The sequence below is a fragment of the Paenibacillus mucilaginosus 3016 genome, from assembly GCF_000250655.1.
GTDB lineage: Bacteria > Bacillota > Bacilli > Paenibacillales > NBRC-103111 > Paenibacillus_G > Paenibacillus_G mucilaginosus.
On the sequence record NC_016935.1, the window covers coordinates 3,461,458 to 3,576,800 of the forward strand.

Genomic DNA, 115,343 nt, shown 5'->3' on the forward strand with positions numbered 1-115,343 from the left:
TCGACCATCCGATGCTGCGGGAAGCCTCCCTGCATCTTCTCAAGGCGGGCGGTAAGCGGATACGTCCTGTCTTCGTCCTGCTGGGGGCGAAGTTCGGCACGTATGATCTGGCGAAGATCAAGCACGTCGCCGTTCCGCTGGAGCTGATCCATATGGCGTCGCTCGTGCACGACGATGTGATCGACGATGCCAATACCCGGCGCGGGCAGCTTACCGTCCGCTCCAAGTGGGACAACCGGATCGCGATGTATACCGGCGACTACATCTTTGCGAAGGCGCTGAGCATCGTGACCAAGCTCCCCGACCCGGCCATTCACCAGGTGATGTCCAAGGCGCTGGTGGAGATGAGCATCGGGGAGATGGAGCAGATCCGGTTCTTCTTCCACGCCGAGCAGAGCGTTAGAGACTATCTTCTGCGGATCAAGCGGAAGACGGCCCTGCTGCTCGCCGTCTCCTGTCAGCTGGGCGCGATGGCGGCGGGGGCCGCCGAGCGTGATGCCCGGAGGCTGTACAACTTCGGCTACTATGCCGGCATGGCGTTCCAGATCCGGGACGATCTCCTGGATATCTGCGGTACCGAGAAGGAGATCGGCAAGCCGCCCGGCAGCGACATCAAGCAGGGGAACATTACGATCCCCGTGATCTTTGCCCTGCGGAATCCGGCGCTCCGGCCGTACCTGCTGGATGAGCTGGCCCGCATCGAGGCTTGTGACGGACAAACCGATGTCCGTGGTTTTCTGGATATCATCCGCGGCAGCACCGGCATCGCCGAGGCCGAGCGGATGGCTTCGACCTACATAGACAAGGCAATCCGAGTTCTGGAAGGACTGCCCGACATCCAAGCGAAGAAGGATTTGGTGAGCTTTGCTCATTTCGTGGGGAATCGCTCTTATTGAGGAGAGATGTGGTATGTTCCTCGTACGAGACCGCTTCCGGGACAAATGGCTGTTCCACCGCTGTTGAACTCCCGTTTCTTCATTAGAATTTGGGGAAGGGGAAACGGGAGTTCAAAGGCGGCCGCTAACGCTTTCCACATCCATTTGTCCCTAACGCTGCATCGTGCTAAGGAATAGACCAAACCTCTCCCAATAAGTGGATTATATAGTAGTGTTGAGAGGAGATCATAATATGGAAAAGACATTTTTGATGGTGAAGCCGGATGGCGTACAGCGGGGGCTTGTGGCGGAAATTATGGGCCGGTTCGAGCGGAGGGGATTCCAGCTCGTGGCGGCGAAGCTGCTTCAGGTCAGTCAGGAACAGGCGGAGCGCCACTACGAAGAGCACCATGGGAAGCCTTTTTATGATAACCTCATCAAGTTCATCACGTCGGGACCTGTCTTCGCCATGGTATGGGAAGGGGACGACATCATTACGCTGTCCCGCACCATGATCGGCAAGACCAATGCGGCGGAAGCGCAGCCGGGCACGATCCGGGGGGACTTCGCCGCGTCGACGAGACTGAACCTGATTCACGGGTCGGATTCGCCTGAAAGCGCCGAACGGGAAATCGCCAATTACTTTTCGCCGGATGAACTGGTCGTTTATACCAAAACCATACAAAACTGGATTTACACGGGGTGACGTGACGGGATGGATGACGACAAGGATTTCCTAGCCTTTGTCAAGAAAGTAAAGGATTACACGAGCATCGATCTTGCACAGTACAAGGAAGCCCAGATGCGCCGGCGCCTGGCCACGCTTCGGATGAAAAAGGGATATCCCACCTTCGTCGCTTTCTTCGATGCGATGACGAAGGACAAGGAGCTCTTCTATGAATTCCTTGACCGCATGACGATCAACGTCTCCGAATTCTGGCGCAACCCGAACCGCTGGGAGGTGCTCGAGCAGAAGTTCCTTCCCGAGATGATTCACAAATCCCGGAAGCTCAAGTGCTGGAGCGCTGCCTGCTCGACGGGGGAGGAGCCTTACACGCTGGCTATGATTCTGGCCGAGCTTGGGGTGCTCACGGATTCCTCGGTCACGGCGACCGATATCGATGATGGGGCGCTGGAGAAAGCGAAGAAGGCGATCTACTCGGACCGCTCGGTCCGCGATGTGCCCGCCAAATACCTTCAGAAGTATTACCGCCAGGAGAATCTGACCTACCATATCGTGGACCAGCTCAAGCGGGCGATCAAGTTCCAGAAGGGCAATCTGCTGACGGATACGTTCGATACGAACTATGATCTCATCATATGCCGCAACGTCATGATTTATTTTACCGAAGAGGCCAAGCATGTGCTCTACCAGAAGTTTGCGAATGCCCTCAAGCCGGGCGGCATTCTCTTCGTGGGCAGCACGGAGCAGATCTTCAGTCCAGGGCAGTACGGGCTGGAATCGGCCGAAACGTTCTTTTACCGTAAAACGGGCAAATAGTGTGAATAATCCTTGCCATGGAATCCCATACTAGGAGCAGAGCCAGAGATTTGCCGGAGATGGCATTACCAAGCCGGCGACCCAGGAGGATTCCCATGGACAAACGCAAGGTCATCACCGCATACCGCAGAGGGTTTATCACCATGCAGGAATGCGCCCAAATACTCGGCATCGATTCGCCGAAGATTCTGGGCATGATGAACGAGACCGATGCCAAGGACAAACGCGCGCTCAAACAACAACCGGTCAGCGGCTGATCCGCTGCCGGGCTGTCCCATACGCTGTCAGGGCCAACAGGCCTTGGCAGCGTATTTTTATGCGAAGGAAAAGCGGAGTATACCCCGCTTTCACGCTTTTTAAACAAGGCGAACCCTGCATTTTCTTGTCAAAGCGTGGACCGTATACTATAATGGAGCACATGAGTACATAAAAGCGCTAAAGCGTTTCGGGCAGTCGGAGATGCTTCCGCTTCCGGGTAGGACGAAAGGGGAAAACACCACGCATGAGATACTTAACAGCAGGTGAAACGCACGGCCCGCAGTTGACGGCCATAATCGAAGGATTTCCGAGCAATCTCAATATTGATTTCGAAGCGGTCAACTTTCAGCTGGCCCGCCGCCAGAAAGGCTATGGCCGCGGCCGCAGAATGCAGATCGAGAAGGATACGGCGAACATCGTAGGGGGCGTACGCCACGGCAAGACCACCGGTGCTCCGATCGCACTGGTCGTGGAGAACAACGACTGGAAGCACTGGACCTCGGTCATGAACATCGAGCCGATCGAAGGCAGCGATGAGAGCAAGCGCCGCGTGAACCGGCCGCGTCCGGGGCATGCCGATCTCAACGGCGGCCTGAAGTACAACCAGCGGGATCTGCGCAACATCCTCGAGCGCTCGAGCGCACGGGAGACGACGATGCGCGTTGCGATCGGCGGCATGGCCCGCGAGCTGCTGAAGGAGTTCGGCATCAAGGTGGCCGGGCAGGTCATCCGGATCGGCGAGGTGGAAGTGCAGCGGCAGGAGCTGCCGATCGACGAGCTCATCGCGATTACGGAAGAGTCGCCGCTCCGTGTAACGGACAAGGAGGCGGAGGCCCGCATGATCGCGGCGATCGACGCGGCCAAGGATGACGGTGACACGCTCGGCGGCATCGTGGAGTGCATCATCGAAGGCGTGCCTACCGGCCTCGGCTCCCACGTGCAGTGGGACCGCAAGCTGGACGGGCGTATTGCGCAGGCGGTGCTGTCCATCCAGGCGTTCAAGGGCGTGGAGTTCGGCATCGGCTTTGAAGCGGCGGAGCGCCGCGGCTCCACCGTACACGATGAGATCATGCACGACGAGGAGCGCGGGTTCTACCGTGCGACGAACCGTGCAGGCGGCTTCGAGGGCGGCATGACGACCGGCGAGGCGATCGTGGTACGCGGCGTCATGAAGCCAATCTCGACGCTGTACAAGGCGCTGCAGAGCGTGGATATCGACACGAAGGAAGCCTTCACCGCGCAGGTGGAGCGCTCCGATACGTGTGCGGTGCCTGCCGCAGGCGTCATTATGGAGAACGTGATCGCCTGGGAAGTGGCACGTGCGTTCATGGAGAAGTTCGGCGGGGATTCCATCGAAGAAATCCGCCGCAACTACGAGAGCTACCTGGAGCAGGTCAAAGCGTACTAGCACCAGTCAGCGTGCTGCATACAACCTAACTTCGGGAAGCGGGGAGAGCAGGCTATGATCAAGGAACTTACAGTTGATCTTGGGGAACGTTCCTACCCGATCTATATCGGGGAAGGACTCCTGGAGAATATCGCTTCATACTTCGAGAAGCACGGGATCAGCAAGGGATCTCCGCTGCTCATCGTAACGGACGGGCAGGTCGGGCCTCATTATCTGGAGGGCGTGCTGGAGCGTCTTGGGACAGCCGGTTATCAAGCGGCCTCTTATACGGTAACCGCAGGGGAGAAATCCAAATCGCTTGCGGTGCTGGAGGACGTGATCGGTGCGGCGCTGGAAGCCGGACTGGACCGCAAATCGGCGGTTGTCGCCCTTGGAGGCGGCGTGGTCGGCGACCTCGCCGGCTTCGTGGCCGCCTCCTATATGCGGGGCGTGCGCTTCATTCAGATTCCGACGACGATTCTCGCCCACGACAGCTCCGTCGGGGGCAAGGTGGCGGTGAATCATCCGCTGGCGAAGAACATCATCGGTGCGTTCCACCAGCCGGAGATGGTGCTCTATGATACTTCGACGCTGCAGTCGCTGCCGGACCGGGAAGTGCGCGGCGGCCTGTCGGAGATGATCAAGCACGGGCTCATCTGGGATGCGGACTTCGCATACTGGTGTGAAGATAACGCCGAGCGACTGGTGGGACTCGACCCGGAGGCGCTGCAGTATGGGCTGTATAAAGGCTGCAGCGTCAAAGCGGCGGTCGTCTCCCAGGATGAGCGCGAGAACGATCTGCGCGCGATCCTGAACCTTGGCCACACGATCGGGCATGCGCTCGAAGCGGTGGCCGGCTACGGCGAGCTGACCCACGGGGAGGCGATCGCGATTGGAATGGTCGGTGCGGCCCGTTTGTCCGTCAAGCTCGGACATCCCGAGGAGATCCATACGATAACGAAACGGATCTTCGAGAAATTCGGGCTCCCGGTCCGCATCCCCGCCCATTTGGATACGGACGCCATCATGCGCGCCATGATGCATGACAAGAAATTCGGCGAAGGCCGGATGGTGTATATCGTACCGGTCGCCATCGGCAAAGTGGAGATCAACAAGCAGATGGATCCGAAGCTGGTAAGAGAGATTGTGGATGAGCTCAAACAGGAGGACTGAACATGGGTGTACGGGGGATTCGCGGTGCCATCACCGTAGAACACAATGAAGAGAATGAAATACTGAGCGCCACGACGGAACTGCTCCATCGGATTGTCCTTGAGAACGGAATCGTTCCGGAAGAAATCGCAAGCGTCTTTATTACGGTAACGCCCGATCTGACGGCGACCTTCCCGGCGAAAACCATCCGCCAGATGAAGGACTGGGAGCTGGTCCCGCTGATGTGCTCGCTGGAGATCCCGGTGGAGGGCGCTCTGCCGAAGTGCATCCGTTTCATGGTTATGGTGAACACCGAGAAGAAACAGGATGAGATTGTTCACGTGTATCTTCGGGAAGCGATGAGACTGCGTCCCGATTTGACAAAATCATAATAGAGGTAGTATAGTTGAAGCAGCTGTAATTCGATCGAGTGAATTACGGAAGAGCAGAGTAGAGCCGAGTTTGAGACCAGTTGAGATGAGATGAGTGGAGTTTCTAGAGCAGGCACGGAAGCAGTACGGGACAGGTGAGCCGGAAGAGCACTTTATTTCTTATGCTTATTTCTTCCTGTCCGGATGCAGGCCGAACTGCGCCATTCAAAGATGTTCATCCATTCGACTGTCAGCCGCCTCTACGTATGCGTAGAGGCGTTTTTTATTTGTTACATGAGCCCAGAAGAGCAGTATAGAAGAGCCCGAGAAGAGGAGAGATGCAGCATGTATTCACCGGAACTGCAGGAAGTCATCCGCCTGTCCAAAGAGTATAATCTGATTCCCGTCGTGCGCAACCTGATGGCCGATACGGAAACCCCGATCCGCGTGTTCCAGCACTTTTATGAGGAGAACATGGCGTTCCTGCTGGAAAGTGTGGAGGGCGGAGTGAAATGGGCCCGCTACTCCTTCATCGGCACGGATCCGTTCATGATGATCCGTTCAAAGAACGGCGTGACAACCGTTGACGGGCCGCAGGGGAAAAGGACTTCGGAAGAGAAGCCGGTGGATGTGCTGAAAGCTTACCTGCGCGGATACCGCAGCCCTTCCCTCCCCGGGCTGCCGAGGTTCACGGGCGGAGCGGTCGGCTTCTTCGGATACGACCTGCTGCAGTATTACGAGAAGCTTCCCGCGCACAGGCACGATGATCTGAAGATGAACGACGTTCAATTCATGTTCTGCGATCAGGTTATCGTCTTCGATCACTTCAAGCAGCAGCTGAAGATGATCGGGAACGTCCATATTCCCCCACATGCGACCGACGCGGAGATCGTCCGCGCCTACGACGAGACTTGCGCCAAGATCGATGCCACTGCAGAACGCCTGAAGCGTCCGCTTCCGGCGCTGACCATGTCCCATCAGGCGATCCCGGACGATGTGGAGCTCGGCGAAGTACGCTCCAACCTGACGAAGGAGCAGTTTATCTCGAATGTGGAGAAAGCTAAGGAATACATCCGGGCCGGCGACATCTTCCAGGTGGTGCTCTCGCAGCGCTTCGAGATCGAAACGGACGTATCTCCCCTACAGGTTTACCGGATACTGCGCACGATGAATCCATCCCCGTACATGTACTGCCTCAAGATGGGGGATGAGGTGATTGTGGGTACGTCGCCCGAAGCGCTGGTGCGGGTGGAGGACGAGAAGGTGCAGACCCGTCCGATCGCTGGAACCCGTCCGCGCGGCCGTACGCCGGAAGAGGATCTGCGGCTGGAGCAGGAGCTGCTGGCCGACGAGAAGGAGCGGGCCGAGCACCTCATGCTCGTGGACCTCGGCCGCAACGACATTGGACGCGTGTCGGAGTTCGGCACGGTGAAGTGCGATACCTTCATGCAGATCGAACGCTACTCCCACGTTATGCATATCGTCTCCAACGTCTCCGGCACGCTGGCCAAAGACAAGGATTTTTACGATGCCTTCATCTCCTGCCTTCCGGCGGGAACGGTCTCCGGGGCGCCGAAGCTGCGGGCGATGGAGATTATCGCCGAACTCGAGCACGAAGCTCGCGGCGCCTATGCCGGCGCCATCGGCTACCTCGGGTTCTCGGGCAACCTCGATACCTGCATTACGATCCGCACCATTATCTTCAAGAACGGCAAAGCCTATGTGCAGGCCGGGGCGGGGATCGTATGGGATTCGGTGCCGGAGAGCGAGTACGAGGAGACGGTGAACAAGGCAAAAGGGATGCTGAAATCGATCCGGATGGCCGAGCAGGTCTTCGCCTCAAGGCCAACTGAGTTTGCCATGATCAACCAGGATTATTACCAGTAATTCCGGAGATGTGCAGACAGGCTGAAGAGAAGAAGACCGGGGAGGCAGAAAAACAATGGAACATGTGAAGCTGAGTGTACAGGGGGCCCTGCAGCAGTTGATCGCAGGCCAGCATTTGTCCCGGGCGGAAGCGCGGGATGTCATGTCCGTCATCATGGAAGGCGGGGCGACGCCGACGCAGATCGGATCGCTGCTGACCGGGCTGCGGATGAAAGGCGAGACCATTGAAGAGATCACCGGCTTCGCCGAAGTCATGCGTCTGAAGTCGGGCCGGGTGCGGACGTCCCAGGAGAACCTGCTCGATACGTGCGGTACGGGCGGCGACGGGGCGGATACGTTCAATATCTCGACGGCGGCGGCGATCGTGGCGGCGGCCGGCGGTATCCGTGTCGCCAAGCACGGCAACCGGGCCATGTCGAGCAAGAGCGGGAGCGCGGATGTGCTCGAAGCGCTGGGCGTCAACATCCAGCTCGGTGAAGAGCAGGCGGCCAGATGCCTCGAAGAGGTGGGGATCTGCTTCATGTTCGCCCAGAACTACCACCAGTCGATGAAGCATGTGGCCCCTTCGCGCAGGGAGCTCGGCTTCCGGACGGTATTCAACCTGCTTGGCCCGCTGACCAATCCGGCAGGAGCGGACCGTCAGGTGCTCGGGGTGTTCGACCGCGGCAAGACCGAGACGATCGCACACGTCATGCAGGCGCTGGGCGTGAAGCGTTCGCTCGTAGTGGCGAGCTTCGACGGGCTCGATGAGATCTCGATCTCGGACGCGACCCAGGTGACCGAGCTGCGGGACGGATCGATCCGCACCTTCGAGATCTCGCCCGACGATCTGGGCCTGCGCACTTATCCGCAGGCGGCGGTGGTCGGCGGGGACGCCGCGGAGAATGCCCACATTCTCCGCGCGATCTTCGCAGGCGAGCAGGGCGCACCGCGGGATATCGTGCTGGCAAATGCCGGGGCCTGCTTCTATGTGACGGGGCTGTCCGGCACGCTCCAGGAAGGCGTGAAGATGGCGGCGGCCGTGATTGACTCCGGCCGGGCGCAGCTGAAGCTTCAGCAACTAATCCAGTGTACGGGAGAAGTGAGCCATGTTTCTTGATCGAATCGTAACGACGAAACACGAGGAAGTCGCCCAGCTCCAAGCGCGGACGACGATCGCCGAGATGGAGAAGATCATTGCGGCGCTGCCGCCGACGCTTGGCTTTGAGCGGGCCCTCGGGGCAGGCCGCCAGCGCAGCATGGGGCTCATCGCCGAGGTGAAGAAGGCCTCGCCTTCCAAAGGCCTCATCCGGGAAGACTTCGAGCCCGTGTCACTGGCCCGAGCTTATGAACAGGCCGGAGCCGACTGCATCTCGGTGCTGACCGACGTGCAGTATTTTCAGGGGGCGAACGAGTACCTCACGCGTGTAAGGGAGGCGGTGAACGTTCCGCTGCTGCGCAAGGATTTCACCATCGACCCGTACCAGATCTATGAAGCCCGCTGTATCGGTGCGGATGCGATCCTGCTGATTGCGGCGATCCTGACGACGGAGCAGATGCGCGAATATCAGCAGACGGCGCGCAGCATCGGACTTGACGTGCTGATCGAAGTGCATGACAAGGAAGAGCTGGACCGCGTGCTGGAGCTGTCCCCGACGATGGTGGGCATCAACAACCGGAACCTGCGCACTTTCGTGACAGATCTTCATACGACCGAAGAACTCATTCAATATATACCTAAAGACGTAACGGTAGTCAGCGAGAGCGGCATCTCCCGCAGCGAAGAGATTACATACCTGGAGTCGATCGGCGCCAGGGCCGTGCTTGTCGGCGAGCACTTCATGAGGCAGGAGAGCGTAGGCCGGGCGGTCGACGACCTGCTGGGAGTCCGGCCGGAAGCTTCGGCTTCCAGGGAGCTGTAATCATGGCCTTAGTCAAAATCTGCGGCCTTCAAACGCTCTCCCATGTGGAAGCGGTGGCCAAGCTGCCGGTGGATTACATTGGATTTGTCTTCGCACGCAGCAAGAGACAAGTAGCTCCCCGGACGGCCGGGGAGCTCATCCGCGCTATGCGGGATGCTTCTGCCGGCACGGCCAGCCGGCCGAAGGCTGCCGGCGTGTTCGTGAACCCGTCCATGGATGAGCTGGAAGCTGTCCTTGGCGAAGCTCCGCTGGATGTGGTGCAGCTGCATGGCCAGGAATCCCCTGCATTCTGCAGTGAGGTGAAAGAGCGGTGGCCGGCGGTTCAGGTGTTCAAGGTGTTCTCTCTGAGCGGTGGGGCTTCCGGGGAAGCCGGTGACGGCGGTGCCTTCCGGCTGGAGCCTTACCGCGGCGTTGTGGACGGGATGCTGATCGATACGTTCGACCCCGTATATGGGGGCGGCTCCGGTAAGACGTTTGCCTGGGATGCGATTCCACCCTATCTGGAGTGGTGCCGCGGGGCGGGCATTCCGCTGCTTGTAGCAGGCGGGCTGCAGCCGGGTAACGTAGGGGAGCTGCTTCGCACTTACGCACCGGACGGGGTGGATGTGTCGAGCGGCGTGGAGACCGAAGGGGTCAAGGATCTGGATAAAATCACAAGCTTTGTCGAAAGGGTGAGAAACGATGTTTAACGGACCGGATGAGTTCGGGCGCTTCGGCAAGTTCGGCGGGCGCTATGTTCCCGAAACGCTGATGAACGCACTGATCGAGCTGGAGGATGCGTTCAAAACGATCTCCAAAACTGACAAGTTTCAGGAGGAGCTGACCTATTGGCTTCACCGCTATTCCGGTCGTCCGACCTCCCTGTATTATGCAGGGCGTCTCACCGAGCACCTGGGCGGCGCCAAGGTGTATTTGAAGCGCGAGGATTTGAATCATACGGGTGCGCACAAAATCAACAACGCGCTCGGACAGGGCCTTCTGGCCAAATATATGGGCAAGACGAAGATCATCGCCGAGACGGGAGCCGGCCAGCACGGTGTGGCGACCGCAACGGTGGCGGCGCTGCTCGGCTTCGAGTGCAAGGTGTTCATGGGCGAGGAAGACATGAAGCGCCAGCAGCTGAACGTCTTCCGCATGAACCTGCTCGGCACCGAGGTGGTGCCGGTGACCTCCGGTACCCGGACGCTGAAGGATGCCTGCAACGAGACGCTCCGCTACTGGGTATCCCACGTAGAGGATACGTTCTATATTCTCGGTTCGGCGACGGGACCGCACCCTTATCCGCTGATGGTCCGTGACTTCCAGCGCATTATCGGCGATGAGGCGCGCCGTCAGATTCTCGAGCAGGAAGGCCGTCTGCCGGATACGGTGATTGCCGCAGTAGGCGGCGGCAGCAATGCGATAGGGATGTTCTATCCGTTCATCGGCGATGAGGCCGTGAAGCTGGTCGGGGTGGAAGCAGCAGGACACGGAATTAACACCGAGAAGCATGCGGCCACAATGACGATGGGCAGCAAGGGCGTGTTCCAGGGCTCCTACAGCTACCTGCTGCAGGATGAGCACGGACAGGTGCAGGAGGCCCACTCGATCTCTGCAGGACTGGATTATCCGGGCATCGGTCCGGAGCACTCCCATTTGATGGATACCGGCCGTGCCCAGTATGGTGCCGATTACGGATCATGAAGCGATGGAAGCGCTGAAGCTGCTGTGCCGGACGGAAGGCATCATCCCGGCTCTCGAAAGCGCTCATGCGATCGCCAAAACGATCAAACGCGCGCCGCAGATGGGCAAGGACCAGATCATCGTCGTCAGCCCGTCGGGCCGCGGGGACAAAGACGTGCATACGATCATGAGCCATATGGAAGGAGCTGTAGCGAAATGAACCGGATCGACGCCAAATTCGCTGCTCTGAAGGAGCAGGAGCTTACCGCATTCATTCCGTTCCTCACCATTGGTGACCCGGATGTCCGCACCTCGATCGACATCATTCACGAGCTGGAGAAGGCCGGCGCTTCCATGGTGGAGCTCGGCGTGCCTTATTCCGATCCGCTGGCCGACGGGCCGGTCATCCAGCGTTCCTCCATGCGGGCGCTCAAGGCGAACCGGATCACGATTCTCGATGTGATCGGGGCCGCCAAGACGGCGAGGGAGGAAGGCAGCGAGCTGCCGTTCATTTTGTTTACCTATTATAATCCGGTGCTGCAAACCGGCCTTGACCGGATCTTCCCGCTTCTGGTGGAGAGCAGCATCAGCGGCCTCATTATCCCTGATCTGCCGATGGAAGAGGATGAGGAAGTGCGCCGGCTGGCGGAGCAGCACGGCATCCACCTGATTCCGCTGGTGGCGCCGACCTCCCGGGAGCGCGTGGAACGGATCGCTTCCAGAGCGAGCGGGTTCGTTTACTGCGTGTCCTCGCTTGGCGTGACCGGCACCCGGACCGAGTTCCATACGGGCATCGACGAGTTCCTGAGCACCGTCAAGGGAGCGACTTCGCTGCCGATCGCCATCGGCTTCGGCATCTCGACGCCGGAGCAGGTGGCCCGCTTCTCGGGGGTCTGCGACGGCATTGTCGTCGGCAGCGCCCTTGTGCGGACGGTCGAAGAGGCGCTGCCTCTGCTGTCCGAGCCGGCCTCCCGCAGAGAAGGACTCTTGCAAATTCATGATTTTGTGCGTACATTAGTGGGAAACGGTTCCGGCATCGTGCGGACCTGAATATGTAGGACGAGGTGACAGTAGTGCAGCCTAAGAAGAATATCGTGCATCTGCCGGTATACCAGCCCGGCAAACCTATGGAGGAAGTCAAACGGGAGCTTGGTCTGACGGAAGTCATCAAGCTTGCCTCCAACGAGAACCCGTTCGGGTGCTCGCCGAAGGCGAAAGAAGCGATCATCTCGGCAGTCGATAACGCCAGCATCTATCCGGACGGCGGAGCGGTCGACCTGACGGCGGCCGTGTCCGCCCATCTGGGCGTACAGCCGAACCAGGTGATCTTCGGAGCGGGCTCCGATGAAGTCATCCTGATGATTGCGCGCGCGTTCCTGACGCCGGAAGACGAAACGATCACGGCTTTCCCGACATTCCCGCAGTACAAGCATAATGCGGAAGTCGAGGGAGCGGCGGTCATCGAAGTGCCGGTGGACGAGGAAGGCAGGCATGATTTGAAGGCGATGCTCGCGAAGGTGAACGAGAAGACGAAGATCGTCTGGATCTGCAACCCGAACAACCCGACAGGGACCATGCTCAGCGAAGCCGAAATTACGGCGTTCCTCGACGCGGTTCCTTCGCGTGTCATGGTCATTCTCGACGAGGCTTATGCCGAGTACAACGTCACAGGCGAATACCCGGACAGCATCTCGCTGCTTCAGAAGTACAACAATATCGTTGTGCTCCGCACGTTCTCCAAGATCTACGGTCTGGCTTCCCTGCGCATCGGCTTCGGTGTGGGTCATCCGGATGTGATCCGTTCGGTGAACCAGGTGCGCGAGCCGTTCAACACGACCGGCTTCGCCCAGAAGGCAGCCTTGGCCGCCGTTAACGATCAATCGTTCATCGAGAGCTGCCGTGAGGCGAATGCGGCGGGCATTCAGCAGCTGAATGCGGCTTTTGACAAGCTCGGACTCCGCTATTTTGATGCGCACGGCAACTTTGTCATGGTAGATGTGGAGCGCCCGGGCGGAGAAGTGTTCCAGGGGCTGCTGCGCAAAGGCATTATTGTCCGCCACGACCCGAGCTGGGGATATCCGACGAGAATCCGTGTGACGGTGGGCAGCACGGAGCAGAACGAGAAGTTCCTGAAGGCGCTGGAAGAGGTTCTGAGCGAAGTGGCGGTTTCATGACGAAAATCGCAATCTACGGAGTCGGTCTCATCGGCGGGTCCCTGGCCCTGTGCTTCAAGGGCAAGCCGGGGCTCACGGTTGTAGGCCACTCCGGCAATCCCGCCTCAGTGGCCAAATACCTCAAACGCGGCGTGGTCGACCATGCGACCACCTCGTTTGAAGAAGCGGCCGCCGATGCGGATTTTATTTTCCTGTGCGTCCCGGTGGGCAACCTGAACGAGTATCTGGAGAAGCTCGCTTCCCTGCCGCTCAAGCCGGGCTGCATCATCACCGACGTCGGCAGCACCAAGGCGTCGGTATCCGCCTTCGCCGCACAGCTGCGTCTGTCCGGCGCCTGCTTCATTGGCGGCCATCCGATGGCCGGCAAGGAAAAGTCGGGCGTGGAGGCGGCTTCGTCGCTGCTCTTCGAGAACGCGTTCTACGTGCTGACGCCGGACCACGACACCCCGGCGGAGGCCTATGAGCGTCTCGCCGTGCTGCTGCAGCATACGAAGGCCCAGCTCGTGAAGGTGGAGGCAGGTCTGCATGACGAGATTGTCGGCGCCATCTCGCACCTGCCGCATATCATTGCCGTTGCTCTGGTGAACCAAATAGCAAAGTACAATGAGGCGAACCCTCTCTACCGCGATCTGGCGGCTGGAGGCTTCCGCGACATCACACGGATCGCCTCAAGCGATCCGATCATCTGGCGCGATATTCTCATCAATAACAAGAAGGTAGTCCTTCAACTGCTTCAGGACTGGAACGAGGAAATCCTCTCGTTCATCCGTCTGCTGGAGGCGGAGGACGGGGAAGGGATTGAGCGGGAATTCCAGCTCGCCAATACGTTCCGCAGCGAGCTGCCGGAGCGCCGCAAAGGCGTCATTCATTCCTTCTATGACATTTATATCGAAGTTCCCGACCATCCGGGGATTATCGGGCAGATCACTACTTTGCTCGGAAGCCACCGGGTGAATCTCAGCAATATCCAAATCATCGAAAGCAGGGAAGACGTCCCGGGCGTGCTCCGGCTCTCCTTCAGGGAAGAAGAGCAGATGGACAAAGCCCTGGAGCTCCTCAAAGAAGACTACGCGGTTCACGTGTAGTCTTTTTTTCTTGAGTATCGTTAAGGAGCGGCTGTAGGAAGAATAAACAGGGGAGGGGAGCCCCGATAAAAAAACTTCAAAAAGGGGGAAACGTTTTCAAAAAAAGTATTGACTTATTGTAACCGTATACATATAATAAAAGTACAGTATGGTTTCTCTCCACTCCTATCCGAATAATGGCACTATGTGCAACCGCCTGAATCATTCAGGCGGTCTTTTTTTGTTCCCGGGGCATAGCTTGAAAGCGGTGATTGGCCGAGTGAACATCACATCCTGCTGGGAATTCCAAGAAACTTGTCGAGAAAGCAGGATTTTTCGTTCTTTGCATCGAATCAATACAAGCGGAACTCCGGCCAGAATTTGCTGTGCCGCCGCGGTACCGTTTTCTTCATTTTATTTTAAGAATACGCGCAACTTTTCTGCTCCCAGGGCAGTACAATGAGGTAGCATCGCTGGGAGTGTGCAGGATTGTCAAGGAGGGTCGCTTCAGGATGACCGATTCCCAGTTGATTCGTGAGATCAAAGACGGCAACGTCCAACTATATGATGAACTCATGCGCCGTTACGAGCGCAAGATTCTCGCTTTTATTTTTCATATGCTCAAGAGCTCCCAGATGGAGTCGCTTGCGGAGGACCTGTGCAACGAGACGTTCTACAAGGCCTACCGCAGTCTGCACTCGTTCCGGGAAGTGGAGGCCACCTTCTCCACCTGGCTCTACACCATTGCTCGCAATACGGTGCTCAGTGAGCTGCGCAAGCATAAGAATACGAAGGTTTCTTTGGAGCAAAGCGGCTATACGCCTACCACGTCGATTGAAACGCTGCCGGAGCAGACGGTCCTTCGCAACGAGAAGGTATCTCTGGTCCGGGATGCGATCAACAACCTGCCGGAGAAGCAGCGTTCCGCGCTGATTCTGCGGGAATACGACCAGCTCGACTACCAGGAGATTGCGAACATACTCGGCCAGACGGTCAGTTCCGTGAAATCTTTGTTATTCCGGGCCCGGGCCAGCGTGAAGCTTCAGTTGGAACCATACTTTCTTGAACCTATCTTTGAGGAGTATGAGGGGATGAATGGCAGATGAAGTGTGAAGACATCCATGAATGGCTCGGCGTATACTGGGACCTGCCCGAGAACGATCCGAACCGCGAGAGCGTAGACCGGCATATTCACAGCTGTCCGGATTGCGCGGAGGAATTTGAGATTTGGCAGGAGAGCACGGAGCTGATCCGTTCGGCTGCAGGGCAGGAGGAGCTTCCGGGGCCTGCGGTATCCGTATCTTCGAATGTCATGAGCCGCATTTATGCGGACGAGTCCTGGCGGGTGCCGGTAGGGGAGAAGCTGTATGACTTCTCGGGAAAGCTGCGCCGCAACCTGACCGCTCTGGTCGGCCTCAGTATCGCCGCCTTCCTGTTCACCTTCTTCCTCTCGCTGAACGGGGACCCGGCACCGCAGACGGGGCTGGTGAAGGAAGCATCGATTTTCGGCCGGATCGGGGATCCGATCGCAGCCTCCTCCGGACAGGAGTCGATGAATGTGCGCTCCATGCCGACGGCGGTAGCCTCGCTGAAGGGGTTCAACGAACCGTTCATGTACTCGGTCGGACCGATTCATACCGTACGGGATTATCTGCTGTTCATATCCCTGCTGGGATTAACAGCCACGCTGCTGACCATGAACTGGCTGTTCCGTACGCGCAAGTAACAGAATTGAACGAAGCACGGGAGTGACTGCAATGACGATTCTTGGATTGATCCGGCACGGCACGACGGAATGGAATCTCGAAGGCCGGATGCAGGGGCAGATGGACACGCCGCTCGCCGAAGTGGGCCGGATGCAGGCCCGTCTGCTGGCCAAGCGGCTGCAGGGGGAGGCATGGGACGGCATCCTCTGCAGCGATCTGATCCGTGCGCGGGAGACCGCCGAGACGATCTCGCAGGTGACCGGCATCCCGCTGCTCGGCACCGATCAGCGATTGAGGGAACGGGCGTTCGGAGAGCTGGAGGGGACGACGGTCGCGGACCGGGTGGCCCGCTGGGGGGAGAACTGGCGGGAGCAGGATCTTGGCATGGAGAAGGATGAAGACCTGCTTGCCCGGTGGAACGCCTTCCTGCTGGATACCGAACGTGAGCATGCCGGGAAGCGGCTTCTCATCGTGAGCCACGGAGGCTATATTGCTCCGGTGCTCGCCCGGTTCCTCGGGCGGACGATCGACGAGCACTTGAAGAATACGTCGCTGACGGTCGTGGAACGGCTGGAGGCACAGTGGAGCTGCAGTCTTCTGAACTGCACGCTGCATCTGAAGGAACTGGAAGAAGGGGCGGTGGGCTGAGCCTGCCGATTCCTGTATTAGAGAGAAGGAGAGCACTTTGGTGCTCTTCCTTTTTTTTGTCCCTACGTTTAAATCCGGCATAAATTCCCATAATGGGTACTAAGAAAGTGTGGCACCCGAAGTGCTGGAGGGACAAAGCATGAATCTTGCCGACATGTTGTGTTACGCGGATATTCATGAGCTGAGCCGCATTGCCGGCACATACAAGTGCGAGTGCAACGGGCATTCCAAGAACGAGCTGATCCAGTCGATCCTGTCCACGGTAGGCCGCAGGGATGTCTTCGAGCATCAGGTGGGCAGTTTGTCCATAGAAGATATCCGCTTCTTGAACTCGCTGCTCTTCGATACGCGGGATACCTTCTCCCTGGAAGAGCTGACGGCGAGGGTTCAGCAAAGCCGATTCACAAAGGAGGGGGATGAGGACCCGGGCAGCCCCCGCGAAGCCATTGTCCGCTTCAAGCAGCGGGGCTGGCTGTTCAGCGGGTATTCGCAGCAGACGCGGTATCTTTTCCAGGTGCCGGCCGATCTGAAGCGCCGCTTTATCGGCGTGCTGGCCAAGCAGTTCGGCGAGCGGCTGGTCCGGACGGAGGAACCGCCGGTGTACCGCGACGAACAGAAGCTGCTGCTGGACGACATCCTGGCGTTTCTGCAGGTGCTGCGGGATCAGGATGTGACGCTTACGGCCGAAGGCGCCATGTATAAGAGAAACCTGACGGGCATCCTCGACCGGTTCGCCGTAAGGGAGGAACCGCTCGGGAGGACGGCGTGGAGGTTCGGCTACGGCCGGATGTTCCGCGATTATCCGAACCGTTTCTCTTTCATTTATGACTACTGCTACTACAGCGATCTGATTTCGGAGCACGGCGGGCGTCTGACGCTGACCGAACACGGGCGTATGCGGCTGCAGGAAACGCGGCGCGAAGATCCGGTTCAAGTGTACCGATTCTGGTTAAGGCTCTATAAAGGTCCGATTCCCCCGCTGCAATCGCTGGTCCAGTGGCTCGGCCGGCTCTGTCCCGAGTGGGTGACCTACACCTCGCTGCAGGAGGTGCTCGGCCCCCTGATTCGTCCGTTCTATTACGATTCGGCGGAGTCGATCCTGGAGCAACGGGTGCTGCAGATGATGATGCACCTCGGGCTGCTGCGGATCGGTGAAGATCCGCAGCACGGCACGGTCATCAAGATGACGAAGCTCGGCACAAGCATTGTGGAAGGCACCTATGTTGCGGAAGAGGACAAGATCGAGATCCCGTTTGACAAAGCTTAAAGGCGCCTGCTACAATCACTCCATTTCAATCATGAACAGGGAGTGAATGCTCATGCTGCACAGCTACAACGGAATCCATCCGAAGGTTCACCCTACGGTGTTCCTGGCACCAGGGGTACAGATTATCGGGGACGTCGAGATCGGAGAAGGAGCCAGCATCTGGTACAATACGGTGCTGCGCGGAGATCTGGCTCCGATCCGCATCGGAAGGCGGACGAACATCCAGGACGGCTGCATCGGTCATGTCAACACGGATCAGCCGCTGATGATTGAAGATGAGGTATCGGTAGGGCATGGAGCGATCATCCACGGGTGCCGAGTAGGTAAAGGCACATTAATCGGGATGGGGGCGATTGTCCTTAACGGTGCCAATATCGGTGAATATGCTTTAATAGGAGCGGGTTCGCTCATCACCGAGAACAAGACGGTCCCGCCGTTTACGCTCTCCCTGGGCTCTCCGGCCCGGACTGTCCGTGAGCTGACGGAGGCAGATCTTGCACGGATGAAGCGGACGATGGAAAGTTATTGTGTCAAGGGCGAGGAGTACCGTAGAGGTTAGACATAAACCGCTCCTTGATCGTTCACAAACTATGAACGGGGTTTGGAGGTAGGTTCTATGGGCAAAATGAATGTGACTGGGGATATGATGCTTAGCTTGTTCGCCGAGATGGTACTGGATGAAGCGGTTCGCAGCTACAAGGAAAAGACGCTGACGCAGGAGATCGATCAAGCATTGGCGATGGGAGACGAAGCCTCCTTCATTGCCCTGACGACCGAACTGAATTCACTGCGCGCTTTGGGGCAATAGCCGCCGTACCGGTGCCGTTGGCGAGACAAAGGTGACATTTTCATGAAAGGCATGTGAACGCTGTTCATATGCCTTTTTTTCTGTGTTACATTAGGTAGCGGCATGAATAACACACGGAGGCGAAAGCAATGAAATTCAGTGAGATCAATGAAGGGCAGTGGGAGGAGCTGCGCCCTTACCTGGATACCTGCCTCCTGCCGGTGACCGGTCTGTCGGGGGCCGAGTCCCCTTGGAAGGCCGCGAGGGAGCTGGAGCATCTCCGCGATGCGCTGGACCTGCTCGAGATTCCGTTCAAGGGACGGACCGTTACATACCCGGCGCTGCACTTCACCCCGGCCGGAGATACGGAGAACATCCGCAGCCTGCTGCTGCAGGTATGCTCGGGGCTGCGAAGCGAGGGCTTCCGGTATGTGGTCCTGGTCACCGCCCAGCCGGAGGAGGCGATCTCCACCGAGGTGCTGGAGGCGGGAGGAGCGGACCGGATTCTCCGCGTCACGCCGCAGCAGCTGCAGCAGGCGGGGGCGGAAGCGAAGCGGGAGGCCGCCGGACTGATGACGGGTCTCTGGAATCCGGCCCAGGTCCTTGTGAAGCATGTATGATCTGTGGGAAAAATGCAAATTCTATGGAAGAACCTGTTTATCGGATTGTCAAATTTCAGTTGTGACAATTTCGTTAAATGTCGCGTAGCGCTTCCATGTTCCATGCCTCAATGGCTCCTCTCCATTCTTGACGCACCCTATGACGTAAGCTATTATAGTTATGTCCTAGTAAATGGTGTAAAGTTATGTCGAACGACTGATATATGTGGCAAAAGGGGGTAGAACGAGAATGAACGATCGCACGAATCAAGAATCGCAGCGTCATGGCGAGAAACCGGTTAAGCGTCGCGAAATGTCCAGACGCCAGTTTCTTTCCTACACCCTCGGTGGAGCGGGAGCTTTCATGGGTGCAGGCATGATTGTTCCGATGGTTCGGTTCGCAGTGGATCCGGTCCTTCAGCCTAAATCCCAAGCGGATTGGGTGAAGGTTGTGGAAGAAGCCCAAGTAACCGAAGTACCAAAATCCTTCAAATTCAAAGTGCATCAGGTCGACGGCTGGTACGAGAGCGACCCTGAGCTTGAAGCTTGGATTGCAAAAGGCAAGGACGGCAAGGTTTTCGCGCTCAATCCGACCTGTAAACATCTTGGCTGCACAGTGAACTGGAACGGTAGCCCGGAGCACAAGGATGAGTATTATTGCCCTTGTCACGGCGCACATTATACGGCCGACGGGAAGAACCTGGCTGTCGCACCGCTGCCGCTCGATGAGTATGAAGTAAAAATCGAACAGGGCTTTGTATACCTCGGTCAGCTCGGTCCGAACAAACGGGTGTAATAAGGAGGCGTAGCATCAGATGTTTAAAAACGTCTATAACTGGATCGACGAACGTCTGGATATCACGCCGATATGGAGAGACGTTGCGGACCACGAAGTGCCCGAGCACGTTAACCCGGCTCATCACTTCTCCGCATTCGTTTATTGTTTCGGTGGATTGACGTTCTTTATCACGGTTATCCAAATCTTGTCCGGTATGTTCCTTACCATGTACTACGTTCCGGACATTATCAACGCTTATGCAAGCGTAGACTACCTGCAGCATAAGGTAGCCTTCGGCGTAATCGTGCGCGGCATGCACCACTGGGGTGCCAGCTTGGTTATCGTCATGATGTTCTTACATACCCTCCGCGTATTCTTCACGGGTTCTTACAAGGCGCCCCGCGAGATGAACTGGGTCGTAGGTATGCTTATTTTCTTTGTCATGCTGGGTCTGGGTCTCACCGGCTACCTGCTTCCTTGGGACAACAAGGCTTACTTCGCTACGAGCGTTACGCTGAAGATCGTAGAGTCCGCACCTTATATCGGTCCTTACGCGAAGACGTTCCTGCAGGGCGGCGAGATCGTCGGCGCACAGACACTGACGAGATTCTTCGCACTGCACGTGTTCTTCCTGCCGGGAGCGCTGCTTGCCCTGCTCGCCGGACACTTCTTCATGATCCGCAAGCAAGGGATCTCCGGCCCGCTCTAAGAGCGGCGAAGCCTGCTTGACGTAAACGGTTCTCATGAATAACGAGAAGGAGGGGCGATTCGTGGCTCACGGTCCTAATAAAGATGAAAAAATCGTGTTTGTCGGGGATTCGCGTGTTCGTGCCAAAGCGTCCACGCTGATTCCTCAAGACTTTTCGGCATACCCCGGAAAATCGGAAGTCTTCATTCCGAACTTCCTGCTGAAAGAGTGGATGGTTGGTGTTGTGGTGCTCTGCGGCATCCTGGCACTGGTCATGTCCGAAGCGGCTCCGCTCGGCTACCCGGCGGATCCGACCAACACCCAGTTCATTCCGATGCCGGACTGGTACTTCCTGTTCATGTACCAGCTCCTGAAGTATCCGTATACATCGGATCAATTTATCGTACTGGGTACGCTGGGTGTTCCAGGGATTCTGTTCGGCGGTCTCATGCTGGCGCCATTCCTGGATACCGGTCCGGAAAGACGCTTCTACAAGCGTCCGATTGCTTCGACCCTGATGTTCCTCGGCCTGATTGCAGTTACGTATCTGACCGTCGTTTCATGGTCCCACTACCAGCATGAGCTCAAGGAGAAGAACATTATTCCTGAGCACATCAAGCGGGAAGAGGAAATGCATGCAAGCAAAGGGACTGCCGGCGGTGAAGGCGGCGGTGCCAAGAAGCCGGCTGCCTCGGCGGCGGCGATCGTGGCTCCGGATGATCCGGCTGCGGCGATCTACCAGAAGTCGACTTGCATCGCCTGCCACGGCGGCGACCTTAAGGGTATGCCATCGGCGAAGATCCCTGCGCTTCGCGGCGTAGGCGACGCCCATGATAAGGCGGCGATCCTTGGCATCATGAAGAATGGCGTAGGCAACATGCCTGCCCAGTATGATGCAAACATCAGCAAAGGTCTGACCGAAGCGGATCTCGACAAGCTGGCGGATTGGCTCGCGAAGCAAAAAGCAGCACAATAAGTTTCGAACACAAACCTGGCCGTGTCCTACGGCCAGGTTTTTTTAAAAGGCAGGGACAGCTGCGGGGAAGGCGGAAAGATCTCGGGAAGCGAGAGGGAAGCAGCCCTGCCTCTGGCGGGTCCAGCCTCATCTTTAGAATAGGGGCAGCCCATGTACAAGCGATGACTGCAGCTGCCTATGGGAGGAAGCACATTTGTCCTGGTTTCGGTGGTCCTATTGGTTTTCAAGAGAGTTTTTAACGAGCGGTCTGATGCTCTGGGGGTTGTTCTGGACCAACCTGCTCGGAACGATATACGGGTACCAGTGGTATGCCAAGCAGCTTGTATATACCGCAGGGGAGATGAATTTGGGCTTCCTCCTGCCCTTTGTACCGGACAGTCCGACGGCGAGCCTCTTCTTCACGCTGTTCCTCTGGTTCCTGATCCGTGACAAGCGGAGGGGAGCGGAAGGGGCCGGGCAGAGCCGGGTAAGTCCTTGGAGAGGCTTCGTCGAGGTGTTTGCCCTGGTGACTTCCTTCAAATACGGGATCTGGGCTGTGGCGATGATCTGGGCGGCCGCCTACCAGGGGGAAGCTCCGGTATGGCAGGATTGGATGCTGACCTTCTCGCATCTGGGGATGGCGGCCGAAGCGCTGCTGTACGCGGGTCTTTACCGCTACCGCTGGCTGTCTATTCTCCCGGTCGCCTGCTGGGTGGTGCTGAACGAAGCCGTCGATTACGGGTTCGGCGTGTATCCGTGGCTGCCCGGTGTGCTGGAAGATGACCTGGCGGAGATCGCTTCGTTCACCCTGGGACTCAGTCTGGCGGGGATTGCCCTCGCCGTTCTCCTGTGGTGGTTCAGAGCGAGGAGAGTGCCTCTGCAGGGGGGAAGAAAAGCGGTCTAATCCCGGACAAACCTCCATAAGATGTGCTAGGAGGGGATGACGGTGTTCGGTGACCGGAGAGGAAGAAGAGTCGGTTTCTTGCTCCTGCTGGCGGCGGTCTGCCTGCTTGGGACAAGCTGTGCGTCCGGCAGAGGGAAGGAGACCCCCCCGCAGCCGCAGCTGTCGGAGGCACAGAGGCAGCAGGCCGAGCTGCTGAATCAATCGGCGGAAGAATTGTACCAGAAGGCACTGCAGGGGGATGTGAGCGGCAGTCGTACCTCGCTGATCCAGATCAGCGATCTGACGACCGGTCTGACGTTCGAGGGGCTGACCACGGTCGAAGGCATGAATGCGCTGACGCAGACGATTACCGAAGCGAAGAAGGTGTTTCAGGCGGTCCGCTATCAACCGGCCGAAGGGCAGGTGTCGGCGGCGAAGCTGAGGCTGGCTGCGGATGCGCTGATCCATAAGAACCAGCCGCTCTGGCTGCAGCATTACAAGACGCTTCAGGAAGATGTGAATGCCCTGGAGAAGTCGGCGGCCGAAGGCAGCCGGGAGGCTCTGCGGCAGAGTGCTGCAGACCTGAGGGAGCACATCGGACTGCTTCATCCATCCCTGCTCATCTCAAGAGACGGGGCGGATGTGGCCAAACTGGACTCGCTGGTTTCGTTTGTCGGCACGCAAACGGACGGCAGCGCCGAGCACTTCCGGAATGTACAGAATGCCGCCGCTCCGCTGAGACAGACGATCGACAAGCTGTTTATGAAGAAGGAGGCCACGGCCTATCTTCCTTACCCGGAGCCGCCCCACCCGATCCTTTGGACAACGGCGTTCGGTTCGGTGATCCTCGCGGCGCTGGCCTTTGCCGGATGGAGGCTCTCGAAGAAGGACGGAGGTCTGACCACCGTCCGCCGGGGGGGAGAGGAGACCTTCTAGTCTCCTCGTTCCATAGAACCTAAAGCTTACCCGTTAGGCTTGAAGCCTTCGCCTACGACGTCGTGCACCTTCGTGATAATGAGAAACGCGAGGGGATCGATCGAGTGGACGAGGTCTTTAAGCCTTTTCATTTCGGTCCGGGATACGACGCAGTAGATGACGTTCTTCGGCTGATTCGAATAGGCTCCGAATGCAGGAAAGATGGTGGCCCCCCGGTCCAGCTCTTTGGTAATGACGGCGGCCACTTCTTCGGACCGGTTGGAGATAATGGTGAATGCCTGGGTCGCATACGAACCCTCGATGAGCACATCGATCAGCTTGGAAGCGATGAAGACGGCGACGAAGGTGTACAGGATTTTCTCGATAGGCAAAAAGAAGACGGAGAGGCCGATGACGACCACATCGATCATGAGAATGGTACGGCCGATGCTCACGCCCTTCCACTTGTTGGCGATCCGCGCCACGATATCGGCTCCGCCGGTCGTTCCACCGTACCGGAACACAATGCCGAGGCCGGTGCCCAGGGTGACGCCAGCATATGCGGACACAAGGAAGAGATCATGCTCCGTCCTGAACGGAACGAGCCAGCCGGCCGAGATCAGGAGCTCCATGATCCACAGGAAGAACGACACCGACATCGTGCCGATGATCGTATAGAGCATCGGAGCCCGGCCCAGCAGCCGCCAGCCGACGAAGAAGAGCGGAATGTTAAGCAAGAGCGTCGACACGGAGGGCTGCAGGCCGAAGATGTAGTTAAGCAGCAGCGCGACACCGGTGACGCCGCCCTCCATCAGCTCGTTGGAGATAACGAAATAATGAAGACCGAACGCGTAGATGGCCGTTCCGAACAGAATGGGAACGATGGTTTTGAGCAGATGTTGGACTTGTGGCATGACGAACCTCCCGGAGAATGGCCGGCGGCGGGCGCCGGGCCTACAATAGAGATTACCCTATTATAGCAAAAATCATTTGTCATTCGCCCTTCTTTTGCGTTAACATGGTACTGATGTCCGCGGTTTCGCAGACAGCTATCACGGAATAAGGCTGGTGAGCGTTCTCCACATGTCCGAGAAGACACTGAAAGACCTCCAGGGCGAGGTCCACGAATACATATCGCAGTTCAAAGAAGGGTACTTCCAGCCGCTTACCATGCTGGCCCGGATGTCCGAGGAAGTCGGGGAGCTGGCCCGCGAGGTCAACCACCGGTTCGGGGAGAAGCCGAAGAAGCCGGACGAAGAGGATAACTCCATCGAGCTTGAGCTCGGCGACATTCTCTTCATTACGATCTGCTTTGCCAATTCCCTGGGGATCGACCTGGCCGAAGCGCATGACAAGGTGATGCATAAATTCCGCACCCGGGATGCCAATCGCTGGACGAAAATCAACACCGAACCCGAAGCCTGAACATATGCTGTACCATCCCCCTTGCCCCGAAGCTCCGGGCAGATTCGGACGAGGCGGGTACCCCTTGAGAGAGGAGAGGGCGGATGGACGGCGAAACGGCGATTCGTAAAGCGTACGAATCGATACTGAAGCATGATTTCGAGCAGGCGGTCGCATGGTTCGAACAGGCCATCACGCTGGATCCGGGCAAAGCCGCTTATCATTATAAGCTGTCGATTACGTATGCCAGAAGCAACAAGCTGGAGAAAGCAATCGAGCACGCGCAGCAGGCGGTGGACCTGGACGGCCGCGACGAGCATTATGCATTCCACCTGCAGCATCTTCAGGCCAAACGGCTGCTCTTCACTGCCGAGAAGCTGTTCGATGAGCCGGAGGAGCGCCTCTGGCTGGCTGTGGAGCTGCTGAAGGAAGCGGTGGAGCTCGACCCGCTGTCGGTGGAGGGCTTTCTGCTGCTGGGTATGGCGTATCACCGGCTGGGCGAGTACGCACAGGCGCTCCGCAGCATCAAGGAGCTGCTGAAGCTGGACCCCCAGCACACGATCGGCCGCAGACTTTCTGCAGACTATGAGCAAAAATGGAAACAATACATGAAGAACGCAACCCTTCGGGGGATGCTGGCCGAAAGGAACGAGAACTCTCATGAATGAAATCATAACGGTAGCGGTGGCCGGCGCCAGCGGACGCATGGGTCGCGAAGTAGTTAAGATGGTGCTGGGCGACCCGGCGCTGAAGCTGGCGGCGGCGGTTTCCCGCTCTGCAGCGGGACAGGATGCCGGCCGCATGGCAGGGCTTGACTCCTGCGGCGTCGAAGTGAAGAGCGATCTGGAGTCGGCACTGGCCGAGACCCGGCCCGACGTGCTGGTCGACTTTACGACACCGCATTCGGCTGTGGCCCACACCCGTCTGGCCATTGAGTATGGCGTACGTCCCGTTATGGGAACGACAGGATACACTCCGGAGGATATCGAAGAGCTGGACAAGCTGTGCCGGGACAAGGGAATCGGCGGGCTCATCGCTCCGAACTTCTCTATCGGCGCCATCCTGATGATGAAATTCGCCGCTGAGGCGGCCAAATATATGCCGCATCTTGAAATTATCGAGTACCACGGCGACCAGAAGCTTGATGCTCCATCGGGAACGGCCGTGAAGACGGCGGAGCTGATCTCCGAGGCGAGACAGGAACTCCGGCAGGGTAATCCGGATGAGAAGGAAACGATCGAAGGCTCGCGGGGCGGGTACTACAACGGATTCCGTATACATAGCGTAAGGCTTCCGGGCGTATTCGCCCAGCAGGAAGTGGTGTTCGGGGCCTTTGGGCAGACCCTGAAGATCCGTCACGACTCCTACGACCGTGCCGGCTATATGCCCGGTGTGAACACGGCCGTCAAGAAAGTCATGACCCATACCGGGCTGGTATATGGATTCGAGCATTACATGGACTAGCCCTCAGGAGGACAAGGGGAGTAAGCCGGACCGGTTTCCTCCCGGTGTCCTCGTTTTGTAGGGCTCGAATAGTTCCGCACGATAGGCAGAGGGCTGTGAAACCGGAGAGGAGCAGGAAGAGAATATGAGCATGAAAATCGCACTGATCGCGCATGACCGCAAGAAAGACGAGATGGTGAATTTCGTCACCGCGTATGAGACGGTGTTCGAGCATCACGAGCTGTATGCTACGGGGACGACGGGCACCCGGATTATGGAGAACACGAAGCTGAACGTTCACCGGTTCATGTCGGGGCCGCTCGGCGGCGACCAGCAGATCGGGGCGCTTGTCGCCACCAATGAAATGGATCTGATCATCTTCCTTCGGGATCCGCTGATGGCACAGCCCCACGAGCCGGATATCATCGCGCTGCTTCGCCTGTGCGACGTGCAGGGCATTCCGTGCGCGACGAATATCGCAACGGCCGAAATTCTGGTGAAGGCGCTGGACCGGGGAGATTTCGCCTGGAGGGAGCTTGTACATAAATATAAGCCGGGGATCGACCAATGAACGGATTCCATGAGACCCTGGACCTGCTGATCTTCGGTGCCCATCCGGATGATGCGGAGATCGGGATGGGGGGCACGATCGCCAAGCACACGCGTAAGGGCCTGCGGGTCGGGATCTGCGATCTGACCCGGGCCGAGATGTCCTCTAACGGGACCGTTGAAATCCGGCAGGCGGAGGCGGAAGCGGCCTCGAGAAGCCTCGGCATCACCGTGCGGAGCAATCTGGGCCTTCCGGACCGCGGACTGGAGCTGAGAGCCGAGCTGGTGAACCCGATCGTGCAGGAGATCCGCCGCTGGAAGCCCCGCGTTGTGTTCGCTCCTTATTGGGAGGACCGGCACCCGGATCATATCGCCTGCTCCCGGCTGGTGCAGGAGGCGGTATTCAATGCCAAGCTGCGCCGGTATATGCCCGAGAGCGAGGCGCATGCCGTACAGGACTTCTATTTCTATTTTATCAATGATGTGAAAGACCCGGACGTGATGGTGGATATCAGCAGCGTCTACGAAACCAAACGCGAATCCCTGCTTGCCTACCGCTCCCAGTTCGAAGCGGCGGGGGCCGGCAATGATTATGTGGCCACCCCGCTCAACCAGAATTACCTGGAGCGGGTGGAGGCAAGAGACGCCCTTCTCGGGCAGAAGCGATCGGTCGCTTATGCCGAAGGGTTCATGAGCAGGCTGCCATATCTGGCAGAGCTGCTGTAAATTACGCACTCAGCGATCACAGAGGGAGGCGCGAAACGTGAAGGACCGGCTGAAAATCGGAATCACCTGTTATCCTACCCTGGGCGGCTCGGGCGTCGTTGCGACGGAACTTGGCAAGCTGCTGGCGGAAAAAGGGCATGAAGTTCATTTTATTACGCACAGCATGCCATTCCGCCTGGGGAAATTCGACCGCAACATCTTCTATCACGAAGTCGAAGTCAACGACTACTACGTGTTCAAATATCCGCCTTACGATCTGTCCCTGGCCAGCAAGCTGGCCCAGGTGGTCAAGCTGCAGGAACTGGATCTGCTCCATGTACATTATGCGATTCCGCATGCGGTCTGCGCTCTGCTCGCCAAGCAGATGGTCGGCGACCAGCTCAAGGTCGTGACTACCCTGCACGGTACGGACATCACCGTCCTGGCGCAGGACGAATCGCTGAGCGACCTCATCGGCTATGCCATTAACGGCAGCGACGCGGTTACGGCGGTATCCCAGGATCTCATCCGCGAGACGCGTCATCTCCTCGGCATTACGAAGGAGATCGATCTCGCTTATAACTTCGTCGACAAGCGCGTCTACTACCCGCGGGAGGTAACCTCCCTGCGCAAGGAGTTCGCCCATCCGGACGAGAAGATCCTGATTCACATCTCCAACTTCCGCCCGGTGAAGCGGGTGACGGACGTGGTCGAGATCTTCGACCGCCTGAGGCAGGACGTGCCGGCCCGGCTGCTGTTCGTCGGCGAAGGACCGGAGCTCTCCAAGGTGCTCTGCAAGGTGAAGGAAAAAGGCCTGCTCGACCGCGTTACCTTCTGCGGCAAGCAGGATGACGTGGCCCAGCTGCTGTCGCTGGCCGATCTCATGCTCCTGCCTTCCGAGAAGGAGAGCTTCGGGCTTGTGGCCCTGGAAGCGATGGCCTGCGGCGTGCCGACCGTGGCATCCAATGCGGGCGGGATTCCCGAGCTCATCACACACGGGGAGACGGGCTACCTCGCCGAGATCGGCGACGTGGAGGCGATGGCCGGCTACGCCCGGAAGATCCTGACGGATGAAGCACATGCCGCGCAGCTTAGAGAAGCGTGTCTTCACCGGGCCCGCTATACATTCTGTAATGATGTCATTACACGCCAGTATGAAGAAATCTACTACCGGGTGCTCGGACGGCCGCTGCCGGAGGATCTCCGGAGGAAGCCGCTCGAATGCTGAGAGAGCGTGATCCCCGATGAGCGGACAGATGAGATCGGCCGCGCTGGCGATCGTCCGGCGTCTGAATGACAACGGCCACCAGGCTTACCTGGTCGGCGGCTGTGTCCGGGACGAGATGCTGGGGCGGCCCGTCAAGGATTATGATATCGCCACCTCCGCGCTGCCGGAGCAGGTCCAGGCCTTGTTCAAGCGGACGGTGCCGACCGGGCTTCAGCACGGTACGGTGACCGTCGTGTCGGACCGGGTGCCCTACGAGGTAACCACCTTCCGCAGGGAAGGGGGCTACGAGGCGTTCCGGCGGCCGACGGAGGTGGAATACATCGATTCGCTGCAGGAAGATCTGCAGCGGCGAGACTTTACGATGAACGCCATGGCGCTGGATGCCGAGGGCGGTCTGGTCGACCCCTTCGGCGGCATGGCGGATCTGCGGCAGGGGGTGCTCCGCTGTGTGGGCACGGCGGAGGAACGGTTCCGCGAGGATGCGCTGCGGATGCTGCGCTGCCTGCGGTTCGCTTCCGAGTACACCCTGCGTATCGAGGAGCGCACTTGGGAAGCCCTCCGGGAATGCATCGGACTCCTGCAGCATATCGCGATGGAGCGCTGCCGTGCGGAGCTTGAGCGGATGCTCGGCGGGGCCGACCCGAACCGGGCTCTTGCGCTTCTGGCCGATAGCGGTGCGCTCCGGCATACGAAAGCTGAGGTCGAACTGGCGGAGCTGGACGGGATTCCGGCCGAATCGTGGCCGGGGCTCCTTGGCATTCCCTCATCGGACGAACGGCTCGCGTACCTGTATCTCCGTCTGGGAGTGGATGCCTCCGGGATCTCGGAGGATATGAAACGGCTGACGTATTCCAATGCCCAGCGGGATGCCGCATCAAGAACAGGGGCAGCGCATGAATACTTGTCCGGCATCGCCGCAGGGGGTCCCTCGGAAGGGGAGGCCAAGGATGCCTGGATCCGTGCTTCGCTTCGTCATGGAGCCGATGCCCTGCTCCGCTTGAGGCAGCTGTATGCTCTGGACGGGCCGCGGCTTCTGGGGCGGAGGGACGGCGAGGCGGCCGGGGACGCGCCAGCAGAAGGCCCGGCGTTCCTGGAGGCGTGGATCTCGCAAGGCGAAGCCTGGCTGGAGGCAAGGCCGGCGGGAAGCCTGAAGGAGCTTCGCCTCAGCGGCCAGGAGCTCGTCGGGCATCTCGGCGAGAAACCCGGTCCCTGGACCGGTCAGGTGCTGGGCCGCCTCCTGGAGGAGACGGCTCTGGGGCATCTGCCCAATGACAGAGAACGCCTGCTGGAAGCGGCAGAGCAGATATATGAATCTTTACAGAAGAAGGGACCCGCATGACAGAGCGATTAGTGGAGCTGTTTGAAGCATCCCAGGGAGCTTTTTTATCCGGGGAGGAGCTCAGCGACAAGCTGGCGATCTCCCGCACCGCCGTATGGAAGCGGATTGAGAAGCTGCGCGAGGAGGGCTACACGTTCGAAGCGGTCCCGCGCAAAGGGTACCGTCTCATCGGCAAGCCGGACAAGCTGGATCCGGCCGCCCTGGTGACCCGCCTGCAGACGGAATTGTTCGGCAGGCGCATACACTATCACCAGGAGGTCGAATCTACGCAGACGACGGCTCTGGCCCTCCTCGCCGAAGGAGCCCCCGAAGGTACGCTGATTCTCGCCGAACAGCAGACGGCCGGCCGAGGGCGGCAGGGAAGGCCCTGGATCTCGCCCAAGGGCAAGGGCCTGTGGATGAGCCTGGTGCTCAAGCCGGCCGGTCTGCCGATCTCCTGTACCCCGCAGCTGACGCTGCTGGTCGCCGTGGCCTTGTGCCGAGCGGTCCGTGCCGAGACCGGCGTGGAAGCCGGCATCAAGTGGCCCAACGACCTGCTCGTCGGAGGGCGCAAAATCTCCGGGATTCTCCTGGAATCCCGGGCAGAGGATGCAAGCCTGCAGCATATTATCGCGGGGGTAGGCATCAGCGTGAATCTCACGGAAGAAGACTACCCGGAAGGGCTCCGGGAGACGGCTACCTCCCTTGCGATCGAAGCGGGACGGCCTGTTGACCGGATGCAGCTCCTGTGCCGGTTCCTCCAGGAGTGGGAGCAGCTGTACAAGCTGTATCTCGAGCAGGGCTTCGGTCCGGTCAAGCTGCTGTGGGAGGCGCTGACCGTCTCGCTGCACCGGACGATCCGCTGCCGTACGCCCCAGGGTTTCGTGGAGGGCTACGGCGAAGGGATCGACGACTTCGGGGCGCTGCTCCTGCGTCTCCCCGACGGGACCCAGCAAAGGCTGATTTCCGGTGATGTCGAATTCAGGTGACAAACCTGCATACTTTTTGGTATAATTAAGGCGATGAAGGCGGTATCCATCCGGAACTGCACTTCACGCATGTTGGAGCTTATGTTCCTTTATCCCAAACTTCATAGCATCGATCAGCAATATGTCGGATTCTGCTCTGAGCCCTGCGGGGACCGAGACAGAAGGATCATATGACAAGTTCAACATGTGAACCTTTCGCCTCGGTATCTTCTTTTCGATACCCGGCCGGAAGGTTTTTTTGCTTTGTGCCATACTACTTTTATCCGGCGGGCTGCGCGCGGAGGTGATGTCCTGAGAGGGCAGCCGCCGTGTTCGCGGCCCGTCAACCCCGGAGGTGCTTACCTTGTCCAACCGCAAACCGGTACAACAGCCAAGCTGCAGAAGATGAAGAGCGAGGGAACGCCGATCAGTGTCATTACGGCATACGACTTCCCTTCGGCTCTGCTGGCGGATCAGGCGGGAGTGGACGTCATTCTGGTCGGCGATTCGCTCGGCAACGTCGTGCTCGGCTACGAATCGACGATCCCCGTGACGCTCGATGACATGGTGTACCACACCAAGGCGGTGACCCGTGCGGCCCGCTCCAGCTTCGTCGTGGCGGATCTGCCGTTCATGACCTATCACGGCAGCCTGGATGCCACGCTGGCCCATGCGGCCAGACTGATGCAGGAGGGACTGGCCAAGGCCGTCAAGCTGGAAGGCGGCGCGGAGATTGTTCCCGCCGTTCGGGCCCTCGTACAGGCCGGCATCCCGGTGATGGGCCATATCGGGCTCACGCCGCAGTCCATCCATCAGATCGGCGGCTTCAAGGTGCAGGGGAAGACTTCGTCCCAGGCCCAGAAGCTGATCGAGGACGCGCTGGCCCTGCAGGAGGCCGGGGCGTTCTCGATTGTCCTCGAGCTGGTAACGGATCAGCTGGCTGCCTTGGTGACGGAGAAGCTAGCCATTCCGACGATCGGCATCGGGGCAGGGGCTGCCTGTGACGGGCAGGTGCTCGTATTCCACGACGTGCTCGGCTATGGGGAGGAAAGCCATCCGAAGCGGTTCGTGAAGCCTTATGCGAACATCGGGGAGATCATCCGCTCGAGCATCCGCCAGTACGTCGAAGAAGTGAAAGACCGCAGCTTTCCGGGACCGGAGCATTCGTTCCATATGGACGACGAGGCGGCCGCCTCGCTGTATGGGAGCTCCCCGAGCCGCGGCTCGGGCGCTGTAACGGAAGACGTATCGGAAGAGAAGAAGACCGCCAAGGAACCTCAGAAAGTTCCTGTGACTTAATGGCTGCAAGCCAATCATCGAGGGACCGCTGCCCGGGCCGTTACAGCTGGGGCGGTCCCCAATAGTAATCGGGAACGGAGCAGGCTGCCTATGGAAACCGTAAAGAGTATTGACCGGCTGAGAGAGCTGATCAAGGAGAAGAAAGCGCAAAACCCGAACCTGACGGTCGGTTTCGTGCCTACAATGGGTTTTCTCCACCGGGGGCACGCCTCCCTGCTGGAAGCCGCCCGCCGGGAGTGCGACCTCGTCGTGCTGAGCATCTTCGTTAACCCGCTGCAGTTCGGGCCGAACGAGGACTTCGAGCGCTACCCCCGCGATGAGGAGCGGGATTTGAATATTTCCGAAGAAGCGGGGGCGGACCTGGTATTCTTCCCGCAGGTAGAGGAGATGTACCCTTCGCCGACCAAGACGATCGTATCGGTGTCCGGCGTCTCCGAGGGATTGTGCGGGGCATCGCGCCCGGGCCATTTTGACGGGGTATCCACCGTGGTGACGAAGCTCTTCCATATCGTCCAGCCCGACCGGGCCTATTTTGGGCTGAAGGACGCGCAGCAGGTCGCCGTCATTGAGCAGATGGTGAAGGACCTGAACATGCCGGTAACGATTGTGCCGTGTCCGATCGTCAGAGAAGCGGACGGCCTGGCGCTCAGCTCCCGCAACGTCTACTTGAGTGAGGAGGAGCGCAGCCAGGCTCTCGTGCTCTCGGCGGCGCTGAACGCTGCGGAGCGGCTGACGGAAGAGCGCGGCAGCGGGTTTACAGCCGCTGAGCTGACGGCTCTGATCCGCCGGGAGATCGGCAGGTCCCCGCTGGCGGACATCGACTATGCTGAAGTGCTCAAGTACCCAACGCTTGAGCCGTTCACGGCCCCTGAGGCGGGGCAGCGCATCATTGTCGCTCTCGCGGTGCGGTTCGGCCGTACGCGTTTGATAGATAACCGGATTCTGAACATCCGGTAGAACGGAAGCTACACACCCCAGGAGGCGATCATCCATGTTTCGTACCATGCTGAAATCCAAAATCCACCGCGCCACGGTGACAGAAGCCAATCTCAATTATGTCGGCAGCATTACTATTGACTCGGATCTGCTGGATCTGGTTGACATGCTTCCGAACGAGAAAGTGCAGATTGTTAACAATAACAACGGGGCTCGATTCGAAACGTACATCATTCCGGGCCCCCGCGGCTCCGGGGTCGTCTGTCTGAACGGCGCGGCAGCCCGCCTCGTCCATCCCGGCGATACGGTCATTATTCTTTCTTACGTTATGCTGTCGGATGAGGAAGCCCGCAAGCATGTGCCGCAGATTGCCATCATGGGCGAGAACAACAGCGTCGTCACTGTGCTCAAGGAAGAAATTCATTCCACGGTTTTGTAGTCCGCATGAAACGCGACGGGGAGACGCACAATGTAACTACATTAGACGAAGCGTAAGGTGGGATCAGCCGTGTTCAAACATCTTTTTGCTTCCATGAACGAGATGCTGAGCGAAGTCATGGCGGAGTACCCGTCCTCCACCGGCGTGAAACGCAGAGAGCTGCAGGAAAAGCTCCGCGCGCTGAAGGCCATGAGCGACGCTTGCATTGAAGAGTGGCTGCAGTTCGAGGAATCGATGGGTCAGGGGGATGCGCGCCGCCGGGATATCCTTCAGCGGCAGCGATCCTTCGGATCCGGAGCTGGCCGGCAAACGGACGGAGCTGTTCATCCGCGGCCAGGGCTTCTACAAGCTGCACATGTTTGATGAGGCCATCGCAGAATTCGATGAGCTGGTCCGTCTGCAGCCTGATTTTACACTGGCGCGCATTTATCTGGCGATGTCGTATCTCCGCAAAGGAGAGATGACCGAGAGCTATACACATTTTCAATTTTTATCCCAGCTGACTGAGAATATGCAGATCAAGGCGATTTCGTACAACGCCATGGGCTGTATCCAGGCCCAGCAGCACAATATGGATAAAGCCTGTGAATTTTTCAACATGGCGTACCGCACCGATCCGGCCAGTGTCCAGCCGCTCCTTGAGCTTGGCGTATGCAGTGAAGGCGGCGGCGGCCTGCAGTTTGATATTTCCCCATCCCGCGAACCGCTGTCGTAAGCGCATGGCCAAGTTTGCTATTCCCTTTTGACTGCAAGATTGGTATGCTTAAGGGGAGAGTGGGGATGAAGGGATTGACACAGCACGTATGAAATTTGCGGTTCTGGATTTTGAAACGACCGGGAGCACGACTTCGGATCGCATTATCCAAGTCGGGCTCTTTATTATAAATGACCAAGATATTACGGACAGGTATACTTCTCTCGTCAACCCGGGCATGAGTATACCTGCTGCTATTACTACACTTACCGGCATTACCGACGACATGGTGAAGGATGCGCCGTCACTGGATACCGTGATGGCGGAGATGGTGCCCTTGCTGGAAGAGTCGGTCCTTGTTGGACACAATATTGCTTTTGACCTTGCGTTTCTGCAGCGTGCACTCGATGAGACGGGGTACTTCCCGTTTGACGGGCGTGTGCTGGATACGATGGACGCGCTGCGCGTCCTCTTCCCGGGACTCGGGTCACTCCAGCTCTCCATGGCCTGTCAGGCGCTGGGTATCGCACATGAACGGCCTCACCAGGCCGACAGCGACGCAGAAGTGACAGCTGCGATTTGGAACCGCTGCATTGAGCGGTTTCAAGGGCTTCCTCTGCTGACGCTCCAGCGCATGGAGATGGTTTTTGCCGATTCGGCCAGCGATTTCGGCTGGTTTGTGCAGGAGATGCTGCAGTACAAGGAGCTGCACTCGCCGCTCGACCCCGATGCCGACCGGTATTTCAGACAGTTTGCCCTGAACGTGGAGGAGTGGGGGGACGAAGAGCCCGTCCGCACCCCGGAAGAGGTGAGGCAGCTGCCGGACAGCTTCGAGGAATTCTATGACGGGCTCCGGGCTGCGCTCAAGACGAAATTCGCCGCCTATGAAGAACGTGATGCCCAGGTCCAGATGATCCATGAAGTCGAGGAGGCGTTCGAAGAAGAGCGCCACCTCATCATTGAAGCGGGAACAGGCACGGGCAAGTCGCTGGGCTATCTCATTCCTTCCCTGTATTACGGGATCAAGCAGGACGAGAAGGTGGTGGTGTCCACCCATACGATCAACCTGCAGGAACAGCTTCGGGAAAGGGATGTTCCTCTCCTCCATGAGCTCTTCCCGATCGGGTTCGAGGCTTCCGTTCTCAAGGGTAGGAGCCATTACCTGTGCCTGCGCAAGTTCGAGCAGAAGATGAACCTGATGGACTTCGAGCACGGCAAAGAAGACCGAATAACGGCTGGACAAATGCTGGTCTGGCTGGGGGAAACGAAGCATGGCGATGAAGAAGAACTGCACTTTGCGGGACGGGGACGGCAGTTCTGGCACTCCGTCGAAAGCGATACGGAATCCTGTCTGAACCGTGCATGCCCCTGGTTCAAGCGCTGCTTCTATCACCGAGCGAGACACCAGGCGAATTCGGCCGACGTCATTATAACGAACCACTCTCTATTGTTCACGGATACGAAGGCGGAGAACCGGCTGCTTCCTTCCTATAAGCACCTGGTCATTGATGAGGCTCATCACTTTGAGGATGTGGCCGGCAAGCATCTGGGCATCGAGCTGCATTATCACGGCCTCTCGAATGCCATAGCCTGGCTGTATAAGGACAGCCGGGCCGGTCAGCTCTCCTCCCTGCGCTTCCGGCTGCAGCGTCACGAAGACGAGAAGGCCAGGACCTGGTGTTTAGTCGTTGACGAAGCGGTAGAGAAGCTGCTGGTACTCCGGGAGGAGTGGGAGAGTCTGTCCGAGATGCTGTATCAGCTGCTTGTCTCGCGTAGCGATCCATCGCAGCAGAGCGAAGGCAATGCGCTCGTCTACCGGGTGCGCAAAGAGAAATTGCCTTCCGGCTGGGAGAAGCTGATGGTCACGGAAGAAAATATCATGCTTCTGTTTAACGATACGCTGAAGAAAGTGGAGCGTCTCATCTCGGACATCAAGGAAGTACAGGACGATTACGATGTGCAGGGAGTTCTTACCGATCTCAGCGGGTCGGTCAAGGAGCTGCACCGGCAGAAGGATGCACTCCATTTCTTCATGACGATGCCGGATGAGAACTATGTGTACTGGATGGAGGCCGGCCACTACAACAAGAACCGGTCGCTGCAGCTGTCTTCCGTACCGATCGACGTCAGTTCGATGCTTCAGGGACAGTTCTTCGGTGTGAAGGACAGTGTCATTCTAACCTCTGCGACCTTGTCCGTCGGCAAGTCGTTCGATTATACCTGCGAACAGCTGGGCCTTAAGAAAGACGAAGAGCAAGGGAAGCTGCGTACGGTGCAGCTGCCTTCTCCGTTCAACTACAGGGAGCAGGCCCTCGTCGTCATTCCAAGGGATTTTCCTACGCTCAAGGGGGCGGCAGGGGAGAAGGAATTCCTCGACCGGCTGATTCCATCGCTGGCGGAGGTAGCGCTGCAGACCCGAGGCCGGATGCTCGTGCTCTTCACCTCCAACCGGATGCTGAAGCTGGCGCATGCTGGACTTAAGGATGTGCTGGCTTCGTTCGGGATAACGGTTCTCGGGCAGGGAGTCGACAGCAGCAACCGCAGCAAGCTGACCCGGCTGTTCCAGAACAGCAAGGCTTGCGTCCTCCTCGGAACAAGCTCCTTTTGGGAAGGTGTGGACATCCCGGGCGATGCGCTGACCTGCCTGGCGATCGTGCGGCTTCCTTTCCAGCCGCCGAACCACCCTCTGGTCGAAGCGAAGACGGAGAAGCTCAAACAGCGGGGGATGAACGCTTTCATGAAGCTGTCCGTTCCTCAAGCGGTGATCCGGTTCAAGCAGGGCTTCGGGCGGCTTGTCCGGACCGCAGCCGATAAAGGCATCGTGATCATCTACGACACGAGAGTGATCGATACGCAGTACGGCAAGTATTTTCTGTACTCGCTCCCGGGTCCGAGGATCGAGCATATGAACTCGGCTCAGCTCGTGCCAAGAATAAAGCAGTGGATGGGTGAGAACGAAGCATGAAGACGATAAAAATATCGGAAGCGGTTGTCCGGAGACTGCCGATTTACCTGAGGTTCCTGAATGAACTCAGCAAGAAGAATGTGCAAACCGTTTCCTCACAGGATCTCGGCGTGAAGCTGGACTTGAATCCGGCGCAGATCCGCAAGGACCTCGCTTACTTCGGAGAGTTCGGCAAAAAAGGAATCGGTTATGATGTGGATTATCTGATTGAAAAGATCCGGCAGATTCTCAAGCTCGACAAGGTTATCCCCGTCGCCCTGGTGGGCGCGGGGAACCTCGGCCGGGCGCTCTGTAATTATAACGCTTACTTGAAGGATAACATGAAGATCGTCGCGGTGTTCGATGCGCAGGAGAACAAGATCGGCGAGTCGATCAATAACTTGAAGGTGAAGCCCATGTCCGAGCTGAACGAGGTCATCCAAGAGGCCAAGGTGCGCATCGGCATTATTACGGTGCCGGCTGCGGAAGCCCAGCAGGTTGCGGACCGGTTCGTCGAGTCCGGGGTGGAAGCGATATTGAATTTTGCACCGCTCATTATCAAGGTTCCATCCGAGGTGCGGGTGCATCACGCCGACTTCACGACGGAGCTGCAGAGTCTCGCATATTATCTGGACTAATTCGCGATGATAAGATCCTAGAACACCAAAAAGCCCGGAGCTGAAGCTCAGGGCTTTTTGGTCTGTTCCGAGTGCTACAGACTGAAGATAATCTTGTAAATCAAGTAGGCCAGAATCATCGAGATCGGGATAGTGATCACCCAGGTCATGATCATCCGGGTCACCGTCGCCCACTTGACATCATGGAACCGCATAACCGAGCCTGTTCCGATGATAGAAGACGAGATGACGTGCGTGGTGGACAGCGGCATCCCCAGGTGAGTAGAGACCTGAATGACGATGGAGGAGTTCAGGTCTGAAGCGAAGCCGTTGACCGGCTCGATCTTCAGGAGCTTCTTACTCATCGTCTTGATGATGCGCCAGCCGCCGATGGAGGTTCCGAGACCCATCGCCGTTGCCGCTGAAAGTTTAACCCAGAGCGGTACATCGAGTGTATCCTGATATCCCATCGATACGAGACCGAAGACGATAATACCCATTGCCTTCTGGGCGTCGTTGCCGCCGTGGGAGAAGGAGAGGAGACCCGCCGAGATGACCTGAAAGCTGCGGAACGTCCGGTTCAGCTTGGTCCGGGAGCTGTTCCCGCTCATGACGATGAGCTGGCGGATGATCCACATGATGATAAACCCGGTAGCAAAAGCGACCATCGGGGATAACACCAGAATAATGACGATCGAGCGGAAACCGTCCCAGTTGAGGGCGCCCATCCCTGCACCCGCAATGACCGCACCTGCAAGAGAGCCGATCAACGTGTGCGATGAGGATGACGGGATACCGTAATACCAGGTGAGCAGGTTCCAGATGATCGCCGAGATCAGGGCTGCGATAACGATATGCATGCCGTTCTCGATGGTTGCCGGGTTGGCGACCGAGCCGCCGACGGTCTTTGCCACTTCCGAGGAGAAGATGGCTCCGACAAAGTTGAGTATGGCCGCACCAAGGACGGCAACCCGCGGGCTAAGAGCACGGGTCGAAATGGAAGTGGCAATAGCGTTGGCCGTATCGTGAAAGCCGTTGATAAAGTCAAAGAGCAGCGCCAGTGCTACGATGACGATAATAGTTGTTAACATGGGTTCCTCCTAATGCTGCCGCTGGATCAAAGGGTATGGGTTGGAGTACGAACGGCTGCGTTAGGAGTAACGCAGAACTACGCTGTCGAGAATATCGGCTACGTCTTCGCAGGCATCCGTTGTTTCTTCCAGACGCTCGTACAGCTCCTTGAGTTTGAAGTCATGGTACGGGTCCTTCGGATTCATGAAGATTTCGCGGATTCCTTCGCGCATCAGACGGTCCGCCTCGTTCTCCAGGGAATTAATCTGAACCGTATGCTCGGAGAGCTGCATGTACTTCTTTTTGGCGAGAAGTTTGAAGGCGTCGAGAATGTGCTGACAGCTGGCCACGATGACCGCGGAAAATTCCTTCATATAATTATCGGAAACCGTAATGTTCAGATAGTCAAAACGGGCGATGGTCGCTTCGATGCCGTCGAGCACATCGTCAAGCTTCGTAGCCAGCACCATGATATCTTCACGGTCAATCGGCGTGATGAAAACCTTGTTCAGCCCTTTGTAGATCTGGTGTGTGATTTGGTCCCCTTTATGCTCAAGTTCTTTCAGCTGCGGGTAAAACGTCGCCGGCGGTTCGGTGCCCATGACCGCATCGCGGAACTTTTGCGCAGCATCCAGTGTATTTTCCGACGCTTTGATCAAGAGCAGCAAAAAGTCGGTGTCGTTTTTTTTGGTAAAAAGCATTGTTTTTGGCCTCCCAAGATTGTGAAAGATTGTGAAATTTACAAAAAATTAATAAATTTTTCGGGTTTTATGTAGGAAAACAGCCCAAATTCACACAAAATTAAAAATAACATACTCATGTAATGATTTGCAATCTTAGTTTGTCCTTGATGCCACATTCTCATGATTGTTAAGGGGTCCCAGAGCAAGCCCGGCCGACCTCAGTCAGCTTGATTTCTCTTCTTCCGATGTTGTACATTGAAGTCAAAGCAGTAAGGCTGCGAGAGGAGTATACAAGTGAAAAAAACGAGGATCGATAACGGTATTTTCATTACGATGAAGGAAGAGAATCCGGTGGTTACCGGTACGATGATCATGGAAGGAAGCCGGATTGTATACATAGGAGAGCCTCCTGCGGGCGAGCTTGGAGAATGTGACGAACGTGTGGACGGCAAAGGGAAGCTTTTCCTCCCCGGGTTTGTCAACACGCATGGGCATGCGGCGATGTCGCTGCTGCGCGGGTATGGGGATGACATGGCTCTGCAGCTGTGGCTTCAGGAGAAGATGTGGCCGATGGAAGCCAAATTTACGGCCGCTGACGTCCGCAGCGGGACGCTGCTTTCGATCCTCGAGATGGTTAAGGGCGGAACCACAATGTTCGTCGATATGTACGATCACATGAACGAGGTGGCGAAAGCAGTAGAGGAAAGCGGACTGCGGGCGTGCCTCACACGGGGCGTCATCGGTCTGTGCCCCCGGGAGGTACAGGATGCGAAGCTGGAAGAGGCGGTCCGCTTCGCGAAGGATTGGCATGGGGGAGCGGACGGCCGGATCACGGCGATGATGTCACCGCATGCGCCTTACACTTGCCCGCCGGATTATATTGAACGGATCGTAGCGGCTGCCCATGAACTGAATCTGCCGATTCACACGCACATGTCCGAAACCGCGCGCGAAGTCCAGGAGAACGTGGAGCAGTACGGTAGCCGTCCTGTCGCGCACCTGGAGAAGCTCGGCGTATTTTCCCGTCCGACGCTCGTGGCCCACGGCGTACATCTGACCGACGAGGAGATCGGCATCCTGAAGCAGTACGATGTCCGCGTATCCCACAATCCGAACAGCAATCTCAAGCTGGCCAGCGGTGTGGCGCGTGTGCCTGAGCTGCTGAAGGCCGGCGTTCTGGTGTCGCTGGGTACGGACGGGGCGGCAAGCAACAACAACCTGGACATGCTCGAAGAGATCAGGCTGGCCGCCTTGATTCATAAGGGCGTATCAGGCGATCCGGTAGCCGTTCCGGCATGGGATGCGCTGAAGCTGGGAACCGTCGACGGAGCGCGCTCTATCTGGCTTGAGGATGTAGGTACACTGCAGCCGGGAATGAAAGCCGACTTTATCGCCATGGATATCGACCAGCCTCACTTCTTCCCGCGGACGAATCTGATCTCGCACGTGGTGTATTCCGCCACTTCCAGAGACGTTACCGACGTATGTGTCGACGGCAGATGGCTTGTACGCAACAGGGAGTGTCTGACTTTGGATGAAGAAAAAATCATGCATGAGGCACAGGGCGCTTTCGAACGTCTGACATCCGCTTAAAGCATAGTTAAAGGAGGGAGAAGGGTTGCGCAAACGATGGAAGGTTCTTCTCCTGACGTGTGCCGCGGTCACAGCCGTGTTTGCCGGGGGCGGCGTTGTCTTTCAATCGGTCATGGAACCGGTATGGTCGGGACAGCGCCAGGCGGTGCAGGCCGCTTATGAGAAAACGGTGCTGGCCAAAGCAAACAAAGTAGAGCAGTTCGTAGGCGATGAAACCTATACCGTGATTACGGGGGAGGACAAGATCGGGCAGGGCATCTTTGTCTTCGTTGCCGGAGACAAGATCCGGACCGAGCCCGCCCCAGCAGGGATGAACGCGGAAGCGGCTGCAGCCAAGGTCACCGGGAAGGTGCCTGGAGCGGAGGTGCTCCGCGTGATGCCGGGTATTCAGAACGGTGCCCCGGTATGGGAAGTCTTCTATAAAATAGCACCGGAAGATAAGCCGGAGCAGTATTTCTATGATTATTATACATTTACGGACGGACAGCCGATCGATACCTGGAATCTGACACTTAGGTAATCCGAGCGATCATCGAAAGGCATGCGCCGTCAAGCAGAAAGGCAAGTCCGGATTCGGCCGTGACAGCTCCTGCGAAACAGACCAAGCCGCGATGGACGACGCTGATTCAGCATCTCACCGCGGCTTTTTCTGCAATTTTTAAGAAAAATTTAGGATTTTCACGATTTTTCCACACATTACATCGCCAATCGTATATATCTTGTGATATACTCTCTGTATGCCTAAGACGATATATTCTATGAAAGGGGGACGCTAGCTCATGAAGTTACGTCTCTTACCAGTCATTCTTAGTGTCCTTGTGTCGTCGTCGTTGTTGTTCGGTGGCTATTTTGCTTACCAAAGCTTTGCAATGGAGAACCCGCTGCAGAAGACCGTGTCGGGAATCAAGGGTGTCGAGCTGGTTGCGATGGATTTGAGTGGAACCTCGGCTGCGATGGAGATCAAGCTGGAGAAAGGCACATCGCTGCGTGAAGTATATCACCAGATTCAAAGTCAAGGCGGTACGGCGCTTGCCCGTAAAGATTTGAAACTGAAGGTGACCAATCCGGGCTCCGCCCGTTTGGAACAGTGGTGGTCTACTGCGCTGTTCGATATAGCCCAAGCCATGGAAACGAAGCAGTACGCACAAATTCCTGCAACATTGAAAGAAAAAGCAGCCCAGGCGGATCAGACCGGAGGTGCCATTACAGCCACCACCGAGATGGACGAGAACTATGTGTACATCACGCTGACGGACGGAGAAGCGAGCAAGTACATCATGCTGCCTCGCGCTGCTGCCAAAATGGGGGTGTGGCCTAATGAGTAAATACGGCAAAGAGATTCTGATCGGCTTTGTTCCGGTTCTCATCGTCTTTTTATTTTTCTTAATGTGAACGTGGTGCCGATCATCTTCATGTCGGTCATCCTCGGAACGTTCCTCTATATGGCCCGTGCCCGTAACGGCATGGGAGTCGGTACGGCTGAGCGCAAGACCCGCGCCCAGGCGCCTAAGCCTATGTCGTTCGAAGACATCGGCGGCCAGGAGCGCGCCAAACGTGAGCTCAAAGAAGCGCTGGACTTCCTGATCCGAGCCGAAGATATTCAGCGCCTTGGCATCCGCCCGCTGAAGGGTATTCTGCTGACAGGCCCTCCGGGAACGGGGAAGACACTGATGGCAAAGGCTTCCGCGCATTATACGAACTCGGTCTTTCTGGCCGCATCCGGCAGTGAGTTCGTAGAGATGTATGTAGGTGTCGGTGCCTCCCGGATCCGCGACCTGTTCAAGGAAGCGCGCACCCGTGCGGCCAAAGAGAACAAAGAGAGCGCCATTATCTTTATCGATGAGATCGATGTGATCGGCGGCAAGCGTGACGGCGGCCAGCACAAGGAGTATGACCAGACGCTGAACCAGCTGCTGACCGAGCTCGACGGGATTCATACGGCCGACGCTCCGCGCATTCTCATCATGGGTGCGACCAACCGGAAGGAAATGCTGGACAGCGCCCTGCTGCGTCCGGGCCGTTTTGACCGTCATATCGAAGTGGACCTCCCGGACAAAAAGGGCCGTCTCCATATATTAAACATCCACGCGAAAAATAAACCACTTGCCGACAATGTAAATTTGGAAGCCATCGCGCAGGAAACATTCCACTTTTCCGGTGCGCAGCTGGAGAGCCTGATGAATGAAGCGGCGATCTACGCCATGCGCGAAGAGTCCGATTTCATCGGCCAGCAGCACCTCTCGCTGGCAGTCGACAAAGTCATGCTCGGCGAGAAGACGGACCGCGAATCCACGAAGGAAGAGCGGGAACGCGTGGCGATGCACGAACTGGGACATGCTATTGCGGCGGAGCTGGTTCGTCCAGGATCGGTTTCGCAGGTGTCGCTGAGCCCGCGCGGCAAGGCGCTCGGCTTCGTGCGCCACAATCCGCAGGCGGATCAGTATCTTTATACGAAGCAGCACATCGAGAATCAGATCATCGTCGCGCTGGCAGGCTCCGTAGCCGAAGAAATGTTCTACGGCGGCCGCAGCACCGGTTCGCGCAACGACTTCGAGCAGGCGCTGAACATGGTCCGCACGATGATGGATTCCGGCCTTACGCGACTCGGCATCATTGACCGTGAGATGGTGACCAAGGAAGAGCTGATGAAAGAAAACGCGGCGATCCTCGAAGAGCTCACATCCACGACGCGTGCGATGCTCGAACGCCACCGCATCGTATTCGAGCAGTCCCTCGATATCCTGATTGCCGAGGAAGTGCTGTCGGGCGACCAGTTCCGCAGCCTGCTCACGAAATCGGTCACGCCTCAGATTGCCTAAAATTGAAGATAACGGAAGAAAACCGCGAAACCGCAGGCCCAGGCCGGCGGTTTCTTTGTGCTTTGCTCTTGAAACGGCCCAAAGCGAGGAAATTTGGTGAAAGTGCAACTTTTTTGAGGTTTGGTAGTCTAATATATTGGTAGATTTCGCCACATATACCCTTCGTTCTGCCGGAAGCCTCAGGCCCCCCCGGCATTCTACATAGGCAATGTCAAATTACAGGAAATAAGAGGTGCATAATGAGAGCTTTAACTGCTTGGTTCACTCTGTTGATCCTGTCGCTCTTGATGCTGCCGGCCGCAGCCGGCGCGGCGGCTCCCGCCATTAAGCTGTATATGAACGGAGTGGCGCTGAAGCCCGAGGTGGCTCCACGCATTGTGAACGAAAGCACGATTGTCCCCATTCGCGTTATCGCCGAATCGCTCGGTTCCAAGGTGGCATGGAACGAGAAGGCACGCAAGGTGACTCTGACCAAAGACGGCACGACCATTGAGCTTGTCATCGACAAGAAAGCGGCGTCCGTCAACGGCAAGGCGTTCGCTCTGGAGGCGGCTCCGGTCATCGTGGACGGCAGTACGATGCTGCCTGTCCGCTTTGTCAGCGAGCAGTTCGGCGTGGACGTGAAGTGGGACAACGAGTCGAGATCCGTATATCTGAAGAAGCCGGAAGCGCCTGCACAGGAGGTGGCGGCCGGCGGACAAGCTCCGGGCGAGAAGCCCGCGGCCGGAACTCAGGATGTCCCGGCAGGGCAGACAAGCTCCGGCACACCGGTGAAGGCGGGAGACACTCCACAAGGCGGGGAGACGGCCCAACCGGAGAGCGGGAAGGCTGCAGAGCCTCCCAAGACGGTAGAGAATCCGAAGACGGGGACCGAGGGAGCGGCTGATCCGCTGGCCCCCGGTAAGGGACAGAGTGCTGTGCCGCCAACGGGCGGCGTTCTTACCGGTGAGAAGAACGTAACGCCGGAAGAGGCACAGTCTACGGGAGAGCAAGAAGCATCCGGGCAGATCGCCACCGTACAATCCATTACGATGAACGGGGATGTGCTCAGTATCCAGAGCGATAACGGCACGCTGCTAAAGCCGGGCGTGTTCCGTCTGGCGAATCCGGAGAGGCTGATTATCGACCTCCCCGGCGCGGTTCTCGGTGACAAGCTGACTGCGAATCTGAACGGACTGAAGGAAGGCAAACTCCCCTTAACGGGAGGGACCGTTACCGGAATTCGGTATTCTCTATTTTCAAAAGAAGATTCTATCGTTAGAATAGTACTAGATTTGTCCCAGCGCTCTGATCTGAGTCTGGCCGCGGGGGCCAAGCCCGGCGAGCTGACCGGCAAAATCGTGCCGGGCAAGACGCGCTTCCGCGTGGTGATCGATGCGGGCCATGGAGGCAAGGACAGCGGCGCGATCTCCATTCAGAAACGCAAGGAGAAGGATTACGTATTACAGCAGGCACGCAAAATTGCGGACCTGCTCAAAACGGATTCCCGTCTGGAAGTAATCATGACCCGCTCCGACGATACGTTCATCGAGCTGGGCGGCCGGGCCGATCTGGCGAATGCCGCACAGGCGGATCTGTTCGTATCCATTCACGCCAATACCGCCGGCAAAGAAAGCATCCGGGGGACCGAAACGTACTATTACACCGAGCAGAGCCGCGAGTTTGCGGGGCTGATCCACAAGTACCTGCTGGAGGCGACCGGGTTTCCGGACCGGAAAGTAAAGCAGGAGCGCTTCTATGTCATCCGCAATACGGTTATGCCTTCCGTGCTGCTTGAAGTCGGGTTTCTTTCGAACACCACGGACGAAGCGCAGCTGTATCAGGACGAATTCCAGAACCGGGTCGCCGCGTCCATCGTTGCTGCCATCAAGAAGCAGTTGAATCTCGACTAAGGAGTGGGTAACGATGCAACAATCATGGCTGAAAGTGACGGCAGCGGCGGCTATCGCCGTACTCCTGGCCGCAGGCTGCGGCCAGAAGGCGCCGCTTTCGGGTGAAGCGCCGGTAACTCCACCCCAGAATGCGGCAGCGCCGGCTCCGGCCGCGGAGCCTGGGCCGCAGGGGAATACCACGACGGAACCGGCCAAGGAGACTCCGAAGCCGGAGCCGAAGACGGAAGAGAAGCAGCTGACGATCAAAGCCTACTTCAGTGATGCACAGCTGGAGAAGCTCGTGGAGAAGAGCGTGAAAGTCACGTACCAAGCGGACAAGGACAAGTATCTCGCCGCGCTGAACAGCCTGAAGAAGGCGCCGGATGCGGAGACGATAACCTTGTTCAAAGGATTCACCTTCAAAAAAGCCGAACTGAAAGAGGGCCTGCTGACCGTCGATTTGTCGATGGGAGAAGAGAGCCGTCTCGGTTCCGGCGGGGAAGAGCTGCTGCTGCAGGCGCTCCAGAAAACCCTGTTCCAATTCGAGGAAGTGGGAAGCATAGATGTGCTTCTGGACGGCAAACCGGCCGACAGCCTCATGGGGCACATGGAGCTGCCGCACCCAATCAAGCGGCCCTAGATTGAAATGAAAGTGCAAGCGGCATTAGACTGAGAGGAGCCATACACGATGAGCAAGAAACATAACCAAGCGCGCAGGCTGGCAGCCGCCGTACTGGCTTTGACGCTGGCGGTGGGCAGTCCGGCATACGCTGCGGAAACTTCTGCGGAAGGAAGCTCCGCGGCAGCGGCCGACACGGCCTCTCAGCGGTTCTCGGACGTGAGCGCCGAGCACTGGGCGATCAAGCATATTACGAAGCTGTCGGCTCTCGGGATTATCGAAGGCTATGAGCGCAGGGAATACCGCCCGGAGAACTCCGTCACCCAGCAGGAAGTGGTTGTGATGGCGCTCCGGATGATGGGACTGGAGTCCGAGGTCCAGAAGAATAAAGCGGAGACGGTGCTTCCTGTAGCCGTAAGCGACTATGCGAAGCCTTATATCGCCTATGCGTTCGACAAGGGGCTGATTCTTCCTTCGGAAGAAGTGGAGGCCACTCCGGCTAAGGCGACGTGGGGAACCAAGGAGGCGACCCGGGAGTGGGTGGCCAAGCTGGTGATCCGCGCCATCGGCAAAGAGCAGCTGGCGGAAGATCTGGAAGGCGAAAGCTCATCCTTCAACGATGCAGAGGATAACTCCGAATGGGCCGGCGGCTATATTAATGCGGCCGTCTCCCTGAAGATCGTGCAGGGCTTCGAGGACGGCGGGTTCAAGCCGCAGGGCAAGGTAACCCGGGCCCAGATGGCGACGTTCCTCAGCCGGGCGGACAAGGAGATGGTCAGCCGTCCGAAGAACATCGTGACAGGCTATGTGCTTGAACTTACCGACCGGAAGCTGAAGCTCCTGAACGCAAATGAAGAGACGGTCGAATATACCGTGTCTTCCGATACGGTCGTATATAATGCGAAGGACGATTCCCGGATTGCCCTGTCGAACATCAAGCTGACCAATGAAGTCTATTTGGTGGTCAAGGGCAATGCGGTATCTTATATGGAGCTTACGAACGAGGAACAAAAGCTCGAGACGTTCGAAGGCACGCTGAGCAAGCTGTATCTGGATCAGATGATGGTTTCCCTCCAGCAGGGCAACCAGGATACCCTGTACAAGCTGGCTGAGAATGTGGCCGTTACAGACTCGGAAGGGCGGGGTCTCAGCCTGAGCTCTGTTGTTCCAGGGACGATTGTGGAGCTCAAGCGCAACACGCTGCTCAAGGAAGAGAACATTTCCCTGATCGTGGTGAAGCAGCTTCCGATCAGCAAGACCGCGGAAGGCACCATTCTGAGCATCGAAGCGGACAAGGGGACGATCTCGTTCCAGGAGAATGCTTCCGGCCTTCCGGAGAACTACGGCATCTCGCTGCAGACCTCGGTGAAGACGGCTGACGGGGCGGCTTCGGACATAACGAAGCTGCGGGTAGGAGACAATGTTACCTACGAGATCAAGGATAATGCACTGATGAATATCACGATCCGCAAGCAGGCGGATTACGGCCAAAGCGTGCAGGCTACCATGACGAGCCTGAACGAAGACAAGACGATTCTTACCGTGAGCAAAAGCGGCGAGGGCCTCGGCGCTTACTACATAGCGGACAATGTGGCCGTCACCATCGACGGACTGCAGAACGCGTCCCTCTATGATCTCGAATCCGGTGATGAACTGAAGCTGGAGCTGCTCAACGATAAAGTCGTAGGGATCACCGTAACTTCGCGTTCGATCAAGCAGTATATTTACGCGAGTATTATTGGGTACGATGCCGATACCAAAGCCTTAATGATCAATTCCGAGGCAGGTGTCGGGGCGTTCAAGCTGACCGAGAATACGTCGATCCGATACCAAGGGTCGAAAATTGATCTGAGCCAATTTCAGACCGTCTTCATCGGCAGCTCCACCAGCTCCAATTCGAGAAAATCCCGAGTGGACCTCAAAGTATCGAAGGACAAGGTCGTCTCCATCGAAAATACGCAGTATGTGGACGGGACGATCACCCAGCTGACCAACAACAGCAACATTGCGAACGATCTTACCATCCGTACGGCGGGCGGTCAGAACCTGACCTTCAAGGTCAATAACGGTACGCCGGTCGAAGTGGAAGGGAAGACAACCGCAACGCTGGGCGACCTGAAGGTAGGCGATCTTGTGCGCGTGACGCCGACCTTCGCGCAAGATTATGTAACGAAGATCTCCTCGCTGAAGTCCGGGGTGTACAAGGTGCTTTTGACCAATGCAACTTCCCGTGAAGTGCAGGGCAAGGACGCAAGCGGCAAGACCGTCAAGTTTACGATCGAGAACGACGACAAGATCTACAATCCGGGTCAGGCATCGCATACCTTCAGCCAGATCGGCATCGACGAGTACATCACGGCTACCATTGTCGGAACCAAGGTGGACAGCGTGACGATCCAGAACGCGCAGCGGGGCAAGGTGACCGGAGTGGATGCGGCGGCGGGCACCGTGACACTGCAGGCTTTTGGTGGCGCCGTACAGGTCGTTAACGTCGGAACGGGAGCCAGCGTCAAGCAGGGAGCGGCAGTAATCGGCACGCTCGGCTCCGTGAAGCCGAACGACCGGGTCGAGATCCGCAAGGACGAGAGCGGCAAGTACGTCATCGAACTGGCATCCGTCAGCAAACGGACGGTGAGCGGCTACGACAGCGTCCTGAAGCAGATGGTGTTCAAGGCCGGTACGAATAACGAGAAGACGAACTACAACCTGTTCACCAAGGCGTACCTGCACAAGGGCAGCGAAACGGTGGCGGCAGGCTCCTTCAAGGCTGATGAAGAAGTGAATGTGTACGTGATCGACGACAAGATCTTCGAACTGGAGAAATAAACACAGCCCTGATTCTTTCTTAAAATTTTCTTAGGAATGAAACTTTTTTAACCTGAGATCGTCTGTGTTAAAAGGAGGAAGCTCCCGATGCGCAGGCGGTCTTTTTCCTATGGGGAAGACCGGTGTTGTACGGCTGCGGGGTTCTCCTCAAAAAATAAAACTTCGTTTTTCGTAAAAAGTTCGTATTTTGTCGGCATTAGTCATTGATTACGCAGGAACGATTCGGTAAACTGAAAGAAACAAACGGAACAGGAGAGGGAACGATTGAACAATGCTCAAGCCAGAGTAATTCTAGACACCATCGCCGACATGTTCCCGGATGCTCACTGTGAGCTGAACCACTCCAATCCGTTTGAGCTTACAATTGCCGTTCTGCTGTCCGCGCAATGCACGGACGAGACGGTGAACAAGGTGACCGCTACGTTATTCAGCAAATACCGGAAGCCGGAGGATTATCTCGCCGTTCCCCTGGAGGAGCTCGAGCAGGATATCCGGCGGATTGGATTGTACCGCAACAAGGCGAAGAATATTCAGGCCCTCTGTGCCATCTTGTTGGACAAGTACGATGGGGAAGTGCCTCAGGAGCATGAGAAGCTCGTAGAGCTTCCCGGCGTCGGCCGCAAAACCGCCAATGTGGTGGTGTCGAACGCCTTCGGCGTTCCGGCGATCGCTGTGGACACGCACGTCGAACGGGTGTCCAAGCGTCTTGGCTTCGCGGCCCACAAAGATTCCGTGCTCGAAGTGGAGAAGAAGCTGATGAAGCGGGTTCCCCGCGAAGAATGGACGGATACGCACCATCGTCTCATCTTCTTCGGACGCTACCACTGCAAAGCGCAGAATCCCAAATGCGGGGAATGTCCTCTGCTGGATTTGTGCCGCGAAGGAAAAAAACGTATGAAAACGAACTCGAGTAGGAAACCTATACCAAAAGCGAAATCAAGCAAGACGGCGACAGTTTGAAAAAAGAAAGGACAGGATAAGCAATGAAATGTATTTCTGTGTACACCAGTGATTTTGAGGTATTCTCCGATATTTACGAGAAAGTGCTCCAAACCCCTCTCGAGGAGAACGAAGAAAAGCAGGTAGAAGGCATTACGGTATCGGAGTCGGGCAGTGTGCCGGAGAACTACCTTATCCGGATGAAGCAGCGTCCTGAAGTGGTGGTCATGAAGGTAAAGGACCGCGACATTACGATCCTGCAGCACCGTGACGTGTTCGAAATTTTTATCCCGGAAACGGAAAATATGGTACACTAAAACCGAAGCGATTCGGTTTTTTTGTTTTTTAGAGATAAACGAGAACAAGAACGGGGCAGGAGAGACGCATGACGACTGGCAGAACGGCGGGCGAGACCGCCTTGAAGGACAAGGAAGCTGAACTGGGAAGTGTAGAAAAGAAGGGCATGGCGGGCGACCCGGCGATGCGGGAGGCAGTCCGCACCTTGCTGGGCAAGGTAGAGCAGGCGGGTGACGAGGAGAACGCACGCAAGCTGAAGCAGCTGCTGGCCAAGGCGGAGAGCGGACGGCTCTATTTGGCGTTCTGCGGGCACTTCTCCGCAGGCAAATCGAGCCTGATCAACCGGTTGTGCGGGCACCAGCTCCTTCCCTCTTCGCCCATCCCGACGAGCGCGAATATCGTGTCGATCGTCTCGGGCGAAGCCGGGGCGCGCGTAATCTACCGGGAGCTGGGAGAGGGCGGGTCCCCGAAGGTGGACCGCGTCGCCTTGGAGGATCTCGCGGAACACTGCCGCAACGGCACGGATATCGAAACGGTGGAGATCGCCTACCCGATCCCGCTGCTTGGGGAAGCGGCTGCGCTGCTCGATACGCCGGGGATCGATTCCACCGACGATGCGCACCACCTGGCGACGGAGTCGGCGCTGCATTTGGCCGACGTGGTGTTCTATGTCATGGATTACAACCACGTCCAATCGGAGATTAACCTTTCGTTCACGAAGAAAATGACGGAGTGGGGCAAGCCGCTCTACCTAATCATCAACATGGTCGACAAGCACCGGGAGCAGGAGGTGTCACTGGAGGCCTATCGCGACGGGGTGCGGGAGGCATTCGCCTCCTGGGGTGTCCGGCCGGACGGTATCGTCTACACGTCGGTGAAGGTGCCGGATCATCCGGCCAGCCAGTGGAACCGGCTCGATTGGCTGCTCCGGGAGCTGATCTCCCTGCGGGAGCCGCTCGTGAACCTAAGCCTGGAGAAGTCCGCCAAAGCGCTGGCCGGCGCCCATGCCGCCAAAATGGCGGAGGCAAACGAGCCGGCGAAGGACGCCATCCGCGCACAGCTCGAGGAAGGCGGCGTCGACATCGCTGCCCCACAGGCGGAGCTGGAGCGCCTGGCGGCTGAGCTCGCCAGGCTCGAGGAGATGCCGCGCATGCTCGACGCGGCCCTGCGCAAGGATGTGGCGGCGGTGCTCGACAACGCCAACATTACCCCGGCGGTGACGCGCGATCTTGCGCACGCCTATCTCGAGAGCCGCCGGCCGGGCTTCAAGGTCGGCTGGTTCGGCAGTGCCGCGAAGACGCAGGCCGAGCGCGAGGCGCGGCTCTCTGCGCTGCACAAAGACTTCGCGTCGCAGCTTGAGACGCAGGTTGAACGGCATGTGCAGCAGGCGGTGAAGTCGAGGCTGGAGGGGCAGGGACTGCCCTTGGCCCAGGTGACGGAGGCGGCCGACCGCATTCATGCGGAAGTGACGCCGGCCTGGCTGGCGGCGCAGGTCAATGAGGCCGCCTCGTTCGGCGGAGAGTACACGCTGACGTACTCGAAGGGCATTTCGGCGGAGGCGAAGGCGCTCTACCGCCAAGCCGCGCTTGCGGCCGGCGAAGAGCTGATCGCGCAGCTGGACGCCGCGCTGCAGGAGCCGCGGGCGGTCCTGCGCGGGCAGGCTTGCGGAGCTCCAGGCGCGCCTCGGCGGCCTGCGCGAGCTCGATGCGCTCGCCGCGGCCGAGGCGGCCTACGGCACCGCGCGCAGCTGCGCCAGCCGGCGGAGCGCCTGCGGGCGGCCGCGGGCGAGCTGGACGGCACCGCCGCGCTGGCGAGCATCCGGCGCTCGCTGCTCGATAAGGCTGAGCGCCTAGGGCAGGACCGGTTCACGATCGCGCTGTTCGGCGCGTTCTCGGCGGGCAAGTCCTCGTTCGCGAATGCGCTGATCGGGCAGCGGGTGCTGCCGGTGTCGCCGAACCCGACGACCGCGGCGATCAACAAGATCATGCCGCCGGCGCCAGAAGCGGGCTGGCCGCACGGCACGGCCAAGGTGCGGATGAAGAGCCGCGAGCGCCTGCTCGACGACGTAGTGTACTCGCTCGGCGTGCTCGGCATTCACGCCGAGGGAGAGAAGGCGGCGCTGGAGGCGGCGAAGGGGCTGCAGCCGGCCCAAATCCCGGGCAAAGGCAAGCCGCACTACGCTTTTCTGAAGGCGGTCGAGAAGGGCTGGTCTGAGATGAGCCCGAAGCTCGGAGAAGAGCTCAAGGTATCCTCCGATGAATTCGGCGCCTATGCGGCGGAGGAATCCCGTTCCTGCTTCGTCGAGGAGATCGAGCTCTACTACAATAACCCGCTTACAGAGCAGGGCGTGGTGCTTGTCGACACGCCGGGAGCGGACTCCATCAATGCGCGCCATACCGGCGTGGCCTTTGAATATATCAAGAACGCGGATGCGATTCTGTTCGTCACTTATTACAATCACGCCTTCTCGCACGCCGACCGGGAGTTCCTGCTCCAGCTTGGCCGGGTGAAGGACAGCTTCGAGCTTGACAAAATGTTCTTCATTGTCAATGCCGCGGACCTGGCCTCTTCTCCGGAGGAGCTCGAGGGGGTTGTCTCGCACGTGGAGAGCAATCTGCTGCAGCACGGCATCCGTCACCCGCGGATCTACCCGCTGTCGAGCTATTATGCGCTGCAGGGCAAGCTTGCAGGCGATGCGGAAGCCGTGGAAGAGACGGGCATCCTCCGCTTTGAGCGGGAGTTCGTGCGCTTCACGTTCGGCGAGCTGACCGAGATGGCGGTGCGTGCCGGCGATGCGGAAGTGAAGCGGGCCGCCGACGTGCTGAGCTACTTCATGGAGCGGGCTACGGCGGACGCGTCGGAGAGGGAGCGCGAAGCGGCCCAGCTGCGCGAATCGCTCAGCGGTGCGCTGAGAAGGCTCGAGTCCCCGGAGCTGGAAGCGGAGCAGCGCGAGCTCGCCAAGGACGTGGCGGAGCTGCTGTACTATGTGAAGCAGCGTACGACCTACCGGTTCGGCGAGCTGTTCAATCATGCGATCAACCCGGCGGTATTCCGGGAGGACAACCGGGACCCGAAGGCGATCCTCGTGTCCGCCTGGGAAGATCTACGCCGGATGATCACCTTCGATCTGACCCAGGAGGTGCTCGCCACCACGCTGCGCATCGGCAACAAGGTCAACGCGCTGCTGAAGGGGGCGGAACAGGCTTGGGCGGAGGAGGTGCGCCGGGGCGGGATCGATTCCTTCGAAGCCTCGGAATTCCGGGCGATGGAGCTGAAAACGCCGGAGCTGACAGCCCAGCTGAAGGTAGAGATCACCGCCAAATGGCTCGGGGGCTTCTTCAAGAACGCGAAGCAGTTCTTCGAAGGCGAAGGGAAGGCCCAGCTGCGCAAGGAGCTCGAAGCGCTGCTCGTCGCGCCTATGACCGCCTTCGCGGAGGAGCAGACGCAGACGCTGCAGGCGGTGTACGCCGCGCAGCTGCAGGAAGGCGCCGCAGAGCGTGCCGAAGCGATGCGGCAGGCACTGCAGGAGCATGCCGGCGGCCTGCTTGAGGCGCTCGAAGCGAAGGTCGACCTGCCGGCGCTGCGGGCGAAGCATACGCGGCTGCTGCAGTGCCTGGAGCCGCAGAAGTCGAAGGCGTAAACGGTGAAGCCGGCGGTATGAGGCATGGGGGGAGGTGGGTATCGACCGCCTTCTCCACTGCCGCCCGCACCACGGACTCGCATTGAAATAGGGCCAGCACGCGAGTTTCATCCGCACAGGATGAAATAAAGGAACGGAGATGCCTTATTGGTGTGTTTTTCGTGCCTGCGCGGCGGAAAACGAAACTCTGGTGCGCTATGGGACGATTTTGCATGAGAAATCGGCCTCTGACCAGGAATAGCTATTTTCGTGTTCACCCAGGAGTGTTACACAGTTGCATCAAGCTTATGGAGTATGGACATCAGCCGGCGGAGACATCCGTCGGCTTTTTGCCTTGCTCCGGAAAGGGAGCAGCTGGTCGAAATTCTCTTCAAGTCAGCATTGGGTATGCTTGTATTTCACTCAACGCCCGTTCGTCAACTCTGAAGTTTCATGCCTGAAGTAGGACCGGAAAGCCCTTCTTCCACGCCTGCCGCAAAAGGTGAAGAAGCAGCCCTGCATTTTGCCTGCTTTTCCCCCTTTTCCAGCGGTCACAAAATCGCCTAAGTTTTCGTGAAAGGGTTTACAATCAGACGATTCCGCATGATTTCGGTGAAAAAGATGGGCTCAGTTATCCAAATGAGAAGATATGAAGAAATATCTGGAATAGAACTCGATTATGGAGGCGTTCTCTGTTGCCGCTCCCAAGCGATGGTGCTACACTTCAACTCATAGCTGAAACGCTTCAATCGGCACGGTACTCTGGAGTCCGGGCGTCCTTTTTCATGCCTGTCGGCGCTTTGGGGAAGCGACGGAAACCGTACGTACGGCACGTAAGCTCCGCGGCTGAAGTTGAGGCCGCCGATTCACAGACACACGGTATGCGGCAGGGGTTTTGATTCCTTCGGCGATGGCTGCCGGATGGGGCGAACCCCGGGAGAAGGAGGGTCTCCATGAATGTATTTAGGCAGCTGAAGGAGTATTACTGGTCGGAACGAAGGTTTCTGCTGATCTCGGTGCTCAGCCTTATGACGGCGACGGCACTGGGGCTCGTGTATCCGAACCTGCTCCGGTATCTCATCGACGATGTGATCGGAGCGAAGCAGTATGATATGGTGCCGCTGCTGGCCCTGGCGGTGTTCGGCGTCATGGCGGTCAAGGCGGGGTTTCAGTATCTTCACGGCACAACAAGCGCGCGGCTCGGCAACATGACTGCGTTCAACCTGCGGGCAGCCTTGTACCGGAAGCTGCAGTACCTGTCTTTTCCGTACTATGACAAGGCGCGCACTGGGGATTTGATGTCCAGGCTGACGGCCGATCTTCAGGCGGTACGGGATTTTGTCGGCTTCGGTTTCGTGCAGATTCTAAATGTGGTGACGATGCTTCTGTTCGGTGTGATTATGATGTTCACGATCAACTGGGAGCTCGCGTTGTATACGATGGCCACCATGCCGCTGCTCGTGTTCACTGCGATCCGCTTCGAGGGCAGGATTCACCCGGCCTTCCGGACGCTCCGGCAGTCGATGAGTACGCTGACGACTTCCGTACAGGAGAACATTACGGGGGTGCGCACCGTCAAGTCGTTCGCCAGAGAACCGCACGAGATCGATAAGTTCTCCCGGCGCAATGACGAATACAAGATCAATAATATGGCGACAGCTGGCATTTGGGCCAAATATTTTCCGCTGATGGAGCTTTTCGCCAATCTCAGTGTGGTGATTCTGCTGGGGCTTGGCGGATGGATGGTCATCCGGGGAGAGCTGTCGCTGGGGGAGCTTGTCGCTTTCTTCAGCCTGATCTGGTATATTATCGGGCCGATGTGGGGGATCGGGTTCCATATCAACAACTTCACCCAGTCCAAGGCGGCCGGTGAGCGGCTGCTCGAAATTCTTCATCATTACGTGCATGTCAAGGACAAGGAGAATGCGCTTCCACTTCGAGATGAGGAAGTCCGGGGACATGTGCGCTTTGAGAATGTCAATTTTGCGTATACCGAGAATCAGCCGGCGCTTAAGGATTTCAATCTGGATGCTCCGGAAGGGAAAGTCATCGGGCTCCTGGGGGGCACGGGCTCCGGCAAATCCACGGTGATTCAGCTGCTCCTGCGGGCCTATAATGTCAAAGACGGACGCATCACGCTTGACGGACGGGATATCCGCGACGTGACGCTGGAGAGTCTGCGCAGCCAGACGGCGATCGTGTTCCAGGAGACATTCCTGTTCTCGTCCTCGATCCGCGGGAATATCGCATACGGCGTCAAGGAAGTCACGATGAGCGAGATTATCAAGGCTGCCAAGCTGGCCAAGGCGCATGATTTTATCATGGAGCTGCCGCTCGGGTACGACACCATTGTCGGCGAACGGGGGCTGGGGCTCTCGGGCGGACAGAAGCAGCGGATCGCGATCGCAAGAGCGCTGCTCAAGAATCCGAAAATCCTCATCCTGGACGATGCGACAAGCGCCGTCGACATGGAGACGGAGCACGAGATCCAGCGCGGCTTCCAGGAGGTCATGAAGGGACGGACGACATTCATCATCGCCCACCGGATTTCTTCGCTGAAGCATGCCGACGAAATTATTGTGCTGGACAAAGGCCGCGTCGTCCAGCGGGGGACACATGCCGAGCTGATGGCTCAGGAGGGGCCGTATCTCGATACATACCGCATCCAGTTCGCGGACGGACCGGCAGAGGAAGTGGGCAGCGGAGATGAAATGAACGCGCGATCTTCTGCTTGTCCTCCGTCCGAACCGGTTCCGGGCGTCATGCTGCGCGAAGGGGTCCCCGGGGATCCTGCCGGCCGTGAAGTGGCGGCATCGGTGCATGGCGAGGTCAAAGGAAGGGGGCTCATCCATTGAGCGGACAGTCAGAGCAGGCAGACCGCGGTCTTTGCGGCGAGAAGGCCGCCGAAGAGACGGTGAACCGGTTCGTCTACCAGGACGACGAAGAACTCGATAAGGGCTTTGACTGGGTGCAGGTCAAACGTCTCAGCAAATACATGAAGCCTTACGCCAGGCAGCTGGTGCCGATCATGATCGTCATGATGTGTGTCGGCGGCATCACGAAGCTGCTCAATCCTCTCCTCATCGCGTATGCGATCGACCATGCTTTGAAGGAGAAGGACGGTACCACCTTGTTATACTGCGTGCTCGGCATGCTCGGTCTTTATATCATCCAATGGGCGGCGAACGCCTATCGTATCCGTTTTACGAATATGATCGGTCAGCGTATCATCTATGATCTGCGGCATGACTTGTTCAGCCACATTCAGCAGCTGTCGTTCCGCTTTTTCGACAAGCGTCCGGCGGGTTCGATCCTCGTGCGGATCACGAACTATGTCAATTCGCTGCAGGACCTGCTCACCAACGGGGCCGTGAACCTGATGATCGACTGCGTGCAGCTCGTCGGTATTATCGTGATTCTGCTCATCTACAACGTGAAGCTGGGTGCGGCGATCATCGTCACGGTACCGATCATGTTCCTGATCTCGACGAAGCTGCGGGTGAGAATCCGCCGGTCCTGGCAGGTCGTGTCGACCAAGACGTCCCGGATCAACGCACACCTGAACGAGTGCATCCAGGGCATCAAGGTGACGCAGGCGTATACGCAGGAGAAGCCGAATATGGCTTACTTCGAGCTCATGAACAAGGACAACCATAAGGCGTGGACCCGGGCTTCGAATCTCAATCAGTCCTTCAACCCGATCATCGAGGTCACCGGGGCGATCGGCTACTGTATTCTGTTCTGGTTCGGGGCGCACCTTATCCAGGCCGGCGAGATTACGATCGGGGTGCTCGTCGCTTTCGCCACGTATATCGGACATTTCTGGGAGCCCATCAACCGGCTGGGGCAGATGTACTCGCAGATGCTGATTGCCATGGCCTCTTCGGAGCGGATTTTTGAGTTCATTGACGAGCAGCCGAATGTTGCCGAGCGGCCGGCCGCGAAGGATCTGCCTCCGATCCGGGGAGATATCGACTTCAAGGGCGTCGAGTTCGAGTATGAACCGGGACGTCATGCGCTGAAGGGCATCGATCTGCAGGTCAAGGCGGGTCAGTCGATCGCACTTGTAGGGCATACGGGCTCGGGTAAAAGCACGATCATCAACCTGCTGTGCCGGTTCTATGACGTCACTTCGGGCAGCATCAAGATCGACAGAACGGATATCCGCGACGTGACGATCCAGAGCCTGCGTTCGCAGGTCGGCATCGTGTTGCAGGATACGTTCATCTTCTCGGGCACGATCCGCGACAACATCCGATTCGGGCGGCTGGACGCGACGGACGAGGAGGTCGAAGCGGCCGCGAAAGCGGTGCGTGCGCACGAGTTCATTACCTCCCTGCCGCAGGGCTACGATACCGAGGTGCAGGAGAGGGGCAACGTGCTGTCGATGGGACAACGGCAGCTGCTCTCCTTCGCCCGCGCGCTGCTGGCCGACCCGCGGGTGCTTATCCTCGACGAGGCGACGGCGAGCATTGATACGGAGACGGAGCTGAAGATCCAGGAGGCGCTGAAAACACTGCTCGCCGGCCGGACCTCGTTCATCATCGCGCACCGGCTGTCGACGATCCGCCATGCCGATCACATCCTCGTGCTCGATCACGGCCGGGTGATGGAGGAGGGCGACCACGACGCGCTGATGAAGCATCAGGGCATCTATCACGGCCTGATCCAGGCGCAGTACCGCCTGCTGCAGGAAGCCGGCTAGGTCGCGGCGGCATACGGGCAGGGCTGGCCGCAGCGTCAGCTCTGCTGCTGCATGGCGGGGGGCCGGTTTGCACGTGTCTCGAACGCGGAATATCCGTGCTAAACAGCGCGCAAAGGCTCGCTGCGTCCGAATAGCACGGAAAATCCGTGCTAACCAGCTCGCAAACGCGCGCAGTGTCCGAATAGCACGGAAAATCCGTGTTAGTGGACCGAATCTCAGCGCTGCACCGGAATCGCACGAAGTCACCTTTTCCCATCCGCATTGAACAAGCTGCACTTTACCCCCGCCCGGTCCGAAAGCATGTCGCCGGGCGGGGCTTTTTTTTCGTGCCCCCCAATCCGTGCTCCGCTCATCCGACGCACAGTCGGTCACCCCGCTTCCGCCCGCATTCCAGCTGGCTTTCTCAGCCGTTCCCTTCCCGGCGGTCCGTGCGCCCCCTTGCCTTCGAAGCCGCCTCCCCGCCTGACACCGAGCGGCCTTTTTGCGCAAATATTGTCCTATCTCCTCCTTGCGGGCATATACATGGGAGGGGCTGAGCGAACGGGACGCTCCGCCCGGCCGCCTGCTGCGCAAACAGCGGGGGACCATAACAGATGAGGAGGGATGGACGTTGAATCAGCGTGGAGCTGCAGGCAAGGGGCCACGGAAACTGCTTCAATGGGCCGCGGCCTTGACTGTGATCGTGACGTTAGTTCTCTCGGGCAGATGGTTCGCGGCCGCCGGCTCCGAGCCCTTGTATGATGTGATCCTGGACGGAGAGCGGATAGGTACGGTGTCCAGTCCCCAGGCCGTAAGGGCCTGGAGGGACGAGCGTTATGAAGGGCTTGACCGTGGTGCACAAGGGCGCGAAATCTCTTCGAACCTGGAGCGGCTCCTTTTCGTGAAGAGGGAAGCCTTCTTCGAAGGTGCGGAGGACAGCAAGGTACTGGCGGCCCTCGGCCGAAAACTGCAGATTGTCGTTCATGCGGTGGAAATTCGCGTAGACGGCCGGATTGCCGGCACCGTCAGCGATATGGAGACCGCTTTTTCTATTTTGGAGAAGGTGAAAGCGCCTTATGTGGCGCAGGCTGCTGCGGCGGCTCCCGGTGCAGGCCTAACGGCAGGCTTCGAGGAGAAGGTCGAGCTGACAAAGGTGCCGCTGGAGCATCAGCCCGGCGGGGGAAGGGCTCCGGCAGCGGACGAATCGGACACCCTGCTGGCCAAGCTCGTCCAAGGAGAGGAGCAGCCCTTCGTGTACAAGGTGGTGCGGGGGGACTGCCTTTCTCTGATCGCCGTCCGGCACGGCGTTACGCTGGAGGAGATCCGGCGGCTGAACCCGCAGGTGAAGGGGGATGCCATCCGGATGGGAGACGAGCTGACGCTCAGCCGGCCGAAGCCGCTGCTGACCGTCCGCGTCGAAGCCGTGCATTCGCAGCAGGTTCCTGTTCCCAGCGGAGTCCGGTATGTGAGCGATGCGGAGATGAAGAAGGGCGAAGTCCGTGTGGCCTCGGAAGGGGCTCCGGGACTGAAGCGGGTGACCTACCGGACGGTGACGCTGAACGGGGCGGCGGCCGAGGTGCGTCCGCTCGGCGAGACGGAGGTGGCCGCTCCGGTGCCTGCCGTGGTGATCCGCGGCACGAAGACGGTCAGCGGGCAGGGCAGCGGGCGTTTTACCGTGCCGGTGCTGGAGGCCAAGGTGACCAGTGTCTTCGGCCGCCGCTGGGGACGGACGCACAAGGGGACCGATCTGATCTCGGACAGGCGGGAGATTCTGGCTTCGGACGGGGGGACGGTTTCGTTTGCCGGGTGGAAGTCCGGATACGGGCATACGATCATGATCGACCACGGGAACGGGTACGAGTCGCTCTACGGGCATTTGAGCCGGATCGGGGTGAAAGAAGGGGAAGCGGTGGACAAAGGGGAGAAGATCGGCGTCATGGGAAGCTCCGGCCAGTCGACCGGGGTGCACCTGCACTTCGAGATCCGCCGCCATGGCGAGCAGCTCAATCCGCTGCGGTATGTCAGCGTTCCGGCGGCGTGATCTTTATAACGACCGTCCCCCGTCCCATCGGGGGCAAGTTTGCAAATCGGTGCGAGAACCGCTACTCTAAAAACAGATATAGGGCCTGCCGGTATGCGCGGGTCCGAAGCTCCTAAGAGATGGGGGAAAATCGATGTTCTCGACCAAATGGCTGTGGCGGACGGCCGGATCGGCCGCGCTGCTGTCCACGTTGCTGTGCGCCTTCGGCTTCGGATACGCCGTGAACCAGATCCTGTATCCGGAGCCCGCACCGGCGGCCCTTCCCGGTGAAGCGGCTCCCCAGCCGGCGGTGAAGAAGGAGGAGGCCTGGGAAGTGAAGAACCAGATCCGCATCGTGGCGATCGGCGATTCCCTGACGGCCGGCACGGGCGATCTGGCGGGCAAAGGGTATGTCGGCCATGTGAAGGAGAAGCTGGAGCAGAAGCTAGGCAAGCCGGTTTTCGTGTATAACAATTTTGCCATACCCGGATTCCGAACGTATGATCTCCTGAAGGATTGGGATGCGAAGCAGGATATCACCAAGTCGCTCGGGGAGGCGGATCTGGTGCTCATGACGATCGGCGGCAACGACCTGTTCGAGGGAGGGACGGGCATCTTCGGCGAGACCGGCGAAGGCTTCAATCCGCAGGCGGCCGCGGACCGGATTCCGGAGGCCGCGAAGCGGCTCGGGCAGATTATGGAGCGCACCTCCAAGGCGGCGCCGAATGCGCGGATCCTCTATGTCGGGCTGTATCATCCGTTCCTCGACCTCGATCCCGAGAAAGCCGGCGCACCGGTCGTGCAGCGCTGGAATGCGGCGGCGTTCGAGGCGGCTTCCCGCTATCCGAACATTACCGTCGTGCCGACGTACGACCTGTTCGAGCTGAACCTGAACAAGTATCTCTACACGGATCACTTCCATCCGAACGCGGCGGGCTATGAGCGCATCGCCGGGCGGATTGTCGACATTCTGGGATAGATGGGGGAGCGTAAGCATGGCACTGAGGACAGGAGCGGCGGAGAACAAAGGCTCCACCAGACGGGGAAGGGACGCGGAGATCGTTCTCTCCGTGAAGAACGTGAAGAAACGGATCGGCAAGCGGCTGATCATCAAAGGGATTTCCTTCGATGTGCGCGCCGGCGAGATTTTCGGGTTCCTTGGGCCGAACGGCTCAGGCAAAACGACGACAATCCGGATGCTCGTCGACCTGATCAAACCGACGGAGGGCTCGATCGAGATCTGCGGCTATGACGTGAACCGGGAGCATAACGAAGCGCTGCAGTATGTGGGCTGCATCGTCGAGAATCCCGAGCTCTACCCGTATTTGACGGGCTGGGAGAACCTGGAGCATTTTGCCCGAATGCTTCCCGGGGTGGACGAGGCGCGGATCCGCAGGGTCGCGGAGATCGTGGGCATGGACCACCGGATTCACGATACGGTCAAGACCTACTCTCTCGGCATGCGGCAGCGGCTTGGGATCGCCCAGGCGCTGCTGAACGATCCGAAGCTGCTTATCCTGGACGAGCCTACGAACGGGCTCGATCCCCAGGGGATCAAGGAGCTGCGCGAGTTCATCCGCTCCCTCGCCGAGCAGGGGCTCAGCCTGTTCATCTCGAGCCATCTGCTCAGCGAGATCCAGCAGATGTGCGACCGCGTGGCGATCATCACGCACGGCGAGGTGATTACCGTAGGCGAGGTATCGGCGCTGGTCGACGAAAGCGTGACCACCGCCGTGTGGAGCGCGGTGCCGGCGGAGCGTGCGGTGCAGGTGCTTGGAGGGCTGCCGGGCGTCAGCATCCTCTCAGGCGGGCCTGAGGGGGCTGCCGCGGCTGCGGACCCGGCGCAGGAGGTGCCGAAGATCGTTACGCAGCTGCCGCCGGAGAGCATTCCGGAGATCACGCGGCGGCTGGTCGATGCGGGCGTGGCGCTCTACGGGATCGAGATCAAGCATCCGACCCTGGAGGATTTATTCCTGAAGCTGACGGAGGGTGAGCGCATTGGTTAGCCTGTATCCCCTGATCAAGAACGAGTGCATCAAGATCATCAAGAAAAAAAGGCTGCTGGTCGTGCTGCTCATCCTGGCCGCACTGATTCCGATGTTCACGTATGCCCAGCTGAAAGTCGCCCAAAATAACCTCAAGCAGTTCGGCACCACCGACTGGCGGGTGGAGCAGCGGCAGAAGATCCGCGACTACACCCAGAGCCTCAGCTCGGGCCGTGTTCCCGAGGAGTGGAAGCAGTGGAGGCGCGTAGAGGTCAAGCTGGCGCAGTACTACTTGGATAAAGATGTGAATCCCGCCGAGCCGAACGGGGTAACCTTTACAAGAGAGTTCGTCAAGAACGCGGTCGGCCTGTTCATTCCGCTGATGGTGATGGTCATCGCCGCGGACATGGTGTCCGGCGAGCATACGGGCGGCACGATCAAGCTGCTGCTGACCCGGCCCGTGCAGCGCTGGAAGATTCTGCTCAGCAAGCTGCTGGCGCTGGTCCTGTTCACCTCGTTTGTCGTGATCGCGACAGGCGCGCTCTGCTATCTCATCTCGGGGGTTGTCTTCGGCTACGGCGGGTGGGATATGCCGATCTTCTTCGGCTTCCAGGTCGTCGGCACGGAGGTCGACTTCTCGTTCGTCCGCCCGGTGGAGCAGTGGCTGTATCTCATCATGGAATTCGGGCTCGTCTGGTACTCCGCCCTCGTGGTCGCCCTGATGACGCTCATGGTGTCGGTGCTGGTGAGGAGCACGGCGGCCGGCATGGGGATCATGCTGGCTGTGCTGATCTCGGGCACCATCCTGACGAACATGGTCTCCTCCTGGGAGACGGCGAGGTACCTCTTCATGGTGAATCTCAACCTGACGATGTACCTGAGCGGGGCGCTGCCCCCCATCAAAGGCATGACACTCCCGTTCTCCCTGGGGGTCCTGACGGTATGGGGACTGCTGTCCGTGATCGTCTCGTTCGCGGTATTCACGAAAAAAGATGTGTTGAACTAATTCGCCTTAGTGTTATAATGCTTGGTAGCAATTCTCAAGCGGCTGCTTGTCCGCACACCTGTTCCCATGGTACAGTTTAGGGGACCGGGCACATCAGCCGCAGGGCCGCGGCGGGTGGCCGGACAGAAGGCGGATTGACAACAGGTTGGTAGGAGGCTGCAATGACGGATCAACTCGATTTGAAAGGAAATGGGGCAGGATCGCCGGCCGATTACGGCGCCGACGATATCCAGGTGCTCGAAGGCCTCGTGGCGGTGCGCAAACGGCCGGGCATGTATATCGGCTCGACGAGCACGTCAGGTCTGCACCATCTCGTTTGGGAAATCGTGGACAATGCCGTGGACGAGCATCTCGCCAAGCATTGTTCGCAGATCGACGTCACGATCCATAAGGATCAGTCGGTCACCGTGCAGGATAACGGGCGGGGCATCCCGACCGGCATGCACAAAACAGGCATTCCGACACCCCAGGTGGTGTTTACGATACTTCACGCCGGCGGCAAATTCGGCGGCGGGGGATACAAGAAGTCCGGCGGTCTTCACGGCGTCGGCGCATCCGTAACGAACGCGCTCTCGGAATGGCTCGAGGTCGAGATCTTCCGCGACGGCAAGATCCACCGGCAGCGCTTCGAATACTGGGTGGATGACAAGGGGAACGAGCATGTCGGGGAACCGGCAACGGGCCTTGAAGTCATCGGCAATACCCGCAAGACGGGGACGAAGGTTACGTTCAAGCCCGACAAGCGCGTCTTCCAGGGCGGAACGGCGATGAACTACGATACGCTGTATGAACGCTTACAAGAGATCGCGTTCCTGAACTCGGGGCTGAAGGTCACGCTGACGGACCTGCGCGCCGACAAGGAAGAGACGTTCCAGTACGAAGGCGGCGCCGCGCAGTTCGTCCAGTTCCTCAACGAGGAAAAGGCAGTGCTGCACGACGTCATCCACTTCACGGCGGAGAAGGACGATATCGAGGTCGAGGTGGCCCTCCAGTATAACGACGGGTATACGGAGACGCTCGCCTCTTTCGTCAACTCGATCCCGACGCGCGGCGGCGGCACGCACGAAACCGGCTTCAAGACGGCCTACACCCGGGTGATGAATGAATACGCCCGGAAGACCGGCATGCTCAAGGAGAAAGAGAAGAACCTCGACGGCCAGGACCTGCGTGAAGGCATGATGGCGGTCATCAACATCAAGATGGGCGAAGTGGAGTTTGTCGGCCAGACGAAGGACCAGCTCGGCAGCGCCTCGGCGCGCAGCGCGGTGGATTCCGTCGTCTCCGACAAGATGTCCGTGTTCCTGGAGGAGAATCCGCAGGTCGCCCAGATGGTCATGAAGAAGGCGATCCAGTCGGCGAAGGCGCGCGAAGCGGCCCGCAAGGCGCGCGAAGAAGTGCGCAGCGGCAAGAAGGGCAAGAGCGAGAGCTCGAACCTCGGCGGCAAGCTGACGCCGGCCCAGTCGAAGGATTACACCCGCAACGAGCTCTTCATCGTAGAGGGCGACTCGGCGGGCGGTTCCGCCAAACAGGGGCGCGATTCGCGCCACCAGGCGATTCTGCCGCTGAAGGGCAAGCCGATGAATCCCGAGAAAGCCAAGCTGCTCGATATCATGAAGAACGAGGAATATAAGGCGATTATCGCAGCGATCGGCGCAGGCGTCGGCCCGGAATTCGATGTCACGGAGAGCAATTATGCCAAAATCATTATCATGACCGATGCCGATACCGACGGCGCCCATATCCAGGTGCTGCTGCTTACGTTCTTCTACCGTTACATGAAGCCGCTGATCGACGCGGGCAAGGTCTACATCGCGCAGCCGCCGCTGTTTAAGGTGACGAAGAAAGCGGGTAAGAACAGCGCAGTGCGTTACGCCTGGACCGACGAGCAGCTGGCGAAGCTGACGAAGGAGCTCGGCAAGAACCTGGAGCTGCAGCGCTACAAGGGACTCGGCGAGATGAACCCGGACCAGCTGTGGGAAACCACGATGGATCCGGCTACGCGGACCCTTCTGCAGGTGCAGATTGAAGACGCGGCGAAGGCCGAGCGCCGGGTATCCACGCTCATGGGCGACAAGGTTGATCCCCGCAAGCGGTGGATCATCGAGAACGTGGACTTTACGGAATTTGAAGAATAAACGGGGGGCCTCTCGTGAGCATACTCGAAAATTTCCTGCCGGCCTTTCTCGAAGAGGTTGTAGGCGACCGGTTCGGCCGGTATTCCAAATATATCATTCAAGACCGGGCGATCCCGGATGTGCGTGACGGGCTGAAGCCCGTGCAGCGGCGGATCCTGTACGCCATGTACGATGCGGGCAATACGCCCGACAAGCCATACCGCAAGTCCGCCAAGACGGTCGGGGACGTCATGGGCAACTACCATCCGCACGGCGACTCCTCGATCTACGAGGGCATGGTGCGGATGGCCCAGCCCTGGAAGATGGGCCACGTGCTCATTGACGGGCACGGGAACTGGGGCTCGATGGACGACGACCCGGCAGCGGCGATGCGTTATACGGAAGCGCGCCTGTCCGAGATCGCCCTGGAGCTGCTGCGCGACATCGAGAAGCGCACCGTTCTGTTCAAGGACAACTTCGACAATACGACGAAGGAGCCGGTGGTGCTGCCTTCCCGGTACCCGAACCTGCTCGTCAACGGGGTCAGCGGGATCTCATCCGGCTTCGCGACGGAGATTCCGACGCATAACCTGCGAGAGGTCGTCGATGCCTGTATCGCGCTGATCGACAAGCCGGATTCGACGCTCGAGGAACTGATGACGATTGTCAAAGGGCCTGACTTCCCGACCGGCGGCATCATCATGGGTTCCGAGGGCATCCGCGAGGCGTACCGCACAGGGCGCGGCCGGATCTATCACCGGGCCCGGACGAGCATTGAAGACCAGCGGGGCGGCCGGCAGACGATCGTGATTACCGAGATTCCTTACCAGGTCGTGAAGAGCCGTCTCGTTACGGCGATGGAGAACATCCGCCTCGAGAAGAAGATCGAGGGGATCTCCGAAGTCCGTGACGAGAGCGGCCGCGAAGGCCTGCGGATCGTCGTCGAGCTCAAGAAAGACGCGGATGCCCAGAGCATCCTGGCTTACCTGCTGAAGAAGACCGATCTGCAGGTGGCTTACAGCTTCAACATGGTCGCGATCGTCAACAAGACGCCGAAGCAGCTCGGCCTCATCGAGATGCTGCAGGCTTATATCGAGCACCAGAAGGAAGTCGTCACCCACCGTTCGCGTTATGAGCTCGAGAAGGCGGAGGACCGCGCCCACGTGCTCGAAGGTCTTGTGAAGGCGCTCAATATTCTCGACGAAGTGATTGCGGCCATCCGCTCGTCCAAGAACCGGCAGGATGCGCAGAACAACCTCGTGGAGAAGTTCGCCTTCACCGAGCGTCAGGCCGATGCGATCCTGACCCTCCAGCTCTATCGCCTCACGAATCTCGAGATTCACTCGCTCGAGAAGGAACTGAAGGAAGTGCAGAAGCTCATCGATATGCTGCGCGGCATTCTCGGCAGCGAGAAGAAGCTGCTCGCAGTAATCAAAAAGGAAATGAGCGAGATCCGCGACAAGTACGCGATTGCTCGGCGCTCCGATATTCAGGACGAGGTGGAAGAGCTGAAGGTCAACCTGCAGGCGATCGTGACGGCCGAAGATGTCTTCGTTACCGTTTCCAACGATGGCTATGTCAAAAGGACGGGCAAGCTGAGCTTCATCCGCTCCGGCGGGGAGATCGACAAGACCGGACTCAAGGAAGGCGATTATCTGCGCCATCTGTTCGATGTCAATACGCTGGAGAACCTGCTGATCTTCACCCAGAAGGGCCAGTACTTCCTGCTGCCTGTCCATGCGATTCCGGAGTACAAGTGGAAGGAGAACGGGACGGCCATCGTCAACGTGATTCCGCTGCCGAAGGATGACCGGATCGTGCACGTCATGGCGCTGAAGGACTTCGAGCAGCCGGGCAAGTCGCTGCTGTTCGTCACGCGCAAGGGCCAGGTCAAGAGGACCGAGCTGAAGGATTACGCAACGACCCGGTCGACCGGTATCGTGGCGGTCAAGATCGGCGAGGGCGACGCCCTGCTGGATGTGCTGATGAGCACCGGAGGTCTCGACCTGCTGCTCGTATCGAAGCAGGGGCAGGCGATCCGGTTCAAGGAAGACGAAGTGAACCCGATGGGCCGAGCGGCGGCCGGTGTGCGCGGCATGCAGCTCAAAGAGGATGACGAGCTGGTAGCCGCCCGCTGGATCGACGGGGACGAAGGCGAAGTGGTTGTGATTACCGATCTCGGGTATGCGAAGCGTTCGCTTGTGGCGGATTATGCGCTTCAGGGCCGCGGAGGCAAAGGCGTATTCACCTTTGAATTCAAGGAAGGCAAGAGGGTGAAGCCGAACGGCAGCGTGCTGCGCAGTGCTTACGTGGTGAAGGAACCGTTCGACCTGACCGCCGTGCTGAGCACGGGTGAGCGTGTGACCTTCTCGACCGAACAGGCGCCGATCGAGGACCGCAAGTCGATAGGCAAAGCGATCCTGCCGCTGAATAAGGGCGAGACCGTGCTCGATGTTTTGAGACTGCAGTAACGCTGCAGTCTTTTTTTCTTTGGTTTTCTCAATCGTACGAGCTGTAATTCGGCTCCACTTTGTCCATGAGCTCCAGCAGCATCTGAAGCACAACCCAGGCGGGGAGAGGCTCATCCAGCCGTTCGAGCCAGCTTGGATCATCGATCACTCCTTTGTGAAGCGCTCTCTCCCCGATTTGCTTTTTCCACGTTTCCATGTTGATCACTCCTTGTCTTACAGGTTCTGACAAGCTGCGCGAATAGGCGTCTATCCCATGTGCAGTATATGTTGAAGAGGGTAGAATGGTAACCGATTCCCTCGGTTTATGTCCTAAAGTATTTAGGGGATTAACCTTTCCAAGGCAGGGTGACAATGCTATAATTAGGCAGGTAAGCGTTACGAGAATTGGTGCTTCGGGAGTGATATGAATCGTGGTAACTAGCGAATTTGCCAAGCTGTGGTGGAAACTCTCCAAAGATCTTCGCAGCCATATGGAAACGCAACTGGCCCCAACACTCACGGAGGGACAACTAACCGTACTGGAACTGCTGGTGATTAATGAACCTCAGAAGATGAAGCCTTCGGATTTTATCGATTTTCTGACGACGACACCGGCGGCCATCACCACGCTGCTCGACCGGATGGAGAAGGGCGGCCTGATCGCCCGAGAACGGGACGAACGGGACCGGCGGATTGTCTGGGTGCTTCTGACGGACAAGGGACGCACGGAATGCGAACGCGGCGTTGCGGTCCGCGAACAGTTCCTGCAGTCTTATCTGGGGCGGATCTCCTCTCACAATCAGCAGCTTCTCGTGTATTTGCTGGGGAAAGTAGCGAATGCGTAAACGCTATCAAGGTCAAAATACGAAAATATGTTCTCATTTATGTTCGCATATGGTATAATGTGGAGACAATAGGGTGCGGCACTCAAGGGCGGCCCGGCTCACACTCGCTTTCCCTGATGGCAGCCTCTGCCGGAAGGAGGTGATGCCATGGAAGTGAAGGATGCGGTATCCTTGATGTTCATGTTCGGCATGTTCATCCTGGCCCTGCTGTCCTATTTGAAAAAAAAGTAGACCTCCCTTGAGCCTTGTCAGCCGAGAGGTCTACTTCTGGTTATAGCCTTATGTCGACCGCCCTTGAGGGCAATCTATTGTGAAGCCGGACTGCAGATGCGGGAACATCTGCGGTCTTTTTTGCATTCAGCGTACGAACATCATAACATATTTTGCCTGATCTTGAAAAGAAAAAATGACGAACAGGGCCCCGGCTGATGCCCTGAGGAGAAGGCGGAAAGCCCGGTAACGCCGGGGGTCCGGCGGGTTGGGAACCAGTAGAAGCCTCTGAAAAATGCGAACATAGAGAAGTCACGCCAGCACCCAAATGACGACCAACAGGCCGTATCCACTACGCAGAGAGGAGGCTTCCGGCAAGGCGGGCGCAGGATTCGCACTACTTTATCGCGTGTTCACCCCACCGAATGAGGGAAGAGGATCGTTTCGATCAGGATCGATCACAACAAACAACCCCGGCGCTCTGAGCTTACCGCTCAGGCGTCCGGGGTTGGGAGTGTCAAGCACTGCCATCTCCGGTGAGGAGGCCTACAGCCCGTACGATGCTTCCTCCCACAGCAGCCAAGGGAACGACTTCGGCGGCCGGGAGGTGAACTTCAGCGCCTCCTTGGTCACCGGATGGGAGAACTCTAGGATGCTGGACCACAGGGCGATCTGCTGGCCCGGCTGGGCCAGGGTGCCGCCGTAGCGCTGATCCCCGACGAGGGGGCAGCCGGTAGTGGCAAACTGCACGCGGATCTGGTGCGGGCGCCCGGTGTGCAGCTCCACCTGCACGAGCGACAGGCCGTCCTGGCTGCCCAGCACCCGGTAGTCGAGCACCGCCTCCTTCGCGCCGGCCTTGGAGGCCGGAACGGCGGACACCATGTTCGTCCGCTCGTTCTTCAGCAGGTGATGCCGGAGGGTGCCCTGCGGCTGCTTCGGCCGGCCGTGTAGTACGGCGGAGTACACCTTGCGGATCGTGCGCGTGCGCACCGCGTCGGAGAGGCGGGATGCCGCCTTCGACGTCTTGGCGAACACCATCACGCCGCCTACGGGCCGGTCCAGCCGGTGGACGAGGCCAAGGTATACGTTGCCAGGCTTGCCGTGCCGGTGCTTCAGGTCGGCCTTGATCAGCGTGAGCAGATCGGGGTCGCGGGAGTCATCCTCCTGCGTCGGCACATTGGGCGGCTTCACGACCACGATGACATGGTTGTCCTCATACAGGACAGGGATGACGGGGGAGGAGCCGGCCATGCCTACGCCTCCCAGCGGCCGAGAATGCCGCACGGCAGGTGCAGTCCGGAAGCGGTGATCGGCAGTCCGATCTCGCCGCAGGTGATGTCTCCGCCGAACTTCGAGCCGAGGGAGAGCGCCAGGATGTTCTTGAGCACGGAGGCCGAGAGGCCGGTCGTGTAAGAGTTGATCAGGAAGAAGAGCGGCTGATCGGACAGGATGCTCATGCAGGACTCCACGAACGGGTACAGGTCCGTCTCCAGCTTCCAGGTCTCGCCGTTCGGTCCGCGCCCGTAGGACGGAGGGTCCATAATGATCGCATCATACTTGCTGCCGCGGCGCTGCTCGCGCTGGACGAACTTGAACACATCGTCGGTGATGAAGCGCACCGGACGGTCGCCGAGGCCCGACAGCTGCAGGTTCTCCTTGGCCCACTGTACCACGCCCTTGGACGCGTCGACGTGGCAGACGTTCGCGCCGGCCGAGGCGCAGGCCACGGAGGCTCCGCCCGTGTAGGCGAAGAGGTTCAGCACGCGGATCGGCCGGCCCGCCGAAGCGATCTTCTCGCGCATCCAGCTCCAGTTGACGGCTTGCTCTGGGAACAGCCCCGTATGCTTGAAGCTCGTCGGCTTGATGTGGAACTGCAGGCCGTTATACGAGATCGTCCAGCGCTCGGGCAGCTCCTTCTTGTATTCCCAGCTGCCGCCGCCGCTCGAGCTGCGGTGGTAATGCGCGTCGGCCTTTTTCCAAGGGGCCGTTTCTTTGACCAGAGGCCAGATAATCTGCGGATCCGGGCGCCGCAGAACAATGCTGCCCCAGCGTTCGAGCTTTTCCCCGCCGCCGGTATCAATGAGTTCGTAATCTTTCCAATCCTGTGCTGCAAACATGGGCTGTGACCATCCTTTTTGTCGTCATTTCGCATCGCGCACCCAATGGGGCGGCATTCTTACACATTTTACACGATTCACGCACCGGATGCCATAAGGGGGACCGGCCCGGCAGGACTGGTCTTGCGGAGTCGGAGCAGGGGGTTCCGGCGGAGAATGCGGGCAGGGGCTGAGGTTATCCGACGGACGGAGGTCCAAGGCATAGGATGGGATGTATGCGGTTGCAGGCCGTTTCTTTCAAGCTTTTGCCGAAACTTTTTACATAAACGCGTCGAAATGCCGCATCTTTTGGTATAATAGGTTCATTATGCGCATGAGGGGATGACTATGAACTTTATTAGCACTAGGGGCAAAACAGCAGGAATCGGATTTATCGATACGGTATTGATGGGTCTCGCCGATGACGGCGGCCTGCTCATTCCAAACGAAATTCCGCACATCTCGGCAGCCAGGCTGAAAGAAATGGAGAGCCTCAGCTACCAGGATCTGGCTTATGAGGTGTTCTCGTATTATACGAATAACGAAATTCCCGATGAAGATCTGAAGGATCTGATCCGGCAGAGCTATGCGACCTTCCGTGATCCGGAAGTGACGCCGGTGAAGAAACTCACGGACAATATGTACGTAATGGAGCTCTTCCACGGGCCTACCTTCGCGTTCAAGGACGTGGCCCTGCAGTTCCTAGGCAACCTGTACGCGTACGTGTCGAAGAAGCAGAACGAGATCATTCACATCCTGGGGGCTACTTCCGGTGATACCGGCGCTTCGGCCATCGAAGGCGTCCGGGGCAAGGAAGGCATCCGCATCTGCATTCTTCACCCGCATCAGAAGGTCAGCCGGGTGCAGGAGCTGCAAATGACGACCGTTGACGACGAGAACGTGCTGAACCTCTCGGTGGAAGGCACCTTCGACGACTGCCAGCGCATCATCAAGGATCTGTTCGCCGACGTGCCGTTCAAGACGAAATACCACCTGCGCGCGATCAACTCGATCAACTTTGTGCGCATCCTGGCCCAGACTGTGTACTACTTCTACGCTTACTTCCGCGTGCAGAAGGATAAGCCGGGCGCGAAGGTGAACTTCAGCGTGCCGACGGGCAACTTCGGCGACATCTTCGCGGGCTATCTCGCGAAGCGGATGGGCCTGCCGGTGAACAAGCTGATCCTCGCGACAAACGAGAACAACATCCTGGAGCGCTTCGTCCTCGAAGGCGTATACCGTCCGGGCGAGTTCAAGAGCACGCACAGCCCATCGATGGACATTCAGGTGGCGAGCAACTTCGAGCGGTACCTGTACTATCTGCTCGGGGAGAACCCGCAGCAGGCTGCCGCCTACATGGAAGGCTTCAAGACGGACGGCGTGATTACGATCGCTCCCGAGCTGCTCAGCCGGGTGCAGGCGGACTTTGCTGCCCACGGCGTGGGCGGCGAGGAGTGCCTGGCGACCATCGGCAGCTACTACCGCGAGCACGGGTACCTGCTGGATCCGCACACGGCGTGCGGTGTGGCGGCTTATGAGAAGTGCAGCCCGGCGGAGGAAGTGTGCGTAACCTTGTCAACGGCCCACCCGGCGAAGTTCAACGAGTCCATCGAGCTCGTGGGCATCGAGCAGACGTACCCGCAGCCGATCCAGGACCTGTTCGCGAAGCCGCAGCACCAGGAGATCGTCGATTCCTCGGTGGAGGAGATTGTCCGCCGCCTGGAGAGCTTCTATACGAAATAACTGCAGTATAACAAAGGGGCTGTCTCCCTGAATCCGTGAATACCGGATTCGGGGGACAGCCCCTTTGCTGTATCTGATGTGCTGGGGAAACACCGGAAAGGCGCCAGCTTACATGCCGATGCCCCGGTATTCCTTTCCGCTATGAAGCCTGCGGCGGAGGCTAGCCCTGCGCACCCTCTTCAGCGGCCTGTTCTTCCTCCTTCGGAAGCTCCAGCTTCTCCAGGATGCCCGGCAGCTCCTCCTCGAGGAATTTGCCATAGGCCGGGTTCAGCTGTTCACTCGCCAGCTCGTCCTTCACCTGCTCGAACGTGCCGGCCGTACGGGCTTCCACCCGCATGATATGATAGCCGTACTCGGTCTCGACCGGATCACTGATCTTGTTCAGCTCGAGCTCGGCAGCCGCTTTCTTGAAGGCTTCGACCCACGAGCCCACCGGCGCGTTCTCATACAGGCCGCCGGACTCCATGGAGCCTGGGTCATCGGTGTTCTCCTTCGCCAGCTTCGCAAAGTCCTCGCCGGCCCGCAGCTTCGCGGTCAGTTCGTCGGCCTTCTTCTTCGCTTCCTCTTTCGTCCGCGTCTTGCCGTCCTCATCGGTGAACCCGATCAGGATATGGCGCACGGACGCCGTTGTAAACGCATACGGATCGGCCTTCAGCTTCGCGTCATACTCGGCTTTCAGCGACTCATCCGTGATGCCGGCCTTCAGTGCGGCCTCCACGCTCTTCATCTCTTCGAAATACGCACGGACATCCTTCTCCTCCAGTCCTTTGGCGGCGAGCAGCGCGGAGAGCTCCTGGCCGCCGGACTGCGAGGAAACTTCCGCTTTGAACGAAGCGAGCTGCTCGTCGACCTTCGGCTGCAGCGCGGCGCGTTCGGCGTCGCTGATGCGGGCCGACAGCGTGCGGATCGCGATAATCCGCTTGGCGATATTCTCCTGATACTCCGGCTGGTCCTTATACGATTCGCTGCCCGGATTCAGCACGGCCTCCAGGTTCATGTAGCGGTCCAGCTCGCCATAGGTCAGCTGCCCGCCTTTGTATGCAGCGATGACCGCGCTGAAGTCCAGCTTCTTGCCGATCCAGATGCGGTTGTTGTCGCCGTCCCACTCGACCTTCTCGCCGAGCGCTTCGCTGATGAACCGCAGTGGAACGTAGGTTGTCCCGTTGTAAATAAAGCCCTGGCCCTGCTCGGCCGTCGGCTGCTTCTCCACGCCGTCGAAGAGGTATTTGATCTCGCGGAATACGACTTCGATCTGGGAGCTGCCCGCCGCATAGACGGCCGAGCCGGTCAGCATGGTTCCGAGCGTCAGCCCGAGAACCAGGCCTTTGAACTTGTCATTCATTATGAATTCATCCTCTCCATGGTCAGTCCTCTCACATATTCCACGGCTTCTTGAGAAATCCTTCTTTTGGAACCCGGAACCGGAGCGGACCTTGGAGACTTTTGTCGAGAAGTGAAACTTGACAGAAAGGGCAGCTTCTGCATCATCGTCCCGTACCCGGGAAAGCGCGTAAATTCAAGGAATTCATGAACATTTTGGAGAAAGCGGAAAGGAATTTATTCACTTGCGTAGTATTTGTGTAAGTAGAGTCAGAAACGATTACACTACCTAATCACTTGAGGGGGATGAATGTACCTATGTCGAGTCTAATCCCCGAACCGGAAGACTTGTATCTGTTCCATGAAGGGAACCTGTTCCGCAGCTACCGCATGCTGGGAGCGCACACCGGAACATGGAACGGAGCGGACGGCGTCCGCTTCACGGTATGGGCCCCGCACGCCCGGGAAGTCCGGGTGGTGGGCGATTTCAACAATTGGGACGGCTCAGCCCACGCCATGCACAGGATCAGCACCTGGGGCGTGTGGACGCTGTTCATTCCGGAAGTTAGTGAAGGGGAGTATTACAAGTACGAAATTCTGACATCGCAGGGAACACTGATCTACAAAGCGGATCCGTACGGATTCTGGGCGGAGCTCAAGCCCGGTACGGCATCCCGGATTTACAACCTGGACGGATTCGAATGGTCCGACGGGGCCTGGCAGGAGAAGAAGCGGACGACTCCGGTGTACAATGCACCCATGAACATCTATGAAGTGCACCTCGGCACCTGGAAGAAGCGGGAGGACGGCTCGTACTATACATACCGGGAACTTGCGGACGAGCTGGTCTCTTATGTGGCGGAGATGGGGTACACCCACATCGAGCTGATGCCGCTCGCCGAGCATCCGTACGACCGCTCCTGGGGCTACCAGGCCACGGGCTATTATTCGGTGACGAGCCGGTTCGGCACACCGAAAGATTTTATGTATTTTGTGGACTGCTGCCACGCGGCGGGCATCGGGGTCATCATGGACTGGGTGCCGGGCCACTTCGTCAAGGACGAGCACGGGCTGCGGCAGTTCGACGGGGAACCCTTGTACGAGTACCGCGACGAGGCCCGGGCGGAGAAGCCGGAATGGGGAACGCTTTCTTTTGACTTTACGAAGCCGGAAGTCGTGTCCTTCCTCATCTCCAGCGCCTTGTTCTGGTTCGACATGTATCACATTGACGGTCTGCGGGTCGATGCCGTCGCCTCGCTGCTCTATCTCAACTTCGGCAAGCCGCGCGAGCTGTGGGTGAAGAACGAGCATGGGGGAGACGAGAACACCGAAGCGATCGCCTTCCTCAAAAAACTGAATCATACCGTCTTCAGCGCCTATCCCGACGCGCTCATGATGGCCGAGGATTCCTCCGCCTGGCCGCTCGTTACGGCGCCGGTGCATGCCGGAGGGCTCGGTTTCAACTACAAATGGAATATGGGCTGGATGAATGATATGCTGAAATATATGGAGATGGATCCCTACTTCCGGGGAGGCAACCACCAGCTCCTGACCTTCTCGTTCATGTACACCCATGCCGAGAATTATGTGCTTCCGCTCTCGCACGACGAGGTCGTGCACGGCAAGCGCTCGCTGCTGAACAAGATGCCGGGGGATTACTGGCAGAAGTTCGCGAATCTGCGGGTGCTGTACGGGTACATGATGTCCCATCCGGGCAAGAAGCTGCTCTTCATGGGCGGCGAATTCGGCCAGTTCGATGAGTGGAAGGATCTCGAGGATCTCGACTGGGAGATGCTCGGCTATGAGAGCCACAACTCCATGCACCGCTATGTGAAGGATCTGAATCACCTGTACCTGGCCGAGCCCTCCCTCTGGGAGCTCGACCACAGTCCCGAAGGCTTCTCCTGGATCGATCCGAACGACCAGAAGCAGAGCGTAACCACGTTCATGCGGATTTCGAAAAAGCCGGAGGATACCCTCATCATCGTCAACAATTTTACGCCTGTGTATCACGAACGGTACCGGATCGGCGTTCCCTTCTCCGGGGAATACGTCGAACGCTTCAACAGCGATGCGGGGGAATACGGGGGAAGCGGCAAGCTGAACGCCGGCAGGCTCAAGACGGATGGCATCTCCTGGCATTACCAGCAGGACAGTCTGCATATTTCGCTGCCGCCGCTCTCGACCGTAATGTTCAAGCCGGTGAGGATCATGCCGCCGCCCGCCAAACCCGCCGCACCCAAACGAGGAAGGGGTAAAGCCGATGCGTAAAAAAGAATGCGTGGCCATGCTGCTTGCAGGTGGCGAAGGAAGACGACTCGGAGTGCTGACGAGCAAGCTGGCGAAGCCCGCCGTCCACTTCGGAGGAAAGTACCGGATCATCGATTTTACGCTGAGCAACTGCACGAACTCCGGCATCGACACGGTAGGCGTGCTGACGCAGTACCAGCCGCTGGTGCTCAATACATACATAGGGATCGGGGCCCCGTGGGACCTCGACCGCAAACACGGCGGCGTCACCGTACTTCCCCCTTACATGGAGCAGGGCGGAGGCGACTGGTACAAGGGGACCGCAAATGCGATTTACCGCAATATTTCATTCATCGAGCAGTACGACCCGGAATACGTGCTCGTCATCTCCGGCGACCATATCTACAAGATGGATTACGACCGGATGCTCGATTATCATAAGCAAAGAGGCGCGGACGCCACAATCGCCGTCATCGGTGTCAAGTGGGAGGAAGCGAGCCGCTTTGGCATCATGGCGACCGATGAGGAAGGACGCATCACGGAATTCGCCGAGAAGCCGAAGGAGCCGAAGAGCAACCTGGCCTCGATGGGCATTTATATTTTCTCCTGGAAGGCACTGAAGGAGCAGCTCATCAAGGACGAGGAGGACGAGGAATCCAGCAAGGACTTCGGCAAGGATCTCATCCCGCGCATGCTCCGCGAGAACCTCAATCTCGTCGCCTATCCGTTCGAGGGCTATTGGAAGGATGTCGGTACGATCCAGAGCCTCTGGGAAGCCAACATGGACCTGCTGGAGAAAGAGCCGGCGTTCAAGCTCAATGACCGCGAATGGCGCATCTACTCCGTCAACCCGCTGCAGCCGGGCCAGTATATCGCCGGTACCGCCCAGGTCCGCCGGTCCCTCGTCAATGAAGGCTGCTGCGTCTTCGGCGAGGTCGACCATTCGGTGCTCTTCTACGGTGTCCAGGTAGGCGAAGGCAGCCTGATCAAGGATTCGGTCATCATGCCGAACGTGACGATCGGCAGCAACGTGAAGATCTACAAAGCGATTATCGGCGAAGGCACGGTGGTCGAAGACGGCGCCGTCATCGGCACGCCGGAGGAAGAAGGCGGCGGGGACATCGTCCTCATCGGCAGCAACGAGCGGGTCGGCAAGACCGCCACCACAACCGGGAAAGGGTGAGCAGGCATGAAGCGAATGATGGGCGTTGTGAATCTGGTGAATGAGCCGGATGATCTGGAAGAATTGACCTACTCCCGTAATCTGGCTTCCGTACCATTCGGGTCCAGATACCGTTTGATCGATTTCACCCTGTCGAACATGGTGAATTCCGGCATCGAGAACGTAGCGGTATTCACCCAGCACAAGTACCGCTCCCTGATGGACCACCTCGGGTCCGGCAAGGAGTGGGACCTCGACCGCAAGCGCGGCGGCCTCTTCATCCTGCCGGCCGTACTGCACGATACGAGCGGCGTATCGCGCGGCGACCTGTACCAGTTCTACTCCCACCGGGACTACTTCTACCGCGGCCGCGAAGAGTATGTCATCATCACGCGCAGCCATATGGTCTGCAACATCGATTACAATGCCGTGCTCGATTATCATCTCGAGCGCAATGCGGATATCACGGTCGTCTACAAAAAAGCGGACGAGCAGGAATACGCGAAGTACCGCCGTCTGGCCGTGAAGGAGGACGGGCAGGTGACGGTGATCGAGGATCATTCGGGCCGGCTGCGGACCGACAACGTGTCCCTCGAGATGTATGTCATGAGCAAGGAGCTACTGCTCGATATGGTGGAATCCTGCCTGGCTCAAGGCTACGACCACCTGGTGCGTGACGGGATCATGAAGAACATCGACAAGCTCAGTGTGTACGGCTATCAGCACGACGGGCACACGGGCATCGTCAATACGATCCAGAGCTACTACAAGCACAGCATGCAGCTGCTCAACCCGAAGATCTGGCGGGAGCTGTTCTTCCAGCCCAAGAACCTGATCTATACGAAGGTCAAAGACGAACCGCCGGCCCGCTACACCGAGCATGCGCATGCGCGTAACTCCCTCATCGCCAACGGATGCATCATTGAGGGCAAGGTGGAGAATTCCATCCTGTTCCGCGGCGTCAAGATCCGCAAGGGGGCTTACGTCAAGAACTCCATCATCCTCCAGAACTGCGAGATCGAGGAGAACGTCATCATCGAGAACGCGATTCTCGACAAGGATGTGTTCATCTCGAGAGGGCGCGTCCTGACCGGGGACAAGCAGGCGCCTTTCATCGCCTCCAAAACCAAAGTCATCTGAAACATGCCGCGTTTGACGGTACTGCCGTCAAACCGGCTTTTGATGTACGCAGGAAGCCGTCCCGCCTCTTCATCTTCCGGATGTTTCCCTCATAGAGCATAGTGGAGTGCGGGCGGGAGTGGCTTTCCAGCGTTTCATTGTGCAGGGATTAGGGTAGTAGTGGTAGTGAAATTTGCGCCCTCCGGCGTCGCCTTCCAGCAGGCTCCCCTTTGGCCTGTCCGGGCTTGAAAACGGGTTTCAACCGCCGCGAAAGCGCAGCTGACGGCTCTTCTTGAAGGCCCGGGGCCCTGGCTTCAAACCGCGACACGGGGGGGCGCTCCCCAAGGAGGATGCTTATGAAAGTGTTATTTGCCGCATCGGAAGCCGTGCCTTTTATCAAAACGGGGGGGCTTGCCGACGTGATCGGGTCCCTGCCGAAGGAGCTGGCCAAGCAGGGGGTGGACGTGCGCGTCATCCTCCCGAAGTATGAAGGCATTCCCGAGAAGTATACGGCCGCTATGGAGCTTGTCACTTCCTTCCATCTCCAGATGGGGTGGAGACAGCTGTACTGCGGTATCTTCAAGCTCGTCCACGAGGGGATCGTATTCTACTTCGTTGACAACGAGTTCTACTTCCGGCGCCAGGGCTGCTACGGATACGGAGATGATGCCGAACGCTTCGCTTACTACTGCCGCGCGGTGCTCGACGCGCTGCCGCGTATCGATTTCATGCCGGATGTCATTCACTGTCATGATTGGCAGGCGGGGATGATCCCGGTGCTCTACCGGGCTCACTTCGAGTATCAGGAGCATTATGCCGGCATCAAGACGGTGATTACCATCCATAATCTGAAATACCAGGGCGTGTTCGGGCAGAACGAGTTCCGCGACTACTTCACCCTCGGCGACGAGCACTTCCACGGCAATGCGCTTGAGCTGCACGGGGGAGCGTCCTTCCTGAAGGGCGGGCTCCTGTACTCGGATTACATCACCACGGTTTCCCCTACATACGCGGAAGAAATTCAGACCCCATACTACGGAGAGAATCTGGATTCCCTGCTCCGCAGCCAGAGCCACCGGCTTCAGGGCATCCTGAACGGCATCGATTACGAGGAATTCGATCCGATGACCGATCCGAACCTCGAGATCAACTACCGGGACTCCATGCCGAAGAAGCTGCTCAACAAGAACAAGCTGCAGGCCTGGCTCGGCCTGCCGGTCGACAAGGATATTCCGCTGATCGCTCTTGTCACGCGGCTGGTCGACCAGAAGGGCCTGGCTCTGATCGAGCGTGTCATCCACGAGCTGCTCGCGCTTGACGCCCAGTTCGTCGTGGTCGGCACCGGCGAGCACCGCTACGAAAGCCTGTTCCGCTGGGCGGCCGACACGTATCCGGACAAGATGTCCGCACAGATCCTGTTCGACGAAGGGCTGGCGCGGCAGGTGTATGCGGGCTCGGACCTGTTCCTGATGCCCTCGCTCTTCGAGCCGTGCGGCATTGGCCAGCTCGTAGCAATGCGATACCGGTCCGTGCCGATCGTCCGCGAGACGGGCGGTCTGAAGGACACGGTGCTGTCGTACAACGACGAGACCGGAGAGGGGACGGGCTTCTCCTTCACGCACTACAATGCCCATGACATGCTGTACACGGTGGAGCGTGCGGTGAGCCTGTACCGCGACCCGGCCGTATGGTCCAACATCATGGCGAATATCAAGAAGAAGGATTTCTCTTGGGGCAAATCCGCCAAGCAGTATGCGGCCTTGTACGGGGCGCTTACCCGGTAACCTTTAGTTCATCCCGCATGATCCAGCTTCAGGATTTTCGCTCAAACCGGTATCCGGACGGATGCCGGTTTGCTGTGTTTGGCAAAATAAAGGAAAAAGCACCCGTCGCGTCGAATACTTACGATTACGAAACGTATCCTAGGGAGAGCGGGCGAACCAACCTCATGAAACCTACCATCATCTATTCCTCATGGGAGGACGAACAGCGCAGATTACAGGAACTGAGGGAACTCGATATCGTCGGGACGGGTCCGGAGCCCTCCTTCGACCGGATCACGAAGCTGGTCTCCCAGGTATTCGATGTGCCGGGGAGTCTGATCAGCCTGGTTACCGAAGACAAACAGTGGTTCAAGTCCTGTGTCGGGCTGCCCGAGGACCTCAAGGAGGCCCGGTCCACCGAACGGGAGCACTCCTTATGCCAATATGTCGTCGCGGCCAAAGAGGCGATCGTGGTGGAAGATACGCTGGCGGACCCCCGGTTCGCGGAGAATCCGCTGGTGCACAGCTACGGTCTCCGGTTCTATGCGGGTGCGCCGCTGGTGTCGTCGAAGGGGAACGTGCTCGGCACGCTCTGCGTCATGGATTCGAAGCCGCGCCGGTTCAGCGAACTCCAGGTCGGCCAGCTGTGCGATTTTGCGGCATGGGTGATGACGGAGATCGAGCTTCGCCGCGACCTGCGGGACAAGGAGGCGCTCACCCGGGAGCTGCTGAAGGAGAAGCAGACGATCGAGGCGCAGCGGGATCTCATCCGCAGCGCCTTCGACGAGCCCTTCGAGGGCAAGCTGCTGTGTGACAGCAGCGGGCGCATCCTGCTGCACAACAAGCGGCTGCTCGAATCGTTCCTCGTGAATCCCGAGCTGTACGGTAACGTACACGCTTTCGTCGACGGGCTGCTGCAGGCCGGTCAGGTGACCGGGAGCGCACTGCCGGAGAAGATCAAGGCCCTGCTCGAAGGCAGGGAATCTTCCTTCCTGGAGCGGTTCTCGAGCCAGATGCCAGGGGAGGAGCGGAAGGACTTCCAGGTGTCGGGTATTCTGGCAGAGGGGGAGCAGCCGGGCGAACGGCTCGTCTACCTCAGCATCCGCGAACGGACGGAAGAAGAGCGGATCGACCGGATGAAGAGCGAGTTCATCTCCGTGGTTTCCCACGAGCTGCGCACTCCGCTCACGAGCATTATGGGCTTCGTGGAGATTCTGCTCGACCGCCGGCCGACGGAAGAGAAGCGGATGCGTTATTTGGAGACGATCCACCGGGAGGCCGAACGGTTGACTCAGCTGCTGAACGACCTGCTCGACCTGCAGAAGATGGAATCGGGCAAGCAGCAGTATGTGTTCGAGGCGGTGAACCTGGGGCAGCTGGTGGAAGAGGTGGCCGATTCCTGGCGGGACCATCCGACGCACCGGCTGCTGCTGCACTGTCCGGAGAAGAGGGTGTATGCCCTGGCCGACAGCGACAGGATGAAGCAGGCGCTGCATAATCTCGTATCGAATGCCTTCAAGTACTCTCCGGGCAAGGAGCTTGTGCACTTGTCGCTGGAAGAGATCGACGGCATGGCGTGCATCCGGGTGAGGGACGAGGGGCTCGGCATCCCGCAGGAAGCCCGGGAGAAGCTGTTCTCGAAGTTCTACCGGGTGGACAATTCCGACCGCCGCAAGATCGGCGGAACGGGTCTCGGGCTGGCCATTGTCCGGGAGATCATGACGGCGCACGGAGGCACGGTGGAGTTCGAACCGGCCCCGGGCGGCGGAACGGTGTTTCTGCTGAGGCTGGAGGCCCTGCAGGGGATGGGCACAGTGGAATACCCGTAAGGAAGTCCATCCACGCGCCGGAGTCAATCTCCAGCGGCATAACGGGAGAGGGAATGCGGAGCTTCCAGTTCGTCGAAGTACATGGTTTCCCGGTTGAACGACCGGTTGAGCTGAAGGAAGACATGGAGCAGTTCGAACATTTCGGATTGGTTCATTTCCAGGGAGAGAGGCGCAGCCTCTCCGGCAGGGGAGGAAATTTCGAAGAGGAGTCTTTCGTTGGTCGGATTCATGGCAATCCGGAGCCGGCCCTGCATGAATTCACTTTCCCACATCGTCATATCTTGTTCACCTTTCGCTTCCTTCGCATGATGGGTCCCGAAGAGGGACGTGATTTCCATTGTATGTCCGCAGGGGCGGGAATATGCCATAGCCGGTTCTGTGATGCGGGCGACAGCGGGATACGGCTTAAGGGACAGCCATGGGAGTATAAGAAAAAACAAAGAAGACCGGATGACCGGTCTGTAAGGCGCATGCCCAAGGAGCATGCGCCTTTTTTGCGTTTTCACTCGGATGGACGGGGACGTAGCTTTGATCACAGTGCGGAAGGCCGGATTCGTGATACAATGCACGCAAAAGCCAGCCGCCGGCTTGCCAGGGCAGACCAGGGGCTTACGCCGCAAGCAGGCACAGCACACCGATGCAGGCGCCGGCGGCCCAGGCGGTCAGGCCCGCTGTCTGCGAGATCCGGGAGAGCACAGGCAGGGTGAACTCAACGACCACGACATACAGGATCGTGCCGCCCGCCATTCCCAGCATGAGCGACAGCCCGGCCGGCGGCAGGCTTCCCAGCGACCGGCCGGCCGCAGCGCCGAGCAGGGTGGGCAGCGAGATCCAGAAGATCAATCCCGCCAGCTTCAGCGGAGAGCGCCGCGCTGCGGCGAAGGGCAGGCCGAGCGCAATGCCCTCCGGCACGGAATGCAGCCCAAGGGCCCAGGAGATCGAACGGCTGAGCTCGGGTGCGCTGCCCATGGAGCCGCCCAGGGCGAATCCCGCCGGGAAGTTATGCAGGGCGAGCGCCAGGGCGAGGAGGCCGGACGAGTGAAGGAAGCTCTCCCGCCCTTGACCTCTGGCATGGGCGTAGCGGCCGTGCACCCAGCGGTCCAGCACCCGGGCGAGGAACCAGCCGGCCAGGATGCCGCCGGCGGTGGGCAGCCAGCCGCCCAGCCGGACGCTCTCCGGCAGGACATCCAGCACGAGCATGGCGAAGATCATGCCCGCGGACATGGCGATCAGGAGGGGGAACAGCCGGGCCTGCGTCCGGCCGAGCGCATAGGCAAGCAGGCCTCCCGCGGCCGTTCCGGCCAGGCAGATCCCCATACAGACGGCGCCGGCCGCCAGCGCGTGCGGGGACAAGAGGGACAGGGACATCGGGCAGCTTACCACCTTCCCGTCAGCATGCGTCCCGGCCCGCACAAGGGCATGGGACAGCCTATGTATATGCGGAGGAGGCTCCTGTCAGAAGCGCTGGTACATCCTAATGATTTTACCACAAGGCTTCTATCGACCCTGCCCATGTCCGTGTGATAGGTTTGTAGCTGTGAGGATGGATCCCGGCATGGTGTGTCCCATAAGCATATGACTCGTAACAGATCTTATTCGTGATGATAATAAGGAGGATGGCATGCAAGCTCTGCATCCGGAATTGTCTGCACCCTCGGACCCTCGTGTGGATTATCGGGAGGTCCGGGATTTTATCGCCCGTCATGGAGGCAGCACGCTCTCCCATCTGATCCTTCTGCAGGATAAAGAGATTTACTGGACTCAAGACAAGCAGGCGCTCATTTCTTACAAGAGGATGGGCAGCCATTACTTCGTGCTGGGCGACCCGATCGGCGCGCAGGACCGGATCGGGGAGGCCTTGAAAGAATTCAAGGCCTACTGTGCCGGCCGAGGCGGCAGGGCGGTGTTCTATCAGGTTTCCCCGCAGTATAAGCACATGTATGAAGACGAAGGGTACCGCTTCTTCAAGCTGGGCGAGGAAGCCGTGCTCGACCTCGCTTCCTTCGATTTGGCAGGCAAGAAGGGCAGCAAGCTGCGCACCCGCAAGAACAAGTTCGAACGAAGCGGGTACCGCTTCGAGGTACAGCTTCCTCCGTTCACCGGTGCGTTCCTGTCGGAGCTCGAGAAGGTTTCTGACTCGTGGCTCGGCAAACGGCAGGAGAAGAACTACTCGGTCGGCTTTTTTACGCGGGATTATGTGGCGTCCCATCCGGTAGCCGCACTGTACGCTCCCGACGGCCGCATGGTCGCCTTCGCTACGATCGGAGGAGGCGGTGAGGCGGCGCAGCGGACCATCGTGATCGATCTCATGCGGCATACGGCCGATTCGCCGCACGGCACCATGGACATGCTGTTCCTCTCGGTGTTCTTCTGGGCGAAGGAACAAGGCTATGCGAAGTGCAGCATGGGCATGGCCCCGCTGGCCGGAGTAGGGCAGACCCCCTGTGCGACCTCCGGAGAGAAGATGGCGAAGCATATGTATGAATACGGGAATGCCTTTTACAAGTTCAAGGGGCTTCGCGAGTTTAAAGGCAAGTTTCATCCGGACTGGGTCCCCAAATATTTGGCTTATCAGGGCGGAATTCTGCCTGTGCTGATGCTGCAGCTCATCTGCCTCATCAATTTCGGAAGAAAGCTTCATCCTTCGATGGTGTTCGGGCTGTTCGGTCTGCTGTACGGAAACAAAACGAAGCCGGGCGAGCTGCAGGGATAACTTTCGATTACGCACAGACAATCGTAGTCTAAACCAAAACCGGGGAGAGCACTCCTTGGTTTTTTTTCATCGGATCAGCAGGATTATGTCGTATAATGTCGAAATATAGCGTATGCAGTTAAACGTCCCATACTGGAAGGATTCCGATGAACCTACTGACTTCTATGAAAAATCAGCTCCGGCTGGGCGGGCTCCTCACCATTGTGCTGGTGACCCTTAGTTATTCATCCATTACCGTATTTACGGAAGGACAGCGCCTCGAACAGCAGGGGCGCCGTTCCCTCGAAACGAATCTGTCCCTGAAAGCGCAGTATATTGAACGGTGGCTGGAGAGCCGCTTGACCGATCTTCGGCTGCTGGCCCTGATGAGGGAATTCAAGCAGGCGGACCAGGCCCAAGCGGGAGCACTGCTCCGGCTCAGCCAGGGATACCTGGGGCATATTCGATAAAATCCATTTCGTTGACCGCGGCGGGGAGCTGGCGGCCAGCTCGGATCAAGGGATCCAGGACTGGGTACCTGTGATCGACAGGCCTTATTTTCTTGACGCCTTGAACGGGCAGGAGCATATCAGCGATCTCACCATGGCCAAATCGACGAACGAGCCGCTGATTTTTTTCTCGACTCCTGTCCGCGATGAAAGTGGAACCGTTACTGGTCTGCTGCTCGGCTCGGTGAAGCTCGAGGTCATCGACCGTCTTCTCGCAACGCTGCAGCCCCCAACTCCTGGCAGCGATTCGTATCTGGTGGATCTGGGGGGACCATGCTGTCCGACTTCCGACATACCCAGGAGCTGCAGCGGCTTGGCCGGGGCCGGGGGAATCCCGCCTGGCGATTGACACGGAGATTTATCAGGATGCGCTGAAACACCAGCTGCCGGAGGAATCTTACCGTGACTATAAAGGTCAAGAGGTCTATGGAAGCTATGTCTGGGTGAATCACGGCAAGTGGCTGCTTGTCGGCGAGGTGGACCAGAAGATGCTGTTTCGCGGCATGTTTCACGATCTTCTGAATCAGGCGGTGCTCGGCTTCTTCATTATCCTGGCCGCGGCGCTGTTCTTCGTCAAAATCGTCGAGCACCGGCTTGCCGGGACGCTGAAGGTGCTACTGGAGCGGGCGCAGTCTATCCGCCGCGGTTCCTACGGAAAGCCGCAGCCCGATTCGCAGTTCGAGAAAGCCCCGCAGGAGTACCGCATTCTGATGGACGCCATGAACGAAATGGCCGAGACGGTCCGATGCAAGATCGATCTGCTGGAGGCGAGCGAGCAAAAGTTCAAGTCCCTGTTCGACCACCATCTGCATGCCGTGTGCACCTTCGATCTGCAGGGCCATTATACGTCCGCGAATGCCGTCTGTCTAAGCGATACAGGGTATACGCTCGAAGAGTTCATCAGCCTGAGGTATGATAAGCTGCTGCACCCTGACGACTGGGGAAGACTGGAGACTGCCTTGGGACGGCTGAAGAACGGACAAGCCGATGAGTTTAAGATTACGGTCATCACCAAAGAAGGACAGCTGCGGCGGCTGTATAATTCGGTGATCCCGATCTACTCCGGGAGCGACATTACCGGCGCCTTCTGCGTGGCGAAGGATATTACGGTACAGCTTCAGGCCGAGGCCTTGCTGCGGGCGAGCGAGGAGAAGTACCGCTTCCTGACGGAGAGCTCTTCGGATATGATCTCCGTCCATGACCGCGGTGCCGTCTACAAAATGGTGACGCCGGCGAGCTCTGCGCTGTTCGGCTATGAACCGGAAGAGCTTTTTAATCGATGTGCCTTTGATTTCATTCATCCGGAAGATCTGCAGCCGGTCGGTCTTACACATCAAAAGATCTGGGAGGCATCGGCGGTGGAATCCGTCACCTACCGGATGCGCCGCAAGGACGGCACCTATGTATGGGTCGAGTCGAAGAGCCGCAAGGTGCACTCCGAATCGGAAGGAGAGACCGTGGTTGTGGTAACCCGGGATATCTCCGAACGCAAGCAGGCGGAGCTGGCCTTGACCGAGGTCAACAAGAAGCTGCTGCATCAGGCCGAGCAGGATGGGCTGACCCAGATCCCGAACCGCCGGCGCTTCGATAACACCCTGCGGAGCGAGTGGAGGCGGGCGGCCCGAACCGAAAGTCCGATCTCGATGATTCTGCTTGACATCGACTATTTCAAGGCGTATAACGATACGTTCGGGCACTTGAGCGGAGACGAATGTCTCAAAAAGGTGGCCGCGATCCTGCGGGACAACCTGCTCCGGGAGACGGATCTTGTCGCCCGTTTCGGAGGCGAAGAGTTCGCCGTACTGCTGCCCCATACGGATCTCGAAGGGGCGCTGGTGGTGGCAGAGCATCTGCGGAAGGCGGTGGAGGCGGCGGGTCTCCCGCATCCGAAGTCCCGGATCGGCGAGGTGGTCACGATCTCGCTCGGCGTGGCTTCGCTGAAGTCTCCGCTGCCCCACGAGCCGACGGAGCTGATCGAACAGGCCGACCGCGCGCTGTATAACGCGAAGAAGCAGCGTAATCATGTCGAAGCTTATACGGCTACGGCTTGACGCTATGGCATATGGTTCCCCGCTGCCTGTCCGGCAGCGGTTTTTTTGTCTTCTGCCCGCCGAGATCGTGATCGAGGACAAGGACGGCTGGAGCCTGATCCCTCCGGACCGCCAAAGCTATATTGCCCAGTTCGAGCATACCATTGTTATCACCCGGGGGCAGCCGCTGATTTTGACGGCTTAGTTCATGATTCTTCACCTGCTGCCGGACCGATAACTCAGCATAGTCCCCGGTTCTCCAGCCCCGGAAGGGTCCGTGGTACCAGGGGAGGCTAGCCCGCACGCTTGGTTAAGTACGGGCTCTTCGCCGATTCCGCAGAAGCTTCGGCGGCAGGTGAATGGCGATGTCTCCGGATGAGCCGCGGCGGGTGTTGGTGTAACGTTAATCCGTATGACTTCCAACTTCTGCTAGGCAGCATTCCATAGTATAATAGCCAGGAACAATCGTGCATGCGAGGAGCTATGATCACTTTGTCTACTCCAATGAAAACGAAACCGAACACCTTCATCGGCTCCTCCAGGGAAGCGATGGAGCTTGCCAGCGCCATGCATGCCCAGCTGAGCTATGATACTCAGGTCACTCCCTGGTACGCCGGCGCCTTCAGAGGCGGAGAGTATACGATGGAAGCGCTGGAGAGGGAGCTGAACGACAATGACTTCGGCGTGTTTGTCTTTGCTCCGGATGATGTTGCCCTGCACCGCAGCCAATATGTCTTCATTACGCGGGACAATACGCTGTTCGAAATGGGCTTGTTCTGGGGAAGGCTTGGGCGCAGCCGCGTCTATGCCGTAATACCGGGCGAAGTCAGGGAACGGGACGATCTGATCCAAGGGGAGACGGTGAAGCAGTTTCACATCTTATCCGACCTGCAGGGGCTTACTCTGCTGCGATATGAGATCCGGACGGACGACAATTTCGAGGCGGCCGTGTCGGTGGCCTGCCGGGAGATCATCCGGAACATCCGGCAGCAGGGAGCGTACCAAGATCCCAGGGAGCTTCTGCTTGCCAAGGAAGCCGAGCTGCTCCAAAAGCAGAGCCTGCTTCATTTCTTCTGGGAATACAACCGCCACGTGACGGCCGCGGATGCGGCGGAGAAATATATGGCATTGAGCGAGGCGGTGCGAAACTCGATTCTGCCTCCGGACGGATTCCGCGTCACCGGAGCCGCCTTCTGGCAGAAGCAGGCCGGTGAGGGGATCGGCCAGGTGGGAGGTAACGTGGGAAAGGGCCGGTTTTTCCCCTTTGATGCCAACAGGCAAAAGTCGGAGGGAGATCAAATTATCTATGTCCTCGATGTGTTCCTGAGCGGAAAGTGGACGTTCTTCAAGCGCCAGGAGCTTGCGCAGGTTTATGTGCTGTGCTATCCTTTAGGGACAGAGCATACATTATCGGTGCATTTTGCGGGACGCGATGAGCTGACGGATGACCGCCTGACCCGGACGGTGACGGACAATATCGACTTACTCCGAACCATTGACCATCTGATTGGAGGTGATTCCGTATGAACCGCAACAGCAGGCCGGAGCAGCAGGGGACGCCGTCGCAGAGCAGGATCAGCCGCAGTCTTCCGGGGTTCAAGAGCCTCAGGACGGACAAGCGAGGCGCTTATCAGAGCGTGAGAAGGCGCAGCAGGAACGGGATCATCTTCATCGGGCCTTCGGTTGAAGGGGCGGACCAGGAGTATGTGAAGGTGCTCAGCGGGGAAGTGGATCGAAAGAAACCGTCGTTCGCATAACACGGGAAACCTAACAGAATAGTACAATACCCAAGGGATGACACGCAGATGTCATCTCTTTTTGTTTTGGCTCGTTGGTCCGGGCCGGGATGCCGCCGATGACATCGGCCATGGCCCCGATCTTCTTCCTCCTCAGGGAGGGGGGCTTAGGCAGTTTCTGCGATACGACTTTACCCGGTAACCTGGTAAGAAAAGCAAAAAAGCCGATCTCCGCCAAGGCGAACATCAGCTTTTTGGTTCAGACGTATTATTTCTGCTGAAGCATCATGCTCCATAGGCTGGACGGATCGTAACCAAGACGCCAGGCGGCCACACCGGCGAGATCATACTTCTTCGCAAGATCAATGCGGGCCTTGACCGTAGACTCGTCTTCCATCCAGAACACATAACGTGCGCCGTTCTCGGTGTATTCTACTTTATCCTGGCCGAAGCGGGCATCATAGGTACGGACCGCCTTCTTCGATTCGATCAGGGCCGGGAGGTCCTTCATCAGCAGGGCCCGGTTGCTTTCCAGCTTGCCCGCGGCATCGATCTTCCACTCCCGGACATAGAAGGGGATGCCGATGATCAGCTTGTCCCGCGGAATGCCGTAAGCCAGGAATTCCCGGATGCCTTCTTCGACCCAAGGCAGACCGGCTACCGAACCGGGTTCCGTGCTGCCCTTCCAGTGCTGGTCATAGGTCATCGTGATTACATAGTCGACTATGCCAGCGAGCTTCTCATGGTCGAACGCCGTCTTGGCATTCCACTTGGCGCTGCCGCGCGGCAGGTCGACCGAGATCGTCAGCTTCTGCTCATGCGCCTTGGCGGTCAGCTCCTCCATGAACTTCGTGAAGGCTGCGCGGTCGCTGCCGGAGACGCTCTCGAAGTCAATGTTGAGCCCGTCTACACCCAGCTTCACCGCACGGGAGACCAGCGCGTCGATGAACTTCGCGCGGGCTTCAGCCGACGCGAGGAAGCCGGTCGTGAGCTTGCTGTCGAACTGGTTCGCCACCAGCGGATGCACCGAGTAGCCCTGCTCTTTGAGCCAGGCTACGGTCGCCGCGTTGGACGTGTCCGCTAATCCGCCGGACGTATCCTGCAGCTGAAAGTACGTTGGGGAGACGACGTCGAGTCCCTGCGTCCCGGAGACATGGCTGCGGATCGTAGTGTCGCTCGAGCTGCCGTTCCAGCCCCAGAACTGCAGGTCTTTGAGGTTGTCCCAAATGACCGAACCGTCGTCATACAGTCGGATGGAAGCGCTGCTGTAACGCGAAGCGTAGGCGAGAGCTCCGCCGATCGTTTGGAAGTCTGCTATCCATTGGTTGTTCTGGTAGACCTGATAGTAAGGATAATTATTCCAGATGGTCCGTGCAGTGGAGGAGCCCTCCGGGCGTTCGGTGATGCGGGTATGATCATAGGCCTGGGCATAAGCGATCGCCTGCTCCAGGCCGAGGAAGGAGCCGATCTCCTTATCGAATTGATATACCTTGTACGGCTTCACATTGGAGTGCACGACCTTGCCGCTGTCCGTCCGGCGTACTTCCGAGTTGCTCCAGTAGAGGGAGGCGTTTACGGCGTCTTCCAGGGAGGCAAAGGTCCAGGCTTCGCTGGTATAGCTTCCCTGGTAAAGCTGATACAGCTTAGGGCCCTGCCGGAGCTCCGCTTTGCGGCCGGCGGGGATGTTGTCCCATACCCAGCCGTGGGTCGACAGGTCAATGATGTGCGCATTGCCCCAGCGCCGCGCTTCGGCGACTGCCGCCTCCAGCGTCGGGAACGCCCATGCATCCAGCGTGATTTCGCCCTGGTACAGGCGATACTTTGGGTAGTTGTTCCAAACCCATCCGCCGGATTCCAGATCACGTACACTGGCGTGGCCCCACTTTGAGGCTTCGGCGACGGCCGCTTCCAGGGAAGCGAACTTCCACTGGGGCAGGGAGGCGCCGTTCTGGTAGACCCGGTATTTCGGATAATTGTGCCACAGCCACTTGCGCGAGCCGATTTCTTCCACGCGGCTGTCGGCGAACCAACGGGCATAAGCTTCGGCTTCGGCGTAAGAGGCGGTTTCCATCAGAACCTGCTGGTCTTGATAAACACGGTATTTGGTCGTCTTGTCGGCTGCATGAACGGAGCCGGCGGACGAGAAGAGCATGGCGAAGAGGGACATGGAGATCAGGGTCTTGCGCTTCAAGTGGAAATCGCCTCTTTCTCTAGTAAGTCTACTCTATTAAACGCAGAGAGAGGCGTGGAAGTTGCACGGTAAATCCTAGAGACGCACCCATGACAAAAAAGCCCGTTCCAAGTGAGCTTGGAACGGGCTTTGCAGGGAGAGCTTTCTGCCGGTCAGCGTGAAATGTCGGCTACGATCTCGTCCTCGAGCCGCAGGTGGATCTGGTCGCGGAAGACGCGGACCCCCTGGTGCTGAAAGAGATACCGCTCGATGGCTTCCAGCATGTTGGCCGCAATCAGAATCTGGCTGCGGCCTTCCGCCGTGACCTCGGCAGAGAAGCCTAGGTCATCGTCGTATTCCAGCGACACTTCCACCTGCTTCGGCTGGATGCCTTTGCGCTCTGCCGTATGCAGACAGATCGCGTTAATGATATCCTGTTCGTTCAGTCTCATGCTCGTCAGTCCCCGCCCCCCGGATTAGTAGCGCCGCGGCTCTTCCTTGAACTTCTTGCGGTCGCGGAAGTAAACGAAGACGCGTGCCGCGATGGCAATCAGGGCGACGATCGCGATCACGTTGACGAGCAGGCCGAGAATGTTGCCGAGAATGCCGAGGCCGCCGAACAATCCGCCGAAGAGCAGGCCGGCGAGACCGCCGATCATGAGGCCTTTCATCAGGCCGCCGCCGCTGAAGAATCCGCGCTTCTGAGGCGTGGCTGCGGCACCGGCTGCTGGGGACTTGGAAGCGGCCGGGTCGGCTTTATTCACGCCGGCGTTCGGCGTTGTTGTCGTAGCTCCGTTGCTTGGGGCGTAGCTCTTCTTCGGGGACTTGTACTTCGCCGCATCCGCCGTTCCGGCTGCCGAGAAAGAAAAGGCGATGGTGCATGCCATCAGAATCATTGATAATTTTTTCCACATGATGTGTTTCCTCCATCTAGGACGTTTTTTTGTCTACGTTATGTTCTACGTATTAATGTAGGCACCGGTTTCAAAAGTTAACCCGATTTTTTCATAAAGTTTCGAAATCGGCATGAACTTGCTACAATGAAGAGAGAAGCAGGTAGGGATCCCGATATCATTATGGCTTGGAAAGAGGACGGATATGATGACAGACAACTCTAACGGAACGGCGGACAGCCCGGGGCTTTCCGGAAACGGCGGCCGCCGCTATCCGGATGCCTATGTGCGCTACCTCGTTCATTTTCATGCGGAGCGCGACTATTTCGAGTGCCATGAGGTGCTCGAGGAATATTGGAAGGAGCATCCCGGGGAAGCGGACGGCGAGGCGTATGTCGGGCTGATCCAGCTGGCCGTGTCGCTGTACCACCAGCGGCGCGGCAACCTCGCGGGCGCGGTCAAAATGCTCTCCGGTGCCATCCGCCGGCTCGGGAGCGGAGCGGCCGCGGAGCTTGGCATCGCAGAAGTGGAACTGCAGCGGCTGATGGGCGCCAGGCTCGTCGAGCTTGGAGATCCGGCCGCATTCGTGTACGCGGATCTCGACATTCCGTTGGCCGACCAAGCTCTGCTGCGGGCCTGTGAGGAAACGAGCGGCGCCTCCTGGGAGCGTTGGGGACAGCCGAGCGACCTGTCGGACCGCTACCTGATCCACAAGCACACGCTTCGTGACCGAAGCGGCGTCGTCGAGGAGCGGGAGCGGCAGCGGAAGCAGCGCCAGGAGAAGCGGGGGGAAGGCGCATGAGCGGGGAAGTCAGCGGGCACCCGCCCGTCATCCTCGTGGTGGAAGACGAGCGGCATATTGCGGAGGTGATCCGCCTGTACCTGGAGCATGCGGGGTACGAGCCGATCCTGCGTGAACGCGGAGACGGCATCGCCGAGGCGGTGCCGACGGTTGCCCCGGACCTTATCCTGCTGGACGTCATGCTGCCCGGACTCTCGGGCTTCGAAATCTGTTCGCGCATCCGGGAGCTGCCGGAGCCTGCCGGCTCGACCCCCGTGATCTTCCTGACCGCGAAGGGCGAGTCGATCGACAAGCTGCGCGGCTTCCAGCTCGGCGTGGACGATTACATCGTAAAGCCCTTCGACCCGAACGAGCTCGTGGCGCGGATCAAGGCGGTGCTCCGCCGGGCCCAGGCTCCCCGGCAGGCCCCCATCCCGGAAGCCGGGCAGAAGACGCTGCGCGTCGACAACCTGACCGTCGATCTCGAGCAGTACAAGGTGACGGTGGACGGCAGCCGCGTGGAGCTGACGGCCAAGGAGATGGAGCTGCTGTATTTTCTCGCTTCAAGCCCCGGCAGGGTGTATACGCGGGAGGACCTGCTCGGCTTCGTCTGGAGCTTTGACTTCAACGGGGGAACCCGTACGGTCGACGCCCATGTCAAGAATCTGCGCAAGAAGCTCGGTTCGGGCTACCGGTGGAGCATCCAGACGATGTGGGGCATCGGCTACTCCTTCGAGGTGCGGGAAGCATGATCGGGCGCTTCCTCGGCCGTTGGATGCGGAGCCTGTACATCCAGATCTTCCTGTCGTTCCTGGCCACCTGCATCCTGTTCTTCGGTGGTCTGGCGCTGTTCTGGAATTCCTACTTCACCGACTTCTTCTATAAGGACAAAAAGGAGCTGCTCCGTTCCCGGTCGGCCGAGGTGGTGAAGCTGCTGCCGTCGTATGAAGACGGCTCCGTCTCCAACCGGGAGATGCGCTTCGGCACCCGGATCATCGCCCGCGGCTTCAACGGCATGATCTGGCTGGTCGACGCCAAGGGAACCGTGCTCAGCGGCTCGTCCGAGCGGGAGGGCTCGACACTGCCCGAGGAGCTGAAGGGCCTCTTCGCTGACGGGCTGAACGGCGGCAGCGGGTTCTACGCCGCGACGCTGAAGGGCGAGCCTTTCCCGGTGGGCGGCGGCTCGGTCGTGCCGCCGTTCGGCCAGGGCGGAGGCGGCGGTGGAGGGAGCGGGGGCAGCCGGAGCGGTTCCCCGCCCGAGAACAATGCGGCTGCGGGTACGGGCACCGATCCGGGGCGCCAGGAGGCCGGCCGGAGCGGCGCTGCGCCTGCGGAGACAACGGCTGCAGCGCCCGGCGCGGCTCCGGGGAACCCGGTGCCGCTGCCGGACCGCCTGGGCCTGGTCGGCCCGGCGGACGAGAGCCTGCTCGTGTACTATACGCCGGCCGAGCTGCACGGCGAGCCCATCGTCATCCTGATGCTGATGCCGGCCCTCGAGGTGAGTGAAGCGCTCTCCGCCGTGCGGCTCAACATCCTCGTGCCGCTGCTCTTCTCGATGATCGCCGTCGGCGCGATCCTCTTCATTCTCTCCCGCAAGCTGGCCGGGCCGCTGCAGCGGATGAGCCGTGCGGCGCTGGAGGTGGCCGACGGCGACTTCACCACGCGGGTGCCCCGTCACCTCGCGGGATGAGGTCGGCGAGCTGGCCGGCTCCTTCAACTTCATGGTCGACCAGCTTCAGCAGTGGGAGGATACGCGCCAGGAGTTCCTGGCCCATGTGTCGCATGAGCTCCGCTCGCCGCTGACTTCCCTGCGCGGGCTGATCGTTGCGATGAATGACGGCATCATCCCGCCGGACAAGGTGTCGCATTACCTGCGCATCTGTGACGGGGAGGTGCAGCGGCTGCAGCGGCTCGTGAACGATCTGCTCGATCTGGCGCGGATCCAGAACGGTACGGATGTGTTCCGGCTTCGGCCGGTTAAGGTCTTGGAGCATGTCCGGCAGACACTGGAGCTGGTCCGCCCGGATGCGGAAGAGAAGGGGCTTGTGCTGGTCATGAGCGCGCCTTCGCGCTCCGCGGCGGAACTGCGGTGCGAGCTTGATCCGGACCGCTTCTCCCAGGTGCTGCTCAACCTGATCTATAACGCGATCCGTTTTACCCCTGAGGGCGGGACGATCACGGTAGAGCTTCAAGCCGAGGAGGGGGAGGCGGCCGTCTATGTCCGCGATACCGGCATCGGCATGTCGGAGGAGGAGCTGTCCCGGATCTGGGACCGCTTCTACAAGGCGGATGCCTCCCGGACCGGCGGGGAAGAGGGTACCGGACTCGGCCTCACGATCGTGAAGCATCTGGTCGGCGGCATGAACGGGCTGATTACGGCGGAGAGCGTGCCGGGAGTGGGAACGGCGTTCCGTGTGGCGTTCCCGCTGCATACGCCGGAACATCGCGGAACGGGCGGTGGAACTGAGGCCTGAGTAGGATTTATTTGTCCGAATTGAAAATTAGGACTTGCCCGGGGGCGTGCAGGGAAGGTACAATCTCTCTAATCCTATCAGGGAACTGCCCATCCCGGGCTGGGTCTGGTAGTCCTTACATAGAGAACAACACATTCGGGAGGTAGAATTATATGTCCGGTCTGCTCGGAGACATTCTGGAGTTTAACCGCTCTTTTGTGGAACAAAAGAAATACGAACCTTATCTCACATCCAAATTCCCTGAAAAGAAAATCGTCGTGCTGACCTGCATGGATACGCGGCTGGTCGAACTGCTTCCGGCTTGTATGAATATCAAGAACGGCGACGTCAAAATGATCAAGGCGGCGGGCGGCTTCGTGTCCACGCCGTTCGGCGGCATTATGCGAAGCATCATTGTGGCAATCTATGAGCTCGGTGCCGAGGAAGTATATGTCATCGGGCACTACGACTGCGGCATGAGCAGCGTCAACCCCGAGAAGATGAAAGACAAGTTCGTTGCGCGAGGCGTCAAGAGCGATACGCTGCAGACGCTGGAATACTCCGGCGTTGATATCAACCGCTGGCTCAAAGGCTTCAATGATGTGACGGACAGCGTGAAGGGCAGCGTCAGCCTCATCAACCACCATCCGCTGGTGCCGGATATCCCGGTGCACGGCCTGGTCATCGACCCGGTCACGGGACGGCTCGATCTGGTCGTGGACGGATACGCCAAGAAGACGGAAGACAGCGCCTCAGCAGGGGAATAACCCGTTTGCGCTTTGTCGCCCGAGGCAGGCGGGCTAACACGGATTTTCCGTGCTGCGTGAGAAGAAGCACCGCCTTACTACCTGCCAACACGGATTTTCCGCCCGGCCGTCCCGCCTCATGCCAAGATGCGGGTCGGGTCACAACTGCGGACAACAAAAAGACGCCTTCAGGCCGCGCTGCGGTCCGAAGGCGTCTTTTTGTTGTCCCCTGAGCGCCGCCCAAGGGAACGATCAACAGATTTCATTATGTTGCAGGCTCACGCACTTGTCCCCGTCAGAGAACGTGCGGGCCAGCCGCGCTGCAGCCCGTTATTCCGCCTGCCGTCCCACCGGCTGCTTCCGCTTGTCGACGAGCTGCATTCTCGCATTGTAGATCTGGCCGCTGCTCTTCAGGGAGAAGATGTGGCCGATCTCCTGATAGTCGACCTTCATCGCATCCTCGAAGAACACCTCATGCTTCTGCTCCATCAGCACGTCGAACGGCTCGCCCTGCTTGACGAGATCGAACGGTCCGGCCTCATCCACGATCCACAGCGTAGGCACGCCGCTGACCGAGCACCCGCATCCTTCCGAATCGTAAGCAAGCTTGATATATCCCTGGCTGCCGCGCACCTTCGCGATGGCGGACTGCGCCGCTTCCGTAAATTGAATGCTCATGGGAATCCCTCCTCTATCTCTATTACACTCTTGATTTCCGTGTTACACCATCCATTTTACCTCATTCCGCGAGAATTTGCTTCCCCCTTCCCATGGGAGTATCATCAGGGTATACCGATGAGAGGAGAGTGACTGCATGACAACCTTGAGCCGGCCGATTACGTGGGAACAGTTCAAGAAGTACCTGAAGAAGATGAAGAGCTATGAGGAAGCGATCGGCCTCATCTATTGGGATATGCGGACCGGAGCGCCCAAGAAGGGCATCGAGAACCGGTCGGAAGTGGTGGGCGAGCTGTCGGGCGAGCTGTTCAAAATGTCCGTTTCGGACGAGATGGGGGCCTATATCGAGCACTTCACCTCGCCGGAGGGCAGCAAGGACCTCGGCGATACGGACCGTCGGATCGTCCGGGAGTGCCAGAGGGAGTATGACCGCAGCCGGAAGATCCCGCCGGACAAATACCAGGCGTATGTGGTGCTGACCTCACAGGCGGAAGCGGCCTGGGAAGACGCCAAACACAGCTCCGACTGGGACTCGTTCCGGCCTTACCTGGAGAAGATCGTCCAGACCAACCTGGAGTTCGTGGAGCTGTGGGGCTATGAGGGCCACAAATACAATACACTGCTCGACATGTACGAACCGGGCATGACGGTAGAGAAGCTCGACGAAGTGTTCGGCGCCCTGCGCGCCCAAGTCGTGCCGCTGCTCGCCGAAATTCAGAAGTCGGCCCACCAGCCGGACACCGGCTTCCTGAAGCAGACGTTCGAAAAGGAAAAACAAAAGCGGTTCAGCTTATACATACTGGAGCAGATGGGCTATGACTTCGAAGCGGGCCGGCTGGACGAGACGGTGCATCCGTTCGCCACAGGCCTGAACCCCGGCGACGTCCGGATCACGACGCGCTATCTCACCGATGACGTGAACAGCGCGCTGTTCGGTACGATTCACGAAGGCGGCCATGCGCTCTACGAACAGAATATCTCGGAGGAGCTGCTCGGCACCCCGCTGTGCACCGGCACGTCGATGGGCATCCATGAGTCCCAGTCGCGCTTCTGGGAGAACGTCATCGGCCGCAGCCGGCCGTTCTGGAGCCGCTACTTCGGCGAGGTCCAGAAGACCTACCCGGGGCAGTTCGACGACGTGACTGCCGAAGGGTTCTACCGCGCGACCAACGAAGTGAAACCGTCCTTGATCCGCATCGAGGCCGACGAGCTCACCTACAACCTGCATATCATGATCCGCTACGAGATCGAGAAGGCGCTGTTCAGCGGCGAAGCGAAGGTGGCGGACCTGCCGGAGCTGTGGAACGCCAAGTACCGTGAATACCTCGGCATCGAGCCTTCGAATAACGGCGAAGGGGTGCTGCAGGATGTGCACTGGTCCGGCGGGGCGTTCGGCTACTTCCCGTCTTATGCGCTCGGTAACATGTATGCCGCACAGTTCACGCGCGCACTGCAGAAGGACCTCGGCGACATCGACGCGCTGGTGAGCGAGGGCAATCTGCTGCCGATCAAGGCGTGGCTTACGGATAAAATCTACAAGTACGGCAAAAGCCGGACACCGAACGAGCTGGTACTCGAGGTAACCGGCGAGGAGCTCAATCCGCAGTATCTGGTCGACTACCTCCGCACGAAGTATTCGGACATTTACAAGCTGTAAGGCGCTGCATGACCGCACCAGCCCGTATTTGGCTTATCGGCCCGCTTCCCTGAAGGGAAGCGGGCTTTTTGACTTATCCAAGACTCGCTTTAGCTCGGTTCTGTCAGCAGCTCAGTTTACTAAACGCGCATCGTCCTTAACGGATGGCGCAGCCGGTTATCTTGGTCCTAGGGCCGTTCTTCCGCTCCGCGCTCCGGAAGCTCCTTCATACAAATGGGCGTAATGGGATACCCTACCTTGTAGAACCCAGGGAGAGGAGGAGGCGTATGGAAGAAAGCAGAATCTCGCGGACCCAGGCACTGATGCTGGTGATCTCGAGCATTACCGTCACCGGTCACCTGCTGTTCATCCCGGTGATTCTCAATCATGCTTCGAGAGACAGCTGGCTGTCCCTGCTCTGCGCGGCGGTGCCGGCCTTGCTCGCCGCCTATCTCACTGCCCGGCTCTCGCAGCGCTTTCCGGGGCAGAGCCCTGTGGAATATGCCCGCACGATTCTGGGCCGCTGGCTCGGATCGGCGGTCAGCGCTCTCTTCATTTTCTACCTGTTTCACGATGCGACGCTGTCAATCCGGGGCTTCGGCGAGTTTTTTACAAGTGCGATAACCCCAAGAACGCCCATTCTGGTCTATATGACGGCGATTATCATTCTGGCCGGCTATGCGGTCCGCTCCGGAATCGAAGTGATCTCCCGTACCAACCAAATGTTCCTGGTGATGATTATCCCCGTGGGCATCCTGGCTTCGATTCTGACGCACAAAGACAAGGATTACCGGAATTTTCTGCCGGTACTGGAGAATGGGCTGCAGCCCGTGCTGATGGGGGCCCTGACCCTGCTGTCGCTGTACAGCACCTTCATCATTCTGGGGATGCTGCTGCCCTTCGCGCCCAGAGAAGGCCGGATCGGCCGGGCCAGCATGGCCACCATGCTGATTCTCGTCGTCATGTTCCTCGGACCGCTGACCGGTCCGGTTGCAATCTTCGGTGCGGAGCGGAGCATGGGACTGAGCTTTCCTTCCTTCCAGATCCTGAGGGACATCAAGGTCGGCGAGCTGCAGCGTCTGGATCTGCTCGGGATCATGCTGTGGAGCATGGGGTCGTTCAGCAAGATCGCCCTGTCGCTGTTCGCCACCTGCCTCGGCGTCTCGCAGTGGTTCGGGCTCAAGGATTTCCGCGTGCTGGCGCTGCCCGTCGGGTCGCTCATGGTCATCGTCTCGCTGCTGCACAGCCGCAACTTTTTGGAGCTCTACAGCTTTTTTCAGAGCACCTATCCGTACTATTCCACCTTCTGCGGTCTGCTTCTGCCCGCATTCCTCTTCGGTGTTGCGGTCCTCCGGCGGATGCGGGTCCCGGGGGCTCCGGCGGGAGGAGGTGAGCGTTCATGATCGCCCTCAGCGCTTCGCTTGCGCAGAACCTTCATGAGATCGAAGAATATATGGGTCACAGCGCGGACCTGTGTGTCCGCCGGTTCGAGCTCTCGCCCGGCAGAGAAGCGGCCGTCCTGTACCTTGCCTCGCTTGTGGACAAGGCGCTGATCGATGAGTTCGTCATGCAGCCGATGCTGGAAAGCGGGAAGCCGGAAGAGGGGACCGCGGAGAAAGTCGAGCTCCCCGTGCATCTGCAGCAGACGGTCTCGTCGGTGGAGAAGGCCGCATCCGCGCTGCTTCAAGGCTGTTCGCTCGTGCTGGTGGACGGCCTGTCAGCGGCCAAGTCAGGGCTGACGTCGGGCGGCGAGCGCCGGGCGGTGTCTGAGCCGTCCGCCGAATCGGTCGTACGGGGGCCGAGAGAATCGTTCAATGAATCTCTGCTCACCAACATCGGTCTCATCCGCAGGCGTCTGGCATCCCCATCTGCGGACCGAGAGGCTGATGATCGGCAGCGTGACCAACACGCCGGTGTCCATCCTGTACCTGGAGGGGACGGCGAAGGAAGAATATGTAACCGAAGTCAAAGAGCGCCTCGGAAGCATCCGGCTTGACGGCATATTGGAGTCGCAGTATTTGGAGGAATATCTCGAGGAAAAGCAGGGCTACACACCGTTTCCCACCGTGTTCAATACGGAGCGTCCGGACCGGGTGGCGGCAGGCCTGCTGGAGGGCAGGGTTGCCGTTCTCATGGAGGGCACCCCGGTCGCGCTGGTCGTTCCCGCGACCATCGGCCTGTTCCTGTATTCGAACGAAGATTATTACCAGCGCTACGATATCGCCACCTTCCTGCGGATTCTGAGGACCTTCACCTTCCTGATCTCGATCGCGATGCCGGGGTTCTACGTGGCACTGCTGACCTATCATCAGGAGATGATTCCCACCCGCTGCTCGTGGCTTTGACCGGACAGCGCGAAGGGGTGCCCTTCGGCATTGCCATCGAGGTGTTCCTGATGGAGATGACCTTCGAAATTCTCAGAGAAGCCGGTATCCGGCTCCCGAAAACGATCGGCTCCGCCGTATCGATCGTCGGCGGTCTGGTACTCGGGCAGGCTGCGGTGGAGGCGGGCCTGGTGGCTCCGGGAACGGTGATTGCGGTATCGGTGACGGCAATCTCTTCGTTCTGTACGCCGGCCTTCAATATCGCGATCTCCGCAAGGCTGATCCGTTTTGTCCTGATCCTGCTCTGTGCGGCGCTCGGAGCCTTCGGCCTATTCTTCGGCCTGATCCTGACCGTGATCCATCTGAATACCCTCCGCTCGCTGGGCGTGCCCTACCTGTCGCCGATCTCGCCGTTCCACGGGAAGGACTGGCGCGATCTCTTCATCCGAGCGCCGCTGCGCCGGATGACGCAGCATCCGGAGGAGCTGCGCACAAGGGAAGAAGGAGGGGAGCGAGGGTGATGCGGCATGCCATCCTTCGCAGCCTGCCCCTGCTCGCCGGGTGTCTGCTGCTGCTCACCGGCTGCTGGGACCGCAAGGAGCTTAACAACGTGGCCATTGTCATGGGCGTAGGCATTGACAAGGGCCAGGGCGAGGAATACAAGGTGACGGCGCAGGTCATCAAGCCTTCACCGCCGAACAAGGGCGGGGGAGGGGGCTCCGAGCTGCCGACCTGGAGCCTGACCGCCAAAGGGACCACCGTGCTCGATGCGATCAACGAGCTCAACCGGATCTCGCCCCGGCGCCTGTACTGGCCCCATACCCAGCTGCTCCTTCTGGGAAGGGAGCTGGCCGAGTCGGGGGTGGGCGGCATTCTCAGCTGGTTCGAGCGGGACCGCGACAGCCGTTCGGGGACCTACATCGCGGTCACCCACGGCAAGGCGGAAGATCTGCTCAACCAGAAGATCGAGCTCGGGAATGTGCCGTCGAAGGCGATCGTCGAGCTGATCGAGTCGGCGATCCAGCGGCAGCTGACCTCCCGGCGGACCACGCTCCGGGACTTCATCAGCGTCCTGTCGACCCCGGGCATCGACGCGGCCGTGGATGTCATCGACTCGCGCGCCATCCGCGGGAAAGTGGAGACCTACGAGCTGCGGGGCGCCGCCGTGTTCAAGGGGGACCGGCTGAAGGGCTTCCTGCCTTCGGAGGAGGCCTCCACCATTGAGATGGCCTCCGGCACCTTCAAGGATGCGGTCATCAATATCCCCTGCCCGCAGGAGGGCATGAGCGGAGAGGTCTCGTTCACCGTGACGGATTTTCAGCGGAAGATCAGCATGACGCTGGAATCGGGGCGTCCGGTGATGGGGCTGCGCATGATCGTCGAAGGCAATCTATCCGATCAATCTTGCCCGGTCCGGCTCCTGCAGGAGGATCTCCGATCCAAGGTCGAGGCGGCTATCGGGCAGCGCATCCAGCAGGCGGTGAAGACATCTTTCGCCAAAACCTCCAAGTGGGGCGCCGATATTTTCGGTGTGGGCCGGGAGCTGCACCGCACCCACCCTTCGGTCTGGCGGCAGCAGGGTCAGGAGTGGGACCGGAATCTCGCTACGGCGAAGCTGCAGCCAAGTGTCAGCGTCAGCATCCGGCGCAGCGGGCTGGTGCTGGAGCCGACGCCGGCAGGTATGCGATAAACCCAAGGGAAGGGAGGAAGAAGCTATGCGTCATCTGCTGCCGTTCATCCTGTTCACGGCCGTCCTGGCCGTGGATCTGCGCCGGCTGAAGCGAGGAGGGAAAAGAGGGGCGGCCGTCTACCTGGCCCTCCTTGGCGGAGCCTTTCTCCTCTCCGAGCTGTACTTGTTTCATCTGGAGCCGCCGAGCCCCAACCGCATCATCAGCCAGCTGGTCCGCCTGCTGATCCCTGCAGCCTGAGCGTTCCTCTGCGTTGTGCCCTCCGCCTGTTACGGCCGGGGGCTTTTTGCCGTCCGGTCCGTCCCCGCCAGCTCACATTCTTATCCTCGCCGGTCCTTCCTGCCGGTGCTGTCACCTCTTTCTGGGCGGATGCATATGCTGGTATCACAACAACATGCTCACGGAGCAGGCAGGAAGGGACTGGCTATGAACAAACGGTGGAAGCAGGGAGCGGCGGCGGTGCTGGCGCTGGGACTCGGACTTGCGGCGGTGCTGTCCGGCTGCGGGCCGGCCAAGACGGAGGAGAGCGTGAAGGTGCGGATCGGCGAAGTGACCCGGTCGATCTTCTACGCGCCGCAATATGTGGCGGTAAACCAAGGATTCTTTAAGGCGGAAGGGCTGGACGTGGAGCTGACCACGACCTTCGGCGGCGACAAAACGATGACGGCACTGCTGACAGGAGGGATCGATGTCGCGCTTGTCGGCTCCGAGACCTCCATCTATGTGGCGCAGCAGGGCAGCGGGGACCCCGTGATCAACTTCGCCCAGCTGACCCAGACGGACGGCACCTTCCTCGTGTCGCGCAAACCGGCCCAGGGCACCTTCGATTGGAACTCGCTCAAGGGGAGCACCTTCCTTGGGCAGCGCAAGGGCGGCATGCCGCAGATGGCGGGCGAGTTTACACTGAAAAAGCACGGGATCAACCCCCAGAAGGATCTGAATCTGATCCAGAACGTGGAATTCGCGAACATTCCGACGGCCTTTGCCTCGGGCACAGGGGACTACGTGCAGCTCTTCGAGCCCCAGGCGACGATGTTCGAGCAGCAGGGCAAGGGCTACGTCATCGCCTCGTTCGGTGTCGAGAGCGGCAGGCTGCCCTATACGGTCTTCATGACCAAGAAAAGCTACATCGACAAAAACCCGGACGCTCTCCAGAAATTCACCAACGCCGTGCAGAAGGCGCAGAACTGGGTGGCGGCGAGCTCGGTCGACGTGATCGCGGACAGCATCGCCTCCTTCTTCCCGGACACGGACAAAGAGATCATCAAGGGCGTCGTGAAGCGGTATAAGGACCAGGGGTCCTTTGCCTCCGACGGGATTGTGGATGCCGAAGAATGGAGCAACCTGCAGAATGTGATGGAGGCCGCGGGCGAGCTGAAGGCGCGTGTCGACCACGGCAGCCTCGTAGACAACAGGTTTGCGGAGAAAGCCAAAGCGAGTGTGAAATAAGGGCAGACGGAGGCGGCGGCCGGGGACTGCAGGGAGCGGATCTCCCGCGGGACGGCCGCCGCCCTCCGGTCCGCCCGGCATACCGATGCGACAAGAAGGAGGGGATCGGAGTGGAGAGCGCAGTGGAGCTGGACCATGTATCCCATGTGTATGTCAACGGCAGAGGAGCTTATCCTGCGCTGCTGGACATCAGCCTGACGGTACGGCAGGGCGAATTCATCTCCCTGATCGGCCCGAGCGGCTGCGGCAAAACGACGCTGCTGTCGCTGATCAGCGGACTGCTGACCCCGACGGCAGGGAATGTCCGGGTTTTCGGCGAGAAGGTGGAGCAGGGGGGCGTGCAGCGGATCGGCTACATGCTTCAGCAGGATTACCTGTTCCCCTGGCGGACCATCGGGGCCAATGCCTCGCTGGGGCTCGAGCTGCTCGGCCGGCTGGATGCGGCTTCGCAGAAGCTCGTCGACGGACTGATGGAGGAGATGGGGCTCGGAGGGCAGTCACAGCGCTATCCGCATCAGCTCTCCGGCGGCATGAGGCAGCGCGTGGCGCTTGTCCGGACGCTGGCGACCGAGCCGGACGTGCTGCTGCTGGACGAACCGTTCTCGGCGCTCGATTACCAGACGAAGCTTCAGCTGGAGGAGCTGGTCTCGGGCACGCTCAAGGCGCGGGGCAAGACCGCGGTGCTCGTCACGCACGATATCACCGAGGCGGTCGCCATGAGCGACCGGGTCATCGTGCTCCAGCCGAATCCGGGCCGGCTGCTGGCGGACATGGAGGTGCCTGAGCTCATCCGGGCTGCCTCCCCGCTGAAGGCCAGGGAGACGGAGGGCTTCCACGAGCTGTTCCACCGGCTGTGGGGCCTGTTTGAAAGCATGGATAAGGGAGGGGGGCGCAGTCATGGCTGAACTCAAGGGTACACCTGCGGAAGAAGGAAGGCAGCAGCCGGCGGAGCTGGCGGACGAAGTCTACACGGCCTTCCGCCGCTCCGAACGCAGGCTCGCGCTGTCCGTCCGCCTGACCCAGCTTGCGCTGCTCGTCCTGTTCTTCGGCTTGTGGGAGACGGCGGCCGCCTTCAAATGGATTGACGGGCTCCTGTTCAGCTCGCCGAGCCGGATCGTGCAGCTCCTGTACGAGAAGCTGCTCGACGGCTCCCTGCTCGAACACACGTGGGTAACGGTGTGGGAGACGGTCGTCGGCTTCGTGCTCGGCACGCTGCTCGGCACGGCGGGAGCGGCCCTGATCTGGTTCTCCCCGTTCCTGTCGCGGGTGCTGGATCCCTACATCGTCGTTCTGAATTCCCTGCCGAAGGTAGCGCTCGGCCCGCTGTTCATCGTGGCTCTGGGTCCGGGCGTGCTGTCCATTATCGCGACGACGCTGTCGCTGACCGTCATTATCACGATTCTGGTCATCTACAACGCCTTCCGGGAGGTCGACCCGAATCTGGTGAAGGTGGTGCGGATCTTCGGCGGGTCGACGGGGACCGTATTCCGCAAAGTCATTCTCCCGGCCTCCTACCCTGCGATCATCTCGACCCTGAAGGTGAATGTGGGCCTGGCATGGGTCGGAGTGATCGTCGGGGAGTTCCTGGTGAGCAAGGCGGGGCTCGGTTATCTCATCATCTACGGGTTCCAGGTGTTCAACTTCACCCTCGTGATCGGCGCCCTGTTCGTCATTGCGGCGGCAGCGGCCCTGATGTACCAGTTGGTTGCATCGGTCGAAAGCCGCCTTATCGGCCGGAGCAGGTAACACAGGGGGACGCATCGGGTGCGGGGCCCGGCATGTTCCTGGGGCGTGCTGACGACCGTGCATAAAACAGGGAATATGTGGTGTACACTATAGCCGAAGATTCGGTTAATACCGTTAGGGGGAGTTCTATGAACCGCACTCCAACATACCGTCGATACCGCGCCCTGCTCTCCCCCTTCAACACCTCGCAGATTCACCGGAAGAACCCCTGGATTTCCGCCTTCTTCTCCTTTTCCTTCCCGGGGTTCGGCAATCTGCTCCAGCACCGGTACGCCAAGGGGTTTACGCTGATCTCCTGGGAGATCTTCATCAATTCGCATGCGAAGATTAATACCGGAATCATGTACTCCCTCCAGGGCCATTTCGCCAAAGCGAAAGAGACGCTGAACCCGAACTGGCTGATGATCTACGTGTCGATCTACATGTTCGGCATCTGGGACAGCTACCGCTCCACGGTGGAACTCAACAAGCTCTACACGCTGGCCGACCGGGAAGACGCTCCGATCAAGCCGATGGCGATGTCCGTATGGGATATCAATTTTCTGAACAAGCGTGTGCCCTGGGTGGCCGCGGCCTGGTCCCTGCTTGCTCCGGGGCTCGGACATCTGTATCTCCATAAGGTGCTTCCCGGTTTTTTTCTGTTCGGCTGGACGATCGCGATCATGTATTTCTCCCATATTCCGATGGCCATGCTCTACACGGCATCAGGGGATTTCCGGCAGGCCAAAGAGGTGCTGGACATGCAGTGGACGCTCTATCTGCCGTCGATCTACTGCTTCGTTTTCTACGACGCGTATGTATCCGCCGTGGAGTACAACAAGCTCTTCGAGAAAGAACAGTCGAAGCATCTTCGAACGAATTACCAGGACCCCGGCTTCCGCATGCCCCGTTCCCAGGAGGGATAGAACCCCGTGTATATTTTCGCCACCTTCGAGCTCTGTATCCATACGGAACTTCTGCTGACCGCCCTCGAGATGGAAGGCGTGCCCCGGCAGCGGGTGATGGCCGTTCCTCTCGATCAGCGCAGAGAGCCGGGGGCGCTCTTCGACTCGCTGCATAAGGCCGACGGCTTCGCCATGATGGATGCGTCCGCGATTCTGGGGACGTGCCTGATGCTGCTCGGCTCTATCTACGGGTATATGCTGGCGTGGGGGCCGATCATCTGGGGTATCATCGGGGCATTGACGGGCATTGCCATCGGCTTCGGCCTCAAGTGGCTCTACCTGCGGCGGATAGGCTTCGGCACGCGCAATATCACCTCCGAAGTCGTGCTGCTGATCGATTGTCCGGAGCAGAAGTGCGAGACGGTCGAGAAGCTGTTGTGGGAGCACATGGCGCTGGGGGTTGCCAAGCTGGCCCAAGAGAAGCCGGAGAGCAATGCAGCGGACAAGAGGTAAGGAGCGGCGGCGTTGGCAGGCTTATATATCAGGGGATGAGGGGGAGCCGGGAGGCTCTTCTTTTTTGTGAAGAGGGGGGCATTTGTAGTCGGCGGGCAATATCAGTAAGATGGTGGTACGGAAAAACATTCCTTATGTAATTCCGAATATGATCTTAAAAGGAGGCAGGGCCTGATGGGCATCCGTGTGCTGAAATCCGCTCTTGCGGTGATCGCCGCCATTTATCTTTCACTGGCCGTGGGCCTGACCTCCCCGCTCTCCGCAGGACTGCTCGCCATTATGGGAGTGGATGTGACGATCAGAAAAGGGCTCAGCACCTCATTCCAGCGTATCGCCGCTTCGGTGATCGGGCTGTTCTTCGCTTCCGGCCTGTTCTGGGCGCTGGGCTTTCATGTGTGGGTCATCGGCGTCTTCGTGCTCGTCCTGTATCCGGTGCTTGCCCAGCTCCAGCTGCGTGACGGGATCATTACCTGCTCCGTCGTGATGTTTCATGTCTACGGGGCGGGCGCGCTCAGCACCGATCTGCTCCTCAACGAGATCGCGCTTCTCGTGATCGGTCTCGGGACGGCGACGGTCATCAATATGCTCTATATGCCAAGGGAGCACAAAAATCTGCAGCACTACCGGCTGAAGGTAGAGGAGCTGTTCTCCCGGATCTTCGTCGAGATCTCGAGGCATCTGCGTGATAACGAATATGTATGGAGCGGTGCCGAACTGCTGCAGGCCGAGGATACCCTGCGGGACGCGATCCGGACGGCGGAGCGGACCGAGCAGAACAGCATTGTCAGCGGAGGGCCGGCATGGAGCGTCTACTTCCATATGCGCGACCGGCAGCTGCTCTCGATCTCGCGGATGGCGCAGCTTGTGGCTCGTGTCTATCAGACGCTGCCGCACGGGGAGCTCCTGGCGGCAGTATTCGACGAGCTGAAGGAAGACGTGAAGGTCGCCCATTATACGGGCCGGGGAGAGAAACGGCTTGAGGAGCTGCAGGAGCAGTACCGCCTCATGCCGCTTCCGGTAACGCGGGAAGAGTTCGAGATCCGGGCCGCGCTGCTGCAGCTGGTAGAGGAGCTCAAAGCTTATCTTGCCGTGGCGAAGCGGGAGAAGCGTCCCATGGAGAAGAGCAGTGGGGGGGCTTAATTCTTTAAATATCAAAATGTGCTCGTTATAGAAAAAAAGTGTTCACACTAGACGAATGTCCTGCATACAAATGTAATGAATGATTGTATGGAGGAGGTTAGAAGGATGTCATTAGATAAAGATTTGCAGTGCAGAGAGATCTATACGAAGGCTGTCTGTGGCAAAGGTCGCAAATTCTCGCAGGTAACGAACACGGTCACTCCGCCTCATGCTCCGACAAGTATTTTGGGTGCTTGGATCATCAACAACCAATACGACGCGGTCAAATCGGGGGAGAACGTGGAAGTGGTAGGTACTTACGACATCAACATCTGGTATTCCTACGACCGGAATACAAAGACCGATGTCGCGAAAGAAACGGTTTCTTACGCCGAGGTTGTGCCGCTTCACTACCTCGACAAGAAACATAAGCCGGGCACCGCCGAGGTCTCGGCCGTCGCTACCCAGGAACCCAACTGCGTGGAAGCAAGCATCTCCTCCAGCGGCTCGTCGGTTGTGCTCCGCGTAGAGCGGGAGTACAAGGTAGAGATGCTGGCCGAGACTAAGGTGTGTGTGGTGGTATGCGGCAGCTGCGACGATTACGACGACAAACATGTTGAATTCGGCGGGGATGACGGGGACTATGAGGATCTCGATCCGGACCTGCTCGATGAGGAACTGAACTGATTTCTCTTATTCCTTTGCTGCCAGTATATGCCTGGCGGCCTTGTTTTGGCAGAGGGCGTCCGCCCTCTTTTTTGTTCCGTAAGGTTGTCCTTAGACAATTGGGCCTTTACTGCGGGAAGCCTGGAGCCGGCTGCGGCCCGCCCCGCGGTCTCAGGGCCGGGAGGAGGAGCGGAGTATGCGGGCTTTCCTGCTGCATTCGGGTGAAGAAAAGCTGCGGCCGCTTCTGGAGCGGCTGACGATCGCTCATGGAACGCGGCTGGAGCCGGCGGAGGAAGGCGGACACTTCATCATCCACTGGGGCGCTTACCATCCGGACCGCGGCAGCGCCGACGTGCTCCAGCCGGTGAAGGCGGTGCTGCTGGCCGGAAGCTCCGTACGGGCGGGGGAGACCCTGGCCCTGCACGGGATGGACAGCGCCCTTGGCGAGGTGGAGGCGGCCGGCGGCAGAAGCCGGCGCGGGAAGCAGCGGGGGGGTGCCGCGGAGGACGAGGGATGGACGCACGACTTCCTCGTGCCCGTCTTCCACCTCGAAGCGCTGACTCTGCTGCACCGGGGACCGGGCGTGTTCTACGGGGGCCGCGTCCCGGCCGGTGTCCGGCTGCCGGAAGGGCTGCCGGACCGCGGTTACGAGGAGGTGGGTCTCGAGCAGCCCACCTATTACGGCTCGAAGGCGCTTCGCGAAGCCGTCAAGGCGCTGTACGCCTTGGGGCTCGATTACGGGGTCGTCCGCATCGGCGTGCGCACCGGGGGGACGCTCGCTGTGCGGCGCGTCGAAGCCGTGCCGGAGCTGACCCCGCGGCTCGCGGAGCTGTTCGCCGGGGCGATGAACCGCTACGGCGCCCGGCTGGACGAGCGGCGGGGGGCGCCGCAGCTGGACGTGATGCTCGGCGCGGACCCTGAGTTTCTCCTGCTCAACGGGCGGGGCAAGGTGAGGTTCGCCTCGGCGTTCATGGACAAGGACGGGCCGGTCGGCTGTGATGCGATCGTGCTCCCGAGCCGGCGCAAAATCTATCCTCTCGCCGAGCTGCGGCCCCGGCCGAGCACGGAGGTGCGCGAGCTGATCGTCCAGCTCCACCGGACGCTGCAGCTGGCCGCCAGGCGCATCACCGACGAGGAGCTCGTCTGGGTGGCGGGAGGCATGCCGGTGAAGGGCTTTCCGCTGGGCGGGCATATTCACTTCTCCCGCGTGGACCTGGAGAGCCGGCTGCTCCGCGTGCTGGACAATTACCTGGCCCTGCCGCTTACCCTCATCGAAGACGGGTCCACCGGCCAGCGGCGGCCGCAGTACGGCTTCCTCGGCGACTTCCGTCGCCAGCGGCACGGGGGCTTCGAGTACCGGGTGCTCCCGAGCTGGATGGTGTCGCCGGCCGTCGCCAAGGGCGTGCTTGCGCTGGCCAAGCTGGCGGCGGAGCATTATCCGCAGCTGCGCCAGCGTCCGCTGTCCGATCCCGAGGTCGCCAAGGCCTATTACCGGGGGGACAAGAGCCGGATCCGTCCGCTGCTGCCCGCGCTGTGGCGGGATCTGGAGCGGCTGCCGGGCTACGCCGCGCTGGAGGATTACCTGCTGCCGCTGCGCCGGATGATGGTGCAGATGCGGCCGTGGAACGAGCGAGAGGACATCCGCACCAAGTGGAAAATACGACCGTACTCTTGAGGGATGAGTGTTCTCTCGCAATTCATGCTATAATGAAAAATAGAAAATAGAGCATGTCCGGCCGCGCCGAACGGGAGCGGCAGACGGGCCTTCGCGCGGCAGACCGGTTCCCATGCGGAACAGGATGTGTGCAGACGGACCGGCTGCCCCGTGCGGCGCGGCCGCCATGCTGTGAGCAGGGCTTGGGGGTTAGGATAGGGCATGGCCAAATATACGCCGATGATCGAACAGTACCTCGCCGTGAAGGCGGAGGTGCCGGACGCTTTTTTGTTTTTCCGTTTGGGCGATTTCTATGAAATGTTTTTCGAAGATGCGGTGAATGCCGCCAGAGAGCTTGAGATTACCCTGACCGGACGGGAAGGCGGGGGCGAGCGGATCCCGATGTGCGGGGTGCCGTACCATTCCGCCGAGAACTATATTGCGAGGCTGATAGAAAAGGGCTTCAAGGTCGCGATCTGCGAGCAGGTGGAGGATCCGGCGGAAGCGAAGGGCGTCGTGCGCCGCGAGATCGTGCGCATCGTAACTCCGGGGACCGTGATGGATGCCCGGTCGCTCTCGGAGACGGCGAACAACTACATCGTCTCCGTGACGGCGGCCGGCGGCGGCTACGCGCTGGCGGCGTGCGATATCTCGACGGGGGAGTTCTACGTGACCCGGACCGACGGGTCCTTCGAGCTGCTGCTTGACGAGCTCAACGCCTACAGCCCTTCCGAGCTGCTCGGCGCAGGGGCGCTGCTGGAGCGCATCCGCGGAGCCGCCGCGGCATGGCTGACGACTTCAGTACTTACGCCGCGGGAGCACCGGCCGGTGAACGGAGGCCTCTCGCCCGAAGGGCACTTCAGCGAATCCCAGCTGGCTGCCCTGCCGCAGGGCGGGCGGGAAGCCGTGGCGCTGCTCATGGGCTACCTGCAGGAGACCCAGAAGCGGTCGCTCGGGCATATCAAGCATATCCGGATCTACGAGCCGAGCCAGTACATGGTTATGGACCCCTTCACGCGCCGTAACCTGGAGCTCGTGGAGACGGTGCGTGACCGCAGTAAGAAGGGCACGCTGCTCTGGCTGCTGGACAAGACGGTCACGGCCATGGGCGGGCGGCTGCTCCGCCGCTGGATCGAGAAGCCGCTGATGAATGCGGCGGCCATCGAGAGCCGGCTCGAAGCGGTCGAGCGGCTCTATCTACCAGCTCATCCTGCGGGATGAGCTGAAGGGCGCGCTGCGCGAAGTATACGACCTCGAGCGGCTCACCGCCCGCATCGCTTACGGCAGTGCGAACGCGCGCGACCTTGCCGCGCTGAAGCTGTCGCTGCAGCAGGTGCCGCAGCTCCGCGAGCTGCTGGCAGGCAGCGGTTCGCCGGCGCTCGGAGAGCTCGGCGAGCGGATGGACCCATGCTCGGATGTCATGCAACTGATCCATGATGCGATCGTGGACGAGCCGCCGGTGTCGATCCGCGACGGCGGCATGATCCGCCCGGGACTCAGCCCGCGGCTCGACGAGCTCCGCGAGGCCGGGACGAACGGCAAGCAGTGGCTTGCCGAGCTCGAGCGGCAGGAGCGGGAGCGCACCGGCATCCGCTCGCTGAAGATCGGCTACAACAAGGTGTTCGGCTACTTTATTGAGATCTCCAAAGCGAACCTCGGCTCGCTCGAGGAAGGACGCTACGAGCGCAAGCAGACGCTCGCGAATGCGGAGCGCTTCGTGACGCCGGAGCTCAAGGAGAAGGAAGCGCTGATTCTCGAAGCCCAGGAGGGCATGGTCGATCTCGAGTACGGCCTGTTCCTGGAGCTGCGCGACAAGGTCGCCGCCCATATCCCCCGCCTGCAGGCGCTTGCAGAGCTCATCGCGACTGCGGACGTGTTCCAGTCGATCGCGCAGGTCAGCGCGGCGAACCGGTACGTCCGCCCCGAGGTGGGCGACTTCTACCCGCTGGAGATCGAGGAAGGGCGCCATCCCGTGGTGGAAGCGGTGCTCGAGGACGGCGTGTTCATCATGAACGATACCGTGCTTTCGAAGGAAGAGGGCAGCACGATGCTCATCACCGGCCCGAATATGGCCGGCAAGAGCACCTACATGCGCCAGGTGGCGATGATCTGCCTCATGGCGCAGATCGGCTGCTTCGTTCCGGCGAAGCGGGCCAAGGTGCCGGTGACCGACCGCATCTTCACGCGGATCGGCGCAGCGGACGACCTCATCGGCGGGCAGAGCACCTTCATGGTCGAGATGATGGATATCCAGGTCATGACGGAGAAGGCGACGCCGAAGTCGCTCGTCATCATCGACGAGCTCGGACGCGGCACGTCGACCGGAGAAGGGATGGCGATCGCCCAGGCGGTGATCGAGTACCTGCACGACCGGATCGGCTGCAAGACGCTCGTCTCGACCCACTTCCATGAGCTGGCTCATCTCGAAGAGAGCCTGAAGGACTTGCGCAACTACTGCATGGCCGTGAAGGAGAGCGGCCAGCAGGTGACCTTTCTGCGCAAGCTCGTAAGGGGGGCAGCGAGCACCTCGTACGGCATCTACTGCGCGCAGATCGCCGGTCTGCCGGAGAGCATCATCGGCCGGTCTTACGAGCTGCTCCATGTATTCGAAGAACGCTCGGAGGGGCTGCAGGAGCGGATCCAGTCCGCTCCGGAGACCCGTCCTGCGGCTGATGAAGGCACGGCTGTGCCGGTGGGGTCCGCTGGGGCAGAGACCTTGGCTGCCGCTGCTGCCGGGACGGCAGCAGGCGCTGATCCCGCAGCCGCAGAACACGCGCCTCCGGCGGCGGTCACGGTGATGGAAGCCCCGGCCGCTCCGGCTTACGCCCCGCAGGGGATTGAACAGCTCAGCCTGTTCGCCGTGGAAGAGAAGCCGAGCCGCTCTGCGAAGAAGGACCCGAAGCAGGAGAAGGTGCTGGAGCAGCTGCGCACGCTGGATTTGATGAATATGACGCCGATGTCGGCGATGAACTTTTTATATGAATTGAAGAAGCTGGTTTGAGCAGCTTCGAGAGATGAGAGAGAAGAGAATCCTGTCCATGGACGGCATGAGATAGAGTCAACGACAGGTGAGAGGTTTATTTTGTAAGTGACCTCTGAGCGAAGCTTTCATTAGGACGTCAGGCTGCTAGCGAGATTGGTTTTGAGAAGTTTAGAGTAAACAAATAATGCATAGCGAGATATTTCATTTTGGTAGTGACCTTTGAACGAAGTTCAACGGAACTTAATACAGAGCGAGATGTTTCATTTTGAAAGTGACCTTTGAACGAAGTTGAACGGAACTTAATACAGAGCGAGATATTTCATTTTGAAAGTGACCTTTGAACGAAGTTCAACGGAACGAGAAATGAAATATCGAGCGTTAGGAGCCCCAGCAGATGAAACGCAAAAAAAGCATGAACATGTGGCGCCGTTCGGCGGCCGCCGTCCTGTCGATGACCCTGCTGCTTCCGGCAGCGCAGCCTCTGCAGGCCGCAGGTACCGAAAGCTCTGGCGCCAGCCGGGTGCAGGAAGTCATGGAGCTCCTTCAGAAGAAGCATGTCAGCGCCCCTTCGGCGGACGCCTTGTCGGATGCGGCGGTGAAGGCCATGGTGGAGTCGCTTGAGGATCCGTATACGCAGTACTTTACACCGGAAGAGCTCCAGCAGTTCGAAGATGCGGTGGAGAACCAGTACGTCGGCATCGGCGTGCGGATCGGCCTGGAGCCGGAAGGCGTGTATATCGCCGATGTGTTCGAAGGCTCGCCCGCCAAGGAAGCCGGGCTTGCCCCAGGCGACCTGATCGTGACGGTCGGCGGCACCTCGGTGGCCGGCAAGAAAACCGGTGAAGTCGCCGAGCTGATCGCCGGCGAGCCGGGCACGACGGTGGTGGTCGGGGTCGTCCGCGGCAGCGAGACGAAGGAATTCACCGTCAGCCGCAAGAAGGTTCAGATTCCAACGGTCGTCTCCCGCGTATTCCCGTCGAAGGTCGGTTACCTGGAGATCGCAAGCTTCTCGAGCGATGCGGACGAGCTGCTCGAGAAGGAGCTTGCCGAGCTGAAGA

Annotated in this window: 103 protein-coding genes and 4 pseudogenes (2 of these 107 only partly in view); 94 read left to right on the plus strand and 13 right to left on the minus strand. The window is 59.1% G+C overall.

The window, feature by feature from the left end:
- From PM3016_RS15040 to PM3016_RS15165, 27 genes and pseudogenes are all read left to right on the plus strand, one after another.
- On the plus strand, positions 1-896 hold the 3' portion of the coding sequence (locus PM3016_RS15040; RefSeq protein WP_014650796.1) for a polyprenyl synthetase family protein. The gene continues 79 nt to the left of window position 1, outside the view; the window shows 896 of its 975 coding nt (coding positions 80-975); its start codon lies off the left edge, out of view; its stop codon occupies positions 894-896.
- 232 nt (positions 897-1,128) lie between these two features.
- Positions 1,129-1,581 (plus strand): nucleoside-diphosphate kinase, encoded by a 453-nt coding sequence (gene ndk, locus PM3016_RS15045; RefSeq protein ID WP_013916506.1) that lies wholly within the window; start codon positions 1,129-1,131, stop codon positions 1,579-1,581.
- A gap of 9 nt (positions 1,582-1,590) precedes the next feature.
- A complete protein-coding gene (locus tag PM3016_RS15050; protein ID WP_014370041.1) occupies positions 1,591-2,376 on the plus strand; it encodes a CheR family methyltransferase in 786 nt (261 codons plus the stop codon).
- Between the two features lie 95 nt (positions 2,377-2,471).
- Positions 2,472-2,633 carry a hypothetical protein gene (locus PM3016_RS38670; protein ID WP_013916508.1) on the plus strand — a complete coding sequence of 54 codons (162 nt, stop codon included), beginning with the start codon at positions 2,472-2,474 and terminating at the stop codon, positions 2,631-2,633.
- Positions 2,634-2,878: 245 nt separating this feature from the next.
- Positions 2,879-4,042, plus strand: coding sequence for a chorismate synthase (gene aroC / locus PM3016_RS15055; RefSeq protein ID WP_013916509.1), 1,164 nt, complete (start codon positions 2,879-2,881; stop codon positions 4,040-4,042).
- 54 nt (positions 4,043-4,096) lie between these two features.
- Entirely contained in the window at positions 4,097-5,194 is a 1,098-nt protein-coding gene (gene aroB, locus PM3016_RS15060; RefSeq protein WP_014370042.1) for a 3-dehydroquinate synthase, read from the plus strand.
- Between the two features lie 2 nt (positions 5,195-5,196).
- Entirely contained in the window at positions 5,197-5,565 is a 369-nt protein-coding gene (aroH, locus tag PM3016_RS15065) for a chorismate mutase (protein WP_013916511.1), read from the plus strand.
- A gap of 324 nt (positions 5,566-5,889) precedes the next feature.
- Positions 5,890-7,431: an anthranilate synthase component I gene (gene trpE, locus PM3016_RS15070; RefSeq protein ID WP_013916513.1), complete on the plus strand. Its 1,542-nt coding sequence runs from the start codon at positions 5,890-5,892 to the stop codon at positions 7,429-7,431.
- Positions 7,432-7,486: 55 nt separating this feature from the next.
- On the plus strand, positions 7,487-8,530 hold the full coding sequence (gene trpD / locus PM3016_RS15075) for an anthranilate phosphoribosyltransferase (RefSeq protein ID WP_013916514.1): 1,044 nt from the start codon (positions 7,487-7,489) through the stop codon (positions 8,528-8,530).
- Positions 8,520-9,332, plus strand: coding sequence for an indole-3-glycerol phosphate synthase TrpC (gene trpC, locus PM3016_RS15080; protein ID WP_014370043.1), 813 nt, complete (start codon positions 8,520-8,522; stop codon positions 9,330-9,332). Before trpD ends, trpC begins: the two co-directional genes overlap by 11 nt.
- Positions 9,333-9,334: 2 nt before the next feature.
- Complete coding sequence (locus tag PM3016_RS15085; RefSeq protein WP_013916516.1) at positions 9,335-10,021, plus strand: phosphoribosylanthranilate isomerase; 687 nt, start codon at positions 9,335-9,337, stop codon at positions 10,019-10,021.
- A pseudogene (gene trpB / locus PM3016_RS15090) lies at positions 10,014-11,214 on the plus strand (tryptophan synthase subunit beta). The gene PM3016_RS15085 and the pseudogene trpB overlap by 8 nt, the downstream one beginning before the upstream one ends.
- Positions 11,211-12,044, plus strand: coding sequence for a tryptophan synthase subunit alpha (trpA, locus tag PM3016_RS15095; protein WP_014370044.1), 834 nt, complete (start codon positions 11,211-11,213; stop codon positions 12,042-12,044). The pseudogene trpB and the gene trpA overlap by 4 nt, the downstream one beginning before the upstream one ends.
- A gap of 23 nt (positions 12,045-12,067) precedes the next feature.
- Entirely contained in the window at positions 12,068-13,168 is a 1,101-nt protein-coding gene (gene hisC / locus PM3016_RS15100; protein WP_013916519.1) for a histidinol-phosphate transaminase, read from the plus strand.
- Positions 13,165-14,253: a prephenate dehydrogenase gene (locus PM3016_RS15105; protein WP_013916520.1), complete on the plus strand. Its 1,089-nt coding sequence runs from the start codon at positions 13,165-13,167 to the stop codon at positions 14,251-14,253. The genes hisC and PM3016_RS15105 overlap by 4 nt, the downstream gene beginning before the upstream one ends.
- 491 nt (positions 14,254-14,744) lie before the next feature.
- A complete protein-coding gene (locus tag PM3016_RS15110; RefSeq protein ID WP_013916522.1) occupies positions 14,745-15,338 on the plus strand; it encodes an RNA polymerase sigma factor in 594 nt (197 codons plus the stop codon).
- On the plus strand, positions 15,335-15,958 hold the full coding sequence (locus tag PM3016_RS15115) for an anti-sigma factor family protein (RefSeq protein WP_013916523.1): 624 nt from the start codon (positions 15,335-15,337) through the stop codon (positions 15,956-15,958). The genes PM3016_RS15110 and PM3016_RS15115 overlap by 4 nt, the downstream gene beginning before the upstream one ends.
- 31 nt (positions 15,959-15,989) lie before the next feature.
- A complete protein-coding gene (locus PM3016_RS15120) occupies positions 15,990-16,586 on the plus strand; it encodes a histidine phosphatase family protein (protein ID WP_013916524.1) in 597 nt (198 codons plus the stop codon).
- A 139-nt stretch (positions 16,587-16,725) separates the two neighbouring features.
- On the plus strand, positions 16,726-17,853 hold the full coding sequence (locus tag PM3016_RS15125) for a hypothetical protein (protein WP_013916525.1): 1,128 nt from the start codon (positions 16,726-16,728) through the stop codon (positions 17,851-17,853).
- A 52-nt stretch (positions 17,854-17,905) separates the two neighbouring features.
- On the plus strand, positions 17,906-18,412 hold the full coding sequence (locus PM3016_RS15130) for a gamma carbonic anhydrase family protein (RefSeq protein WP_013916526.1): 507 nt from the start codon (positions 17,906-17,908) through the stop codon (positions 18,410-18,412).
- 57 nt (positions 18,413-18,469) lie between these two features.
- Complete coding sequence (locus PM3016_RS15135; RefSeq protein WP_013916527.1) at positions 18,470-18,661, plus strand: IDEAL domain-containing protein; 192 nt, start codon at positions 18,470-18,472, stop codon at positions 18,659-18,661.
- 128 nt (positions 18,662-18,789) lie between these two features.
- Positions 18,790-19,260, plus strand: a complete 471-nt coding sequence (locus PM3016_RS15140; protein WP_014370045.1) for a DUF2487 family protein — start codon at positions 18,790-18,792, stop codon at positions 19,258-19,260.
- 229 nt (positions 19,261-19,489) lie between these two features.
- Positions 19,490-20,035, plus strand: a complete 546-nt coding sequence (locus PM3016_RS15145; RefSeq protein WP_014370046.1) for a QcrA and Rieske domain-containing protein — start codon at positions 19,490-19,492, stop codon at positions 20,033-20,035.
- A 19-nt stretch (positions 20,036-20,054) separates the two neighbouring features.
- Positions 20,055-20,726, plus strand: a complete 672-nt coding sequence (gene qcrB, locus PM3016_RS15150; RefSeq protein WP_013916530.1) for a menaquinol-cytochrome c reductase cytochrome b subunit — start codon at positions 20,055-20,057, stop codon at positions 20,724-20,726.
- A 61-nt stretch (positions 20,727-20,787) separates the two neighbouring features.
- Positions 20,788-21,681, plus strand: a complete 894-nt coding sequence (locus PM3016_RS15155; protein WP_014370047.1) for a menaquinol-cytochrome c reductase cytochrome b/c subunit — start codon at positions 20,788-20,790, stop codon at positions 21,679-21,681.
- Between the two features lie 193 nt (positions 21,682-21,874).
- Positions 21,875-22,564 (plus strand): DUF1405 domain-containing protein, encoded by a 690-nt coding sequence (locus PM3016_RS15160; RefSeq protein ID WP_014370048.1) that lies wholly within the window; start codon positions 21,875-21,877, stop codon positions 22,562-22,564.
- Between the two features lie 36 nt (positions 22,565-22,600).
- The gene (locus PM3016_RS15165; protein WP_014650807.1) at positions 22,601-23,479 is read left to right on the plus strand and encodes a sporulation protein YpjB; all 879 of its coding nucleotides are present in this window, start codon (positions 22,601-22,603) and stop codon (positions 23,477-23,479) included.
- A gap of 26 nt (positions 23,480-23,505) precedes the next feature.
- Here the strand turns inward: PM3016_RS15165 and PM3016_RS15170 are convergent, their stop codons facing one another.
- Positions 23,506-24,372 (minus strand): YitT family protein, encoded by an 867-nt coding sequence (locus PM3016_RS15170; protein ID WP_014370050.1) that lies wholly within the window; start codon positions 24,370-24,372, stop codon positions 23,506-23,508.
- Between the two features lie 169 nt (positions 24,373-24,541).
- On the opposite strand from PM3016_RS15170, the gene PM3016_RS15175 reads away from it, so the two are divergent.
- From PM3016_RS15175 to PM3016_RS15245, 14 genes are all read left to right on the plus strand, one after another.
- Positions 24,542-24,883, plus strand: coding sequence for a nucleotide pyrophosphohydrolase (locus PM3016_RS15175; RefSeq protein WP_013916535.1), 342 nt, complete (start codon positions 24,542-24,544; stop codon positions 24,881-24,883).
- An 83-nt stretch (positions 24,884-24,966) separates the two neighbouring features.
- Positions 24,967-25,530, plus strand: coding sequence for a tetratricopeptide repeat protein (locus tag PM3016_RS15180; RefSeq protein WP_014370051.1), 564 nt, complete (start codon positions 24,967-24,969; stop codon positions 25,528-25,530).
- The gene (dapB, locus tag PM3016_RS15185) at positions 25,523-26,326 is read left to right on the plus strand and encodes a 4-hydroxy-tetrahydrodipicolinate reductase (protein WP_014370052.1); all 804 of its coding nucleotides are present in this window, start codon (positions 25,523-25,525) and stop codon (positions 26,324-26,326) included. Before PM3016_RS15180 ends, dapB begins: the two co-directional genes overlap by 8 nt.
- Before the next feature lie 130 nt (positions 26,327-26,456).
- Positions 26,457-26,876, plus strand: coding sequence for a methylglyoxal synthase (gene mgsA / locus PM3016_RS15190; protein WP_014650808.1), 420 nt, complete (start codon positions 26,457-26,459; stop codon positions 26,874-26,876).
- Positions 26,873-27,580, plus strand: a complete 708-nt coding sequence (bshB1, locus tag PM3016_RS15195) for a bacillithiol biosynthesis deacetylase BshB1 (RefSeq protein WP_014370053.1) — start codon at positions 26,873-26,875, stop codon at positions 27,578-27,580. Before mgsA ends, bshB1 begins: the two co-directional genes overlap by 4 nt.
- Before the next feature lie 37 nt (positions 27,581-27,617).
- On the plus strand, positions 27,618-28,787 hold the full coding sequence (bshA, locus tag PM3016_RS15200) for an N-acetyl-alpha-D-glucosaminyl L-malate synthase BshA (RefSeq protein WP_013916540.1): 1,170 nt from the start codon (positions 27,618-27,620) through the stop codon (positions 28,785-28,787).
- Between the two features lie 16 nt (positions 28,788-28,803).
- Positions 28,804-30,126 (plus strand): CCA tRNA nucleotidyltransferase, encoded by a 1,323-nt coding sequence (locus PM3016_RS15205; RefSeq protein ID WP_014370054.1) that lies wholly within the window; start codon positions 28,804-28,806, stop codon positions 30,124-30,126.
- Positions 30,123-31,094, plus strand: coding sequence for a biotin--[acetyl-CoA-carboxylase] ligase (locus PM3016_RS15210; protein WP_013916542.1), 972 nt, complete (start codon positions 30,123-30,125; stop codon positions 31,092-31,094). Before PM3016_RS15205 ends, PM3016_RS15210 begins: the two co-directional genes overlap by 4 nt.
- A gap of 384 nt (positions 31,095-31,478) precedes the next feature.
- Positions 31,479-32,372 carry a 3-methyl-2-oxobutanoate hydroxymethyltransferase gene (gene panB, locus PM3016_RS15220; protein ID WP_014370055.1) on the plus strand — a complete coding sequence of 298 codons (894 nt, stop codon included), beginning with the start codon at positions 31,479-31,481 and terminating at the stop codon, positions 32,370-32,372.
- 90 nt (positions 32,373-32,462) lie between these two features.
- Positions 32,463-33,329: a pantoate--beta-alanine ligase gene (panC, locus tag PM3016_RS15225; protein ID WP_013916544.1), complete on the plus strand. Its 867-nt coding sequence runs from the start codon at positions 32,463-32,465 to the stop codon at positions 33,327-33,329.
- A gap of 34 nt (positions 33,330-33,363) precedes the next feature.
- On the plus strand, positions 33,364-33,747 hold the full coding sequence (panD, locus tag PM3016_RS15230; protein ID WP_013916545.1) for an aspartate 1-decarboxylase: 384 nt from the start codon (positions 33,364-33,366) through the stop codon (positions 33,745-33,747).
- A gap of 247 nt (positions 33,748-33,994) precedes the next feature.
- Positions 33,995-34,462 (plus strand): tetratricopeptide repeat protein, encoded by a 468-nt coding sequence (locus PM3016_RS15235; RefSeq protein ID WP_014370056.1) that lies wholly within the window; start codon positions 33,995-33,997, stop codon positions 34,460-34,462.
- A gap of 88 nt (positions 34,463-34,550) precedes the next feature.
- On the plus strand, positions 34,551-37,406 hold the full coding sequence (dinG, locus tag PM3016_RS15240; protein WP_014370057.1) for an ATP-dependent DNA helicase DinG: 2,856 nt from the start codon (positions 34,551-34,553) through the stop codon (positions 37,404-37,406).
- Complete coding sequence (locus PM3016_RS15245) at positions 37,403-38,023, plus strand: redox-sensing transcriptional repressor Rex (RefSeq protein WP_014370058.1); 621 nt, start codon at positions 37,403-37,405, stop codon at positions 38,021-38,023. Before dinG ends, PM3016_RS15245 begins: the two co-directional genes overlap by 4 nt.
- Positions 38,024-38,097: 74 nt before the next feature.
- On the opposite strand, the gene PM3016_RS15250 is transcribed toward PM3016_RS15245, so the two are convergent.
- On the minus strand, positions 38,098-39,093 hold the full coding sequence (locus PM3016_RS15250; protein WP_014370059.1) for an inorganic phosphate transporter: 996 nt from the start codon (positions 39,091-39,093) through the stop codon (positions 38,098-38,100).
- A gap of 60 nt (positions 39,094-39,153) precedes the next feature.
- Positions 39,154-39,774, minus strand: coding sequence for a DUF47 domain-containing protein (locus PM3016_RS15255; protein WP_014370060.1), 621 nt, complete (start codon positions 39,772-39,774; stop codon positions 39,154-39,156).
- Positions 39,775-40,050: 276 nt separating this feature from the next.
- Here PM3016_RS15255 and PM3016_RS15260 point away from each other — a divergent pair, with 276 nt between their 5' ends.
- The 18 genes and pseudogenes from PM3016_RS15260 to gyrA all read left to right on the plus strand — a co-directional run bounded on the left by PM3016_RS15260 (position 40,051) and on the right by gyrA (position 68,619).
- A complete protein-coding gene (locus PM3016_RS15260; RefSeq protein ID WP_014370061.1) occupies positions 40,051-41,349 on the plus strand; it encodes an amidohydrolase in 1,299 nt (432 codons plus the stop codon).
- 25 nt (positions 41,350-41,374) lie between these two features.
- A complete protein-coding gene (locus PM3016_RS15265) occupies positions 41,375-41,869 on the plus strand; it encodes a cell wall elongation regulator TseB-like domain-containing protein (protein ID WP_014370062.1) in 495 nt (164 codons plus the stop codon).
- 259 nt (positions 41,870-42,128) lie between these two features.
- Positions 42,129-42,674 carry a hypothetical protein gene (locus PM3016_RS15270; protein ID WP_014370063.1) on the plus strand — a complete coding sequence of 182 codons (546 nt, stop codon included), beginning with the start codon at positions 42,129-42,131 and terminating at the stop codon, positions 42,672-42,674.
- Positions 42,667-44,168: pseudogene (locus tag PM3016_RS15275) on the plus strand (AAA family ATPase). The gene PM3016_RS15270 and the pseudogene PM3016_RS15275 overlap by 8 nt, the downstream one beginning before the upstream one ends.
- Before the next feature lie 239 nt (positions 44,169-44,407).
- Positions 44,408-46,060, plus strand: coding sequence for an N-acetylmuramoyl-L-alanine amidase family protein (locus PM3016_RS15280; protein ID WP_014370065.1), 1,653 nt, complete (start codon positions 44,408-44,410; stop codon positions 46,058-46,060).
- A 13-nt stretch (positions 46,061-46,073) separates the two neighbouring features.
- Positions 46,074-46,679: a GerMN domain-containing protein gene (locus PM3016_RS15285; protein ID WP_014370066.1), complete on the plus strand. Its 606-nt coding sequence runs from the start codon at positions 46,074-46,076 to the stop codon at positions 46,677-46,679.
- A 48-nt stretch (positions 46,680-46,727) separates the two neighbouring features.
- The gene (locus PM3016_RS15290) at positions 46,728-49,484 is read left to right on the plus strand and encodes an S-layer homology domain-containing protein (protein ID WP_014370067.1); all 2,757 of its coding nucleotides are present in this window, start codon (positions 46,728-46,730) and stop codon (positions 49,482-49,484) included.
- Between the two features lie 264 nt (positions 49,485-49,748).
- Positions 49,749-50,444, plus strand: coding sequence for an endonuclease III (nth, locus tag PM3016_RS15295; RefSeq protein WP_013916560.1), 696 nt, complete (start codon positions 49,749-49,751; stop codon positions 50,442-50,444).
- A 23-nt stretch (positions 50,445-50,467) separates the two neighbouring features.
- Entirely contained in the window at positions 50,468-50,740 is a 273-nt protein-coding gene (locus tag PM3016_RS15300) for a hypothetical protein (protein WP_013916561.1), read from the plus strand.
- Positions 50,741-50,808: 68 nt separating this feature from the next.
- Positions 50,809-54,360, plus strand: coding sequence for a dynamin family protein (locus PM3016_RS15305; RefSeq protein WP_014370068.1), 3,552 nt, complete (start codon positions 50,809-50,811; stop codon positions 54,358-54,360).
- A 932-nt stretch (positions 54,361-55,292) separates the two neighbouring features.
- On the plus strand, positions 55,293-57,194 hold the full coding sequence (locus PM3016_RS15310; protein WP_014370070.1) for an ABC transporter ATP-binding protein: 1,902 nt from the start codon (positions 55,293-55,295) through the stop codon (positions 57,192-57,194).
- On the plus strand, positions 57,191-59,044 hold the full coding sequence (locus PM3016_RS15315; protein ID WP_014370071.1) for an ABC transporter ATP-binding protein: 1,854 nt from the start codon (positions 57,191-57,193) through the stop codon (positions 59,042-59,044). Before PM3016_RS15310 ends, PM3016_RS15315 begins: the two co-directional genes overlap by 4 nt.
- Before the next feature lie 610 nt (positions 59,045-59,654).
- Complete coding sequence (locus tag PM3016_RS15320) at positions 59,655-61,064, plus strand: peptidoglycan DD-metalloendopeptidase family protein (protein ID WP_013916565.1); 1,410 nt, start codon at positions 59,655-59,657, stop codon at positions 61,062-61,064.
- Positions 61,065-61,197: 133 nt separating this feature from the next.
- Complete coding sequence (locus tag PM3016_RS15325; RefSeq protein WP_013916567.1) at positions 61,198-62,022, plus strand: GDSL-type esterase/lipase family protein; 825 nt, start codon at positions 61,198-61,200, stop codon at positions 62,020-62,022.
- 16 nt (positions 62,023-62,038) lie between these two features.
- Positions 62,039-63,049, plus strand: coding sequence for an ABC transporter ATP-binding protein (locus PM3016_RS15330; protein WP_014370072.1), 1,011 nt, complete (start codon positions 62,039-62,041; stop codon positions 63,047-63,049).
- Positions 63,042-64,034 carry an ABC transporter permease gene (locus tag PM3016_RS15335; protein WP_014370073.1) on the plus strand — a complete coding sequence of 331 codons (993 nt, stop codon included), beginning with the start codon at positions 63,042-63,044 and terminating at the stop codon, positions 64,032-64,034. Before PM3016_RS15330 ends, PM3016_RS15335 begins: the two co-directional genes overlap by 8 nt.
- Positions 64,035-64,195: 161 nt before the next feature.
- Complete coding sequence (gene parE / locus PM3016_RS15340) at positions 64,196-66,169, plus strand: DNA topoisomerase IV subunit B (RefSeq protein WP_013916570.1); 1,974 nt, start codon at positions 64,196-64,198, stop codon at positions 66,167-66,169.
- A gap of 14 nt (positions 66,170-66,183) precedes the next feature.
- Positions 66,184-68,619: a DNA gyrase subunit A gene (gene gyrA, locus PM3016_RS15345; protein ID WP_014370074.1), complete on the plus strand. Its 2,436-nt coding sequence runs from the start codon at positions 66,184-66,186 to the stop codon at positions 68,617-68,619.
- Positions 68,620-68,647: 28 nt separating this feature from the next.
- Here gyrA and PM3016_RS38675 read toward each other — a convergent pair whose 3' ends face one another.
- On the minus strand, positions 68,648-68,815 hold the full coding sequence (locus PM3016_RS38675) for a hypothetical protein (RefSeq protein WP_013916572.1): 168 nt from the start codon (positions 68,813-68,815) through the stop codon (positions 68,648-68,650).
- Between the two features lie 214 nt (positions 68,816-69,029).
- Between PM3016_RS38675 and PM3016_RS15350 the strand changes: the two genes are divergently transcribed.
- The gene (locus PM3016_RS15350; protein ID WP_014370075.1) at positions 69,030-69,443 is read left to right on the plus strand and encodes a MarR family winged helix-turn-helix transcriptional regulator; all 414 of its coding nucleotides are present in this window, start codon (positions 69,030-69,032) and stop codon (positions 69,441-69,443) included.
- A gap of 147 nt (positions 69,444-69,590) precedes the next feature.
- Positions 69,591-69,674 (plus strand): putative holin-like toxin, encoded by an 84-nt coding sequence (locus PM3016_RS40770; protein WP_016362586.1) that lies wholly within the window; start codon positions 69,591-69,593, stop codon positions 69,672-69,674.
- Positions 69,675-70,199: 525 nt separating this feature from the next.
- Here PM3016_RS40770 and PM3016_RS15355 read toward each other — a convergent pair.
- Both PM3016_RS15355 and PM3016_RS15360 read right to left on the minus strand, forming a co-directional pair.
- Positions 70,200-70,904 (minus strand): RluA family pseudouridine synthase, encoded by a 705-nt coding sequence (locus PM3016_RS15355; protein WP_013916574.1) that lies wholly within the window; start codon positions 70,902-70,904, stop codon positions 70,200-70,202.
- A 2-nt stretch (positions 70,905-70,906) separates the two neighbouring features.
- Positions 70,907-71,770: a class I SAM-dependent methyltransferase gene (locus PM3016_RS15360; RefSeq protein WP_013916575.1), complete on the minus strand. Its 864-nt coding sequence runs from the start codon at positions 71,768-71,770 to the stop codon at positions 70,907-70,909.
- A gap of 327 nt (positions 71,771-72,097) precedes the next feature.
- Between PM3016_RS15360 and thrC the strand changes: the two genes are divergently transcribed.
- Positions 72,098-73,492: a threonine synthase gene (thrC, locus tag PM3016_RS15365; RefSeq protein ID WP_013916576.1), complete on the plus strand. Its 1,395-nt coding sequence runs from the start codon at positions 72,098-72,100 to the stop codon at positions 73,490-73,492.
- Positions 73,493-73,652: 160 nt separating this feature from the next.
- Here the strand turns inward: thrC and PM3016_RS15370 are convergent, their stop codons facing one another.
- On the minus strand, positions 73,653-74,834 hold the full coding sequence (locus PM3016_RS15370; RefSeq protein WP_013916577.1) for a peptidylprolyl isomerase: 1,182 nt from the start codon (positions 74,832-74,834) through the stop codon (positions 73,653-73,655).
- Between the two features lie 296 nt (positions 74,835-75,130).
- Here PM3016_RS15370 and glgB point away from each other — a divergent pair, with 296 nt between their 5' ends.
- The 5 genes from glgB to PM3016_RS15395 all read left to right on the plus strand — a co-directional run bounded on the left by glgB (position 75,131) and on the right by PM3016_RS15395 (position 82,935).
- On the plus strand, positions 75,131-77,083 hold the full coding sequence (gene glgB, locus PM3016_RS15375; protein ID WP_014370076.1) for a 1,4-alpha-glucan branching protein GlgB: 1,953 nt from the start codon (positions 75,131-75,133) through the stop codon (positions 77,081-77,083).
- Entirely contained in the window at positions 77,076-78,245 is a 1,170-nt protein-coding gene (locus tag PM3016_RS15380; RefSeq protein WP_013916580.1) for a glucose-1-phosphate adenylyltransferase, read from the plus strand. The genes glgB and PM3016_RS15380 overlap by 8 nt, the downstream gene beginning before the upstream one ends.
- A 15-nt stretch (positions 78,246-78,260) precedes the next feature.
- Complete coding sequence (gene glgD, locus PM3016_RS15385) at positions 78,261-79,364, plus strand: glucose-1-phosphate adenylyltransferase subunit GlgD (RefSeq protein WP_013916581.1); 1,104 nt, start codon at positions 78,261-78,263, stop codon at positions 79,362-79,364.
- A 335-nt stretch (positions 79,365-79,699) separates the two neighbouring features.
- On the plus strand, positions 79,700-81,127 hold the full coding sequence (gene glgA, locus PM3016_RS15390; RefSeq protein WP_014370077.1) for a glycogen synthase GlgA: 1,428 nt from the start codon (positions 79,700-79,702) through the stop codon (positions 81,125-81,127).
- 164 nt (positions 81,128-81,291) lie between these two features.
- Positions 81,292-82,935 carry a GAF domain-containing sensor histidine kinase gene (locus PM3016_RS15395; RefSeq protein ID WP_014650823.1) on the plus strand — a complete coding sequence of 548 codons (1,644 nt, stop codon included), beginning with the start codon at positions 81,292-81,294 and terminating at the stop codon, positions 82,933-82,935.
- A gap of 23 nt (positions 82,936-82,958) precedes the next feature.
- Here the strand turns inward: PM3016_RS15395 and PM3016_RS15400 are convergent, their stop codons facing one another.
- Both PM3016_RS15400 and PM3016_RS15405 read right to left on the minus strand, forming a co-directional pair.
- Positions 82,959-83,213 (minus strand): hypothetical protein, encoded by a 255-nt coding sequence (locus tag PM3016_RS15400; RefSeq protein ID WP_236628693.1) that lies wholly within the window; start codon positions 83,211-83,213, stop codon positions 82,959-82,961.
- A gap of 331 nt (positions 83,214-83,544) precedes the next feature.
- On the minus strand, positions 83,545-84,303 hold the full coding sequence (locus PM3016_RS15405) for a ZIP family metal transporter (RefSeq protein WP_013916586.1): 759 nt from the start codon (positions 84,301-84,303) through the stop codon (positions 83,545-83,547).
- Positions 84,304-84,556: 253 nt separating this feature from the next.
- Here PM3016_RS15405 and PM3016_RS15410 point away from each other — a divergent pair, with 253 nt between their 5' ends.
- From PM3016_RS15410 to PM3016_RS15440, 7 genes are all read left to right on the plus strand, one after another.
- Entirely contained in the window at positions 84,557-85,648 is a 1,092-nt protein-coding gene (locus PM3016_RS15410) for a phosphatidylglycerol lysyltransferase domain-containing protein (RefSeq protein WP_014370079.1), read from the plus strand.
- Positions 85,649-85,794: 146 nt separating this feature from the next.
- Positions 85,795-86,097, plus strand: a complete 303-nt coding sequence (locus PM3016_RS39665; RefSeq protein ID WP_238540516.1) for a hypothetical protein — start codon at positions 85,795-85,797, stop codon at positions 86,095-86,097.
- A gap of 70 nt (positions 86,098-86,167) precedes the next feature.
- Entirely contained in the window at positions 86,168-86,485 is a 318-nt protein-coding gene (locus tag PM3016_RS39670) for a cache domain-containing protein (RefSeq protein WP_041619128.1), read from the plus strand.
- A 94-nt stretch (positions 86,486-86,579) separates the two neighbouring features.
- On the plus strand, positions 86,580-88,187 hold the full coding sequence (locus PM3016_RS36770) for a diguanylate cyclase (protein ID WP_238540517.1): 1,608 nt from the start codon (positions 86,580-86,582) through the stop codon (positions 88,185-88,187).
- Positions 88,159-88,371, plus strand: a complete 213-nt coding sequence (locus PM3016_RS39675; RefSeq protein WP_014370080.1) for a methionine aminopeptidase — start codon at positions 88,159-88,161, stop codon at positions 88,369-88,371. The genes PM3016_RS36770 and PM3016_RS39675 overlap by 29 nt, the downstream gene beginning before the upstream one ends.
- 287 nt (positions 88,372-88,658) lie before the next feature.
- Positions 88,659-89,693, plus strand: a complete 1,035-nt coding sequence (locus PM3016_RS15435; protein WP_014370081.1) for a TIR domain-containing protein — start codon at positions 88,659-88,661, stop codon at positions 89,691-89,693.
- The gene (locus PM3016_RS15440) at positions 89,690-89,923 is read left to right on the plus strand and encodes a hypothetical protein (protein ID WP_013916592.1); all 234 of its coding nucleotides are present in this window, start codon (positions 89,690-89,692) and stop codon (positions 89,921-89,923) included. The genes PM3016_RS15435 and PM3016_RS15440 overlap by 4 nt, the downstream gene beginning before the upstream one ends.
- A 247-nt stretch (positions 89,924-90,170) precedes the next feature.
- Here PM3016_RS15440 and PM3016_RS15450 read toward each other — a convergent pair whose 3' ends face one another.
- The 3 genes from PM3016_RS15450 to PM3016_RS15460 all read right to left on the minus strand — a co-directional run bounded on the left by PM3016_RS15450 (position 90,171) and on the right by PM3016_RS15460 (position 92,986).
- The gene (locus PM3016_RS15450) at positions 90,171-92,093 is read right to left on the minus strand and encodes a glycosyl hydrolase family 18 protein (RefSeq protein WP_014370082.1); all 1,923 of its coding nucleotides are present in this window, start codon (positions 92,091-92,093) and stop codon (positions 90,171-90,173) included.
- Positions 92,094-92,245: 152 nt separating this feature from the next.
- On the minus strand, positions 92,246-92,524 hold the full coding sequence (locus PM3016_RS15455; RefSeq protein ID WP_013916595.1) for a YxcD family protein: 279 nt from the start codon (positions 92,522-92,524) through the stop codon (positions 92,246-92,248).
- Positions 92,525-92,548: 24 nt separating this feature from the next.
- Positions 92,549-92,986, minus strand: coding sequence for a hypothetical protein (locus PM3016_RS15460; protein ID WP_013916596.1), 438 nt, complete (start codon positions 92,984-92,986; stop codon positions 92,549-92,551).
- 184 nt (positions 92,987-93,170) lie between these two features.
- Here PM3016_RS15460 and PM3016_RS15465 point away from each other — a divergent pair, with 184 nt between their 5' ends.
- The 5 genes from PM3016_RS15465 (at position 93,171) to PM3016_RS15480 (ending at position 96,966) form a co-directional block, all read left to right on the plus strand.
- On the plus strand, positions 93,171-93,767 hold the full coding sequence (locus PM3016_RS15465) for a DUF309 domain-containing protein (RefSeq protein ID WP_041619130.1): 597 nt from the start codon (positions 93,171-93,173) through the stop codon (positions 93,765-93,767).
- A complete protein-coding gene (locus PM3016_RS15470; protein ID WP_013916598.1) occupies positions 93,764-94,498 on the plus strand; it encodes a response regulator transcription factor in 735 nt (244 codons plus the stop codon). The genes PM3016_RS15465 and PM3016_RS15470 overlap by 4 nt, the downstream gene beginning before the upstream one ends.
- Positions 94,495-95,436 carry a HAMP domain-containing protein gene (locus PM3016_RS40775; protein WP_274380000.1) on the plus strand — a complete coding sequence of 314 codons (942 nt, stop codon included), beginning with the start codon at positions 94,495-94,497 and terminating at the stop codon, positions 95,434-95,436. Before PM3016_RS15470 ends, PM3016_RS40775 begins: the two co-directional genes overlap by 4 nt.
- Positions 95,372-96,220, plus strand: coding sequence for a HAMP domain-containing sensor histidine kinase (locus PM3016_RS40780; protein WP_274380001.1), 849 nt, complete (start codon positions 95,372-95,374; stop codon positions 96,218-96,220). Before PM3016_RS40775 ends, PM3016_RS40780 begins: the two co-directional genes overlap by 65 nt.
- Positions 96,221-96,372: 152 nt before the next feature.
- On the plus strand, positions 96,373-96,966 hold the full coding sequence (locus tag PM3016_RS15480) for a beta-class carbonic anhydrase (RefSeq protein WP_013916600.1): 594 nt from the start codon (positions 96,373-96,375) through the stop codon (positions 96,964-96,966).
- Between the two features lie 309 nt (positions 96,967-97,275).
- Here PM3016_RS15480 and PM3016_RS15485 read toward each other — a convergent pair whose 3' ends face one another.
- A complete protein-coding gene (locus PM3016_RS15485; RefSeq protein WP_014370084.1) occupies positions 97,276-97,623 on the minus strand; it encodes an iron-sulfur cluster biosynthesis family protein in 348 nt (115 codons plus the stop codon).
- A gap of 136 nt (positions 97,624-97,759) precedes the next feature.
- On the opposite strand from PM3016_RS15485, the gene PM3016_RS15490 reads away from it, so the two are divergent.
- From PM3016_RS15490 to PM3016_RS15560, 15 genes and pseudogenes are all read left to right on the plus strand, one after another.
- Positions 97,760-99,280 carry a carboxypeptidase M32 gene (locus tag PM3016_RS15490; protein WP_014370085.1) on the plus strand — a complete coding sequence of 507 codons (1,521 nt, stop codon included), beginning with the start codon at positions 97,760-97,762 and terminating at the stop codon, positions 99,278-99,280.
- Positions 99,281-99,546: 266 nt separating this feature from the next.
- Entirely contained in the window at positions 99,547-100,662 is a 1,116-nt protein-coding gene (locus PM3016_RS15495; protein WP_014370086.1) for a GerAB/ArcD/ProY family transporter, read from the plus strand.
- 50 nt (positions 100,663-100,712) lie between these two features.
- A pseudogene (locus tag PM3016_RS15500) lies at positions 100,713-102,104 on the plus strand (spore germination protein).
- A complete protein-coding gene (locus PM3016_RS15505; protein WP_014370087.1) occupies positions 102,104-103,273 on the plus strand; it encodes a Ger(x)C family spore germination protein in 1,170 nt (389 codons plus the stop codon). Before PM3016_RS15500 ends, PM3016_RS15505 begins: the two are co-directional and overlap by 1 nt.
- A 25-nt stretch (positions 103,274-103,298) precedes the next feature.
- Positions 103,299-103,511 (plus strand): hypothetical protein, encoded by a 213-nt coding sequence (locus tag PM3016_RS15510; RefSeq protein ID WP_014370088.1) that lies wholly within the window; start codon positions 103,299-103,301, stop codon positions 103,509-103,511.
- 186 nt (positions 103,512-103,697) lie between these two features.
- Positions 103,698-104,720: an ABC transporter substrate-binding protein gene (locus tag PM3016_RS15515; protein WP_013916607.1), complete on the plus strand. Its 1,023-nt coding sequence runs from the start codon at positions 103,698-103,700 to the stop codon at positions 104,718-104,720.
- Positions 104,721-104,830: 110 nt separating this feature from the next.
- Complete coding sequence (locus tag PM3016_RS15520) at positions 104,831-105,625, plus strand: ABC transporter ATP-binding protein (protein ID WP_014370089.1); 795 nt, start codon at positions 104,831-104,833, stop codon at positions 105,623-105,625.
- Positions 105,618-106,466: an ABC transporter permease gene (locus PM3016_RS15525; RefSeq protein WP_013916609.1), complete on the plus strand. Its 849-nt coding sequence runs from the start codon at positions 105,618-105,620 to the stop codon at positions 106,464-106,466. The genes PM3016_RS15520 and PM3016_RS15525 overlap by 8 nt, the downstream gene beginning before the upstream one ends.
- Before the next feature lie 128 nt (positions 106,467-106,594).
- Positions 106,595-107,371, plus strand: a complete 777-nt coding sequence (locus PM3016_RS15530; RefSeq protein WP_016362588.1) for a hypothetical protein — start codon at positions 106,595-106,597, stop codon at positions 107,369-107,371.
- A gap of 6 nt (positions 107,372-107,377) precedes the next feature.
- On the plus strand, positions 107,378-107,863 hold the full coding sequence (locus PM3016_RS15535; protein WP_014370090.1) for a hypothetical protein: 486 nt from the start codon (positions 107,378-107,380) through the stop codon (positions 107,861-107,863).
- A gap of 174 nt (positions 107,864-108,037) precedes the next feature.
- Positions 108,038-109,003 (plus strand): aromatic acid exporter family protein, encoded by a 966-nt coding sequence (locus PM3016_RS15540; RefSeq protein ID WP_013916610.1) that lies wholly within the window; start codon positions 108,038-108,040, stop codon positions 109,001-109,003.
- 105 nt (positions 109,004-109,108) lie between these two features.
- Entirely contained in the window at positions 109,109-109,669 is a 561-nt protein-coding gene (locus PM3016_RS15545; RefSeq protein WP_013916611.1) for an outer spore coat protein CotE, read from the plus strand.
- Between the two features lie 175 nt (positions 109,670-109,844).
- Positions 109,845-111,323 (plus strand): putative amidoligase domain-containing protein, encoded by a 1,479-nt coding sequence (locus PM3016_RS15550; protein ID WP_014370091.1) that lies wholly within the window; start codon positions 109,845-109,847, stop codon positions 111,321-111,323.
- 201 nt (positions 111,324-111,524) lie between these two features.
- Positions 111,525-114,303, plus strand: a pseudogene (gene mutS / locus PM3016_RS15555) (DNA mismatch repair protein MutS).
- Between the two features lie 376 nt (positions 114,304-114,679).
- Positions 114,680-115,343, plus strand: the 5' portion of a protein-coding gene (locus PM3016_RS15560; RefSeq protein WP_014370092.1) for a S41 family peptidase. It continues 800 nt past the right edge of the window; 664 of the gene's 1,464 nt are visible here — the first part of the coding sequence; its start codon is at positions 114,680-114,682; its stop codon lies beyond the right edge, outside the window.

What these genes read in the sequence shown, in the direction of transcription:
- PM3016_RS15510 (WP_014370088.1), top strand. Translation starts at nt 103,299, where the DNA reads ATGCGTCATCTGCTGCCGTTCATCCTGTTCACGGCCGTCCTGGCCGTG.
- PM3016_RS15145 (WP_014370046.1), top strand. Translation starts at nt 19,490, where the DNA reads ATGAACGATCGCACGAATCAAGAATCGCAGCGTCATGGCGAGAAACCG.
- PM3016_RS15490 (WP_014370085.1), top strand. Translation starts at nt 97,760, where the DNA reads ATGACAACCTTGAGCCGGCCGATTACGTGGGAACAGTTCAAGAAGTAC.
- PM3016_RS15250 (WP_014370059.1), bottom strand. Translation starts at nt 39,093, where the DNA reads ATGTTAACAACTATTATCGTCATCGTAGCACTGGCGCTGCTCTTTGAC.
- PM3016_RS15050 (WP_014370041.1), top strand. Translation starts at nt 1,591, where the DNA reads ATGGATGACGACAAGGATTTCCTAGCCTTTGTCAAGAAAGTAAAGGAT.
- PM3016_RS15135 (WP_013916527.1), top strand. Translation starts at nt 18,470, where the DNA reads ATGGGCAAAATGAATGTGACTGGGGATATGATGCTTAGCTTGTTCGCC.
- PM3016_RS15110 (WP_013916522.1), top strand. Translation starts at nt 14,745, where the DNA reads ATGACCGATTCCCAGTTGATTCGTGAGATCAAAGACGGCAACGTCCAA.
- PM3016_RS15410 (WP_014370079.1), top strand. Translation starts at nt 84,557, where the DNA reads ATGCAAGCTCTGCATCCGGAATTGTCTGCACCCTCGGACCCTCGTGTG.
- PM3016_RS15270 (WP_014370063.1), top strand. Translation starts at nt 42,129, where the DNA reads ATGAAGTTACGTCTCTTACCAGTCATTCTTAGTGTCCTTGTGTCGTCG.
- glgD (WP_013916581.1), top strand. Translation starts at nt 78,261, where the DNA reads ATGATGGGCGTTGTGAATCTGGTGAATGAGCCGGATGATCTGGAAGAA.
- PM3016_RS15550 (WP_014370091.1), top strand. Translation starts at nt 109,845, where the DNA reads ATGCGGGCTTTCCTGCTGCATTCGGGTGAAGAAAAGCTGCGGCCGCTT.
- PM3016_RS15525 (WP_013916609.1), top strand. Translation starts at nt 105,618, where the DNA reads ATGGCTGAACTCAAGGGTACACCTGCGGAAGAAGGAAGGCAGCAGCCG.
- aroH (WP_013916511.1), top strand. Translation starts at nt 5,197, where the DNA reads ATGGGTGTACGGGGGATTCGCGGTGCCATCACCGTAGAACACAATGAA.
- PM3016_RS15180 (WP_014370051.1), top strand. Translation starts at nt 24,967, where the DNA reads ATGGACGGCGAAACGGCGATTCGTAAAGCGTACGAATCGATACTGAAG.
- PM3016_RS15405 (WP_013916586.1), bottom strand. Translation starts at nt 84,303, where the DNA reads ATGTCCCTGTCCCTCTTGTCCCCGCACGCGCTGGCGGCCGGCGCCGTC.
- PM3016_RS15465 (WP_041619130.1), top strand. Translation starts at nt 93,171, where the DNA reads ATGATGACAGACAACTCTAACGGAACGGCGGACAGCCCGGGGCTTTCC.
- PM3016_RS15515 (WP_013916607.1), top strand. Translation starts at nt 103,698, where the DNA reads ATGAACAAACGGTGGAAGCAGGGAGCGGCGGCGGTGCTGGCGCTGGGA.
- PM3016_RS40770 (WP_016362586.1), top strand. Translation starts at nt 69,591, where the DNA reads ATGGAAGTGAAGGATGCGGTATCCTTGATGTTCATGTTCGGCATGTTC.
- PM3016_RS15235 (WP_014370056.1), top strand. Translation starts at nt 33,995, where the DNA reads ATGCGCGCCGCCGGGATATCCTTCAGCGGCAGCGATCCTTCGGATCCG.
- aroC (WP_013916509.1), top strand. Translation starts at nt 2,879, where the DNA reads ATGAGATACTTAACAGCAGGTGAAACGCACGGCCCGCAGTTGACGGCC.
- PM3016_RS38670 (WP_013916508.1), top strand. Translation starts at nt 2,472, where the DNA reads ATGGACAAACGCAAGGTCATCACCGCATACCGCAGAGGGTTTATCACC.
- panB (WP_014370055.1), top strand. Translation starts at nt 31,479, where the DNA reads ATGAAGAGCGAGGGAACGCCGATCAGTGTCATTACGGCATACGACTTC.
- PM3016_RS15140 (WP_014370045.1), top strand. Translation starts at nt 18,790, where the DNA reads ATGAAATTCAGTGAGATCAATGAAGGGCAGTGGGAGGAGCTGCGCCCT.
- aroB (WP_014370042.1), top strand. Translation starts at nt 4,097, where the DNA reads ATGATCAAGGAACTTACAGTTGATCTTGGGGAACGTTCCTACCCGATC.
- PM3016_RS15400 (WP_236628693.1), bottom strand. Translation starts at nt 83,213, where the DNA reads ATGACGATGTGGGAAAGTGAATTCATGCAGGGCCGGCTCCGGATTGCC.
- PM3016_RS15495 (WP_014370086.1), top strand. Translation starts at nt 99,547, where the DNA reads ATGGAAGAAAGCAGAATCTCGCGGACCCAGGCACTGATGCTGGTGATC.
- glgA (WP_014370077.1), top strand. Translation starts at nt 79,700, where the DNA reads ATGAAAGTGTTATTTGCCGCATCGGAAGCCGTGCCTTTTATCAAAACG.
- PM3016_RS15355 (WP_013916574.1), bottom strand. Translation starts at nt 70,904, where the DNA reads ATGGCCGGCTCCTCCCCCGTCATCCCTGTCCTGTATGAGGACAACCAT.
- PM3016_RS15255 (WP_014370060.1), bottom strand. Translation starts at nt 39,774, where the DNA reads ATGCTTTTTACCAAAAAAAACGACACCGACTTTTTGCTGCTCTTGATC.
- PM3016_RS15105 (WP_013916520.1), top strand. Translation starts at nt 13,165, where the DNA reads ATGACGAAAATCGCAATCTACGGAGTCGGTCTCATCGGCGGGTCCCTG.
- PM3016_RS15205 (WP_014370054.1), top strand. Translation starts at nt 28,804, where the DNA reads ATGAGCGGACAGATGAGATCGGCCGCGCTGGCGATCGTCCGGCGTCTG.
- thrC (WP_013916576.1), top strand. Translation starts at nt 72,098, where the DNA reads ATGAACTTTATTAGCACTAGGGGCAAAACAGCAGGAATCGGATTTATC.
- glgB (WP_014370076.1), top strand. Translation starts at nt 75,131, where the DNA reads ATGTCGAGTCTAATCCCCGAACCGGAAGACTTGTATCTGTTCCATGAA.
- PM3016_RS15125 (WP_013916525.1), top strand. Translation starts at nt 16,726, where the DNA reads ATGAATCTTGCCGACATGTTGTGTTACGCGGATATTCATGAGCTGAGC.
- PM3016_RS15440 (WP_013916592.1), top strand. Translation starts at nt 89,690, where the DNA reads ATGAACCGCAACAGCAGGCCGGAGCAGCAGGGGACGCCGTCGCAGAGC.
- ndk (WP_013916506.1), top strand. Translation starts at nt 1,129, where the DNA reads ATGGAAAAGACATTTTTGATGGTGAAGCCGGATGGCGTACAGCGGGGG.
- PM3016_RS39665 (WP_238540516.1), top strand. Translation starts at nt 85,795, where the DNA reads ATGAACCTACTGACTTCTATGAAAAATCAGCTCCGGCTGGGCGGGCTC.
- PM3016_RS15120 (WP_013916524.1), top strand. Translation starts at nt 15,990, where the DNA reads ATGACGATTCTTGGATTGATCCGGCACGGCACGACGGAATGGAATCTC.
- dinG (WP_014370057.1), top strand. Translation starts at nt 34,551, where the DNA reads ATGAAATTTGCGGTTCTGGATTTTGAAACGACCGGGAGCACGACTTCG.
- PM3016_RS15470 (WP_013916598.1), top strand. Translation starts at nt 93,764, where the DNA reads ATGAGCGGGGAAGTCAGCGGGCACCCGCCCGTCATCCTCGTGGTGGAA.
- PM3016_RS15280 (WP_014370065.1), top strand. Translation starts at nt 44,408, where the DNA reads ATGAGAGCTTTAACTGCTTGGTTCACTCTGTTGATCCTGTCGCTCTTG.
- PM3016_RS15175 (WP_013916535.1), top strand. Translation starts at nt 24,542, where the DNA reads ATGTCCGAGAAGACACTGAAAGACCTCCAGGGCGAGGTCCACGAATAC.
- PM3016_RS15305 (WP_014370068.1), top strand. Translation starts at nt 50,809, where the DNA reads ATGACGACTGGCAGAACGGCGGGCGAGACCGCCTTGAAGGACAAGGAA.
- trpE (WP_013916513.1), top strand. Translation starts at nt 5,890, where the DNA reads ATGTATTCACCGGAACTGCAGGAAGTCATCCGCCTGTCCAAAGAGTAT.
- mgsA (WP_014650808.1), top strand. Translation starts at nt 26,457, where the DNA reads ATGAAAATCGCACTGATCGCGCATGACCGCAAGAAAGACGAGATGGTG.
- PM3016_RS15300 (WP_013916561.1), top strand. Translation starts at nt 50,468, where the DNA reads ATGAAATGTATTTCTGTGTACACCAGTGATTTTGAGGTATTCTCCGAT.
- PM3016_RS15290 (WP_014370067.1), top strand. Translation starts at nt 46,728, where the DNA reads ATGAGCAAGAAACATAACCAAGCGCGCAGGCTGGCAGCCGCCGTACTG.
- PM3016_RS15505 (WP_014370087.1), top strand. Translation starts at nt 102,104, where the DNA reads ATGCGGCATGCCATCCTTCGCAGCCTGCCCCTGCTCGCCGGGTGTCTG.
- PM3016_RS15380 (WP_013916580.1), top strand. Translation starts at nt 77,076, where the DNA reads ATGCGTAAAAAAGAATGCGTGGCCATGCTGCTTGCAGGTGGCGAAGGA.
- trpA (WP_014370044.1), top strand. Translation starts at nt 11,211, where the DNA reads ATGAACCGGATCGACGCCAAATTCGCTGCTCTGAAGGAGCAGGAGCTT.
- PM3016_RS15530 (WP_016362588.1), top strand. Translation starts at nt 106,595, where the DNA reads ATGAACCGCACTCCAACATACCGTCGATACCGCGCCCTGCTCTCCCCC.
- PM3016_RS15210 (WP_013916542.1), top strand. Translation starts at nt 30,123, where the DNA reads ATGACAGAGCGATTAGTGGAGCTGTTTGAAGCATCCCAGGGAGCTTTT.
- PM3016_RS15285 (WP_014370066.1), top strand. Translation starts at nt 46,074, where the DNA reads ATGCAACAATCATGGCTGAAAGTGACGGCAGCGGCGGCTATCGCCGTA.
- PM3016_RS38675 (WP_013916572.1), bottom strand. Translation starts at nt 68,815, where the DNA reads ATGGAAACGTGGAAAAAGCAAATCGGGGAGAGAGCGCTTCACAAAGGA.
- trpC (WP_014370043.1), top strand. Translation starts at nt 8,520, where the DNA reads ATGTTTCTTGATCGAATCGTAACGACGAAACACGAGGAAGTCGCCCAG.
- trpD (WP_013916514.1), top strand. Translation starts at nt 7,487, where the DNA reads ATGGAACATGTGAAGCTGAGTGTACAGGGGGCCCTGCAGCAGTTGATC.
- PM3016_RS15085 (WP_013916516.1), top strand. Translation starts at nt 9,335, where the DNA reads ATGGCCTTAGTCAAAATCTGCGGCCTTCAAACGCTCTCCCATGTGGAA.
- parE (WP_013916570.1), top strand. Translation starts at nt 64,196, where the DNA reads ATGACGGATCAACTCGATTTGAAAGGAAATGGGGCAGGATCGCCGGCC.
- PM3016_RS15455 (WP_013916595.1), bottom strand. Translation starts at nt 92,524, where the DNA reads ATGAGACTGAACGAACAGGATATCATTAACGCGATCTGTCTGCATACG.
- panD (WP_013916545.1), top strand. Translation starts at nt 33,364, where the DNA reads ATGTTTCGTACCATGCTGAAATCCAAAATCCACCGCGCCACGGTGACA.
- PM3016_RS15395 (WP_014650823.1), top strand. Translation starts at nt 81,292, where the DNA reads ATGAAACCTACCATCATCTATTCCTCATGGGAGGACGAACAGCGCAGA.
- PM3016_RS15245 (WP_014370058.1), top strand. Translation starts at nt 37,403, where the DNA reads ATGAAGACGATAAAAATATCGGAAGCGGTTGTCCGGAGACTGCCGATT.
- PM3016_RS15130 (WP_013916526.1), top strand. Translation starts at nt 17,906, where the DNA reads ATGCTGCACAGCTACAACGGAATCCATCCGAAGGTTCACCCTACGGTG.
- PM3016_RS15330 (WP_014370072.1), top strand. Translation starts at nt 62,039, where the DNA reads ATGGCACTGAGGACAGGAGCGGCGGAGAACAAAGGCTCCACCAGACGG.
- PM3016_RS40775 (WP_274380000.1), top strand. Translation starts at nt 94,495, where the DNA reads ATGATCGGGCGCTTCCTCGGCCGTTGGATGCGGAGCCTGTACATCCAG.
- PM3016_RS15115 (WP_013916523.1), top strand. Translation starts at nt 15,335, where the DNA reads ATGAAGTGTGAAGACATCCATGAATGGCTCGGCGTATACTGGGACCTG.
- qcrB (WP_013916530.1), top strand. Translation starts at nt 20,055, where the DNA reads ATGTTTAAAAACGTCTATAACTGGATCGACGAACGTCTGGATATCACG.
- bshB1 (WP_014370053.1), top strand. Translation starts at nt 26,873, where the DNA reads ATGAACGGATTCCATGAGACCCTGGACCTGCTGATCTTCGGTGCCCAT.
- PM3016_RS15485 (WP_014370084.1), bottom strand. Translation starts at nt 97,623, where the DNA reads ATGAGCATTCAATTTACGGAAGCGGCGCAGTCCGCCATCGCGAAGGTG.
- PM3016_RS15360 (WP_013916575.1), bottom strand. Translation starts at nt 71,770, where the DNA reads ATGTTTGCAGCACAGGATTGGAAAGATTACGAACTCATTGATACCGGC.
- PM3016_RS15460 (WP_013916596.1), bottom strand. Translation starts at nt 92,986, where the DNA reads ATGTGGAAAAAATTATCAATGATTCTGATGGCATGCACCATCGCCTTT.
- PM3016_RS15325 (WP_013916567.1), top strand. Translation starts at nt 61,198, where the DNA reads ATGTTCTCGACCAAATGGCTGTGGCGGACGGCCGGATCGGCCGCGCTG.
- PM3016_RS39675 (WP_014370080.1), top strand. Translation starts at nt 88,159, where the DNA reads ATGTCGAAGCTTATACGGCTACGGCTTGACGCTATGGCATATGGTTCC.
- PM3016_RS15170 (WP_014370050.1), bottom strand. Translation starts at nt 24,372, where the DNA reads ATGCCACAAGTCCAACATCTGCTCAAAACCATCGTTCCCATTCTGTTC.
- PM3016_RS15165 (WP_014650807.1), top strand. Translation starts at nt 22,601, where the DNA reads ATGACGGTGTTCGGTGACCGGAGAGGAAGAAGAGTCGGTTTCTTGCTC.
- PM3016_RS15540 (WP_013916610.1), top strand. Translation starts at nt 108,038, where the DNA reads ATGGGCATCCGTGTGCTGAAATCCGCTCTTGCGGTGATCGCCGCCATT.
- dapB (WP_014370052.1), top strand. Translation starts at nt 25,523, where the DNA reads ATGAATGAAATCATAACGGTAGCGGTGGCCGGCGCCAGCGGACGCATG.
- panC (WP_013916544.1), top strand. Translation starts at nt 32,463, where the DNA reads ATGGAAACCGTAAAGAGTATTGACCGGCTGAGAGAGCTGATCAAGGAG.
- PM3016_RS15310 (WP_014370070.1), top strand. Translation starts at nt 55,293, where the DNA reads ATGAATGTATTTAGGCAGCTGAAGGAGTATTACTGGTCGGAACGAAGG.
- PM3016_RS15480 (WP_013916600.1), top strand. Translation starts at nt 96,373, where the DNA reads ATGTCCGGTCTGCTCGGAGACATTCTGGAGTTTAACCGCTCTTTTGTG.
- PM3016_RS15370 (WP_013916577.1), bottom strand. Translation starts at nt 74,834, where the DNA reads ATGAATGACAAGTTCAAAGGCCTGGTTCTCGGGCTGACGCTCGGAACC.
- PM3016_RS15545 (WP_013916611.1), top strand. Translation starts at nt 109,109, where the DNA reads ATGTCATTAGATAAAGATTTGCAGTGCAGAGAGATCTATACGAAGGCT.